The 112,827-nt window shown below is 68.3% G+C and carries 99 protein-coding genes, 1 tRNA gene and 1 pseudogene (1 of these 101 only partly in view); 61 read left to right on the top strand and 40 right to left on the bottom strand.

What is annotated here, in order from left to right; genetic code table 11:
• Positions 1–4,834, bottom strand: partial view of a diguanylate cyclase domain-containing protein gene (locus tag I7X39_RS12885; RefSeq protein ID WP_198111571.1) — the 5' portion only. Its footprint begins 161 nt before the window's first position; 4,834 of the gene's 4,995 nt are visible here — the first part of the coding sequence; it begins with the start codon at positions 4,832–4,834; the stop codon falls past the left edge of the window.
• 807 nt (positions 4,835–5,641) lie between these two features.
• Here I7X39_RS12885 and minC point away from each other — a divergent pair.
• From minC to I7X39_RS12860, 5 genes are all read left to right on the top strand, one after another.
• Complete coding sequence (gene minC / locus I7X39_RS12880) at positions 5,642–6,376, top strand: septum site-determining protein MinC (RefSeq protein WP_198111570.1); 735 nt, start codon at positions 5,642–5,644, stop codon at positions 6,374–6,376.
• Positions 6,377–6,402: 26 nt separating this feature from the next.
• Positions 6,403–7,215, top strand: coding sequence for a septum site-determining protein MinD (gene minD / locus I7X39_RS12875; protein WP_198111569.1), 813 nt, complete (start codon positions 6,403–6,405; stop codon positions 7,213–7,215).
• Between the two features lie 17 nt (positions 7,216–7,232).
• Complete coding sequence (gene minE, locus I7X39_RS12870; protein ID WP_198111568.1) at positions 7,233–7,493, top strand: cell division topological specificity factor MinE; 261 nt, start codon at positions 7,233–7,235, stop codon at positions 7,491–7,493.
• A 150-nt stretch (positions 7,494–7,643) separates the two neighbouring features.
• Positions 7,644–8,630, top strand: a complete 987-nt coding sequence (locus I7X39_RS12865) for a tRNA dihydrouridine synthase (protein ID WP_198111681.1) — start codon at positions 7,644–7,646, stop codon at positions 8,628–8,630.
• A gap of 204 nt (positions 8,631–8,834) precedes the next feature.
• Positions 8,835–9,050 carry a hypothetical protein gene (locus tag I7X39_RS12860; RefSeq protein WP_198111567.1) on the top strand — a complete coding sequence of 72 codons (216 nt, stop codon included), beginning with the start codon at positions 8,835–8,837 and terminating at the stop codon, positions 9,048–9,050.
• Here I7X39_RS12860 and pdxR read toward each other — a convergent pair.
• Positions 9,047–10,456 (bottom strand): MocR-like pyridoxine biosynthesis transcription factor PdxR, encoded by a 1,410-nt coding sequence (pdxR, locus tag I7X39_RS12855; RefSeq protein ID WP_198111566.1) that lies wholly within the window; start codon positions 10,454–10,456, stop codon positions 9,047–9,049. The genes I7X39_RS12860 and pdxR overlap by 4 nt on opposite strands.
• A 103-nt stretch (positions 10,457–10,559) precedes the next feature.
• Here pdxR and I7X39_RS12850 point away from each other — a divergent pair, with 103 nt between their 5' ends.
• Positions 10,560–11,003, top strand: a complete 444-nt coding sequence (locus I7X39_RS12850) for a rhodanese-like domain-containing protein (protein ID WP_198111565.1) — start codon at positions 10,560–10,562, stop codon at positions 11,001–11,003.
• A gap of 3 nt (positions 11,004–11,006) precedes the next feature.
• On the opposite strand, the gene I7X39_RS12845 is transcribed toward I7X39_RS12850, so the two are convergent.
• From I7X39_RS12845 to I7X39_RS12825, 5 genes are all read right to left on the bottom strand, one after another.
• Complete coding sequence (locus tag I7X39_RS12845) at positions 11,007–13,457, bottom strand: sensor domain-containing protein (RefSeq protein WP_198111564.1); 2,451 nt, start codon at positions 13,455–13,457, stop codon at positions 11,007–11,009.
• A 37-nt stretch (positions 13,458–13,494) separates the two neighbouring features.
• Positions 13,495–15,285: a glutamine--tRNA ligase/YqeY domain fusion protein gene (locus I7X39_RS12840; RefSeq protein ID WP_198111563.1), complete on the bottom strand. Its 1,791-nt coding sequence runs from the start codon at positions 15,283–15,285 to the stop codon at positions 13,495–13,497.
• 79 nt (positions 15,286–15,364) lie between these two features.
• Positions 15,365–16,162, bottom strand: coding sequence for a LytR/AlgR family response regulator transcription factor (locus I7X39_RS12835; protein WP_198111562.1), 798 nt, complete (start codon positions 16,160–16,162; stop codon positions 15,365–15,367).
• Positions 16,159–17,238 carry a sensor histidine kinase gene (locus I7X39_RS12830; RefSeq protein WP_198111561.1) on the bottom strand — a complete coding sequence of 360 codons (1,080 nt, stop codon included), beginning with the start codon at positions 17,236–17,238 and terminating at the stop codon, positions 16,159–16,161. The genes I7X39_RS12835 and I7X39_RS12830 overlap by 4 nt, the downstream gene beginning before the upstream one ends.
• An 88-nt stretch (positions 17,239–17,326) precedes the next feature.
• Positions 17,327–18,904: a helicase HerA-like domain-containing protein gene (locus tag I7X39_RS12825; RefSeq protein ID WP_198111560.1), complete on the bottom strand. Its 1,578-nt coding sequence runs from the start codon at positions 18,902–18,904 to the stop codon at positions 17,327–17,329.
• A gap of 101 nt (positions 18,905–19,005) precedes the next feature.
• Here I7X39_RS12825 and I7X39_RS12820 point away from each other — a divergent pair, with 101 nt between their 5' ends.
• From I7X39_RS12820 to ispF, 12 genes are read left to right on the top strand one after another with little or no spacing between them, the layout of a single operon-like run.
• Positions 19,006–19,734: a YebC/PmpR family DNA-binding transcriptional regulator gene (locus I7X39_RS12820; RefSeq protein WP_198111559.1), complete on the top strand. Its 729-nt coding sequence runs from the start codon at positions 19,006–19,008 to the stop codon at positions 19,732–19,734.
• Positions 19,735–19,736: 2 nt separating this feature from the next.
• The gene (purD, locus tag I7X39_RS12815) at positions 19,737–21,023 is read left to right on the top strand and encodes a phosphoribosylamine--glycine ligase (protein WP_198111558.1); all 1,287 of its coding nucleotides are present in this window, start codon (positions 19,737–19,739) and stop codon (positions 21,021–21,023) included.
• An 8-nt stretch (positions 21,024–21,031) separates the two neighbouring features.
• Positions 21,032–21,658 carry a 1-acyl-sn-glycerol-3-phosphate acyltransferase gene (locus I7X39_RS12810; RefSeq protein WP_198111557.1) on the top strand — a complete coding sequence of 209 codons (627 nt, stop codon included), beginning with the start codon at positions 21,032–21,034 and terminating at the stop codon, positions 21,656–21,658.
• Positions 21,655–22,587 (top strand): oxygen-dependent coproporphyrinogen oxidase, encoded by a 933-nt coding sequence (gene hemF, locus I7X39_RS12805; protein ID WP_198111556.1) that lies wholly within the window; start codon positions 21,655–21,657, stop codon positions 22,585–22,587. Before I7X39_RS12810 ends, hemF begins: the two co-directional genes overlap by 4 nt.
• Complete coding sequence (nadD, locus tag I7X39_RS12800; protein ID WP_198111680.1) at positions 22,584–23,165, top strand: nicotinate (nicotinamide) nucleotide adenylyltransferase; 582 nt, start codon at positions 22,584–22,586, stop codon at positions 23,163–23,165. The genes hemF and nadD overlap by 4 nt, the downstream gene beginning before the upstream one ends.
• Positions 23,143–24,042, top strand: coding sequence for a ribosome silencing factor (gene rsfS, locus I7X39_RS12795; RefSeq protein ID WP_375140787.1), 900 nt, complete (start codon positions 23,143–23,145; stop codon positions 24,040–24,042). The genes nadD and rsfS overlap by 23 nt, the downstream gene beginning before the upstream one ends.
• Positions 24,043–24,513 (top strand): 23S rRNA (pseudouridine(1915)-N(3))-methyltransferase RlmH, encoded by a 471-nt coding sequence (gene rlmH / locus I7X39_RS12790; protein WP_198111554.1) that lies wholly within the window; start codon positions 24,043–24,045, stop codon positions 24,511–24,513. It begins immediately after the preceding gene.
• Positions 24,514–24,516: 3 nt separating this feature from the next.
• Positions 24,517–25,278 carry a substrate-binding periplasmic protein gene (locus tag I7X39_RS12785; RefSeq protein WP_198111553.1) on the top strand — a complete coding sequence of 254 codons (762 nt, stop codon included), beginning with the start codon at positions 24,517–24,519 and terminating at the stop codon, positions 25,276–25,278.
• Positions 25,275–25,892 carry a Maf family protein gene (locus tag I7X39_RS12780; RefSeq protein WP_198111552.1) on the top strand — a complete coding sequence of 206 codons (618 nt, stop codon included), beginning with the start codon at positions 25,275–25,277 and terminating at the stop codon, positions 25,890–25,892. The genes I7X39_RS12785 and I7X39_RS12780 overlap by 4 nt, the downstream gene beginning before the upstream one ends.
• Positions 25,893–25,949: 57 nt before the next feature.
• Positions 25,950–27,413, top strand: coding sequence for a ribonuclease G (gene rng, locus I7X39_RS12775; protein WP_198111679.1), 1,464 nt, complete (start codon positions 25,950–25,952; stop codon positions 27,411–27,413).
• 8 nt (positions 27,414–27,421) lie between these two features.
• Complete coding sequence (gene ispD, locus I7X39_RS12770; RefSeq protein WP_198111551.1) at positions 27,422–28,111, top strand: 2-C-methyl-D-erythritol 4-phosphate cytidylyltransferase; 690 nt, start codon at positions 27,422–27,424, stop codon at positions 28,109–28,111.
• Positions 28,108–28,587 (top strand): 2-C-methyl-D-erythritol 2,4-cyclodiphosphate synthase, encoded by a 480-nt coding sequence (gene ispF, locus I7X39_RS12765; RefSeq protein WP_198111550.1) that lies wholly within the window; start codon positions 28,108–28,110, stop codon positions 28,585–28,587. The genes ispD and ispF overlap by 4 nt, the downstream gene beginning before the upstream one ends.
• 13 nt (positions 28,588–28,600) lie before the next feature.
• Here the strand turns inward: ispF and I7X39_RS12760 are convergent, their stop codons facing one another.
• From I7X39_RS12760 to I7X39_RS12750, 3 genes are all read right to left on the bottom strand, one after another.
• Positions 28,601–29,923, bottom strand: coding sequence for an ATP-binding protein (locus I7X39_RS12760; RefSeq protein WP_198111549.1), 1,323 nt, complete (start codon positions 29,921–29,923; stop codon positions 28,601–28,603).
• A 5-nt stretch (positions 29,924–29,928) separates the two neighbouring features.
• Positions 29,929–30,723: an osmolarity response regulator transcription factor OmpR gene (gene ompR, locus I7X39_RS12755; RefSeq protein ID WP_198111548.1), complete on the bottom strand. Its 795-nt coding sequence runs from the start codon at positions 30,721–30,723 to the stop codon at positions 29,929–29,931.
• 164 nt (positions 30,724–30,887) lie between these two features.
• A complete protein-coding gene (locus tag I7X39_RS12750) occupies positions 30,888–31,658 on the bottom strand; it encodes a 3-hydroxybutyrate dehydrogenase (protein ID WP_198111547.1) in 771 nt (256 codons plus the stop codon).
• Positions 31,659–31,699: 41 nt separating this feature from the next.
• On the opposite strand from I7X39_RS12750, the gene I7X39_RS12745 reads away from it, so the two are divergent.
• The 3 genes from I7X39_RS12745 (at position 31,700) to I7X39_RS12735 (ending at position 34,992) form a co-directional block, all read left to right on the top strand.
• Complete coding sequence (locus tag I7X39_RS12745) at positions 31,700–32,566, top strand: alpha/beta fold hydrolase (protein ID WP_198111546.1); 867 nt, start codon at positions 31,700–31,702, stop codon at positions 32,564–32,566.
• Entirely contained in the window at positions 32,563–34,833 is a 2,271-nt protein-coding gene (locus I7X39_RS12740) for a RelA/SpoT family protein (RefSeq protein ID WP_198111545.1), read from the top strand. The genes I7X39_RS12745 and I7X39_RS12740 overlap by 4 nt, the downstream gene beginning before the upstream one ends.
• 82 nt (positions 34,834–34,915) lie before the next feature.
• Positions 34,916–34,992, top strand: a tRNA-Val gene (locus I7X39_RS12735).
• Between the two features lie 117 nt (positions 34,993–35,109).
• On the opposite strand, the gene I7X39_RS12730 is transcribed toward I7X39_RS12735, so the two are convergent.
• The 6 genes from I7X39_RS12730 to I7X39_RS12705 all read right to left on the bottom strand — a co-directional run bounded on the left by I7X39_RS12730 (position 35,110) and on the right by I7X39_RS12705 (position 39,755).
• Positions 35,110–35,628, bottom strand: coding sequence for a hypothetical protein (locus I7X39_RS12730; RefSeq protein WP_198111544.1), 519 nt, complete (start codon positions 35,626–35,628; stop codon positions 35,110–35,112).
• A 207-nt stretch (positions 35,629–35,835) separates the two neighbouring features.
• The gene (locus I7X39_RS12725; RefSeq protein ID WP_198111543.1) at positions 35,836–36,246 is read right to left on the bottom strand and encodes an HNH endonuclease signature motif containing protein; all 411 of its coding nucleotides are present in this window, start codon (positions 36,244–36,246) and stop codon (positions 35,836–35,838) included.
• A gap of 184 nt (positions 36,247–36,430) precedes the next feature.
• Positions 36,431–37,456 (bottom strand): plasmid recombination protein, encoded by a 1,026-nt coding sequence (locus I7X39_RS12720; protein ID WP_198111542.1) that lies wholly within the window; start codon positions 37,454–37,456, stop codon positions 36,431–36,433.
• A gap of 85 nt (positions 37,457–37,541) precedes the next feature.
• Positions 37,542–37,859: a hypothetical protein gene (locus tag I7X39_RS12715; protein ID WP_198111541.1), complete on the bottom strand. Its 318-nt coding sequence runs from the start codon at positions 37,857–37,859 to the stop codon at positions 37,542–37,544.
• Positions 37,860–37,869: 10 nt separating this feature from the next.
• Entirely contained in the window at positions 37,870–38,076 is a 207-nt protein-coding gene (locus tag I7X39_RS12710; RefSeq protein WP_198111540.1) for a helix-turn-helix transcriptional regulator, read from the bottom strand.
• 509 nt (positions 38,077–38,585) lie between these two features.
• On the bottom strand, positions 38,586–39,755 hold the full coding sequence (locus I7X39_RS12705) for a tyrosine-type recombinase/integrase (protein ID WP_198111539.1): 1,170 nt from the start codon (positions 39,753–39,755) through the stop codon (positions 38,586–38,588).
• A 331-nt stretch (positions 39,756–40,086) separates the two neighbouring features.
• Here I7X39_RS12705 and I7X39_RS12700 point away from each other — a divergent pair, with 331 nt between their 5' ends.
• A complete protein-coding gene (locus I7X39_RS12700) occupies positions 40,087–41,286 on the top strand; it encodes an acyltransferase family protein (protein ID WP_198111538.1) in 1,200 nt (399 codons plus the stop codon).
• On the opposite strand, the gene I7X39_RS12695 is transcribed toward I7X39_RS12700, so the two are convergent.
• Both I7X39_RS12695 and I7X39_RS12690 read right to left on the bottom strand, forming a co-directional pair.
• Positions 41,213–42,493, bottom strand: coding sequence for an NAD(P)/FAD-dependent oxidoreductase (locus I7X39_RS12695; RefSeq protein ID WP_198111537.1), 1,281 nt, complete (start codon positions 42,491–42,493; stop codon positions 41,213–41,215). The genes I7X39_RS12700 and I7X39_RS12695 overlap by 74 nt on opposite strands.
• Positions 42,494–42,507: 14 nt before the next feature.
• Entirely contained in the window at positions 42,508–42,828 is a 321-nt protein-coding gene (locus I7X39_RS12690) for a c-type cytochrome (protein ID WP_198111536.1), read from the bottom strand.
• Positions 42,829–42,940: 112 nt separating this feature from the next.
• Here I7X39_RS12690 and I7X39_RS12685 point away from each other — a divergent pair, with 112 nt between their 5' ends.
• Together I7X39_RS12685 and I7X39_RS12680 are read left to right on the top strand one after the other, a co-directional pair.
• Positions 42,941–43,414: a TlpA family protein disulfide reductase gene (locus I7X39_RS12685; protein ID WP_198111535.1), complete on the top strand. Its 474-nt coding sequence runs from the start codon at positions 42,941–42,943 to the stop codon at positions 43,412–43,414.
• 13 nt (positions 43,415–43,427) lie between these two features.
• Positions 43,428–43,763, top strand: a complete 336-nt coding sequence (locus tag I7X39_RS12680) for a hypothetical protein (protein WP_232351928.1) — start codon at positions 43,428–43,430, stop codon at positions 43,761–43,763.
• Positions 43,764–43,805: 42 nt separating this feature from the next.
• On the opposite strand, the gene I7X39_RS12675 is transcribed toward I7X39_RS12680, so the two are convergent.
• Together I7X39_RS12675 and I7X39_RS12670 are read right to left on the bottom strand one after the other, a co-directional pair.
• Entirely contained in the window at positions 43,806–46,019 is a 2,214-nt protein-coding gene (locus I7X39_RS12675; RefSeq protein ID WP_232351939.1) for a xanthine dehydrogenase family protein molybdopterin-binding subunit, read from the bottom strand.
• A gap of 19 nt (positions 46,020–46,038) precedes the next feature.
• Positions 46,039–46,497, bottom strand: a complete 459-nt coding sequence (locus I7X39_RS12670) for a (2Fe-2S)-binding protein (RefSeq protein ID WP_198111533.1) — start codon at positions 46,495–46,497, stop codon at positions 46,039–46,041.
• A 124-nt stretch (positions 46,498–46,621) separates the two neighbouring features.
• Here I7X39_RS12670 and phaR point away from each other — a divergent pair, with 124 nt between their 5' ends.
• From phaR to I7X39_RS12645, 5 genes are all read left to right on the top strand, one after another.
• Positions 46,622–47,194: a polyhydroxyalkanoate synthesis repressor PhaR gene (phaR, locus tag I7X39_RS12665; protein WP_198111532.1), complete on the top strand. Its 573-nt coding sequence runs from the start codon at positions 46,622–46,624 to the stop codon at positions 47,192–47,194.
• On the top strand, positions 47,194–48,567 hold the full coding sequence (gene rimO, locus I7X39_RS12660; protein ID WP_198111531.1) for a 30S ribosomal protein S12 methylthiotransferase RimO: 1,374 nt from the start codon (positions 47,194–47,196) through the stop codon (positions 48,565–48,567). The genes phaR and rimO overlap by 1 nt, the downstream gene beginning before the upstream one ends.
• The gene (locus I7X39_RS12655) at positions 48,567–49,736 is read left to right on the top strand and encodes a PLP-dependent transferase (protein ID WP_198111530.1); all 1,170 of its coding nucleotides are present in this window, start codon (positions 48,567–48,569) and stop codon (positions 49,734–49,736) included. Before rimO ends, I7X39_RS12655 begins: the two co-directional genes overlap by 1 nt.
• A 178-nt stretch (positions 49,737–49,914) precedes the next feature.
• The gene (locus I7X39_RS12650) at positions 49,915–51,525 is read left to right on the top strand and encodes a ShlB/FhaC/HecB family hemolysin secretion/activation protein (RefSeq protein ID WP_198111529.1); all 1,611 of its coding nucleotides are present in this window, start codon (positions 49,915–49,917) and stop codon (positions 51,523–51,525) included.
• A 16-nt stretch (positions 51,526–51,541) separates the two neighbouring features.
• Positions 51,542–57,829, top strand: a complete 6,288-nt coding sequence (locus I7X39_RS12645) for a YDG domain-containing protein (protein WP_198111528.1) — start codon at positions 51,542–51,544, stop codon at positions 57,827–57,829.
• Between the two features lie 81 nt (positions 57,830–57,910).
• Here I7X39_RS12645 and I7X39_RS12640 read toward each other — a convergent pair whose 3' ends face one another.
• Together I7X39_RS12640 and I7X39_RS12635 are read right to left on the bottom strand one after the other, a co-directional pair.
• Positions 57,911–59,020 (bottom strand): hypothetical protein, encoded by a 1,110-nt coding sequence (locus I7X39_RS12640; RefSeq protein ID WP_198111527.1) that lies wholly within the window; start codon positions 59,018–59,020, stop codon positions 57,911–57,913.
• 12 nt (positions 59,021–59,032) lie between these two features.
• Positions 59,033–59,608, bottom strand: coding sequence for an OmpA family protein (locus I7X39_RS12635; RefSeq protein WP_198111526.1), 576 nt, complete (start codon positions 59,606–59,608; stop codon positions 59,033–59,035).
• 115 nt (positions 59,609–59,723) lie between these two features.
• Between I7X39_RS12635 and I7X39_RS12630 the strand changes: the two genes are divergently transcribed.
• Complete coding sequence (locus I7X39_RS12630) at positions 59,724–60,113, top strand: DUF4280 domain-containing protein (RefSeq protein ID WP_198111525.1); 390 nt, start codon at positions 59,724–59,726, stop codon at positions 60,111–60,113.
• 19 nt (positions 60,114–60,132) lie between these two features.
• On the opposite strand, the gene I7X39_RS12625 is transcribed toward I7X39_RS12630, so the two are convergent.
• Positions 60,133–62,175, bottom strand: a complete 2,043-nt coding sequence (locus I7X39_RS12625; RefSeq protein WP_198111524.1) for a serine/threonine-protein kinase — start codon at positions 62,173–62,175, stop codon at positions 60,133–60,135.
• A complete protein-coding gene (gene tagH / locus I7X39_RS12620) occupies positions 62,172–63,779 on the bottom strand; it encodes a type VI secretion system-associated FHA domain protein TagH (protein ID WP_198111523.1) in 1,608 nt (535 codons plus the stop codon). The genes I7X39_RS12625 and tagH overlap by 4 nt, the downstream gene beginning before the upstream one ends.
• Positions 63,780–63,985: 206 nt before the next feature.
• Between tagH and tssH the strand changes: the two genes are divergently transcribed.
• The 15 genes from tssH to I7X39_RS12545 all read left to right on the top strand — a co-directional run bounded on the left by tssH (position 63,986) and on the right by I7X39_RS12545 (position 84,524).
• Positions 63,986–66,628 (top strand): type VI secretion system ATPase TssH, encoded by a 2,643-nt coding sequence (tssH, locus tag I7X39_RS12615; RefSeq protein ID WP_198111522.1) that lies wholly within the window; start codon positions 63,986–63,988, stop codon positions 66,626–66,628.
• Positions 66,629–66,639: 11 nt separating this feature from the next.
• A complete protein-coding gene (gene tssK / locus I7X39_RS12610; RefSeq protein ID WP_198111521.1) occupies positions 66,640–67,974 on the top strand; it encodes a type VI secretion system baseplate subunit TssK in 1,335 nt (444 codons plus the stop codon).
• Positions 67,971–69,233 carry a type VI secretion system protein TssL, long form gene (gene tssL, locus I7X39_RS12605; RefSeq protein ID WP_198111520.1) on the top strand — a complete coding sequence of 421 codons (1,263 nt, stop codon included), beginning with the start codon at positions 67,971–67,973 and terminating at the stop codon, positions 69,231–69,233. The genes tssK and tssL overlap by 4 nt, the downstream gene beginning before the upstream one ends.
• Positions 69,230–72,754 carry a type VI secretion system membrane subunit TssM gene (gene tssM, locus I7X39_RS12600; protein WP_198111519.1) on the top strand — a complete coding sequence of 1,175 codons (3,525 nt, stop codon included), beginning with the start codon at positions 69,230–69,232 and terminating at the stop codon, positions 72,752–72,754. The genes tssL and tssM overlap by 4 nt, the downstream gene beginning before the upstream one ends.
• A gap of 6 nt (positions 72,755–72,760) precedes the next feature.
• Positions 72,761–73,561: a type VI secretion system-associated protein TagF gene (gene tagF, locus I7X39_RS12595; RefSeq protein WP_198111518.1), complete on the top strand. Its 801-nt coding sequence runs from the start codon at positions 72,761–72,763 to the stop codon at positions 73,559–73,561.
• A complete protein-coding gene (locus I7X39_RS12590) occupies positions 73,555–74,775 on the top strand; it encodes a type VI secretion system protein TssA (RefSeq protein WP_198111517.1) in 1,221 nt (406 codons plus the stop codon). Before tagF ends, I7X39_RS12590 begins: the two co-directional genes overlap by 7 nt.
• A 30-nt stretch (positions 74,776–74,805) precedes the next feature.
• Positions 74,806–75,315 carry a type VI secretion system contractile sheath small subunit gene (gene tssB / locus I7X39_RS12585; RefSeq protein WP_198111516.1) on the top strand — a complete coding sequence of 170 codons (510 nt, stop codon included), beginning with the start codon at positions 74,806–74,808 and terminating at the stop codon, positions 75,313–75,315.
• Between the two features lie 33 nt (positions 75,316–75,348).
• The gene (gene tssC / locus I7X39_RS12580) at positions 75,349–76,842 is read left to right on the top strand and encodes a type VI secretion system contractile sheath large subunit (RefSeq protein WP_198111515.1); all 1,494 of its coding nucleotides are present in this window, start codon (positions 75,349–75,351) and stop codon (positions 76,840–76,842) included.
• Positions 76,843–76,870: 28 nt separating this feature from the next.
• Positions 76,871–77,356, top strand: a complete 486-nt coding sequence (locus I7X39_RS12575) for an Hcp family type VI secretion system effector (protein WP_198111514.1) — start codon at positions 76,871–76,873, stop codon at positions 77,354–77,356.
• A gap of 63 nt (positions 77,357–77,419) precedes the next feature.
• Complete coding sequence (locus tag I7X39_RS12570) at positions 77,420–78,184, top strand: type VI secretion system accessory protein TagJ (RefSeq protein WP_198111513.1); 765 nt, start codon at positions 77,420–77,422, stop codon at positions 78,182–78,184.
• Between the two features lie 10 nt (positions 78,185–78,194).
• Positions 78,195–78,659, top strand: a complete 465-nt coding sequence (locus tag I7X39_RS12565) for a type VI secretion system baseplate subunit TssE (RefSeq protein WP_198111512.1) — start codon at positions 78,195–78,197, stop codon at positions 78,657–78,659.
• Between the two features lie 28 nt (positions 78,660–78,687).
• Positions 78,688–80,595, top strand: a complete 1,908-nt coding sequence (gene tssF, locus I7X39_RS12560; RefSeq protein ID WP_198111511.1) for a type VI secretion system baseplate subunit TssF — start codon at positions 78,688–78,690, stop codon at positions 80,593–80,595.
• Entirely contained in the window at positions 80,559–81,911 is a 1,353-nt protein-coding gene (tssG, locus tag I7X39_RS12555; RefSeq protein ID WP_198111510.1) for a type VI secretion system baseplate subunit TssG, read from the top strand. The genes tssF and tssG overlap by 37 nt, the downstream gene beginning before the upstream one ends.
• A gap of 37 nt (positions 81,912–81,948) precedes the next feature.
• Positions 81,949–83,988, top strand: a complete 2,040-nt coding sequence (locus I7X39_RS12550) for a type VI secretion system Vgr family protein (RefSeq protein ID WP_198111509.1) — start codon at positions 81,949–81,951, stop codon at positions 83,986–83,988.
• 2 nt (positions 83,989–83,990) lie between these two features.
• Positions 83,991–84,524 (top strand): DUF4123 domain-containing protein, encoded by a 534-nt coding sequence (locus I7X39_RS12545; protein WP_198111508.1) that lies wholly within the window; start codon positions 83,991–83,993, stop codon positions 84,522–84,524.
• An 18-nt stretch (positions 84,525–84,542) separates the two neighbouring features.
• Here the strand turns inward: I7X39_RS12545 and smpB are convergent, their stop codons facing one another.
• Complete coding sequence (gene smpB, locus I7X39_RS12540) at positions 84,543–85,004, bottom strand: SsrA-binding protein SmpB (protein ID WP_198111507.1); 462 nt, start codon at positions 85,002–85,004, stop codon at positions 84,543–84,545.
• Between the two features lie 62 nt (positions 85,005–85,066).
• Between smpB and I7X39_RS12535 the strand changes: the two genes are divergently transcribed.
• The gene (locus I7X39_RS12535; protein WP_198111506.1) at positions 85,067–85,528 is read left to right on the top strand and encodes a type II toxin-antitoxin system RatA family toxin; all 462 of its coding nucleotides are present in this window, start codon (positions 85,067–85,069) and stop codon (positions 85,526–85,528) included.
• Entirely contained in the window at positions 85,515–85,832 is a 318-nt protein-coding gene (locus tag I7X39_RS12530) for an RnfH family protein (RefSeq protein ID WP_198111505.1), read from the top strand. Before I7X39_RS12535 ends, I7X39_RS12530 begins: the two co-directional genes overlap by 14 nt.
• Here the strand turns inward: I7X39_RS12530 and I7X39_RS12525 are convergent.
• On the bottom strand, positions 85,829–86,656 hold the full coding sequence (locus I7X39_RS12525) for an AraC family transcriptional regulator (RefSeq protein ID WP_198111504.1): 828 nt from the start codon (positions 86,654–86,656) through the stop codon (positions 85,829–85,831). The genes I7X39_RS12530 and I7X39_RS12525 overlap by 4 nt on opposite strands.
• 71 nt (positions 86,657–86,727) lie before the next feature.
• Between I7X39_RS12525 and I7X39_RS12520 the strand changes: the two genes are divergently transcribed.
• Entirely contained in the window at positions 86,728–87,957 is a 1,230-nt protein-coding gene (locus I7X39_RS12520) for an MFS transporter (RefSeq protein ID WP_198111503.1), read from the top strand.
• A 3-nt stretch (positions 87,958–87,960) separates the two neighbouring features.
• Here the strand turns inward: I7X39_RS12520 and I7X39_RS12515 are convergent, their stop codons facing one another.
• Complete coding sequence (locus tag I7X39_RS12515; protein ID WP_198111502.1) at positions 87,961–88,257, bottom strand: late competence development ComFB family protein; 297 nt, start codon at positions 88,255–88,257, stop codon at positions 87,961–87,963.
• Positions 88,258–88,307: 50 nt separating this feature from the next.
• Complete coding sequence (gene nadA, locus I7X39_RS12510) at positions 88,308–89,405, bottom strand: quinolinate synthase NadA (protein ID WP_198111501.1); 1,098 nt, start codon at positions 89,403–89,405, stop codon at positions 88,308–88,310.
• Positions 89,406–89,436: 31 nt separating this feature from the next.
• On the opposite strand from nadA, the gene I7X39_RS12505 reads away from it, so the two are divergent.
• From I7X39_RS12505 to I7X39_RS12490, 4 genes are all read left to right on the top strand, one after another.
• A complete protein-coding gene (locus I7X39_RS12505; RefSeq protein ID WP_198111500.1) occupies positions 89,437–90,174 on the top strand; it encodes a substrate-binding periplasmic protein in 738 nt (245 codons plus the stop codon).
• A gap of 92 nt (positions 90,175–90,266) precedes the next feature.
• On the top strand, positions 90,267–90,485 hold the full coding sequence (locus I7X39_RS12500; RefSeq protein WP_198111499.1) for a hypothetical protein: 219 nt from the start codon (positions 90,267–90,269) through the stop codon (positions 90,483–90,485).
• Positions 90,482–91,042, top strand: a complete 561-nt coding sequence (gene tadA, locus I7X39_RS12495; RefSeq protein ID WP_259376445.1) for a tRNA adenosine(34) deaminase TadA — start codon at positions 90,482–90,484, stop codon at positions 91,040–91,042. The genes I7X39_RS12500 and tadA overlap by 4 nt, the downstream gene beginning before the upstream one ends.
• Positions 91,039–92,010: an LD-carboxypeptidase gene (locus I7X39_RS12490; RefSeq protein ID WP_198111497.1), complete on the top strand. Its 972-nt coding sequence runs from the start codon at positions 91,039–91,041 to the stop codon at positions 92,008–92,010. The genes tadA and I7X39_RS12490 overlap by 4 nt, the downstream gene beginning before the upstream one ends.
• 98 nt (positions 92,011–92,108) lie before the next feature.
• Here the strand turns inward: I7X39_RS12490 and I7X39_RS12485 are convergent, their stop codons facing one another.
• On the bottom strand, positions 92,109–93,053 hold the full coding sequence (locus I7X39_RS12485) for a class I SAM-dependent methyltransferase (protein ID WP_198111496.1): 945 nt from the start codon (positions 93,051–93,053) through the stop codon (positions 92,109–92,111).
• 425 nt (positions 93,054–93,478) lie between these two features.
• Between I7X39_RS12485 and I7X39_RS12480 the strand changes: the two genes are divergently transcribed.
• Positions 93,479–96,025 carry a TonB-dependent receptor gene (locus I7X39_RS12480; protein ID WP_198111495.1) on the top strand — a complete coding sequence of 849 codons (2,547 nt, stop codon included), beginning with the start codon at positions 93,479–93,481 and terminating at the stop codon, positions 96,023–96,025.
• Positions 96,026–96,302: 277 nt separating this feature from the next.
• Here I7X39_RS12480 and I7X39_RS12475 read toward each other — a convergent pair whose 3' ends face one another.
• The 3 genes from I7X39_RS12475 to I7X39_RS12465 form a co-directional block, all read right to left on the bottom strand.
• Positions 96,303–97,616 (bottom strand): aspartyl/asparaginyl beta-hydroxylase domain-containing protein, encoded by a 1,314-nt coding sequence (locus tag I7X39_RS12475; protein WP_198111494.1) that lies wholly within the window; start codon positions 97,614–97,616, stop codon positions 96,303–96,305.
• On the bottom strand, positions 97,616–98,287 hold the full coding sequence (locus tag I7X39_RS12470) for a hypothetical protein (RefSeq protein ID WP_198111493.1): 672 nt from the start codon (positions 98,285–98,287) through the stop codon (positions 97,616–97,618). Before I7X39_RS12470 ends, I7X39_RS12475 begins: the two co-directional genes overlap by 1 nt.
• A 95-nt stretch (positions 98,288–98,382) precedes the next feature.
• On the bottom strand, positions 98,383–100,404 hold the full coding sequence (locus tag I7X39_RS12465; RefSeq protein ID WP_198111492.1) for an alpha/beta hydrolase family protein: 2,022 nt from the start codon (positions 100,402–100,404) through the stop codon (positions 98,383–98,385).
• 583 nt (positions 100,405–100,987) lie between these two features.
• Here I7X39_RS12465 and I7X39_RS12460 point away from each other — a divergent pair.
• From I7X39_RS12460 to I7X39_RS12440, 5 genes are all read left to right on the top strand, one after another.
• Positions 100,988–101,632: an energy transducer TonB gene (locus I7X39_RS12460; protein WP_198111491.1), complete on the top strand. Its 645-nt coding sequence runs from the start codon at positions 100,988–100,990 to the stop codon at positions 101,630–101,632.
• A gap of 293 nt (positions 101,633–101,925) precedes the next feature.
• A complete protein-coding gene (locus I7X39_RS12455) occupies positions 101,926–102,573 on the top strand; it encodes a MotA/TolQ/ExbB proton channel family protein (RefSeq protein WP_310739917.1) in 648 nt (215 codons plus the stop codon).
• Positions 102,574–102,598: 25 nt separating this feature from the next.
• Positions 102,599–103,027: an ExbD/TolR family protein gene (locus I7X39_RS12450; protein WP_198111489.1), complete on the top strand. Its 429-nt coding sequence runs from the start codon at positions 102,599–102,601 to the stop codon at positions 103,025–103,027.
• A 16-nt stretch (positions 103,028–103,043) separates the two neighbouring features.
• Positions 103,044–103,472, top strand: coding sequence for an ExbD/TolR family protein (locus I7X39_RS12445; RefSeq protein WP_198111488.1), 429 nt, complete (start codon positions 103,044–103,046; stop codon positions 103,470–103,472).
• A gap of 79 nt (positions 103,473–103,551) precedes the next feature.
• The gene (locus I7X39_RS12440) at positions 103,552–104,808 is read left to right on the top strand and encodes a hypothetical protein (protein ID WP_198111487.1); all 1,257 of its coding nucleotides are present in this window, start codon (positions 103,552–103,554) and stop codon (positions 104,806–104,808) included.
• 62 nt (positions 104,809–104,870) lie between these two features.
• Here I7X39_RS12440 and I7X39_RS12435 read toward each other — a convergent pair whose 3' ends face one another.
• The 7 genes from I7X39_RS12435 to I7X39_RS12405 all read right to left on the bottom strand — a co-directional run bounded on the left by I7X39_RS12435 (position 104,871) and on the right by I7X39_RS12405 (position 109,528).
• Positions 104,871–105,629 carry a 3-hydroxyacyl-CoA dehydrogenase gene (locus I7X39_RS12435; protein ID WP_198111486.1) on the bottom strand — a complete coding sequence of 253 codons (759 nt, stop codon included), beginning with the start codon at positions 105,627–105,629 and terminating at the stop codon, positions 104,871–104,873.
• 78 nt (positions 105,630–105,707) lie between these two features.
• Positions 105,708–106,364, bottom strand: a complete 657-nt coding sequence (gene adk / locus I7X39_RS12430) for an adenylate kinase (protein WP_198111485.1) — start codon at positions 106,362–106,364, stop codon at positions 105,708–105,710.
• 76 nt (positions 106,365–106,440) lie between these two features.
• Positions 106,441–107,193 (bottom strand): 3-deoxy-manno-octulosonate cytidylyltransferase, encoded by a 753-nt coding sequence (gene kdsB / locus I7X39_RS12425; protein WP_198111484.1) that lies wholly within the window; start codon positions 107,191–107,193, stop codon positions 106,441–106,443.
• Entirely contained in the window at positions 107,190–107,384 is a 195-nt protein-coding gene (locus I7X39_RS12420) for a Trm112 family protein (RefSeq protein WP_198111483.1), read from the bottom strand. Before I7X39_RS12420 ends, kdsB begins: the two co-directional genes overlap by 4 nt.
• The gene (gene lpxK, locus I7X39_RS12415; RefSeq protein WP_310739916.1) at positions 107,317–108,393 is read right to left on the bottom strand and encodes a tetraacyldisaccharide 4'-kinase; all 1,077 of its coding nucleotides are present in this window, start codon (positions 108,391–108,393) and stop codon (positions 107,317–107,319) included. The genes I7X39_RS12420 and lpxK overlap by 68 nt, the downstream gene beginning before the upstream one ends.
• 23 nt (positions 108,394–108,416) lie before the next feature.
• Entirely contained in the window at positions 108,417–108,836 is a 420-nt protein-coding gene (locus I7X39_RS12410; RefSeq protein ID WP_198111482.1) for an ExbD/TolR family protein, read from the bottom strand.
• The gene (locus I7X39_RS12405) at positions 108,833–109,528 is read right to left on the bottom strand and encodes a MotA/TolQ/ExbB proton channel family protein (RefSeq protein WP_198111481.1); all 696 of its coding nucleotides are present in this window, start codon (positions 109,526–109,528) and stop codon (positions 108,833–108,835) included. The genes I7X39_RS12410 and I7X39_RS12405 overlap by 4 nt, the downstream gene beginning before the upstream one ends.
• An 88-nt stretch (positions 109,529–109,616) precedes the next feature.
• Between I7X39_RS12405 and xseA the strand changes: the two genes are divergently transcribed.
• The 3 genes from xseA to I7X39_RS12390 all read left to right on the top strand — a co-directional run bounded on the left by xseA (position 109,617) and on the right by I7X39_RS12390 (position 112,506).
• Positions 109,617–110,915 carry an exodeoxyribonuclease VII large subunit gene (xseA, locus tag I7X39_RS12400; RefSeq protein ID WP_198111480.1) on the top strand — a complete coding sequence of 433 codons (1,299 nt, stop codon included), beginning with the start codon at positions 109,617–109,619 and terminating at the stop codon, positions 110,913–110,915.
• A 37-nt stretch (positions 110,916–110,952) separates the two neighbouring features.
• Positions 110,953–111,534, top strand: a complete 582-nt coding sequence (locus tag I7X39_RS12395) for a superoxide dismutase (RefSeq protein ID WP_198111479.1) — start codon at positions 110,953–110,955, stop codon at positions 111,532–111,534.
• Positions 111,535–111,633: 99 nt separating this feature from the next.
• Positions 111,634–112,506 carry an endonuclease/exonuclease/phosphatase family protein gene (locus I7X39_RS12390; protein ID WP_310739922.1) on the top strand — a complete coding sequence of 291 codons (873 nt, stop codon included), beginning with the start codon at positions 111,634–111,636 and terminating at the stop codon, positions 112,504–112,506.
• A gap of 10 nt (positions 112,507–112,516) precedes the next feature.
• Here I7X39_RS12390 and I7X39_RS23260 read toward each other — a convergent pair.
• Positions 112,517–112,690, bottom strand: a pseudogene (locus I7X39_RS23260) (DUF192 domain-containing protein); the annotation flags it as partial.
• Positions 112,691–112,827 lie beyond the last annotated feature (137 nt).

Genomic DNA, 112,827 nt, shown 5'->3' with positions numbered 1-112,827 from the left:
TGTGCGGGATCTCGCGCTCCGCCACGGCCTGCAGGCAGGCCTGCGCCACCTGGGCCGCGGCCTCGGCGTCGGTCTGCGGCAGCAGGATGGCGAACTCCTCGCCGCCATAGCGGGCCACCAGATCGCCGGCGCGCGCCGCCACATGGCTCAGGGCCTGGGCCACGGCCTGGATGCAGCGGTCGCCCTCGACGTGGCCGTAGTGGTCGTTGAACTGTTTGAAGTGGTCGATGTCGAGCATCAGCAGCGAGAGTGGCTGGTTCTGGCGCAGGCTGCGCCGCCATTCCAGAGCCAGACGCTCGTCGAAGGCGCGCCGGTTGGCGATGCCGGTCAGGCCGTCCTTCATGCTCATCTGGCGCAGCTCTTCGGTGCGCTGCGCCACTTTTTCTTCCAGGCTCTCGTACAGGCGCGCGTTCACCAGTGCAATGGCGGCCTGGCCGGCCAGGGTTTCCAGCGTGCGCTGCTGGCGCGGTGTGAAGGCGTCGCTGAGCAGGCGGTTTTCCAGGTAGACCAGCGCCACCAGGCGGCCCTGCGCCAGCACCGGCAGGCAGAGCACCGAGCGCGGCTGGTGCACCTGCAGATAAGGGCTGCGCGCAAAGCGCTCGTCCTGGTCGGGCTGGTTCAGCACAAGGGTGCAGCGGGTGAGCTGCACGTACTCGATCAGCGGCACTGGCAGGCGCTCTTCGGCCTGGGCCAGCGGCTGCGTCAGGCGCGGAGAGACCTGCACCCGGCCGTCGCTGAGCGTGCCCTGAGTTTCGAGCAGCAGGCTCTCGTCGTCGCAGCTGACGATGGCACCGCTCTCAGCGCCGGCGTTTTCCAGCAGCAGGCCCAGCATGGTTTCAAGCAGGCGATCGAGATGGATCTGCTGGGCCAGCGCCTGGCTGGCCTTGAGCAGAGAGGCCAAATCCAGCGCCCCGCTGCTCTCGCTGACGGTGCTGCGCAGCACGCTGCTGACCAGGGATTCGCGTCGCTGCACGATGCGGAAGGACACCTGTTGCCATTCGGCTTCGAGCTGGCGGCACTTCAGCAGCGCGCCCCAGCGCCGGTAGTGGTAGTAGGCCTCGCGGATGAAGTTTGCCGCCAGCTGCTTTTGATCCTGGCTCAGCCAGAAGCGTGCGTACAGCTCATTGGCCAGACCCTCGTCGACCGTGAACTCGGCTTGCCCTGCCGCGTCGATGGCCTGAGCGTAGAGGTTCATGGCACCGCGCTCGTCGCCCTGCACCCGTGCCAGTTCGGCGGCGATCAGGCGCTCGCGGTGGCGGAAGTTGGCTTCGCAGTCTTGCGCCCAGGTGTCGAAGCGTTGCCAGTGCTCGCGCGCGCGGGCCTGGGCGTCGGGCGTGTCGGCAAAGCCCTCGCGCAGCAGGCCCAGGGCCTCGTAGAAGCAGGCTTCGACAAAGCTCGGGCTGTCGGGCAGCACCATGCCGATCATCGGCACATTGGGGGCGTGCTGGCGCCACTGCGCCCCCGCGCCGAGCAGGTAGGCGTGGCGCAGCCAGGCGGTGCTGTAGAAGGCCAGCGGGATGCCGGGCGTGCGTTCGTCGCCCTTGAAGAAGTCACTCGGGCTGAATTCGGGGCTGTCGAAGCTCAGCGGCTCGGTGCTGCGGCCGCACAGCGCACGCAGCGGTTGCAGAACGCCGTTGCGCAGCATGGCCTCGGTGCTGGGCTGCAGGCTGCGCTGCAGCACCCGCAGGGCGCGCTCGGCCTCGGGCTCCAGCTCGTCCAGCGGCACGCCGTAGATGAAGCGGTTGACGGCGCGCAGCAGCACGCAGTAGCCGGTGGACAGCGGGTTCATGCCGCTCAGGCCCAGCTCGATGGCACGGTCCAGCAGCGGCACGCTGGCCTGCAGGGGCTCACCCCAGTGCTGGTAGAAAGGCGCGAAGTACTGATAGACGGTGATGCGGTAGTGGCGGTCCGGGCGCGCCTCGGCCAGGCGCAGGGCGGCACGGCCCATGCGGTAGACCTCGGCATACGGCTGCTTCATGGCCGACATGGCGGTGGTGTAGGCCACGCAGGCCACCGAGCCCAGATCGCACAGCCCATGGTCCAGACTGGTGCGCACCATGCGGCAGGCGTCCAGCAAGAAGGTGCCAAAGCAGGCGCACTGGTAGCTGGAGTGGGTCAGGCCAAGGTACAGGCGCATCTCCATCAGGCGGGCGGGCTCGCGCATCTCTGGCAGTTGCAGCCAGTCCTGGTTGGCGGGCTCGGCCAGCAGGGCCTGGGTCTGCGCGAACTCGGCCGGCACGGCGGCCATGGCCTGGGCTTCGTCGTCCGGGAAGGGGCGGCCCACCAGGGCCAGGCCGGCGCGCAGCACCGGCATCGCCTCTTGAAAGCGCCCTTGCAGGTTCAGCTGGTCGGCCTGGACCAAGCAGATCTCGGCGCGCAGCACCGGGTCGGTGCAATGCGCGTGCACGATCGGGTAGAGCGCCTCAGCGGCCTCGAAGCGGCCGGCCAGGTACTCGGCTTCGGCCAGCTCCCTGTACAGGCGCTGGGTGCCGGCGGTGTCGGCCTGCCAGGCGTCGGGCGGCAGCAGCTGCACCGCCAGGCGCAGGTACTGGCTGGCCGCCAGGTAGGCAGACGAGGCCTTGGCGCGCAGACCGGCCTGCCAATTGAGCGCGCCGAGCTGGGCCCGCTCCACCGGTTCGGTCAGGGCGTCGAGCCCCTGATTCAGGCACTCCAGCACGACGAAGAGCCGGTCCTGCAGCTCGGTGGCGCTGGCGCCGCGCAGCAGGCGGCGGCCGCATTCCAGCTGCAGGGCACTGCGCTCGTGCTCGGGTGTCAACGCATGGGCAGCCTGCTGCACGCGATCGTGCAGGAAGCGGTAGCGGGCGCGCGCCAGCAGCTCGGGGCTGTCCTCGAACTTGTAGAGCTCGCCCAGCGGCTGCACCAGGCCGGCGGCCAGCGCGGGCCAGAGCCGGCGCGCGCTGCCGCGCGCATCCTGTTCGCACAGCCGCATCAGTTCGCGCAGGCTGAAGCCCTCGCCCAGGTGGGCGGCCTGGGCCAGCAGGCGCTGGGTGTCGGGCGGCAGACCGCGCAGGCGGGTCAGCATCAGCTCCACCACATTGGCGGTTTCGGTGCGGCTGCGGATGCGCTCCAGCTGCCAGCGCCAGGTGCCGGCGGCACGCTCGTACTGCAGGTCGCCGAGCTCATGCAGGCGGCGCAGGAACTGGCTCAGGAAAAAGGGGTTGCCGGCCGTCTTGGCAAAGCAGAGTTCGGCCAGAGGCATCAGCAGCGTGGGCGGGCAATGCAGGGTGTCGCCCAGTAGCTCGGCCACTTCGGGCAGGGACAGCGGCGGCAGCAGCAGCTGCTCGATCGGACGCTGGCGCTGCAGCTGGTTCAGCAGCTCCTGTAGGGGGTGGGTGGGGCCGACCTCGTTGTCGCGGTAGGCCCCGACGATCAGCAGGCAGGCTCCCTCGTCTTCGCTGAGCAGCTGTTCGAGCAGGCGCAGGCTCGGTGGGTCGGCCCACTGCAGATCGTCCAGGAACAGCAGCACCGGATGCGCGCGGCCGGCCAGGCAGCGCACAAAGCGGCCGAAGGCGATGTGAAAGCGCGCCTCATTCTCGGCCGGCGGCAGGGCCGGCAGCGGCGGCGGCTCGCCGATCAGCAGGCGCAATTGCGGCACGATGGCGGCCACCGCACCGGCCTGCTCGCCCAGCGCCTGGGCCAGCTGCTCGCGCCAATAGGCGCGTCGCTCCGGGCCCTCAAGGGCGAGCTGCTCCATCAGCGGCTGGAAGGCCTGCACCAGGGCGGCATAGGGTTGGTCGCGGCTGTACTGGTCGCATTTGCCGCGCAGGAAGTAGCCGCGCAGCGCCAGCACGGGGCGGTGCAGCTCGGCCACCAGGGCGGTCTTGCCCACGCCCGAGGCGCCGCTGACGAGCAGCAGCCCGGCCTGGCCGCCTTGCACGCGCTCAAAGGCGGCCAGGATGCGGGCGGTCTCGGCGGAGCGCCCGATCAGGCGCTGTGCCACGCTGAAGCGCTCGGGCACGTCCTGGCTGGCCAACGTGAAGGGCTCGATGCGGCCCTGCACGCGCAGGCGCTCGGCGCACTGCTCCAGGTCCATGCGCAGGCCGTAGCTGCTCTGGTAGCGCTCGTCGGGGTTCTTGGCGAGCAGCTTGTGCACGATGGCGGCCAGCGCCTCCGGCACCTGCGGGTTCAGCTCGTGCAGCGGCCGCGGGGCCAGAGCGATCTGCGCATGCAGCAGGGCGAGCGGGTCGCTGGCCTGGAAGGGCCGCTGGCCGCCGAACAGCTCGTAGAGGGTGACGCCGAGCGAATAGAAGTCGCTGCGGTAATCGACCGCCAGATTGGTGCGCCCGGTCTGCTCGGGCGACAGGTACTCCAGCGTGCCTCGCGGCCCCCCTTCGCTGCTGCGCCGGGTCTCGCTGTCCAGCCGCGTGGCCAGGCCGAAGTCGCACAGCTTCAAGCGCAGCTGCACCAGATCGACCAGCACGTTCTTGGGGGCGATGTCGCCATGGATCAGCCGCGCCTGGTGCACCGCGCTGACGGCGTGGCACAGCTGGATCGCGAGGCTCAGGCTCTCCGACAGATCAAGCAGGCGGCGCTCGATCAGCTGGGCGAGGTTGTGCGGGCCGAAGTCCTCCAGCACCAGCACCAGGCTGCGCTGTGCCGGCCGCAGCTCGCGGGCGCGCACCACCCACTCCGAGTCGAGCTCGCGCAGCAATGCGTACTCATGGCGCCAGCGCGCCAGTTGTTCGGGTGCGGGCTGGTCGCTGTCCAGCACCTTCAGCACGACCCGCTGGCCTTGCGCATCCAGGGCCGTGGTGACCACCGTGTCGCCATGCGAATGGATCACATCCTGGAGCGTAAAGCCGGCGATTTGCATGGCGCAGGAACAAGCGGCAAAGCTGGGGGACTGGCAACGGGCCAGCATACGCCGCCCATCTGAGCCCGGCACACCGGATATCTGCCAGGGTCCGCCATCCCCCTTCGGCGGCGCACGCAGGCCAGGCGCATGTGGACAACTTTGTGCGCAACCTGCTGATGCCTGCCCTAAGTGCTTGATTCTTGGCACTTGCCGAGATCGCCCCAGGGCTGCCGCTTGGATGACAAACTCAATCCAATCAATGACTTAGTTGAATATGACGATTCCATGGCACCGACGCGGACGGCTGCCTGCCGCAATCGCATTTCTGGGGACAAGTCAATCCCTTTTGAACTCTAGGGCGGCGGGGCAGGCTCCTTTGTGCGCTGGCGATCGTGCCAAAAACTCATCCATCGCTTCACGCATTCCGCCTAAGTACTTGATTCGTCTTGGCCGCTTCGGCTATTCACCGAACTTGTGGATAACTTTGTGGGCAACCCCGTCCGGCCGCCCCCAAAGCCTTGCAGTGACGCGCTTTCTCTTGCCTTGCCTGATTTTTGCGCACCCCACTTCTCTCTATACGAATCAAGCACTTGGCGCATATGTTGCAACTTGTTCCGGCGTCATGGCTGTTGCGGCGCAGCAGTCCATCCCGCAGGACCCGGAGGGTGCCGATTGGGGGTAACTTGGCGGCGGCTGCGGGAAAGTCCGGTGGCCGACGGCGCCGGACCTCGGGCTTGCCAGGCCGGGCGGGGTGGCGCGGCCTCCTAGAATCCGCGGCTTTGCGCCCCGGCCCTCCGCGGGCCGCCTCCGAACCCCGCGCCGCGCATGTCCGCCCCTCGCATCGAGCTCAAGTCCACCCAGCTGGCCGCCCTGCAACTGCCCCTGCGCACCCGTTCGGTGGATGAGCTGGCGGCGCAGCTGCGTGCCCAGTGGGCCGATGTGGCCGGCGCCTTCGATGGCGAGGCCCTGTGCCTGGAGCTGAGCGATTTGCCCGCTGGCCAGGGCCTGGACTGGGCCGCGCTGCTTCAGCTGCTGCGCGGCTGGAACCTGCGCCCGGTGGCGCTCAGCGGCCACGCCGCGCTGGCCGAGGAAGACCGCGCCCAGGCGCTGGCCCTGGGCCTGGCGTTGAGCGAGGCCACGCTGGTGGCCCCCGCCGCCGCAGCGCCTGCCCCGGTGGCAGCCGCGCCGGAGCCGGCCCCCATGCCTGCGGCCCCGGCCGCCGCCGCCCCCACGCTGGTCATCGACCGCCCGCTGCGCAGCGGCCAGCAGGTGTACGCACGCGGCGCCGACCTGATCGTGCTCGGCCTCGTCAGCCATGGCGCCGAGGTGATCGCCGACGGCCACATCCATGTCTACGGCGCGCTGCGCGGCAAGGCGATTGCCGGCGCGCGCGGTTTTGCCGAGGCGCGCATCTTTGCGCACAGCCTGGAAGCCGAGCTGCTGTCCATCGCCGGCACCTTCCGCACCTCTGAAAAAGGCCTGCCCGCCGAGGTGCAGGCCAAGCCCGCCCAGGTGCGCCTGGAAGGCGACAAGCTGGTGATGGAAGCCCTGAAGTTTTGATTGAAGCAACGGAAAGACCGAATCGCATGACCAAGATCGTTGTCGTGACCTCTGGCAAGGGCGGCGTGGGCAAGACCACGACCAGCGCCAGCTTTGCCACCGGCCTGGCCCTGCGCGGCAAGAAGACTGCCGTCATCGACTTCGACGTCGGCCTGCGCAATCTGGACCTGATCCTCGGCGTCGAGCGCCGCGTGGTCTATGACTTCATCAACGTCATCCAGGACGGCGTGAAGCTCTCGCAGGCGCTGATCAAGGACAAGCAGCACGAGAACCTCTACATCCTGGCCGCCAGCCAGACGCGCGACAAGGAAGCGCTGACCCAGGAAGGCGTCAAGAAGGTGCTCGACGAGCTGGCCGAGATGGGCTTCGACTACATCGTCTGCGACTCGCCGGCCGGCATCGAGACCGGCGCCATGATGGCCATGCATTACGCCGATGAGGCGCTGATCGTGACCAATCCCGAGGTCAGCTCGGTGCGCGATTCGGACCGCATCCTGGGCATGCTCTCCAGCAAGACCCAGCGCGCCATCGACGGCCGCGAGCCCATCAAGGAACACCTGCTGATCACCCGCTACAACCCGAGCCGGGTCGAGGGTGGCCAGATGCTGAGCCTGGACGACATCCACGAGATCCTGCGCACGCCGTTGATCGGCGTGATCCCCGAGAGCGAGGCGGTGTTGCAGGCCTCCAACCAGGGCGTGCCGGCGATCCTGATGAAGGGCACGAACGTGGCCGAGGCCTACCTCGACGTGATCGGCCGCTTCCTGGGCGAGGACAAGCCGATGCGCTTCATCGAGGCCGAGAAGCAGGGCTTCTTCAAGCGCCTGTTCAGCCGCTGAAGCGCAGGGAGCAGTCCATGGGCTTCATGTCCTTTTTCCTCGGCGAGAAGAAGCAGACCGCTTCCGTCGCCAAAGAGCGCCTGCAACTGATCCTGGCGCACGAGCGCAGCGGCCGCAACGCGGCCACGCCCGACTACCTGCCCCAGCTCAAGGCCGAGCTGGTGGCGGTGATCTCCAAGTACATGAAGATCGACCCGAACGATGTGCTGGTGGAGCGCGAGCACCAGGACAACATCGAGGTGCTGTCGGTCAAGATCGAGCTGCCGGACGCCAAGTAAAGGCCAAGTCAGGCGCCTGCCCGAATTTGTGGCAGTTTGATGAATTCACCGCGCCGACAGGCACTTAGCACCATGCCCCAGGCGCAATTCACGGACTTGTCCACAGTTGTCGTGGACAGCGTCTCGACACCGCAGATCCTGCTGGCTCCGATGGAGGGTCTGCTCGATCATCTGCTGCGCGAAGAGCTGTCGGCGGTGGGTGGCGTGGACCGCGCCGTCAGCGAGTTCATCCGCATCACCGACCAGCTGCTGCCGCGCCGCGTGTTCACGCGCATCGTGCCGGAGCTCCTGAACGGCGGCCGCACCCAGGCCGGCACGCCCGTGCGTCCGCAGCTCCTGGGCTCTGACCCGGCCTGCCTGGCCGACAACGCCGCCCGCCTGGCCGAGCTGAACCCACCGGGCATCGACCTGAACTTCGGCTGCCCGGCCAAGTGCGTGAACCGCCACCGCGGCGGCGCGGTGCTGCTGGACGAACCCGAGCTGCTGCACCAGATCGTGCGCGCCGTGCGCGCGGCGGTGCCGGCTCAGATTCCCGTCAGCGCCAAGATGCGCCTGGGCAACGAGGACGCCGCGCGCATGCTCGATTGCGCCCGTGCGCTCGAAGCCGGCGGTGCGGCCGAATTGGTGGTGCATGCGCGCACCAAGCGCCAGGGCTACAAGCCACCGGCCTACTGGGCCGAGATCGGCGCCATCCGTGCCGCCGTGGCCTTGCCCATCGTGGCCAATGGCGAGATCTGGACCGTGCAGGACGCCCTGCGCGCGCGCGCCGAGAGCGGCTGCTCCGACCTGATGCTGGGCCGCGGCGCCGTGGCCGACCCGGTGCTGCCGCTGGCCCTGCGCGCGCACGATCTGGGCCTGGCCGCCCCCACCCGCGCCTGGGCCTTGCTGGCGCCCTCGCTGCTCAGCTACTGGGCACGCGTGAAGGCGCGCGTGGGCGCCAAGCACCAGGCCGGCCGCCTCAAGCAATGGCTGCATTACCTGCGTCGCACCCACCCCGAGGCCGAGGCGCTCTACACCGCCATCCGCACCCTGCAGCAGCCGGCCGAGTTCGAGGCCGCGCTGCGGGCCGCGCTTCCGCAGGCCCCCTGCCGCAATTTGCAGCAGACCGAGTCCCTGCTTGTCCAGACAAGCACTTAGCGCGCTCCCCCAGAACTCATGCACGAACTTGTCCACAGCGGACGGGGACAGTGTGAGGAACTTCCCGTCAGGCAGCGCCTGACGGCGGGTTGGCGTCAACGCCGACAGCGGGATGCGACTTAATGCCTCGAAGCCCGCGGTTCGGCCCTCTAAGCTGGACTCAAGGGCGCCGATAAGCAGTCATGGAGCCCGAAGGAGTACGACATGGCACCCGCATCCCTCTCCCAAGCCCGTATGCAGCCGGGGTTTGAGCTGCGTTTCCAGTCACTCTTCAACGCCGGCCGCGGTCTCGCCTTCCCCTGCGATGCCGAGGGCCACGTGGACCTCGACGGCCTGAGCGACAGCGCGCGCGAGAACTACCTGTTTGCGCGGGCCGTGGTGGGCCGGGACTACGCCACGCCCCAGGTCTGCCGGCGCTAAGCAAGCCTTTGTAGCGCGGCCTCGATCTCCTCGGGCCGCAAGGCGCCGAAGCCCAAGAGCCAACCCTCCAGCGGCGTGCCGCTGCACAGGGCCGAGAGCCGCGGCGTCTGCACTCCCCGTGCGGCGGCATGCCGGCTCCAGGCCGCCTCCTGGCCCAGCGGCAGCGCCACGCACAGCTGCAGCCCGCAGGCCTGCGGCGCCACAGCCCGGGCCTGTGGCAGGTAGCGGGTCAGGCCGGCCAGCAGGGCCTGGCGGCGCTCCGCCACCCGCGTGCGCATGGCGCGCAGATGCTGGGCGTAATGCCCACCCTCGATGAAGTCCGCCACCAGCGCCTGCATCAGGCCGTTGCCATGCCCGTCCTGCAGGGTGCGCAAGGCCGTGGCGGGCTCCACCAGGCCGGGCGGCAAGGCCGCATAGGCCAGGCGCAGGCCGGGCATCAGGGTCTTGCTGAAGGTGCCCAGGTAGATGACACGACCGTCCGCGTCGTGTGACTGCAGCGCCGGCAGTGCCTCCGGGGCATCGAAGAACTCGCTGTCGTAGTCGTCCTCGATGACCCAGCTGCCGTGACGGCGCGCCAGCGCCAGGATCTGCTCGCGCCGTGCCGGGCTCAGGCGCACGCCCAGCGGGTACTGGTGGGCGGGCGTCAGCACGATGAGCCGGGGCGCGGGCAGGCTGGGCGTGGGCGCCAGCCCCTCGACATCCACCGGCACCGGCACCAGGCGCGCGCCCGCGGCGGCCAGCGCGGCGCGGGCGCCGGGGTAGCCGGGGTCTTCCACCCACACGGGGTCGCCTGGGTCCAGCAGCAGCTGGGCCAGCAGCATCAGGGCCTGCTGGGAGCTGGTGAGCAGCAGCAGCTGCTCGGCCGTGGCGCGCAGGCCGCGCGCCACGGCCAGGTGGGCGGCCAGCAACTGGCGCAGCTCGGGCCGGCCCTGGGGGGGCTGGTAGCGGCCCAGGCTGATGGCGTCACGCTCGCGCCGCCGCGCCAGGCGCTGCCAGAGAGGCCAGGGGAAGTCGCGCAGGTCCGGGCTGCCGGCGGCGAAGGGCAGGGGGGCGAGCGGGTCCTGGCAGGTTCCGACTTGCAGCAGCTGCTGCCCGCGCGCCGACAGCTGGGCGGGGCGGCTGAGCCCGGCGCGGGCCGGCGCCGGCCGAGCCGCCGGCAGCAGCTGACTGCCGCTGCCCTGGCGGCGCTGCAGCAGGCCTTCGGCGGCGAGCTGCTGGTAGGCCTGCTCCACGGTGTCGCGCGCCAGCCCGAGGTCGGCCGCCAGCGCCCGCGTGGAGGGCAGGCGCTCGGGGGCGCGGGCGCTGCGGGCGGCGCGCCGCAGCATCTGGCACAGCTGCTCGCGCAGGTTCAGGTCGGGGCGTGCGGCGCGGTCGAAGCGTTGGATCCAGAGGCGCGAGGCGGGCATGCGCGCGAGTGTCGCAAAGTGGTCTGCCGCGCGGTCCTCCAAGTGGTCTGCCCGATCGCTTCCGCGCTGCCTACAGTGAACGCATCGCAACCCGGAGCGCCCCATGAGCAGCGTGCTGAGCTTTCCCCCCGCCGACCCCGCCGAGACCGCCGCCTACATGCAGGCCAAGCTGCGCTTCCATGCCGACGCCTGGGACGTGGCCGAGGACCTGAGCGCCGGGCTCGGACAGATCGTCGTCATCGACACCCGCAGCCCCGAGCAGTACGCCGCCGGCCATGTACCCGGCGCCCTGAACCTGCGCCACCGCGACATGGACGCGGCCAGGACCGCGGGCCTGGACCGGCGCAAGGTCTACATCACCTACTGCGATGGCATCGGTTGCAACGGCTCCACCAAGGGCGCGTACAAGCTGGCCAGCCTGGGCTTCCACGTCAAGGAGATGCTGGGTGGGCTGGACTTCTGGAAGCGCGACGGCCACCCGCTGGCCCGCGGGCTGGAGCCCGGTTCGATGCAGGGTCAGGCCATCGGCATCGCCTGCGCCTGCTGAGCCTCAGGTGGGGTTTGGCGCTGCGCCCCACTGCGCGGTCCAGTGCGCAGCCGGCTCGGGGCGGCCGAACAGATAGCCCTGCAGCAGCGTGCAGCCCTGCGCCTCCAGGAAGCGGCGCTGCCCTTCGGTCTCGACGCCCTCGGCCACCGAGCGCAGGCCCAGGGTGCGGGCCAGGGCCAGCGTGGCGGCGCAGATGGCGGCATCGTTGTCGTCGCGCTCCAGGTCGCGCACGAAGCTGCGGTCCAGCTTGAGGCTCTGGATGGGCAGCAGCTTCAGGTAGGCCAGCGAGGAGTAGCCGGTGCCGAAGTCGTCGATCGACAGGTTGACGCCCAGGGCACGCAGGGCCTGCAGGCAGCGGATCGATTGCTCGGGCTGCGCCATGGCGGCCGACTCCGTGATCTCCAGCACCAAGCCATCGGCCGGCAGGCCGTGGCGCTGCAGGCATTGCTGCACATGCCCGTGCAGGGCGGCCGAGCGCAGCTGGTGCACCGAGACATTCACGCCAATGCGCCGGGGCCCGACACCGGCTCGGCGCCAGGCGGCGAGCTGGCGGCAGGCCTCGTCCAGCACCCAGGCACCGATGGCTTCAATGCAACCCAGTTCCTCGGCCAGCGGGATGAAATCCAACGGCGACACCAGGCCGCGCTGTGGGTGCTGCCAGCGCAGCAGGGCCTCCATGCCCTCCAGCGTGCCGTCGGCTGCGGCCACCACCGGCTGGTAATGCAGCGTGAACTGCTGCGCCGCCAGGGCCAGGCGCAGGTCGCGCTCAAGCTCCAGGCGTTCGGTGCTCAGGGCGGTGAACTCCGGGCGGTAGAACTGCGTGTTGTTGCGGCCGCTGGCTTTGGCGTGATACATGGCCGCGTCGGCCTGGCGCATCAGGCCTTCGGCATCCTGAGCGTCCTGCGGGTACAGGCTCACGCCCAGGCTGGGCGTCAGGCTCAGGCGGCGGCCGCCGGCCTCGTAGGGCAGGCTCAGGGCCTCGCGCAACTTTTCGCACACCCGCGCGGCGGCACCCGGCTGCTCCAGCCCGGCCAGCACGGCCACAAACTCGTCGCCGCCCAGGCGCGCGACGATGTCCACTTCGCGCAGCAGGCCGCGCAGGCGGCGTGCCACCTCGACGAGGATCTGGTCGCCGGCGTGGTGCCCCAGGCTGTCATTCACGGTCTTGAAGCGGTCCAGGTCCAGGAACACCACTGCCAGCTCCTGGCCCTGGCGGTGTGCGCTGGCCAGTGCCTGTTCCAGGCGCAGCTCCAGGCTGTGGCGGTTCAGCAGGCCGGTCAGGGCGTCATGACAGGCCAGGTACTGGATGCGGGCCTCGGCTTCCTTGCGCTCGCTGATGTCGGTGTAGCTGGCGACGTAGTTCTGCACCCGGCCCTCGCGGTCGCAGCAGGCGCTGATGGCCGCCCACTTGGCGTAGACGGTGCCGTCCTTGCGCCGGTCCCACAGCTCGCCCTGCCAGTAGCCGCACTGGCTCAGCGCGCGCCAGAGTTCCTGGTAGGTCTCGGGTGGTGTCTGGCCGGCCGAAAGCACCCGTGGGTTCTGGCCGCGCAGCTCTTCCAGCGTGTAGCCGGTGATGCGCGACATGGCCTCGTTGATGGCGACGATGCGATTGTGTTCATCGGTGATGACGATGGCCTCGCCGCTGTGCTGGAACACGGTGGCGTAGAGGCGCACCGTGGCCTCGGCGCGCTTGCGCTCGGAGATGTCGCGCCAGGTGCAGTAGATGGCGTGGCGGCCGCCGATTTCCATGCGCGAGAGCGTGACCTCGGCGTCGAACACCGAGCCGTCGGCACGCTTGTGCACCCACTCGAAGCGGTGCAGGCCCTTTGCGGTGGCCAGGCCCATCATCTGCTCGGCCTTGGTGAAGCTGTCCAGGCCGCAGGGCTGGTGGCTGGGCGAGAGCTCGGAGGGGTGGGTGTGCAGCAGCTCGGCGCGGCTGGCGTAGCCCAGCATGGCCACCGCGGCGTCGTTGCAGTTGACGAAGGTGTTGTTCTCGATGATCCAGACCGGATCGGGCGAGGACTCGAAGATGCGCAGGAAGCGCTGGTTCGCCTGTTCGTGGGCGGTGATGTCGACCAGGGTCTGCAGCAGGGCCCAGGGCTGGCCTCGGGTGTCGCGCAGCTCGCTCAGGTCGATCAGCAGGCAGCACTCGAGCTGCCGTTGCGGCAAGTCGAACCAGCGGCGCAACTGGGTGATCGGGTTGGTCGGCGTGGCGGCACCGGCCAGCAGTTCGCGGCGACGCTGTTCCGCAGGCTCGGCCAGTTCCGGCAGCCTGCCGGGTGGCTGGGCCAGCACGGCGGCGGTGGGCAGGCCGCTCAGCGCGGCCAGCGGGGCGTTCCAGGCCAGCAGCCGGCCGTCCATGCCCAGCAGCAGTGCCGGCAGCGGCAACTGCGCGACCAAGCGCAGGCCGGCGGCCTGCTGCTCGGTGTCCTGGGGAATGGGGCTGGCAATCACCCCGCAACGATGCCAGCTTTTGCCGGCGCCCGTGGCCTTACTTGCCCCAGCTGTCCTTCAGCGTGGCGGTGCGGTTGAACACCGCCTTGCCGGGTGCGTGGTCCTTGCGGTCGGCCACGAAGTAGCCATGGCGCTCGAACTGCCAGTGGCTGGCGGCCGCGGCCTGGGCCAGCGAAGGCTCGACGAAACCCTGCACCACGCGCAGCGACTCGGGGTTCAGGGCCTCGAGGAAGTCCTTGCCGCCGGCATCGGGCTGTGGGTCCTTGAACAAGCGGTCGAACAGGCGGATCTCGGCCGGCACGGCCTCGTGCGCCGCCACCCAGGTGATGACGCCCTTGACCTTGATCGCGTCCGCGCCCGGCGTGCCGCTCTTGGTGTCGGGTACGACCTTGGCCTGCACGGCAACAACCTCGCCCGCCTCGTTCTTCGTGCAGCCGACGCACTCGACCACATGGCCCGCCTTGAGGCGCACCTTGTTGCCGGGGAACAGGCGGTGGTAGCCCTTGGGCGGCACCTCAGCGAAGTCCTCGCGCTCGATCCACAGCGCCGGCCCGAAGGAGAACTGGCGCTCGCCCAGTTCGGGCTGGTGCGGGTGCGCCGGCGCCGAGCAGGGGTCGCGGAAGTCGGTGGAGCCGAAGACCTCGGCGTAGTTCACCAGCTCCAGCTTCAACGGCTCCAGCACGGCCATGGCGCGCGGGGCGCGGCCTTCCAGGTCGCTGCGCAGGCAGCCCTCCAGCACGCTGTAGTCCAGCCAGGAATTGGTCTTGGTAGTGCCGCTGCCCTCGACCATCGCGCGGATGCTCTCCGGCGTGTAGCCGCGCCGGCGCATTCCCACGAGCGTCGGCATGCGCGGCTCGTCCCAACCCCAGACATGCTGCTCATCCACCAGTTGCTTGAGCTTGCGCTTGCTGGTGACGACGTAGCTGAGGTTCAGGCGGCCGAACTCGTATTGGTGCGGCAGCGGCCGCGCCAGCAGGCCGAGCTGGGCCAGGTGCTCCAGCAACCAGTCGTAGAAGGGCCGCTGGTCTTCAAATTCGAGCGTGCAGATCGAATGCGTGATGCGCTCCAGCGCGTCCTCGATCGGGTGCGCGAAGGTGTACATCGGGTAGATGCACCAGGTGTTGCCGGTGGCGTGGTGCTCCGCATGCTTGATGCGGTACAGCGCCGGGTCACGCAAGTTGATGTTGGGGCTGGCCATGTCGATCTTGGCCCGCAGCACCATCGCGCCGTCCGGGTGCTTGCCGTCGCGCATCTCGCGAAAGCGCGCCAGGTTGTCGGCCGGGCTGCGCTCGCGCCAGGGGCTGTTCACACCCGGCGTGGTGAAGTCGCCGCGGTTCTTGCGCATGTCCTCGGGCGATTGCTCGTCCACATAGGCCAGCCCGGCCTCGATCAGCGCCTCGGCGGCGCGGTACATGAAGCCGAAGTAGTCGCTCGCCTGGTACAGATGCGTGTGGCCGGCGTGCTCCCAGCTCCAGCCCAGCCAGGCCACCATCTCCTTGATGGCGTCGACGTACTCCTGCTCTTCCTTTTCGGGGTTGGTGTCGTCGAAGCGCAGGTGGGCGGCGCCGCCGTAGTCACGCGCCAGGCCGAAGTTCAGACAGATGCTCTTGGCGTGGCCGATGTGCAGGTAGCCGTTCGGCTCCGGCGGGAAGCGGGTGCGGATCTTGGCCGGGTCCAGCGCGCCGGCGGCGTGGTGGGCGGCGTCGCCGGGGCTGCCGCCAAAGCGGCGCTCGGGGCCCTGGCCCTGGCTCCATTGCTCCAGGTCGCGCTCGATGATGGCGCGCAGGAAGTTGTGGCCGGGGGTCGGGGTCTCGGGCGTGGAGCTCATGGCGGAAAACAACGAGGGCCGCAGCAGCGGCCCGGTTCGCATAGGGGGCGCCGATTCTAAGGAGAGCCCCGACGGGCTCCTAGAGCGCCTTGAAGCGCTGCGCGTGCACGCGGCTCACGGTCAGCTTTTCCGGGCGCTCGTGCAGCTCCAGCTGGGCCTGTCCGTTCTCTTGCTTGAACACACGCGCCACGGCGTCGATGTTGACGACCGTGCTGCGGTGGATCTGCCAGAAGCGCTCGGGGTCGAGCTGCGGCAGCAGCTCGCGCAGCGAGACGCGCACCCAGTACTCCTGCGCGGCGGTGACGGCGCGCACGTATTTGTCGGCGGCCTCCAGGTAGATCAGACGCTCCACCGGCACCAGCTCGATGCTCTGCCCCACGGCCGCCTGCAGATGGCGCAGGCGCGGCGCGGCTGCAGCGGGTGCTCCCAGCCCGCCCTGCAGCAGCAGCTGGCGCAGGCCGTCCAGCGGGTCGCCGCTGGGCTGGCGGCCTTGCAGCGCGGCCTGCAGGCGCACCACCGTCTGGGCCAGGCGCGTGCTCTGCACGGGCTTGAGCACGTAGTCGAGCGCGGCGGCCTCGAAGGCGCGCAGTGCGTACTCGTCGTAGGCGGTGACGAAGACGATCAGCGGCGGCGGGGTGTCGAAGCTCCAATCCTCGGCCAAGGCTTCGGCCGCCTCCAGGCCGCTCATGCCGGGCATGCGGATGTCCAGGAACACGATGTCCGGCTGCAGGCGCAGGGTCTGTTCCACCGCCGCCGCGCCGTGAGGGGCGATGCCCAGCACCTGCAGCTCGGGCCACAGGGCCTGGAGCTCGGCGCGCAGGTGCTCGCCCAGCAGGGTTTCGTCTTCGGCAATCAGCGCGCGCGGGTTCGTGCTCATAGGGGAATCTCCAGTTCGGCCAAGGTGCCGTGGGGGGGCAGGGCCTGCAGGCGGAACTGCGCGGTCGCGCCGTAGCGGGTCTGCAGGCGCTCACGCACCTGGCCCAGGCCAAAGCCGGTGCCTTCACTGGCCGGCGCGGCGCCCAGGCCCACGCCGCTGTCTTCCACGCGCAGCAGCAGGCTCTGGCCTTGGCGACGCGCGCTGACGCGCAGCAGCCCCCCCTCCAGCGCCGGCTCCAGCCCGTGCTTGATGGCGTTTTCCACCAGCGGCTGCAGGAGCAGCGGCGGCAGCTGCAGCTCGGCCAGCTCCTCGGGCAGGTTCAGCTCCACGCGCAGGCGGCTGCCCATGCGCACTTGCATCAGGGCCAGATAGTCGCGCAGGCGCTCGAACTCGGCGCGCAGGCTGTGGGATTCGGTGCGGCTGGCCTGCAGCGTGGCGCGCAGGTAGGCGATGAGCTGGTCCAGCATCTGCTGCGCGTCGTCGGGTCGCAGCTTGATCAGCACGCGCAAATGCGCCAGCGTGTTGAACAGCATGTGCGGCTCCAGCTGGCTTTGCAGCAGGGTCAGCTGGGCCTCGGCGGCCTGGCGCTGCGCGCGTTCGGCCTCCAGCTGGGCCTGCCGGGCCCTTTCAACCGAGTGGTAGTACAGGGTCACCAGGGCCGAGATCGTGAGGATGAAGCCGGCCGTCATCAGGAAGCCCCGGGCGCCCACTTCCCACAGCTGGCTGCTGCGCCGGCCGGTAAACTGGTCGGCCAGCCAAGTGCCGCCGCTGTAGCCCGCTAGCGCGCCGACGATGACGATGGGCGCCATCCAGCCCTTGCCCGGCCAGCCCGCGCGCAGCTTGGGGTCGTCGGGCCGGCGCCGCCGCAGCCCGGCGCACACCGCCTGCTGCAGCAGCATGATGTAGAGCGAGATCTGCGTGCCGATGGCGAAGGAATAGATCAGGTGTCCGACCAGGTTGCGGCCCGTGATCATCGTCATCAGCAGGCCGACCAGCAGGCACACCATCAGGGTGGCCATCACATCGCGGCCCAGGGTCTGGCGCCAACCGCGCACGGGGGGCAAAGCAGGGTTCATGGGGGGCATGCTGGCGCGCACAACGGCGCGGCGCCAGACGGGCGCGACGGCCGGTGGGGCGGAGTCGCCAGTGGAGGCAGGGGCGGGTTCAACGGCGGCGCTTGCTGCCACCGCCCAGCAGGCTGCCCAGCACGCCGCGCGCGATTTCGCGGCCCACCGACGAGCCGATCGAGCGCAGGGCCGACTTGGCCGCCGCCTCGGCCAGGCCCTCGCGCTTGCCGCCGCGCGGGCCGGTGCTGCCGAACAGCATGTCCTTCAGGCTACCCATCAGCCCGCCGCCTTCGTCCTCGGCCGGTGCCGATTGCGGCTGGGTGGATGGCAAGCGGGCCTCGCTGGCGAGGCCGCCGCCATTGGAAGGCGCCGGTGCAGGTGCGGTGGGCTGGCTGGCCTCTTGCATGCGGCCGGTCAGTTTCTCGTAGGCCGATTCGCGGTCGATTGCCTTGTCGTACACGCCCGCCACCAGGGAGCTCACCATCAGCGCCTGGCGCTCGGCCGGCGTCACCGGGCCGATGCGGCTGCCGGGCGGCAGCACGAACACGCGCTCGGTGATGCTGGGCCGGCCCTTGGCATCGAGCAGGCTGACCAGGGCTTCGCCGACGCCGAGTTCGGTGATGGCGGCTTCGATGTCCAGCCCCGGCTTGGGCCGCATGGTTTCGGCGGCGCTGCGCACGGCCTTCTGGTCGCGCGGGGTGAAGGCGCGCAAGGCATGCTGCACGCGGTTGCCCAACTGGCCGAGCACGGTGTCGGGGATGTCGAGCGGGTTCTGCGTCACGAAGTACACGCCCACGCCCTTGGAGCGCACCAGGCGCACCACCAGCTCGATGCGTTCGACCAGGGCCTCGGGCGCGTCCTTGAAGAGCAGGTGCGCCTCGTCGAAGAAGAACACCAGCTTCGGCTTGTCCAGGTCGCCGACCTCGGGCAGGGTCTCGAACAGCTCGCTCAGCAGCCAGAGCAGGAAGGTCGCGTAAAGCCGCGGCGCGGCCATCAGCTGGTCGGCGGCCAGGATGTTGATGACGCCCTGGCCGCCCTCGGTCTGCATGAAGTCGGCGATGTTGAGCATCGGTTCGCCGAAGAAGTCCTCGCCGCCCTGGGCCTCGATCTGCAGCAGCCCGCGCTGGATGGCGCCGACCGAGGCCGCACTCACGTTCCCGTACTGGGTGGTGAACTGGGTGGCGTTGTCGCCTACATGCTGGAGCATCGCGCGCAGGTCCTTCAGGTCCAGCAGCAGCAGGCCGGCGTCGTCGGCGATCTTGAACACCATCTGCAGCACGCCGGCCTGGGTCTCGTTCAGCGCCAGCATGCGGGCCAGCAGCAGCGGGCCCATGTCGCTCACCGTGGCGCGCACCGGGTGGCCGGCCTTGCCGAACACGTCCCACAGCGTGGTGGGGCAGCGCAGCGGGGCCGGCGGCTCGATGCCACGCTCCTTCAGCACCGCCAGCAGCTTGTCGCTCGGCGCGCCCGCCTGGCTGATGCCCGTCAGGTCGCCCTTCACATCGGCCATGAAGACGGGCACGCCGATCTGGCTGAAGCTTTCGGCCAGCTTCTGCAGCGTGATGGTCTTGCCCGTGCCGGTGGCGCCGGTGATCAGCCCGTGGCGGTTGGCCAACTGGGGCAGCAGTTCACAAACGGTGTCGCCGTGGCGGGCAAGCAGGATGGGGTCGGCCATGGTGGAGGCAGCTGGATGGGGGGACCGGCCGAGTCTAGCGAGAGCCAGCCCCGTAGAATCCCGCCCCTTTCTAGAAACCAGCGCAGCGAGCGAGCACGTCTATGGCCGGACATTCCAAATGGGCGAACATCCAGCACCGCAAGGGTCGTCAGGACGAGAAGCGGGGCAAGGTCTGGACCCGGCTGACGCGCGAAATCATCGTCGCGGCGCGCAGTGGCGGTGGCGACATCGCCATGAACCCGCGCCTGCGCCTGGCGATTGAGAAGGCCAAGGCTGCCAACATGCCGGCCGACAACATCAAGCGCAATGTCGACAAGGCCACCGGCAACCTCGAGGGCGTGACCTACGAGGAAATCCGCTACGAGGGCTATGGCATCGGCGGCGCGGCCATCATCGTGGACACGATGACCGACAACCGCGTGCGCACCGTGGCCGAAGTCCGGCACGCCTTCAGCAAGTACGGCGGCAACCTGGGTACCGAGGGCTCGGTGGCCTTCCAGTTCAAGCACTGCGGCCAGCTGATCTTCGCCCCCGGCACCCCGGAGGACGCGCTGATGGAAGCCGCGCTCGATGCCGGCGCCGAGGACGTCATCACCGACGACGACGGTGCCATCGAGGTGCTGACCAGCCCGACCGATTTCGAAGCCGTGCGCAACGCCCTCGAAGCCAAGGGTTTCAAAGCCGAGGTGGCCGAGGTGACGATGCGCGCCGAGAACACCATCGCCCTGGCCGGCGACGACGCCCAGCGCATGCAGAAGCTGCTGGACATGATCGAAGACCTTGACGACGTGCAGAACGTCTTCCACAACGCCGAATTGGACTTGGGCTGATCATGAAGGTACTCGTCATTGGCAACGGCGGCCGCGAACACGCGCTGGCCTGGAAGCTGGCCCAGGGCCAGCGCGTCAGCCAGGTCTACGTGGCCCCGGGCAATGGCGGCACCCTGCGTGATGCGCGACTGAAGAACGTCGCGCTGACCAACCCGCACGAACTGGCCGACTGGGCCGAGGCCAACAAGATTGCCCTCACGGTGGTCGGCCCCGAGGCGCCCTTGGCGGCGGGCGTGGTGGACATCTTCCGCGGCCGCGGCCTGCGCATCTTTGGCCCCACCAAGGCGGCCGCGCAGCTGGAAAGCTCCAAGGCCTTTGCGAAGGACTTCATGGCGCGCCACGGTATTCCCACCGCGCGCTACCAGACCTTCAGCGACGCCAATGCCGCGCACGCCTATGTGAACGAGGAGGGTGCGCCCATCGTCATCAAGGCCGACGGCCTGGCCGCCGGCAAGGGCGTGGTGGTGGCGATGACGCTGGAAGAGGCGCACGCGGCCATCGACATGATCCTGCGCGACAACACGCTCGGCGTGACGCACAACGTCGAGGGCGCGCGCGTCGTCATCGAGCAGTTCCTGCAGGGCGAAGAGGCCAGCTTCATCGTCATCAGCGACGGCGTGAACGTGCAGGCCCTGGCCACCAGCCAAGACCACAAGCGCCTGCTGGACGGCGACGAAGGCCCCAACACCGGCGGCATGGGCGCCTACTCGCCCGCGCCGGTGGTGACGCCGAACGTGCACGCCAAGGCGATGCACGAAATCATCGGTCCCACCATCGCCGGCATGGCCAAGGACGGCGTGCCCTTCACCGGCTTCCTGTACGCCGGTTTGATGATCGACGCCGAGGGCCGGCCCTACACGATCGAGTTCAACGCGCGCCTGGGCGACCCCGAGACACAGCCCATCCTGATGCGCCTGAAGAGCGATCTGTTCGAGCTGCTCTACGCCGCCACCGATGGTCGACTCATGGACCAGGAACTGCAGTGGGACCGCCGCGCGGCGCTGGGCGTGGTGCTGGCAGCCCATGGCTACCCGATGAACCCGCGCAAGGGCGACGTCATCAGCGGTCTGCCCGAGGACCAGGACGACGCCATGGTGTTCCACGCCGGCACGGGTGCGAACGACAAGGGCCAGCTCGTCACCAACGGCGGCCGGGTGTTGTGCGCCACGGCGCTGGGTGAATCGGTGCGGGTGGCGCAGCAGCGTGCCTACGAGCTGCTGGAGCCCATCCGCTTCGACGGCGTGCAGTACCGCAAAGACATCGGCCACCGCGCGATCTCCCGCAAGTAGTCGCGCCAGTGCCTTCGCACGCCCCGCTCCCCAGCCTGCCGCCGCGCCCGGACCTGAAGCCGCGCGGCAGCGCGTTGGCGCGCGGCCTTCTGGCCCTGTTCGGCTGGCGCGTGCTGTTCGAGGGCTTCCCGGCGCGGCAGGGTGTGGTGCTGGTCTACCCGCACACCTCGAACTGGGACTTCATCGTCGGCGTGCTGGTGAAGTGGGCGCTCGGGGTGCCGGTGCGCTACTGGGGCAAGGACAGCCTGTTCAAGATCCCGCTCATCGGCGCCTGGGCGCGCTGGATCGGCGGCATTCCGGTGGACCGCAAGAACCCCAAGGGCCTGGTGAGCGCCACCGTGGCCCAGGTGCAGGCCGCCAAGGCGCGGGACGAGTACTTCTGGCTCGCAGTGGCCCCTGAGGGCACGCGCTCCTACGTGCCGGGTTGGCGCAGCGGCGCCTATCAGGTGGCTGTGCAGGCGCAGCTGCCGGTGGGCCTGGCCTATTTCGACGTCCCCAGCAAGACCTTCGGCATCACCACCTTCCTGCTCCCGAGCGGTGAGGTGGAGCGCGATTTCGCGGCCTTCCAGACGGTGCTGGGCGATAAGCGCGGTTTCAAGCCCGAACTCGCCAGCCCCATCCGACTGAAACCATGAACCCCAGCACCACCCTGGTCCGCAGCTACCTGCTGGACCTGCAGCAGCGCATCGTCAGCGGGCTCGAAGCCCTGGACGGCACACCCTTCGCCACCGACCCCTGGCAGCGCGAGCCCGGCGGGCGGCTGGAGGGCGACGGCCTGTCACGCATGCTCGAAGGCGGGCCGGTGTTCGAGCGCGCGGCGGTGCTGTTCAGCCATGTGAAGGGCCGCGTGCTGCCGCCCTCGGCCACGGCGGCGCGGCCGCATCTGGCCGGCGCGCCTTTCGAGGCCCTGGGTGTGAGCCTGGTGATCCACCCGCACAACCCTTTCGTGCCCACCGTGCACCTGAATGTGCGCATGCTGTCGGCCCAGCCTGAGCAGGGCCCGGCGGCGAGCTGGTTCGGCGGCGGCATGGACCTGACGCCCTACTACGGTTTCGAGCGCGACGCCCAGCACTTCCACCGCGTCTGCCACGAGGCCGTCGGCCCCGAGCTGTACGCGCGCTTCAAGCCGGCCTGTGACGAGTACTTCTTCCTCAAGCACCGCAACGAAGCGCGCGGCATCGGCGGCATCTTCTATGACGATTTCGAGGAGGGCGGCTTCGACGCCGGCTTCGCGCTGATGCAGCGCGTGGGCGACGCCTTCCTGCAGGCCTACGCCCCAATCGTGGAGCGCCGCCAGGGCTATGCCTACGAGCAGCGCCAGCGTGACTTCCAGGCCTACCGGCGCGGCCGCTACGTCGAGTTCAATCTGGTGTGGGACCGCGGCACCCTGTTCGGCCTGCAGTCCGGCGGCCGCACCGAGTCCATCCTGCTCTCCATGCCGCCGGTGGCGAACTGGCGCTACCAGTGGGAGCCCGAGGCCGGCACGCCGGAAGCGCGCCTGTACAGCGACTTCCTGCCGCCGCGTGACTGGCTGAACGAGAAGCCCACCGCCCTGTGGTTATGAAGATCGGGCTGTTCGGCGGCAGCTTCAACCCCCCGCACCGCGCGCATCGCGCGCTCGCGCAGCTGGCCGTCGAACAGCTGGCACTGGACGAGCTGATCGTGATGCCCGCCGGCCAGCCCTGGCAGAAGGCCGGCAGCGCACTCGCACTGGCCGAGCACCGCCTGGCCATGACGCGCCTGCTGCTGCAGGACCTGCCGCGTGTGCAGGTGTCGGCCTGGGAGGCCGAGCGCGCCGAGCCGAGCACCAGCATCGCCACCTTGGAGCACCTGCAGGCGCAGCATCCCGGTGCCGAGTGGTTCCTGGTCATCGGTCAGGATCAGTACGAAAAGTTCAGCAGCTGGAAGCGCTGGCCCGAGCTGCTGCAGCGCAGCACCCTGGCCGTGGCCGGTCGAGCGGGTCAGCTGCCGCACCCGGATCCGGCGCTCCCCGCGCACCGCAGCGTGCAGCTGGCCCTCCCGGCCGACCGCATCAGCGCCACCGCCTTGCGCGCCGACTGCGCGCGCGGGGCGGACATCTCCCCCATGGTCGGCCCGGATGTGGCCGGCTATATTGCCCATCACCATCTCTACGGCGCCTGAAGCCGCAACACCCATGGACATTCGCAAGCTGCAGCGGGCCATCGTCGACGGTCTCGAAGACGTCAAGGCACAGAACATCCAGGTCTTCAACACCGAGCACCTGTCGCCGCTGTTCGAGCGCGTCGTCGTGGCCAGTGGCAGTAGCAACCGGCAAACCAAGGCCCTGGCCAGCAGCGTCCGTGAAGCCGTCAAGGGCGCCGGTTTCGACGTCATGCGCACCGAGGGCGAGGAAAACGGCGAATGGATCATCGTGGACTGCGGCGCGGCCGTGGTGCATGTGATGCAGCCGCAGATCCGCGACTACTACCACCTCGAAGAGATCTGGGGCGAGAAGCCGGTCAACATGAAGCTGGGCGCGGCCAAGGGCCTGCCCAAGGCCAGCGAGCCGGCCGCTCCGGCGCGCAAGAAGTCCGCGCCCTCGCGCCGTTCCGGCAGCGCGGCCGAAGCGCTGAAGAACGAACCCGTGGCCCTGCCCAAGACCCGCAAGCAAAAGGCCGAGGCGGCCGCTGAGGCCGCTGCCCTGAAGGCCGCTCCGCGCAAGGCGCCCGCCCGCAAGGCTGCGCCCCGCAAGGCTGCGGCACCCGCCACCGGCAAGGTGACCGCACCGGCCCGCAAGCTGGCCACGCCCAAGCCCGCGTCGGCCCGCAAGGCGGCCGCCGTGCAGAAGGTGTCCGCCGCACCAGTGGCCGCCAAGCCGGCTGCCCGCAAGGCCGCAGCCCCCAAGCCGACGGCCGCAGTGAAGGCCGCACCGGCCAAGAAGGCGGCTCCCGCGAAGAAGGCTGCGCCTGCCAAGAAGGCCGCGCCCGCCAAGAAGGCTGCGCCGGCCAAGAAGGCTGCGCCGGCCAAGAAGCCAGCGGTCAAGAAGGCCGCCCGCTAAGTGCAGCTGCTGTTGTTGGCGGTCGGGCAGCGCTTGCCTGCCTGGGCCGACGAGGCCACCGCCGACTTCGTCAAGCGCTTCCCGCCGGACCTGCCGCTGCAGCTCAAGACCGTGAAGGCCGAGGCCCGGAGCACCGGCAAGACGGCCGCGCAGATGATGGCCGCCGAAGCCCAGCGCCTGCAGGAGGCCACGCCGCGCGGCGCCCGCCGCGTGGTGCTGGACGAGCGCGGTGAGCGCCTCAGCAGCCTGCAACTGGCCGAGCGCCTGGAGCGCTGGAAGCTCGATGGCCGCGACGTGGTGCTGTACATGGGCGGGCCCGACGGCCTGGCCCCTGAACTTCGTGCTGCGGCCGACGAACGCCTGCGCCTCTCCGACCTGACCCTGCCGCATGCGCTGGCGCGTGTGCTGCTCGTCGAGGGGCTGTACCGCGCCTGGTCGATCACGGCCGGTCACCCCTACCACCGGGAGTAGGCGGTGCGTCGGCTGCGTTCGTTGCTGCTCGGCCTGCTGCTGGGCCCCGGGCTCGCGCTGGGCGCGCTGGCGCAGGTGCAGCTCAAGGTGCTGGGCGATTTCGCCTTTCCGCCCTATTCCTCGCTGCGCGGCACCGAGCCGGTCGGCATCGATGTGGACATCCTGCACGAGCTGGGTCGGCGCACCGGGGTGCAGTTCCACATCGAGCTGGTGCCCTTCAAGCGGGTGGTCGAATCGGTGCGGGCGGGCAGCGTGGATGGCGGCATGGCGCTACTGCGCAGTGCCGAGCGCGAGGGCTTCGCGCTCTTCACCGGCGTGATGCACAACAGCACCTACTCCCTCTTCGTCACGCGCGACAGCAAGATGGCGTTCGACGGCCTGGCCAGCCTGCACGGCAAGCGCATCGGCAAGGTGCGCGGCTTCTTCATCAGCCCGGAGTTCGATGCCGAGGTCGCGGCCGAGCGCATCCAGCTGCACGAGACGGCCGGGGCCGAGCAGGGTCTGCACATGCTGATGCTGGGACGAGTCGATGCGATCTCGGGCCAGACCGTCGTGACCCGTTACCTGGCGCGCCAGCTCGGCTATGCCGATGCCGTGCGCCCACTGCCCACACCCCTGGTGCCCGACCGGCCGACCTTCCTGGTGCTGTCGCGCGCCAGCAAGCTGCCCGACAAGGAGGCCCTGGGCGAGCGCCTGCGCCTGGCGCTGGAGGCCATGCACAGGGACGGCAGCATCGAGCGCATCGAGGCCCGGCATCTGCAATGAGTGCGAACCTGATCTACCTGGCTTCGCAGAGCCCGCGCCGGCGCCAGCTGCTCGATCAGCTCGGCCAGGCGCACGAACTGCTGCTGGCCGATGCCGACGAGGACGCCGAGGCGCTGGAGCTGCAGCTGCACGGCGAGTTGCCGGACGACTACGTGCGCCGCGTCACGGCCAACAAGCTGGCGGCCGCGCTGGCGCGCCGGGAACGGCGCCGCCTGCCGGTGCGCCCGGTGCTGTGCTCCGACACCACCGTGGCCCTGGGCCGCGACATCCTGGGCAAGCCCGCCGATGCTGCCGAGGCCCTGCACATGCTCACGCGCCTGAGTGGCCACACGCACCGGGTGCTGACGGCGGTGAGCCTGGGCTGGGAGGTGGGCGGGGTGTTGCAGCAGGCGCAGCGCGTCAGCGTTTCGCATGTGCGCTTTGCCGCCGTGCCGCCAGCCGTGCTGCAGCGCTACGTGGCTAGCGGCGAGCCGATGGGCAAGGCTGGTGCCTATGCCATCCAGAGCCAGATTGCCGGCTGGATCGAGCACATCGAGGGCAGCTATTCCGGCATCATGGGCCTGCCCCTGTTCGAAACCGCGCAATTGCTGCGCGAGGCTGGGCTGGAGGTTTGACGCAAGCAGCCCTGCTTGCGTGAACCCTTCAACGAGGGGGTGCCTCCGGCACCCGACGTGATGGAAGACATCTTGATCAATTGGTCTCCGCAGGAGACCCGCGTGGCCGTGGTGGAAAACGGCGCCGTGCAGGAGCTGCACATCGAGCGCACGCTGGAGCGTGGCCTGGTGGGCAACATCTACCAGGGCAAGGTGGCGCGCGTGCTGCCGGGCATGCAGTCGGCCTTCATCGACATCGGCCTGGAGCGCGCCGCCTTCCTGCATGTGGCCGACCTGCACACCGCGGCGCCGCGCGGCGAGCAGCCCACGCCCATCGAGCGCCTGCTGTTCGAGGGCCAGACCTTGATGGTGCAGGTCATCAAGGACCCGATCGGCACCAAGGGTGCACGCCTGTCCAGCCAGGTGTCGATCGCCGGGCGCATGCTGGTGCACCTGCCGCAGGATGAGCACATCGGCATCAGCCAGAAGATCGGCTCGCCCGAGGTGCGCGAGGCCCTGCGTGAGCGCATGCTCGGCCTGGTGGGCACGCGCGACAGCGGCGGGGGCGGCGGCTTCATCCTGCGCACCAATGCCGAGGAAGCCAGTGACGAGGAACTGGCCGCCGACATCGCCTACCTGCGCAAGACCTGGAACACGATCCGCGACCGCGCACTCACGCTGCCGCCCGGCAGCCTGCTGCATGAGGACCTGAACCTGGTGCAGCGCGTGCTGCGCGACCTGTGCAGCGAGCGCACCGCCAAGGTCCGCATCGACAGCCGCCTGCAGTTCGAGGCCCTGCAGGCCTTCGGCCAGCAGTACATGCCCGGCTCGGTGGGCAAGCTGGAGCATTACGCCGGCGAGCGCCCGATCTTCGACCTCAGCAACATCGACGCCGAGGTGCAGCGCGCGCTCTCGCGCCGCGTCGACCTGAAGAGCGGTGGCTACCTGGTGTTCGACCAGACCGAGGCCATGACCACGATCGACGTCAACACCGGCGCCTTCGTCGGGGCGAAGAACTTCGACGAGACCATCTTCAAGACCAATCTGGAAGCCGCCGGGGCGATCGCGCGCCAGCTGCGCCTGCGCAACCTGGGTGGCATCGTCATCGTCGACTTCATCGACATGGGCCGCGAGGAACACCGCCAGGCCGTGCTGGCCGAGCTGCGCAAGCACCTGGCCAAGGACCGGACCAAGGTGGCGGTGGGGGGCTTCACCCAGCTCGGGCTGCTGGAGCTGACGAGGAAGCGCACGCGCGAGTCGCTCGCCCGCATGCTCTGCGAGCCCTGCCCGACCTGCGAGGGCCGTGGCCAGGTCAAGACCGCGCGCACGGTCTGCTACGAGATCCTGCGCGAGATCCTGCGCGAGGCACGCCAGTTCTCGGCCAGGGAGTTCCGCGTGGTGGCCAACGCGGCCGTGGTGGAGATGCTGCTGGACGAGGAGAGCCAGCACCTCGCCGGCCTGTCGGACTTCATCGGCCGGCCGATCTCGCTGACTGCCGAACCCGGCAACCAGACCGAGCATTACGACATCGTGCTGCTCTAGGGGCCAGGATGAGCGAACGCTTCTTCGCCCTGGTGCCGGCGGCCGGCAGCGGCAGCCGCGCGGGCCAGCCCATCCCCAAGCAGTATGTGGAACTGGCCGGCCGCAGCCTGATCGCCCACACGCTGGCGGCGTTGGCCGCCGTGCCCGAGCTGGCGCAGACCCTGGTGGTGCTGGCCCCCGAGGACGCCCGCTTTGCGGCGGCCGTGCCGGGCTTCGCCGGCTGGAGCGCGCGCTGCGGCGGCGCCACGCGCGCGGCGTCCGTGCGCGCCGGTCTGCAGGCCCTGCGCGAGCGTGGGGCCGGCGAGCAGGACTGGGTGCTGGTGCACGACGCCGCCCGCTGCCTGCTGCGGCCGGAGTGGGTGCAGGGCCTGATCGAAGCCTGCCGCGCGGATGCGGTGGGTGGCCTGCTGGCGCAGCCGGTGGCCGACACCCTGAAGCGCGCCGACGCGCAAGGCCGCGTGCAGCACACGCAGGACCGCCGCGAGCTCTGGGCCGCGCAGACGCCGCAGATGTTTCGCCTGGGCCTGCTGGCGCATGCCCTTGATGCCGCCGGCGAGGCCGTCACCGACGAGGCCAGCGCCATCGAGCAGCTGGGCCTGGCGCCGCGCCTGGTGCGCGCGCCGCTGGACAACTTCAAGCTCACCCTGCCCGAGGACTTCGCGCTGGCCGAGCTGATTCTGAGGAGCCGACAGGCATGAACATTCGCATTGGCGAGGGCTGGGATGTGCACCAGCTCGTCACCGGCCGGCCGCTGATCCTGGGCGGCGTGCTGATCCCGCACAGCCATGGCCTGCTCGGCCATTCCGATGCCGACGCCTTGGCCCATGCCATCACCGATGCCCTGCTGGGCGCAGCCGGCCTGGGCGACATCGGCCGCCATTTCCCCGATACCGACATCCGCTTCAAGGGCGCCGACTCGCTGCGCCTGCTGGCCGAGGCGGCCCGCCGCGTGCGCGCCGAGGGCTGGCAACTGGGCAATGTGGACAGCACCGTGGTCGCCCAGGCGCCCAAGCTGGCGCCGCACATCGACGCCATGCGCGGCCGCCTGGCCGCGGCACTGGAGCTGGCGCCGGAGGCCGTCAACGTCAAGGCCAAGACGGCCGAGAAGATGGGGCCGGTGGGCGAGGGCCGGGCGATCGAGGCGCGCGCGGTCTGCCTGCTGTTCAAGGCCTGAGGGCGCTGAAGCCCTAATCGGCGCGCTGGAAGCGGATGCGGGTGATCAGCCCGCCGTCCTCGGCGTTGACGATTTCCAGGTGCGCGCCCATGCGCGACAGCGATTTCTCGACGATGGCCAGCCCCAGGCCCGAGCCGCTGGCCGCGGTGCGCGCGCTGTTGGCGCGGTAGAAGGGCTTGGTGAGCTCGCTCAGCACCGTCTGCGGCACCCCGGGGCCGTGGTCGCGCAGGGTCACCAGCACCTCGTTGCCCTGGATCTGCGCCAGGATGTCAACCAGCGCGGCCTGGTCGGGCTGGTGGCCGTAGCGGCGCGCGTTCTCGAACAGGTTCTGGAACACGCGCGAGACCTCGGTGCGGTCGCCCTTGACGCGCAGATTGGGCGGCACGCGCAGACGGAAGCGGATCTGGTTGGGGTCGCGGAAGCTCTGCGTCTCGCGCTCCAGCACGTCGGCGAGCAGCAGGATCTGCTGGCTCACCTCGCCCGGGCGGGCGTAGTCCATGAACTTGCCGATCACGGCGTCGAGCTGGTCGATGTCCTGCGCCATCGCCAGCTGGGCGGCGGGGTCGTGCACGCTCATCTCCACCTCCAGGCGCAGGCGCGCCAGCGGGGTGCGCAGGTCATGCGAGATGCCGGCCAGCATGACCGAGCGGTCCTGGTCCAGCTTGGCCAGCACCCGGGCCATGCGGTTGAAGCCGCGATTGACCTCGCGGATCTCGCTCGTCAGCGTGTGCTCGTCCAGGCGCGAGTCGTACTCGCCCTCACGGATGCGCCCGGCGGCGACCGAGAGGGCCCGCAGCGGCCGGTTGATGAGCCCGGCAATGATGGCCGAGCCCAGCAGCGTGGCGGCCACAACGATGAGCAGCCACCAGGCGCGCGGCGTGGGCAGGCTGGCGCTGGGCTCGTGTGAGGCGCGCAGCCAAAAGGCGTCGCGCCCGGCCATGAAGCGCACCCACAGCCCGGACTGCCCGTTGACGCTCTCGGCCACAAAGGTGTCGGGCCCCAGGCGCTGGATCAGCGCCTGCGCCACCTGGCGCGCGAAGGGGGTGTGCTCGTAGGCCTTCCACTCGTCGCGCAGCTCGGCCACCTGGACCTTGATGGTGGCGTCGCGTTCGATGGACTTGATGATGACCAGGCGCTGGATCGGCTCGACATCGCTGAGCGCCGCGCGCGACAGCAGCACCAGATCGCCGAGCTGCTGCGCGGCCTGCAGCGCCCGTGGTTCGGCTTCGAGGGCGCGGAAGGCCGCCTGCCAGGTCAGCCCCGCACCGGCCAGCAGCAGGGCCAGCCAGGCGAAGGTGCGCCAGAAGAGGTTGAGGCCGAGGACGCGCCGCGGCACAGGCTTCAGGCGCCCGAGGAGGCCGCCTGCGCGGCCGCGGGCTTGGCGGCCGGCTTGTCGCCCTTGCCTTCGTCGCCGTCCGGCACGAACACATAGCCCAGGCCCCAGACGGTCTGGATGTAGCGCGGGTTGGCCAGATCGGGCTCGATCATCTTGCGCAGGCGCGAGACCTGCACGTCGAGGCTGCGGTCATAGGGTTCGAAGTCGCGGCCACGCGTCAACTGGGCCAGGCGCTCGCGGCTCAGCGGCATGCGCGGGTGGCGCACCAGGGCCTTGAGCATCGCGAATTCGCCGGTAGTGAGCGAGAGCTCCTCGCCATCGCGCGTCAGGCGGCGCTGGGCGATGTCAAAGCGGTAGGGGCCGAAGGCCACGGTCTCGGGGTCGCGTGCCGGGGCGCCGGGCGCCTCGGGGGCCGGGGCGCGGCGCAGCACGGCATTGATGCGGGCCAGCAGTTCGCGCGGGTTGAAGGGCTTGGCCAGGTAATCGTCGGCGCCGACCTCCAGGCCGACGATGCGGTCCACGTCCTCGCCCTTGGCGGTGAGCATGACGATGGGCGTGGTGTTGCCGGCGCCGCGCAGGCGACGGCAGATCGACAGGCCATCCTCGCCCGGCATCATCAGGTCCAACACGATCAGGTCCAGGCTCTCGCGCGCCATCAGGCGGTTCAGCGCCATGCCGTCCTCGGCCGGATGCACTTCGAAACCTTCCTGGCTCAGGTAGCGGCGCAGCAGGTCGCGGATGCGGGCGTCGTCGTCGACAACGGCAATGCGTTGCGTGCGGGCGTTGTGGGCGTTGGTCATGGTGGGCAGCTCCTGTCAGGCGCCGCGGTCTTGAAGCGGGCCGAAGGGCATTCTGGCCGCCGCCCTCCGGCCTTGTTACAAATTCGGGCGGCAGTTCGCACGCCTTGTCGCACTTGTTACAAAATCTCACCCAAACCCCCGCAGACGCGGGGCGGCGACTGTGCTTACTGCGCCGTCCAGCCCCCGTCCATGCCCCAGGCCTGGCCGCGCACATTGGCGGCCGCCTCGCTGCACAGGAACACCGCCAGCGCGCCCAATTGCTCGGGCGTGGTGAAGGTCAGCGAGGGTTGCTTTTCGCCCAGCAGCCGGCGCGTGGCCTCGGCGTTGTCCACGCCGTCGGCCAGCGCGCGGGCATCCACCTGCTTCTGCACCAGCGGCGTCAGCACCCAGCCGGGGCAGATGGCATTGACGGTGATGCCGGTGGTGGCGGTTTCCAGCGCGGCGGTCTTGGTCAGGCCGATCAGGCCATGCTTGGCGGCCACATAGGCGCTCTTGTTGACCGAGGCCACCTGGCCGTGCACCGAGGCGATGTTGATGACGCGGCCCCAGTTGCGCGCCAGCATGCCGGGCAGGGCGGCGCGCAGGCTATGGAAGGCCGAGCTGAGGTTGATGGCGAGGATGGCGTCCCAGCGCTCGGGCGGGAAGTCCTGGATCGGCGCGACATGCTGGATGCCGGCGTTGTTGACCAGGATGTCGCATCCCCCGAAGCGCGCCTCGGTGGCGCGAACCAGATCCACCACCTCTTCGGCATGAGCCATGTCGGCACCGTGGTAGTCCACTTCAATTTCCAGGCCTTCGAACTGCGCACGGGCGCCCTCGATGTCGCCAAAGCCGTTCAGCATCACGTTGGCACCCTGGCGTGCCAGGCTCAAGGCGATGCCCAGTCCGATGCCGCTGGTCGAGCCCGTCACCAGGGCGGTCTTGCCGTTCAACATTGCAGTTCCCTTAGGATCGTTTCCGGATCCAAGGATAGCCAATGAGCCCCCCGCGCCTGTGTCATTACCAAGCCATGAACCCCGGCGGCCTGCACCGCCTGGCGTATTGGGAATGGGGCGACGCGACCAATCCCCGGGTGCTCGTCTGCGCCCACGGCCTGACGCGCCAGGGGCGCGATTTCGACACCCTGGCGCAGCGCCTGTGCGGCGAATACCGCGTGGTCTGCCCGGACGTGGTGGGGCGGGGTGAATCCGACTGGCTGCCCGAGCCCGAGCATTACGGCCTGCCGCAGTACGTGTCCGACATGGTGGCCCTGCTGGCGCGCCTGGACCCCGGCTCGGTCGACTGGGTCGGCACCTCGATGGGCGGCCTGATCGGGCTGGTGCTGGCGGCCGTGCCGGGCAACCCGCTGCGGCGTCTGGTGCTGAACGATGTCGGCCCCACGCTGGAGGCGGAGTCGCTGGAGCGCATCGGCACCTATGTGGGCCAGCGCATGCACTTCGCCAGCTTCGAAGAGGGCGTGGCCCATCTGCGCAGCATCTCGGCCGGCTTCGGGCAGTTCCCGCCCGGCGCCTGGGAGGTGCTGTCGCGCCCGATGTTCAAAGCAACGCCGCAAGGCCTGCGCCTGCACTACGACCCGGGCATCGGCCTGGCCTTTCGCAGCTTGACACCGGAGGCCATTGCCGAGTCGGAGCTCTTCCTTTGGGCCGCCTACGAGAGCCTGCAGCTGCCGGTGCTGCTGCTGCGCGGTGCCGAGAGCGATCTGCTGAGCAGGGAGACGGCGCAGCGCATGGCCGACTGCGGCCCGTGCGCGCAGGTGCTGGAGCTGCCCGAGGTGGGCCACGCGCCGATGCTGGACCGTGACAGCCATCTGAACCCCGTGATCGAGTTCCTGCGCGCCGCATGAAGACCGCGCCCGCCGACCCGCAACGCGCGGCCATCGTCCAGCTGCTGCTGGACGAAGCACCGCCCGCCGAACCGCCCGGCCTGCCCGAGCGCCTGCCCAGCCCCGCCCGCAGCGCCGCCGCGCCCGATGTGCTGACGCGCGCCCGCGCCTTCGCCGAGCCCCTGCTGGCCGCGCGCGTGCTCGACAGCGGCGAGGACCAGCTCGGTCATGCCGACGGTGTTGCCGCCATCCTGGCCGGCATCGGGGCCTCGCCCGGCGTGCAGGCCGCGGCCTATCTGGTCTACGCCGCGGAACATTTGGCGGATCCGGTCGAGGTCACGGCCAAGGCCTTCGGCGAAAGCTTTGCCGATCTGGTGGACCACACGCGCAAGTTGGTGCGCATCCAGCGCGCTGCGCGTGCCGCGCGCCTGGAAGACGCCGAGGCCGTCGCCCAGCAGCTGGAACGCGTGCGCAAGATGTTGCTCGCCTTCAGCAAGGACCTGCGCGTGGTGCTGCTGCGCCTGGCCTCGCGCCTGCAGACCCTGCGCTGGTTCGCGCAGGTGCGCAAGCCCTGTCCGGTGGAAGTGGTCCTGGAAGCCCGCCAGGTCTTTGCGCCGCTCGCCAACCGGCTGGGCATCTGGCAGATCAAGTGGGAGCTGGAGGATCTGGCTTTCCGTTTCCTGGAGCCCGAGCAGTACCACGGCCTGGCCCGCGCCCTGCACGAAAAGCGCCTGGAGCGCGAGCTGCGCGTGCACCAGGCGCGCGCCCAGCTCAGTGCCGAGCTGCAGCGCCTGGGGGTGTCGGGCGAGGTGCAGGGGCGGCCCAAGCACCTCTACAGCATCTGGAAAAAGATGCAGGGCAAGGGCCTCACGCTCGACCGCGTGTTCGACCTGCGCGCCCTGCGCGTCATCGTCGACAGTGTGGATGACTGCTACGCCGTGCTCGCGCGCCTGCACGAGGTGTACGAGCCGGTGGAGGGTGAGTTCGACGACTACATCGCGCGCCCCAAGCCGAATGGCTATCAGAGCCTGCACACGGTGTTGCGTGCCCCCGATGGCCAGACCATGGAGGTGCAGATCCGCACCCATGCCATGCACGAACATGCCGAGCATGGCGTGGCCGCGCACTGGGCCTACAAGGAAGCCGGCACCAAGGGCTATGGCGGCCAGGCCAGCGCGGGCGATCAGGAGGCCACGGTGCGCGAGGCCCGCAAGGCCGTGCTGCGCCAGCTGCTGGCCTGGGAGCGCGACCTGGCCGAGCACGCGCCCAGCAGCGAGGGCGAGGAGGCGCGCATCTTCGTCTTCACGCCGCAGGCTGCGGTGGTGGAGCTGTGTGCCGGCGCCACGCCAATCGACTTCGCCTACCACCTGCACACCGAGCTGGGGCACCGCATCCGCGGCGCCAAGGTCGATGGCCAATTGGTGCCACTGAACACCAAGCTGCAGAGCGGCCAGACCGTCGAGGTCATGGGGGGCAAGGAGCGCGGCCCCTCGCTGGACTGGCTCAACCCGGAGCTGGGCTTTCTTGCCTCGCCGCGCTCCAAGGCCAAGGTGCGCGCCTGGTTCAATGCCCTGCAGACCGAGGAGACCGTGGCGCGCGGCCGCGAGCTGGTGGAAAAGCTGCTGGCGCGCGAGGGCAAGACGGCCATCAAGCACGACGAACTGGCCGCGCGCCTGGGCTTCAAGAGCGCCGAGCAGCTCTTCGAAGTGGTGGGCAAGGACGAGTTCTCGCTCAAGCCCATCGAGCAGCTGCTGCGCCCGGCCGAGCCCACGGCGGCCGAGGACGAGGACGCGCTGGCAGCGCGCCACCACGTGCGCCCGGCCGCCCAGGCCCCACGCGGCGGCGTGCTGGTGGTGGGGGTGGACTCGCTGCTCACCAATTTGGCGCGTTGCTGCCGCCCGGCCCCGCCCGATGCGATCCGCGGCTTCGTTACGCGCGGCAAGGGCGTGGCCATTCACCGGGCCGACTGCGGCAACCTGCTCGACAGCCTGCGCCGCACGCCTGAGCGCGAGATCGACGTCACCTGGGGCCAGACGCAGGGCAAGCTCTACCCGGTGGATCTGGTCGTCGAGGCCCAGGACCGCTCGGGTGTCATGCGCGACGTACTCGAAGTCTTCGCCAAGCTGCGCCTGCGCGTCAGCCATGCGCAGACACAGAGCCAGCGTGGCAGCCGCCCGGACACGCAGTGGATGGCCTTCACCGTGGAGATCGCGGGGGCTGAGTCGCTTTCGCAGGTGCTGCGATCGGTGGCCCAGGTGCCCGGCGTGCGAAGTGCGCGCAGGCGTTGACGACTTCAAAAAATCTCGTGTATAGTCGTGGGCTCTTGTGGTGCAGAGCTGAAGCGATTCAGACGCATCCAAGGCAGACCCCAGGCGCGTAGCTCAGCTGGTTAGAGCACCACCTTGACATGGTGGGGGTCGTTGGTTCGAGTCCAATCGCGCCTACCAATTCGGAGCCCCGTAAGTCATTGATTTACGGGGCTTTTTCCATCTGCCTCACGTTTTTGGCTCTTCGCTCAATCGGCAGAGTACGAAAAAGGTATGGAAAAGTCCCCTTGTAATGCCTCAGTCTGGTTGCGACAGGCTGCGTTCCAGCGCCTTGAAGCATTCATCAAACTGCCTCGTCGTAGCCGGGTCTTTTTTGAGTGACGCGGTTAGGACAAGGTCGGTGGGCGCACCCTCACGCCGAAAGCTGACTGTGATCCGAGCTTCAGGGTTGAAGACTACTTCCCCGAGGAACGCAGCTGCTTGCCTCATGGGAGTGCCGGCGAGTTTGTAGGTCTCCGGGTCGCCTTTAGTGAACTTGCGGTCCACTATTGGCAGAGCTTGATCGTTGCCGGCCTTGAACCAGAACGATTGGAACGGCACAGGCGTTGTGACTTTCTGATTCAGGCTCGGCGTGGTGAATAGCCCCCCCTTCATCAGTCCGAAGCCATCTTTGTAAACCGACACAGACGCGTCCACTATGGTGAATGGAGCGACATCTGTGTTGGCAAGAAGTAGGAACCTTAGGCCGCAGCCAGTTACCTCCCCGGCTTCGGTCGAATTCATGGTCGCCTGGGTGGAGGCGGTCGCTTCGTACATGGGGCCGCAAATTGCGGCGGGCGCCCATGCGCTCAAAGCAAGAAGGACGAATGACCTCATGCCGCCTCCCTCAGCGATCCGTCTATGACGGTTTGATCGTATTCCGACCACCTCGCACACCTGTAATCGGTGGGTGTGCCGTCCACCGTTCGCCCGCAGAGGGATTTCACCCGCTGAGAAGTCAAGGTGCCCGAGCAACAGCCTAGTTCAGAGGCGTTTGACAGCGTTGCTTTCGCGGCGCTGGCGGCAATGACGGATTTCTTCTCGGTCCTTTGTCTTTGCGGCGTCCTGGGTCTGCCATTGCATGTTCTGCGGCGTATCGGCGCCACCGGCGCAAAGTGGTTCGATGTGATCCACCACAAAGCCGGGGCAGGGCCCAGACCGTTTGCCGTTCGCGGGGCAGGGGTTCGCTCGTTTGAACTCGGCCTTGGCGGCGGCGCTACGCGTTACCGCTGATGCCCGGTCGTAGAGCGCCAGTAGTGCGAAGGTGAAGGCAAGAGTTCGCAGAATCAATCCGACCTCCTGATTGCCTGGTGGCTTGTCCCATTCCCGTTTGAATCCGCTTGATTGTTTTCGATGCCAGGAATTTTTTCCGTGAGTGGAAAGACCGGCGGTCACGGGGACGGTCCAGCTGTGAGGATTGAGGCCCCGGGGTGGGGCTGCCATCTCCCGCAGGCCGCAGCTGGCTCGCGCGCGCACGAAGAATCTTGGGTTGGCGGTGGTTCCCGGCGATCTGGCCGGTCCAGTTGGGGGGCTCTCGCGAGGATTGGAGCTCCCCCCATGTCCTGATCCCTATGCGGCGTCAGAGGTGCGGCGCCTTCGTTTTCCTCCGATTGTTTGTCGGTGGCGCCACGAACTCGCCTGTTTCTGGGTCGAACCAGTCTGGACTTTGATCCGACTCGCGAACCCGCTCGAAGTCTTCAGCTCCAACGGTGGCTTCTGTTCTGTCGGCGCTTGGGTCTGGCGGTGCGATTGGGTGTGCCAATGCGGGCCGTGGAGGCGGGGCGAACCCTACAGAGCATAGGGATCGATCCTCTGCCGGTTGCTCAAACCCTATAGGGGATCTCTCAGTGCTTGGGCCCTTCCCCTTGGAAGTGAAGATTTGCGCCATGGTCCGTAGCCGCTTGGGCGGGGCTGGCGGCTCCAGGCCCAGCGACGCAAGGTGCGGGCCTGGATCGCGCTCCAGAACCTCCCGAATGGTCGGCCATAGGCTGCTGCGCAAAACCGCGTCCTCGATTCGCTTGATGTGCGCCAGCAGGTAGGCCGCAGCGGTCTGTCTGGCTGGTCCGCTGAGGCGCGGCGCTTTCGTAAGCCCGAATCGGCGGCAGACCACATTGAAGAAGCTCTCGAAGTGGGCCTGGAGCGCCGCTTTATTGCCCACAAGGTCAGAGCCGATCATGCGGCCCTTCACCAGGGGCAGGATCAACACATGGCAATGTGGCGCTGCTTCGTCGCGGTGAATGTCGGAGCTCAGAATGTTTTGGTGCCCTCCGAATCGGTCGGCGGCCCATTCCGTACAAGCCAAGAAGTAGTCCTTGTCGCTGATGGTGTGGTTCTGCGGGAGGCTGAAAACTGCCTCGATGGCGCGCACTGCGTCTTTGCGCAGCTTCGATATGCCTGCGGTCATCTGGTGGTGTTCAGCCAGTGCGGCAACGTCATTGGCATGCGCTGGCCCAATCAGCGTTTCATTCAGGTGTGAGCGCCTCGGATCAATTGATCCGGAGGCGCCCACTTCTGCCTGAATGGTTCGCCGGTTGTGTCTTGCGGCGCACGCCAACTTGCCGCTCCCCCTCAGCTTTTTGAACCGAAGGAAAGCGGCGCCGCTCATGGCTTGCGGCCTCGTCGGTGGCTTGCTGCCGCCAGCAGCTCGCGAAGTCGCATCGCCGATTGGTGGAGAAGAAGCAGGAGCAGGATCACTTGATGACCCTCCAAGCGCGCAGCAGTGCCAAGGCCTTGCCTACGTTCTCAGGTGAAGGCCTCAGCCAATACCGCCTGCAACGCGTTTGCTTCCTGCCGCCCAGGCACGGGACTGTCTCCGTCACGCGATCAATCAAGATCCCGTGCTGGTTCTGTAGCGTGCTTACGGTGCTGTGGAGGCAGTGGTCGTGGTGGCGCTCCCCTTCAAAGCGGTTGAGGCTTACCCCCTTCACTGCGAACAGGTAGAGGATGCGCGCCACCTTTGCGTAGGGTGAGTTTTCCCCTGCCGCATTACCGGCATCAATAACGAGCATGGCTTCCCCCTTAGGCGGCGGTGGCCGCTTCGCGCTGCTTGAGCAGCCAAGCGTCGAGGTCTGCGCGCAGGAAGCCGCTAGCGCGGCCCCCGAGCTTCAGGCGGGCGATTTGCCCATCCTTGATCAGCTTGTAGAGGAAGGAGCGGGAGATGTTGAGGTACTCGGCAGCCTGGAGTGGCCGAAGAACTGTGCGGCTTTGGGTGTCGGTTGGTTTCATGAAATCAAACCTGATTGACGAAGTCCACCGCATCGAGCGCCTGGGGTTGTCCGCTTGTTGAAGGCGATCTTCCCGGGCGATACTGCTCGCTGTCCGTGTCCATGGACGGTTCGCAGTCGATGCGGACCTTGTGGCCCCCACTCCGAAGTTGCAGCTTCGGATGTCGGGGGTCACGTCTTTACGGCCCTAGTGCTTCCCTCTACATCGCTTGAGTTTGCGGCGAATTAGTGAGCCGAAACCGGGCACATAGAGCGTGCGGAGGACCGTGACTCATTGTCTACGGGGACGCACTGAAGACAACGGCTGTCCCCAGCGTGTTGCCCGCTTGACAGCTCTTGAATCGGCTCTGTTTCCTTGCATATCGGCGTCTTGTCGTCTGGTGCCGCAGGGGACAAGCTGGGGCTGCTCGACCAAGTTGATGATGATCTGGTTGTCGTAGAAGACGATAGGGTGCTGTCGTGCTTGGGCTCGGCGCTGTTGATGTAGCGGCCCGCCACCTGGGGCTGGACTCACAGGGCTAGGCGGGCGAGCGCCTCTCGCGAATGCGATCCGGTCAAGTGCTTGTAATGCTTCTCGATCATGCGTAGCGATGTGCCGCTCAGTTGGGCAACGGTGAGCAGGTCCAGGCCCGATTGCACTAGGTCTGTGATGACGCTGTGCCGCAGCGCATACGCGGTGGTGGACGGTGGCAAGCCTGCCGCCTCGACTGCGGTCTTGATGGGCCACTTCCAGGCGTCCTTGTTCCAGGCTGACCCGTTTGCGCGCGAAATGAGCGGCGCAGTCGGCAGCTTGTTGATGGCGAACTCAGCAAACTTCGCAGCGGTGGCCTCAGGCAATGCGATCTTGCGGGCGTGGCCTGTCTTCTTGTCCTTGCCTATCGTGATGGTTTGCAGGCGCTTGTCGAAGTTGGCGACGGTCAGCGCTGCCATAGCGCCTGGGCGCAGTGGCACATGGCACAAGGCCCACAGGAAGGCCCCTAGATCCTCGCTGGCGGCCCGAATGAGTGCCCGCCGCTGCTCCGGGTCCAGATAAGCCTCGCGCTGCTTCTCAGCGGCCTCAATCGGGCTGAGTGCTTCGCGCCATGCTGTGTCAGTGATTACGTCCTTGCTCTCTTTGGCAAAGTTCAGCGCGGCGCGTAGGCAAGTCATGTCGCGGTTCAGCGTGGCATCTGAACGCGGCTGGCCTCGGTTGGGGCCGCTCTCGCAGGGGCGCTTGCGATGCTCCCGGCGCCAGTCGTCAAAGTGGCGCCGCTGGAGCTTCTCAAGCTTGGTGGCTGCGAACTTGGGATTGTTCAGAACGTATTTTTGGAACCGGGCCTGGATGTCGTGGGCAGCTCTGGCTCCCCTTGTTTCGCGGATATGGGCGACGTATCGGGAGCAAGCTTCAGTGATGGTGAGTTCCTCGTTGGAGCCTCCGGCCCCGATGTGGTCGAACCAAAGTTCTGCCTGTTTCCGCGCGGCGTCGAAGCGCTGGCCCGGTGTTAGGTCTCCGAAGTCCCCAAGCTTCCGATAAGACTGCTTGCCAGTTGCCTCGTCACGATGGCGGGCGATCCAGTTGCCTTGGCTGGTCGCTGTCATCTTGCGGAAGCCCAGGTAGCAGCCTTTGCGGAGGCAGTGCCAGTACGGATCGCGCCGAGCCTTGAGGGCTTCGCGGTTCTCGACCTTGGAGAGGATGGGCATGGCCGGAGGTACGAAGCAAGTATGAAAACATCATACGAACTTGGGTGGACTCCAGGGGACAAAAACCGCTGTTCTCATAGTGAGTTTTCGTCCATGGCCGACCGCGTTTGTATCGTCACCCGGCCTTGACATGGTGGGGGTCGTTGGTTCGAGTCCAATCGCGCCTACCAATTCGAAGCCCCTGATTCCTCGCGGAGTCAGGGGCTTTTCGTTTGCGGTGCTGGCTCCTGCTTGCCCCTCCATCCGCTTGCCGCAGGCACTTCGCCACGGCGGGGTTGCGGTTCGCCCCAGCGGCCTAGCTGCCGCCGCGGCAGGCCCCGAAGCTGTCGGCATGCACTCCGAAACCCGACTGCCTTTCCTGGATGGCCTGCGTCTGGCCGCCTTTGCGCTGCTGATTCCGTACCACGTGGGCATGTACTACGTGAGCTGGGACTGGCATGTGAAGAGCGCGCAGGCCGGCCCCACGATCGAACCCTTGATGCTGTTGAGCAGCCCCTGGCGGCTGGGCCTGCTGTTCCTGGTTGCCGGGACGGCCTGCCATGGGCTGTGGCGGCGGCGCGGGGGCTGGGGCTTCATACGCGAACGCAGCCGTCGCCTGCTGCTGCCGCTGCTGTTCGGCATGGCCGTGATCGTCACGCCGCAGGCCTACTTCGAGGTGCTGACCAAGGCTCCGCAACTGCTGCCCGGTGACGGCGGCTACCTCGACTTCTGGGCTGCCTACCTGCACGGCGGGCGCTACTGCCGGGGCCAGGACTGCATGGATGTGCCGACCTGGAACCATCTGTGGTTCCTGCCCTATCTCTGGGTGTACGCGCTGTTCGCTGCGTTGCTACTGGCCTGGCGTCGACCCGGGCCGGTGGCCCGGGCGGCTTGGCCGGTCTGGGCCTGGCTGCTGGTGCCGGCCTTGCCCCTGGTGTTGGCGCGCCTGCTGCTGATGCCGCTGTTCCCGAGCTCGCACGATCTGTGGACCGACCTCTACAACCATGCCCAGTACGGCTATCTGTTCGCCCTGGGCTGGGGCAGCCGCTCGCACTGGCCCGGCCTGTGGCAGGCCGCGCTGCGGTATCGCACGCTCAGCCTGGCCCTGGCGTTGGCGGGCTGGGCCTTGTTGATGGTCTATTTCAGTGCGTATGAGACGGTCGAGCCGCCCGCTGCACTGCGCGCGCTGATGCGTGTGCTTTGGGCGCTGATGGCCTGGTGGGCCATCCTGGCCGCCTGTGGCTGGGCGCAGCGGGTGTTCCGCGAAAACAAGCCCTGGCTGCGTGCGGCCAGCCAGGGGGTGCTCTGCGCCTATGTGCTGCACCAGAGCCTGATCGTCGTCTTCAGCCAATGGCTGAAGCCCTTGGCCTGGCCCCCGGTGCTGGAGGGCCTGGCCCTGATCGCGCTGACGGCCCTGGCGTGCCTGCTGCTTTACCGGCTGTTGCGCCCTGTGCCCTTGCTGCGCGAGCTGGTAGGCATCACGGCAGGTTCAGCATGTCCGCCCAGATGTTCTGCGCCCAGCCCAGCGCATAGCGTCCCTCGATCTGGTTGATGGCCGCCGATACCCCGCCCGAGCCGGGCACGGTCTTGACGATCTTCTCGGCCGCGTCGTACTGGTGCACGGTGGCCACATGGATGGCCTCCTTGGCGCTGACGAAGCTGTAGCAGGTGTTCATCACCACCGGGCTGGGGTTCACCGGCTCGCCCTTGAGCAGCTGGATGATGGCCGCCGCCGCCAGCTTGGCATGCTGGTTGGCCATGTGGCCGGACTTGGGCATCAGCGGTCCGGGCATCACCGAGTCGCCCAGCACATGCACGCCCGGCACGGCCAGCGACTCCATCGTCAGCCAGTTCACGCCGCACCAGCGCTGGTTGACGGTGATCAGCCCGGCCTGGCGGGCGATGTCGCCAGCGCGCTGCGGCGGAATCACGTTCAGCACATCGGCTTTCACGTCCTCGAACTCCAGCTTGGCCAACGTGCCGCTGACCTCCTTGAGCTCGGCGTTCGGGCGGTACTCCAGGATGCCGCCGTAGTAGTCCTTGAAGGCCTTCTCGAACAGGGCCTTCTTGGACTGCACCTCGGGGTTGGCATCCAGCACCAGCACCTTGGCGCGCGGCTTGTGCTGCTTCAGATAGGCCGCCACCACGCAGGCGCGCTCGTAGGGGCCGGGGGGGCAGCGGTAGGGCGCCTTGGGGATGGAGATGGCGAACACGCCGCCATCGGGCATCAGTTCGAGCTGGCGGCGCAGCGCCAGGGTCTGCGGGCCGGCCTTCCAGGCATGCTGGATCTCGCCCTTGTCCAGCGCGGCGGCCAGGCCACCCACCTGATCGAGCATGAAGTCCACGCCGGGCGAGACCACCAGGCGGTCGTAGGGCAACTCGCGGCCATCGGCCAGGCGGACCTTGCGCGCCGCGACGTCGATGGCCTGGGCCTCGCCCTGCAGCACCTGCACGCCCGCCTGGCGCAGGCCCTCATAGCCTTGGGTGATGTCGGCCATCTGCTTGAAGCCACCCAGCACGAGGTTGGAGATCGGGCAGGAAACGAAAGCCGGGTTGCGCTCGACCAAGGTGACGTCGATGTTGCCGCCCCACAGGCGCAGGTAGCGCGCCGCAGTGGCGCCGCCAAAGCCTCCGCCGATGACGACGACGCGGCCCAGCGAGGGGCCGGATGGCGCACTGGCGCAGCCGGCCAGGTTCAGTAGGGGCAGGGCGGCGGCACCCGCCAGCAGCTGGCGGCGCGAGGGATGCAAATGCTTCATGGCAACGGCTCCCTTCAGCGGCGCGCCGGCTGGGCGGCGAAATAGGCGGCGACGAGCTTGAGCTGCTCCTCGGTGTAGCCCTTGGCGATCTGGTGCATCACGGTGGCGGGCTGGGCGCCGCTCTTGAAATCGGCCAGTGCCGCGAGCATCTTCTCGGCCGGCATGCCGGCCAGGGGCTTCATGTCGCCGCGCGCCTGGCCATGCGTGCCGTGGCAGTTGGCGCAGGTGGCGGCCAGGCTGCGGGCCTGCAACTGCGGGTCGAAACCCTGGGCGTGAGCGAGGCCGTGGCTCAGGGCCAAGGCCAGCGCCAGGCCGAGCGTGGGGAGGAGCTGCATCGTGCGTCCTTGCAGAAGGTGGGGGCGGCCGGGTTCTACACCGCAGGCCGCGGGCTCACAAGCGGAGCTTCGCCATCTGCTTATGCATTCGTTTAGGCTTATATTCAGATCGATGGACAAGACGCGCCGCCTGCTGCTGCTACAGGCCCTCAGCACCCCCGCCCTGGCAGGGCAGGGCGGCAGGCACGATTGGCCGCAGATTGAGCTGCTGGACGGCGGCAGCCTGGCGCCCGCGCATTGGCAGGATCGCGCGGCGGTGCTGGTGTTCTTTGCCACCCACTGCCCGTTTTGCCGGCGCCACAACCAGCATGTGGAAAAGCTCCATCGCGCCAGCCAGGGCCTGCGCCTGCAGGTGCTGGGTGCGGCGCTGGACCGCGAACCGGCGGTGGTGCGCAGCTACCTGGCCAAGGCGGGCTATAGCTTCCCGGTGACGATGCAGGGCCCGAGCCTTCGTCCGCTGTTCAGCCCGCGCGCGGTGATGCCCCTGACGGTGGCGATCGACCGCCGCGGCGCGGTGCGCGCGGTGGTGCCCGGCGAGATGTTCGAGGAAGATGTGCTGGAACTGCTGGCCTTGGCCAAGGCCTGAACCGGAGAGCACGATGAACAAGACCTGGAAGGACTGGATCCCGCTCGGTGCGCTGCTGCTGGGCGGGGCGGCGCTGGCCCAGACGCCGCCCGCGGCCGAGCTGTTTCGCGATGCCGACCTGGGGCTGGGCGAGCGTCTGCTGAAGGAGCACCGCTGCGCCGAATGCCATGCCCGCAGGATGGGCGGCGACGGCTCGGCCATCTACCGCCCCAAGGGCCGCATCAACGGCCCCGGCCTGCTGCGCGGGATGGTGGAAAACTGCAATACCGAACTGAACCTCAGCCTCTTCCCCGAGGAAGTGACGGCGATCGCGGCGGTGCTGAACCGCGATTACTACCGGTTCCCTTGAGGCTCCCCTGCAAGGCCGGGGCCGCAGCCCCGGCAACCTGAGTCAAGCGAAGCGGAAGGGCAGTTCGCGCTGGCGCTGGCCGGTGAGGCGCGCCACCGCGTTGGCCAAAGCGGGAGCCAGCGGCGGCAGGCCGGGCTCGCCCATGCCGGTCGGCGGCTCCTGCGAGGGCACGATGTGCACGGCCAGCACCTTGGGGGTGTCGGTGATGCGCGGCATGGCCACCTCGTGGAAGTTGCCCTGCTCGACCACGCCATCCTTCAGCGTGATGCGGTGCGTGGGCATGGTGGTGCCCAGGGCCATCAGCGCGGCGCCCTGCACCTGGGCTTCCACGGTGCGCGGGTTCACACAGAGGTTGCAGTGCACGCCGGCGTGTACCTCGTGCAGGCGCGGGCGGCGGTTCTTGCCCTTGCCTTCGAGCGAGGCCACGACCACATAGGCCACCACCGAGTTGAAGCTGGCATGCACGGCCACACCCCAGGCCTGGCCGGCAGGCAGCTTGCGCTTGCCATAGCCGCTCTTTTCCACCGCCAGTTCCAGCGCGGCGCGGGTGCGCTTGGCCTCCGGCGCCATCATCTTCAGGCGGTAGGCCACCGGGTCCTGCTTGGTGGTCATGGCGATCTCGTCGATCAGCGTCTCCATCACATAGGCCGTGTGGGTGGAGCCGACCGAGCGCCACCACAGCACCGGCACGTTCTGCTTGGGGTGGTGCACCGAGAGCCGCATCGGCACCTGGTAGGGCTCGCCCATGCCCTCGGGCGTGGTGGCGTCCACGCCGTCCTTGACCATGAAGGGCTCGAAGGGCGAGCCGCTGACGATGCTCTGGCTGACGATGCGATGGTGCCAGGCCTGCACCTGGCCCTGTGCATCGAAGCCGATCTCGGCGCGGTGAACGGTGAAGGGGCGGTAGTAGCCGCTCTTCATGTCGTCCTCGCGGCTCCACACCACCTTGACCGGCGCGCGCTGCCCCGCCGCGGCCAGGCCCTGGGCCACTGCCACGGCCTCGCGCACGAATTCGGCGCTGGGCGTGGCGCGGCGGCCAAAGCCGCCGCCGGCCATTTGCACATGGATCTGCACCTTGCCGTAGGGCAGGCCGGTGAGCTGCGCCACCGCGCCGGCATCCACGCCCGGCATCTGGGAGGCGTAGTAGAGCTGGCAGGCATCGGGCTGCAGATCGACCGTGCAGGCCAGCGGTTCCATTTGCGCGTGGTTCAGGTAGGGGAAGACGAACTCCGCGACGATGCGCTTGGCGGACTTGTCGGCCGCAGGCAGTTCCTTGCGGAAGTGCGGGTCGGGCACCAGCTTGCCTTCCTGCTGCGCCATGGCCAGGTAGTCCTTGCGCATGCGCTCGGTGTCGGGGCGCTCCAGGCCGGCGAGGTTCCAGTCGATCTTCAGCGCCTGGCGGCCTTGGCTGGCAGGCCAGTAGCCATCGGCCACCACGGCCACGCCTTCGCCGCCGCGGTCCAGCGCCACCTTGAAGACGGCGCGCACGCCGGGCACGGCCAGGGCGGGGGCGGGGTCGAATCCGGCCACCTTGCCGTTGAACACCGGCGGGCGCTGGATGACGGCGGTCTTCATGCCCGGCAGGCGGATGTCCATGCCATAGGTTTGCGTGCCACTGCTCTTGGCGCGCGAGACCTTCAGCCCGGTGGGCTTGCCGATCAGCCGGAAGTCCTTCGGATCCTTCAGCCCCACGGCCTCGGGCACGGGCTGCTGCATGGCGGCGGCGAACAGCTCTCCATAGCCGGCGCTGCGGCCGTTGCCGATGACGCGGCCGGCTTCCGTGCGCAGGCTGGCCACCGGCTGCTGCCATTGCTGGGCCGCGGCCGCCAGCAACATCGCGCGGGCGCGCGCGCCCAGCTCGCGGTACTGGGCATAGCTGTTCTTGATGGAGTTGGAGCCCCCGGTCAGGTGCATGCCCATGGCCGGGTCGACGTAATGGGGTTTCTGATCGCCGAAGCCGGTGTGGACCTGGGCCCAGTCGGCGTCCAGTTCCTCGGCGCAGATCATGGCCAGCGCGGTCTCAATGCCCTGGCCCATGTCCATGCGGTTGCACAGGATGGTGGTCTTGCCGTCCGGCGCAATGTGCACGAAGGCGGGAGGCTGCTCGGTGGGGGCCTGGCCGGGCTTGGGCTTGGGTGCGCCGGCCTGCGCGAGGGCCAATCCAGGCGCCAGCGCAAGGCCGGTGAGGCCACCCACCGTGAGCGTGAGGAAGCGCCGGCGCGAGGGCGTGGCGACGGGCAGGGCGATGCGGTCCATCAGCATGGTGGGTTCCCCTTCAGGCCAGCTTGGCCGCGGCCGCATGGATGGCGGCGCGGATGCGCATGTAGGCGCCGCAGCGGCACAGATTGCCGGCCATGGCGGCGTCGATCTGCGCGTCGCTCGGCTTCTTGTTGGACTTGAGCAGGGCCACGGCGCTCATCACCTGGCCGCTCTGGCAGTAGCCGCACTGGGCGACGTCGGTTTCGACCCAGGCGTCCATGACCGCGCGGCCCACCGGGTCCTTGGCCAGGCCTTCGATGGTGTTGAGCTCCGCACCGGCGGCGCTGGCCAGCGGCATCACGCAGCTGCGCACGGCATTGCCGTTCAGGTGCACGGTGCAGGCGCCGCACTGCGCCATGCCGCAGCCGAATTTGGTGCCGGTCAGGCCGAGTTCGTCGCGCAGCACCCAGAGCAGGGGCGTGTTGGGGTCGGCCGTGCAGCGCTGGGCTTGGCCGTTGAGGGTCAAGGAGGTCATGTCGGGCCTGTGGGGTGGCGGAAAAGCGGGCTTTGTACGCCGATTCGCCGGCCCTTGCAGAAGTTCAGGCGATGTCCCCGGCCCCTCCTAAAATTCGCCCCTTTCTGCACCCCGGGAATCCCCCATGGCCACAAGGCGCCGAGCGGCCGCCCCCGACGACACCGCGCCGCAAGGCTCCGGTGCGGGCGGGCCGCGCATCCTCAAGAAGTACCCCAACCGCCGGCTCTACGACACCCAGACCAGCGCCTACGTGACCCTGCAGGACGTCAAGGCCATGGTGCTGGGCGGCGAAGACTTCGAGGTGCGCGACGCCAAGACCAGCGAAGACCTGACCCGCTCCATCCTTCTGCAGATCATCTTGGAGGAGGAGACTGGCGGCGTGCCGATGTTCTCCACGCCGATGCTGCAGCAGATCATCCGCTTCTACGGCCAGGCCATGCAGGGCGTGCTGCAGGACTACCTGGCGCGCAATCTGCAGACCTTCACGGAGCTGCAGCAGCGCTTTGCCGAGCACAGCGGCGGCCTGGGTGCCACGCCCGAGGCCTGGGCCCAGTTCATGCAGGGCCAGGCGCCCATGATGCAGGGCCTGATGGGCAATTACATCGAGCAAAGCAAGAACCTGTTCGTGCAGATGCAGGAGCAGATGGCCAAGGGGGCGCTGTTCCCCGGCATGCCCGGATTTGGAAAGACGAAGTGATGACGACTGAAGTTGCCGCCACCCCCAAGGTGGGTTTTGTGTCGCTCGGCTGCCCGAAGGCCCTGACCGACAGCGAATTGATCCTGACGCAGCTGAGCGCCGAGGGCTACGAGACCAGCAAGACCTTTGCCGGTGCCGACCTGGTGATCGTCAACACCTGCGGCTTCATCGACGACGCGGTGAAGGAGAGCCTGGACACCATCGGCGAGGCCCTGGCCGAAAACGGCAAGGTCATCGTCACCGGCTGCCTGGGCGCCAAGCAGGCCCCCGATGGCGCCAACCTCGTGCAGCAGATCCACCCCAAGGTGCTGGCCGTGACCGGCCCGCACGCCACGCAAGAGGTGATGGACGCGGTGCACCAGCACCTGCCCAAGCCGCACGACCCCTTCATGGACCTGGTGCCGGCCGCCGGCATCAAGCTCACGCCCAAGCATTACGCCTATCTGAAGATCAGCGAGGGCTGCAACCACCGCTGCAGCTTCTGCATCATCCCCAGCATGCGTGGCGACCTCGTCAGCCGCCCAGTTGGCGATGTGCTGAAGGAGGCCAAGGCCCTGTTCGAGGGCGGGCTCAAGGAGCTGCTGGTCGTCAGCCAGGACACCAGCGCCTATGGCGTGGACACCAAGTACCGCACCGGCTTCTTCGACGGCAAGCCCGTCAAGACCCGCATGCTGGACCTGGTGCGCGAACTGGGCGAACTGGCCAAGCCCTATGGCGCCTGGGTGCGCTTGCACTACGTCTACCCCTACCCGCATGTGGACGAGCTGCTGCCGCTGATGAACGAGGGCCTGGTGCTGCCCTATCTGGACGTGCCCTTCCAGCACTCGCACCCCGACATGCTCAAGCGCATGAAGCGCCCGGCCAGCGGCGAGAAGAACCTCGAGCGCCTGCTGCGCTGGCGCGAGGCCTGCCCGGACCTGGTGGTGCGCTCCACCTTCATCGCCGGCTTCCCCGGCGAGACCGAGGAGGAGTTCGAGCACCTGCTGAACTTCGTGCGCGAAGCCGGCATCGACCGTGCCGGCTGCTTCGCCTACTCGCCGGTGGACGGCGCCAGCGCCAACGAACTGCCTGGCCAGTTGCCCGACGCCCTGCGCGAGGAGCGCCGCGCGCGCTTCATGGCGGTGGCCGAGCAGGTGTCGGTGCAGCGTCTGCAGCGCCGCGTCGGCCAGACCCTGCAGGTGCTGATCGACAGCGCGCCGGCCCTGGGCCGCAAGGGTGGGGTGGGGCGCTCCTACGCCGATGCGCCGGAGATCGACGGCACGGTGCGCCTGCTGCCGCCCGAAAAGGCCAGCAAGCAGCTGAAGGTGGGCGAGTTCACCCGCGCCCGTGTGGTGGCCGCCGAGGGCCACGACCTCGTCGCGATGCCCATCTGATGAGCGAACGCCAGCCTGCCGCCGAGCTGATCCACCACGCCTATCAGCCGCCGGCCGGCTTCGCCTCGCCCGCCGTGGCGGTGCACAAGGGCAGTTCGATCTTTTTTGAGAACGTCGCCGCGCTCAAGCGCGTGCGTTGGGCCGACCGTGACGCCTACACCTACGGCCTGCACGGCACGCCCAGCACCTTCGCGCTGGAAGCGCGGCTGGCCACGCTCGAAGGCGCCGAGCATGTGTTGCTGGCCCCCAGCGGCCTGGCGGCGCTGAACCTTGTCAACCACAGCCTGCTGAAGAGCGGCGACCAGCTGCTGATCCCGGACAACGTCTACGGCCCCAGCCGCAACAGCGCGCGCCACGAGCTGGCCGCCTGGGGCATCGCCCACGCGGTGTACGACCCGCTGGACCCGGCTGACCTGGCGGCCAAGCTGACGCCGGCCACACGCCTGGTGTGGCTGGAGGCGCCGGGCTCGATCACGCTGGAGTTCCCTGACCTGCTCGGTCTGATCGCCGCGGTGCGCGCGGGCGCGCCGCAGGCCCTGGTCGCGTTGGACAACACCTGGGGCGCCGGGCTGGCCTTTGACGCCTTTGCGCTCGGGGTGGACCTGACCATCCATGCGCTCACCAAGTACCCGAGCGGCGGTGGGGATGTGCTGATGGGCTCCGTGGCCACGCGCGACCGCGCCTTGTTCGAGCGCCTGGCCGCCACGCATGGCCGCAGCGGCCTGGGCGTGGGGGGCAACGATGTGGAGCTGGTGCTCCGCGGCCTGGCCAGCCTGCCGCTGCGCTACGCCGCCCAGGACGCCGCCGCCCGCCAGGTGGCGGCCTGGGCGCAGCAGCACCCGGCAGTGGCGCAGGTGCTGCACCCGGCGTTGCCGGGCTCGCCGGGCCATGTGCACTGGAAGCAGCTGTGCCGTGCGGCCGCCGGCCTGCTGACCTTGCGTTTCCAGCCCGGCACGCCGGGCGCACGCATCGAGGCGGCGGTGGACGCGCTGCGCGTGTTCCGCCTGGCCTGGAGCTGGGGCGGGCCGGTCAGTCTGGCCGTGCCCTACGACCTCACGCATCTGCGCAGCGTGAACCGCAGCGAAGAGACGGTGCTGCGCCTGGCCATTGGGCTCGAAGAGCCCGAAGTCTTGATCGCCGACCTGGCACAGGCCTTCGAAGGGCTCTGATCGCCCCCCGAGCTGCGGGGCAAGGCCCCGGGCTTGCCCTTGTGTGAAATTGCTCACGGCCATACTCGCCGCCGGCCCCGGAAGCTAAGCTCCCCCGGAGCCTGGCGTGGGAGGCCCGCCAGCGTCGCGTGCAGAGGAAGCGCGCGGCGGATCCGGCCCCGACTCAGAGCGAGACACCATGGGCAAGAAGAGCTTGACTCCCTCCTCCCGCTGGCTGGCCGGTGCCCTGCTGGCGGCCAGCGTCGGGGTGGCTGCGCAGACCGCGGCCCCGGCGCCAGGCAGCGCCATCCAATCCTTCAAGATCAGCGGCAACAGCTTGGTCGACAACACGCGCCTTCAGACCGTGCTGGCGCGCTATCTGGGCCCCCGCAGCAACCAGGAGCTGCGCACCGCCGCGCTGGCCCTGCAGGCGCTGTACCGCGAGGCGGGCTACGGCGCGGTGCTGGTCAGCGTGTTCCAGCCGGGGCCGGATGGTGTCGCCGAGGTGCGCGTGCTCGAGGGCAAGCTGGCCTTGATCAGCGTCATCGGCACGCAGCAGTTCAGCGCCGAGTCCGTGCGCCGCGCCGTGCCTTCCCTGCAGGAGGACAAGACGCCGCGCATCGCCGAGATCAACCGCCAGGTCGAGCTGGCGAACCAGAACCCGGCGCGCAAGCTCGCGGTCACGCTGGAGCCGGGTCAGAAGATCGGTGCCGTGGACGCGCGTGTCATCGTCACCGAAGGCCCGGTGCTGCGCCCGCAGTTCGCGCTCGACAACACCGGCACCAAGCAGACCGGCCGCACCCGCATCAGCGCCGGCCTGCGCCACGCCGACGTGGGCGGGCGGGGTCATCAGGCCAGCGTGAACTGGCAGACCTCGGTGGAGGAACCCAGCCGGGTATCCATCCTCTCGCTCAACTACATGGCACCGCTGCCCGAGTCGGCGCGCCGCATCGATCTGTATGCGGTGCGCTCGAACGTGGACGGCGGCAGCACGCCCACCGCCGCTGGCGCGCTGCAGTTCAACGGCCGCGGCAATGTGCTGGGCGCCCAGCTGACCCAGCTGCTGCTTCGCCAGGGCGAGTGGGACCAACGCCTGCGCGCCGGCATCGATCAGCGCGAGTACCGCAACCGCTGCACCATCGAAGGCCTGCCCGAGGGCGCCTGCGGGGCGCCGGGGGAATCGGTCACTGTGCAGCCGCTCACGCTCGACTACAGCATCCAGGGCGGCCGCAGCGTGATGTTCGGCGCCAATGTCGGGCTCTCGCACAACCTCGGTCTGGGCGGGCGCTACGCCAAGGCCGCGAACTTCGAGGCCGTGCGTGAAGGTGCGCGCTACCGCTACACCGCGCTGCGCCTGGGCGGCCACCTGCAGCAGGGCGGCGGCAAGCAGGCTTCGCTGACGGCCCGAATGAGCCTGCAGTGGACGCGTGACGCCCTGGTGCCGGGCGAGCAGTTTGGCCTGGCGGGCGCGAATGCCGTGCGCGGCTACCGCGAACGCGAGATCACCGGCGACCGCGGCCTGCTGGCCAGCGTGGAATGGAGCCCGGCGCCCTGGGCCCTGGCCAGCCGGCCCGACGCCCAACTGCGCGGCCTGCTGTTCGCCGACTGGGGCAAGGTCTGGAACGAGACCGGCGGTGAATGCCGACAGGGCCAGGCGAGCTGCGACCTGCATGCCGTCGGCCTGGGCCTGCGCTACAGCGAAGGCCCCTGGCGCCTGCATGTGGACCTGGCCCGCGCCGGCCGCGCCGGCACCCTGACTGAAAGCGGCGATGTGCGCCTGCACCTGTCTGCCAGCTACGGGCTCGACTGAGCCCGGGGAGATTACGATGAAGACTTCGAACACTTCCAAGTCGCGCGCCTTCCTGCTGCGCCCGCTCGTCCAGGCCCTGGCCGCCAGCGCCCTGCTCAGCCTGCCCCTGGCCGCTGTCAGCCAGGTGCTGCCCAGCGGGCTGCAGGTGGTGCGCGGCCAAGCCCAGGTCAGCACCCAGGGCCAGCAGATGACGGTGACCAATTCGCCGAATGCGATCCTGAACTGGAACCAGTTCGGCATCGGCACCGGCTACGGCGTGCACTTCCAGCAGGCCAATGCGGCCAGCAAGGTGCTCAACCGCGTCGTCGGGCAGGATCCCTCGCAGATCCTGGGCAGCCTGACCAGCAACGGCCAAGTCTGGCTGCTGAACCCCAATGGCATTCTGTTCGGCGCCCAGGCGCGGGTGGATGTGGCCAGCCTGGTCGCGTCCACTTTGAACCTGTCCGACCAGGACTGGCTGAGCGGCCGCCTGCGCTTCGAGCAGGATGCAAGCCTGCCCGGTGGCCACATCGTCAACCAGGGCGAGCTGCACGGCGCCCAGGGCGGCCAAGTGGTGCTGCTGGCCGCCGATGTCCGCAACGAAGGGCAAATCTCCGCACCGCAGGGCCAGGCCGTGCTGGCGGCGGGCCGGCAGATCGAGCTGGTGGACACCGCCGCGCCCCATGTGCGCGTGCGCCTGCTGGCCGAAGCCGGCGAGGTGTTGAACAGCGGCGTTCTCCAGGCCGAAGACGGCCGCATTGATGTGCATGCGGCCGCCGTGCGCCAGCAGGGCCAGGTGCATGCCGACGGTGCCCGCGGCGGCGAGGTGCTGCTGCAGGCAGTCAGTGGCCGCCTCACCCAGTTGGGCGAGGTGAGCGCACGTGGCACCCAGGGCGCAGGCGGGCAGATCCAGCTGCTGGGGCGCGAGGTGGTGGTCGACGGCCAGGCGCTGGTCGATGCCTCGGGCGCGGCCGGTGGCGGCGAGATCCTGGTCGGCGGCGGCCTGCAGGGCAAGGACGTCCGGGTGCCCAATGCCCGCGCGGTTTTCTTCGGCAGCGAGGCCACGGCGCGCGCCGATGCGCTGCAGCAGGGGCAGGGCGGCACCGTGGTGCTGTGGAGCGACGAGGCGACGCGTGCCTACGGACACTTCTCCGCACGCGGTGGTGTGCAAGGCGGCGCCGGAGGTCTGGTGGAGACCTCGGGTGGTTGGCTCGATGCACGGCCGGCGTCGATGCGGGTGGATGCCGCGCGCGGCGCGGCGGGCACTTGGCTGATCGATCCCTACAACGTCAGCATCGGTGTCGGTTCGGACACCAATGTCAGCGTGACCGGTACGGCACCGGTGCTGGTGGCGCCCACGGCCAGCGGTTCCTTCGTGGCCATTTCCACGCTGGAGTCCGCCTTGGCGGGCGGCCAGAACGTCACCGTGACCACCAGTGGCGCGGGCAGCGAGGCCGGCAACATCAGCTGGTCGGGCAATCTCTCGCTGCTCAGCGTCGTCGGCACGCTCACGCTCACGCTGATCGCCGATGGCGATGTCAGCTTTTCTGGCAGCACCATCAGCGCGCTTGGAACCAATCTCTCGCTCGACGTGCAGGCCGGACGCTCCGGTACCGGTAGCGTGCTGGCCTCTGGTTTGAACATCAGCACGAGTGGCAATGTCACCCTGGGGGGCTATTCCGGCGCCCCTGCGCCCGGTAGCGCGAGCCAGCCGGGCATTCACCTGAACGGCGTGGACTTCAACCTGGGAGGTGACTTGAGCCTGCGTGCCACCAACACCGCGGGCATGTCCGGCGTCGAGATCACGAGCAGCGATCTGACGCAGCGCCGCCTCACCATCGATGGCAAAGCCAGTACGGGCAAGGGCATTCTGGTGGAAGGCGGCACGTCCATCCTGTCGGAAGAGAGCGCGGTGCTGCGCGGCGAGGGTTCGACACATGGGGTGCACATCCGCAATGGTTCGCAGGTGCAGGTGAACCACGATGGCTACCTGGCCAGCGGCACCTTGGATGTGCAGGGCACCGGCCGGGGCAGCGGTGCAATCGGGGTGCTCATCGATGCCTCCAGCGGTGGCACGGTGCTGATCAGCAATCAGGTGGGCAGCCTGCGCGTCTCGGGCAGCACCGACTCCAGCAGCGCGCCCGCCGTGCAGATCACCGGCGCGGCCGCCAGTACGCCCTACCAGGCACTCGATGCCAGCATGACGGGCCTGCTCTCGATCGAGGCCCTGCAGGGTGCGATCCAGATCAGTGGCTCGCAGATCAATCAGGATGACCTCGCGCCCAATCCGCGCGACTTCTCCATCAAGGGCCCCAGCCTCAATCTGAGCAACAGCTGGCTGATCGGCGGCGGCCTGATGCGCCTGCAGGCCGATTCCCAGGTGTTCCAGAGCTCCAGCCTCATCACCGCCTACAGCAGCGCGGTGCCGGCGGTGCTGATCGGTCAGGACGGCACGGTGGGCGCGTCGCGCATCGACAACCAGTCGGGTTCCGGACTGTTCGGCGGCAACATCAGCCAATGGACTCTGGTGGGCCAGCACCCGCTGGACAGCGCCACGTTTACGCCGGGGCAGAACCAGTTCAATCCGGGTGCACTCAATCCCAACTACAAGGCCTACGGCACGACGGGGTATGACACCACCTTCATCGCCGGCAAGGGCAACGGTTTCCATTTCAGCAGCCCGGTCTACGCCGCCATCACCGGCACGGCGCTGGACAAGGTCTACGACGGCACCACGGCCGCCTCGGTCTCCGGCCTGGGGGCCTCGGGGCTTGCGGGCGACACCCTGACGCTCAAGCCGGGCGTCACGGCCGTGTTCCGCGACAAGCACGTCGGCACGGACAAACCGCTGGACTTGACCTCGTCCGATGCCTTCACGGCGGTGGACGGGTCCGGTCGTCCCATCTATGGCTACAGCGTCGGCGCGAGCGGCCTGACGGCCAGCATCACCCCTCTGGCGGTGCTGGTCTCGGGCCTCAGCGCGCAAGACAAGGTGTACGACGGCACCACTGTCGCCGGTCTGGTCGGTAGCGCCTCGTTCACCGTGCTGCCGGGTGACAGCGTCAGCCTGACCAATCCGACGGGCGAATTCAGCGACCGCCATGTGGGCACGGCCAAGCCGGTCTCTCTGTCCGGCCTGAGCTTCGGCGGGCCGGACGGTGGCAACTACGTCCTGAACTTCAGCGGCAGCCTGAGCGCCAATATCACGCCCGCTCCGTTGGCCGTCGGCGGGCTGATCGTCGAGCCCAAGGTCTACGACGGCAACACCACGGCCACGCTGGGCGGCACGGCCGTGCCCACCGCGCTGGGTGGCGATTCCGTGACCCTGAGCGGGACGCCGCTGGCGAGCTACGACACCAAGCAGGTGGGCACCGGCAAGCCCGTGAAGGTCAGCGGCCTGAGCCTGAGCGGACCTGACGCGGGCAACTACAGCTTTGCCGGCAGCCTGATGCTGAGCGGTGACATCACCCCCGCGACCCTGGTGCTGAGCGGACTCACGGCACTGAACAAGGTGTACGACGGCACCACGCTCGCGCAGCTGAGTGGCACGGCCGTCGCGGCGCCCCTGGCGGGCGACAGCGTCGTCGTCAGCGGCAGCCCCAGCGCCAGCTTCGACACCCGTCATGTCGGCACGAACAAGCCGGTGGTGCTGACGGGCCTGAATCTGAGCGGCGCCGATGCGGGCAATTACGTGCTCAAGCCGGAGTCGGCGCTGACGGCATCGATCACGCCAGCCCCGCTGAACATCGCCGGCTTGGTGGCTGGCAGCAAGGTCTATGACGGCACGGTCACTGCTCAATTGACTGGCACGCCGACCTTCCAGGCCCTGGCGGGCGATGACGTGGGCGTTGCGCCCAGCCTCACGGCCAGCTTCGTCGACAAGCACGTCGGCATCGGCAAGACCGTCACCCTGCAGGGCCTGGCGCTGACGGGGGCGGATGCCGGCAACTACATGCCGGTGGCGGCGGGCGTGCTGAAAGCCGACATCACGCCGCGGCCGGCCACGGTGAGCGGCCTGCAGGCGCAAAGCAAGGTGTACGACGGCAGCGATCTCGCCACGCTGGGAGGCACGCCGGTGCTGTCCATCCTGGCGGGTGATCAGGTCAGCCTGGCCAGCGCCCTCGATGCGCGCTTCAACAACAAGCAGGTGGGTACGGCCAAGCCGGTGACGGTCTCAGGGCTCAGCTTCGGTGGCGCCGATGCCGCCAACTACAGCTTCACGCTGAGCGGCAGTCTGAGCGCGGACATCACGCCGCGGGTGCTGAACCTGGCGGGCGTCCAGGTCGGCAGCAAGGTCTATGACGGCAGTGCCAGCGCCCCGCTGAGCGGCACGCCCAGCATCAGCCCGGTGGCGGGGGACCAGGTCGCCCTGGCGGGCACGCTGCAGGCGCAGTTTGGCGGCAGCAATGCGGCGGGTGTGGGGCAGGCCAAGCCGGTGCAACTCTCGGGGTTGACGCTCGGGGGTGCCGATGCAGGCAACTACACCCTGGCGCTGCCGGCGCTGACCGGCGTCGTCACCCCTGCCACGCTGACCTATGTGGCCACGCCCGCGCAGCGCCTGGTCGGGCAGTTGGTGGGGCAACTCAGCGGCAGCGTGACGGGTTTTGTGGCCGGGGAAAGCCTGGCCACGGCCACCACCGGCAGCCTGCAGTTCACTGCGCCGGCGGTGGGGGGCGCCAACACCCCGGCCTTGGTGGAGGGCAGTTTCGCTATCGTCGGCAGCGGTCTGAGTGCCGCCAACTACAGCTTCGCGCAGGCCGCAGGCAACGCCTCGGCCCTGGTGGTGTATGCGCTGACGCCGGAAATCCTGGCCCAGACGCCGGCGGTCACGCCAGTGGGCGGTGGCGGCAGCGGTGGCGCGGGCGGATCCGACCCGGGCACGCCGCCGGGTGTACCGCCGCTCGGCGGCACCGGCCCGGCGGGCGGCCCGCCGCCGCCGCTGGGTGTGCTGGACCTGAGTTCGCCCCTGCCGCCGGCGGGTGGCGGTGGCGGAGCGGGTGCACCGGCCGGCGGCGCCGCGGGCGCTGGCTCGGGCGGTAGCGTGGGTGGCACTTCGGGTGGTACCTCCGGCGGAAGCCCAAGCGGCACTTCGGGCGGCAGCAGCGGGGGCTCCGGCGGCAATTCCGGGAGCGGTGGTGGCGCGGGCATGGGCGGCGGTCTGGCCGCAGGCGCCGGCATCGCCGCCGCGGGCGCGCGATTCGGAGCTGTGGACCTCGGCGGCATGTCGATGGACGCCATCCAGCAACTGCTGGACGAGCGCAACCGCATCAAGCGCAAGTTGTTTGAGGAAGCGCTGACCCGCCTGGAAAGCAATCCGGGCTTGGCCGATCTGCAGACCTGCACCAATCGCAAGGAGGCCGAGGCGGGCAATTGCCTCGTCACCGAGGCCCTGCGCCTGGAGCTGCAGGCCGAGGCTTCCGGGGCGCCGTCAGCGATCAAGCCGCCGGCCAGCCCCGCGCCCGGCGCGGCACCTGCGCCCGCACCTTCCACCGCTGCGCCGGCGGTGGCCCAGGCCGTGGCAGCGCCGCCGCCGCCCGCCTTCAGCCAGCGCCGCGCCGTGAAGACGGCCGCCTTGCCGCAGATCGAACGCAAGATCGCGCTGGTCATCGGTGTCAACGACTATCAGGACCGCAACATCCCGCAGCTGGAGGGCGCGGTGGGTGACGCCGAAGCCATGGCCAGCCTGGTCGAAAGCCGACTGGGCTACGAGACCGTGCTGCTGCGCAATGCCACCAAGACCCAGGTGGTGGCCGCGCTGAACCGTCTGGCGCTGGAACTGCGCCCGCAGGATTCGGTGCTCGTGTACTACGCCGGCCATGGCGACGAAATCAATGCGCCCGAGGGGGGCAAGCAGGGCTATTGGCAGCTGGCTGACAGCGACGCCCGGCGCCCGGAGACCTGGCTGTCGAACAACGACATCGGGCGCCTGATGCGGGCCATGTCAGCGCGCCAGGTGGCCTTGCTGTCCGACAGCTGCTACTCCGGCAGCTTGGTGACTGGCCAGCGCCTGCGTGCCGTGCCCGCCCCCGGGGCACTGAACCCGAACGAGGTGTTGGGCGAACGCACGGTGGTGGTGATGTCCTCCGGTGGCAATGCGCCGGTGGCCGATTCGGGCGAGAACGGTCATTCGCCCTTCGCCTTCCACCTGTTCCAGACCCTGGGCGAGGTGCCGAGCTGGAAGCCGGGGGCCAATGTGTTCGAGACGGTGCGCTTCATGGTGGCGCGCAAGTTCCCGCAGTCGCCGCAGTACGGCTTCAGCGGCCCGGTGAATGTGCCCAAGCCGGTGGACTACCTGTTCGAGCAGCGCAAGCTCGACCAGCGCTGAGGGCCCCGCTGCGGTGCGGCCTGTGCGGCGGTGGCCAGACGGCTACCGCCGCATGGGTGCCATAAAGGGCCCTACCGGGCCCTAGTTGGCGCTCGCGTGGAAGCGCTTGCGTAGTGCAGTCAGTCGGGCTTCGGTCAGCCCGAAGGACGCGGCACCGAAGGCCCGTGTGTCGGCGGTGTGGAAGAGCAGGGCCTGGGCCTCGTTGATCAGCAGGTCTTCGTTCTGGGCGTCGTAGCCCTGCTCGGCCAGGACCTTGCGGATGCGCTGGCGCTCGGCCGCATTGAGCCATTGCCGCCACATCTCGCCGCAGCGGGCGCGGTAGCGCGGGTCGGTGAAGTAGCGCGCATGGCTGAGCTCGTGGCGCAGCACCGATTCGCGCCGCACCGCGTCCACGCCTTCATCTTGCGGTGTGCCGGGGTCATCGGCCTGCAGGTCGGTGAAGGTGATCAGCACCTTGTCGGCGGCCTGCTCCCCCCACCAGCCCTGGGCCTCGAAGAGCTGGCGCAGGCGCTGCTCCTCCGGGCTCAGGCCGATGCCCTGGCGATTGGCGAGCCCATGAAAGCGCAGCAGCTGGCTGAGGCGGTAGTTGTGGCCGCCGAAGAAGGTCTGGGGGTTGTCCCCGCCGGCCTGAATGAGCTGCAGCAGCTCGGCGCTGCCGAGCAGGCGGTCCCGCGGGGCGCCACCCTTTTCCACCAGGGCGGCCAGGCGGTTCAACGCAGCACCTTGCTGGGCGAGGTCGGGAAATTGCAGCACCGCGACCGCGGGGTTTTCCTGCCAGCGCACCACGCGCCAGTCGCCTTGGCTGCGTTCCGCCAGCAGGGCGGCGGTGCTGCGCAGCGGCCAGTTGTCCGGGTTGGCGGCCGGTGCGGAGGAGGGGGCCGGCGGCGCCACCGGGGCGGCGGCCGGGGGCGGGGCTTGAACCGGTACGGCGAGCGGGCTGGAAGCCGGTAGCGCCGGAGCACTCAGCGGCGGCGCGTCTTGCCGCACCGCCGGCTGAGCCGCCTCGGCTACCGCTTGTGTCGGCGCGGGCGATGTCGCCGACGCCGGCTCAGCCGAGGACTGCGGTGAGGCGCTGGCGGCCGGGTCCGCAGCCTGGGAGCTCAGCGGCAGGCTAAGCAGCCAGTAGCCACCCAGCGCCAACGCCCCGACCCCGGCGGCGACGCCCACCGTCACGCCCAAAGTGCGCCGCATGTGCGCAGGCGCTCAGGGCTTGGGCAGGTCGCGCGTGCTGACGAAGGTGACGCGGCGGTTCTCCGGCGCATCCACACGCTGCTTGTTCATCGGCTCGGCGGAGCCCTTGCCCTCGGCCGCCAGGCGAGCATCCAGGATGCCGTGCTTGGTCACCAGGTACTTCACGACGGCCTCGGCGCGGCCTTGCGACAGCTCCTTGTTGCGCGCCTCGTCGCCGCGTGCGTCCGCATGGCCTTGCACCCGGAAGGCCACACCGGCCAGGGTGTCGCTCTGCATGGCTGCGGCCATCTTGTCGAGCAGGGCTTCGGCCTCAGCACTCAGCTGCGTCGAACCGGTCACGAAGGTGACGAGCAGATTGGCCTTGCCGGGGCCATAGGGCTTGGGCTTTTCACCCGGCGCCACGGGGCGGAAACCCCGCGTGGCGCCGCTGGCATTGGCCTCGGGCAAGGCCAGGGCGTCGATCAGCCCTTCGGTCGTCACTTCCTTGGGCTTGAGCACCTTCTCCTTGGCGGCGTCTTGCGCGAAGGCGCTTTGCCCCCCCAGCACAAGCAGCAGGGCACAGGCGGCGGCGGTTTTGCAGATCCTCATGGCATGGCTCCCGAAGGGCGTTTGAATCGGTGGTGGACCATACCGCAGGCGGTGGGCCCGAACCAGAGTCGGACATACTCGCCCCGTGTCCGCGGGGGCGGTTTCGGGAGTGCGTATGGCGATGCAAGTGGTGAACGGCGCGCAGCTGATGTGCAGCCAGGGGATGGCGCCCAGCGCGCTGGTGGTCCTGCCGGTCAATCGGGTGCTATCCAGCAATCAGCCCGCCGCCAACATCATGGACAACAAGCCCATGGTCAACATCATGCCCTTCGGCGCCTGCCGCAGCCTGGCCAACCCGACGGTGGCCTCGGCCACGGCCGCTGCTCAGGGGGTGCTGACGCCCATGCCCTGCGTGCCGGTTACCCCGGCCCCGTGGACGCCGGGCTCCGCCACGGTGCTGCTGGCCAACATGCCGGCGCTGAACAACGACTGCAAGCTGATGTGCACCTGGGGTGGCCAGATCAGCGTCATGGTGCCGGGCCAGGTGACCGAACTGATCCCCTGAACCCGCGCTCGCCGGCCGCTCAGGGCATGACCTGGACGGTCAGCATCTTGGCGCCGTACTGGGTGCACTCGGCGCCATCGCAGGGGCCCAGCGGGCGCCCGGCCAAGATGGGCACCGGCAGTTTCCAGTTGCGCAGTGCCTGGTGGGCGGGCTCCCCGGTCTGCAGGCTCAGGAAGCTGCCGCTGCGCGGCCCGGCCAGATCCTGATAGCCCCGTGGCGTGGCCGAAATCACCAGCAGGATCTCGTCCTGGCCCAGGGGCTCGGCCACCGCGATTGCGTCCTTGCCCGGGGGCGGAATCTGCATCGGCTGGCCGGCGCGCACGCGCAGCGGCGGCAGATTGGAGAAGGCCTGCACCAGTTCGCCATTGGCGTCGCGCAACAGCACGTTCAGGTAGCCGTCGCGGTTGGACTGCATGCGGAAGCTGATGAGCTCCTGGCGCTTGATGCTGTATTCGGTCTTGAGCCCGCTCACCGTGAGCTCGTAGCCTGAGTCCTGCTTGTTCAGCAGCTCCGCCAGCTGGGCCTCCCATTCAAACCGGGTGGGCGCGACGGCGGGGGGCGGTGCCGGCGTCGGCGCGGGCGCTGCAACCGGGGCCTGCGCGGCGGGCGCCTGGGTGACGGTGGCGGGCGCGGGTGCCGGCACGGGCGCCGGCTTCGTCAGCCAGTACCCCAGGCCGCCCAACACCGCCACGGTGGCCAAGCCGCCGCCAACCAGCACGGGCATGCGCGAACGCGGAGCTGTGCCGGCCGAGAGGCTGGGGACGGGTGCACTTGATGGCGGGCGCACCGGCGTGCTGGCGGCGCTGAAGCCTGCTGGCGCGGGGGCATGGCCTGGCAGCAGCTCGCTGCCGAGTTGCACCGTCGCGGCCAAGCCATCGGCCGCCGGGGCGAAGCCGCCATCCACGGTCTGCATGATGGGCTGGGCGCCGGGCCGGCTCATCACCTGGGTGACGTCCGCGGCGGCGTAGGCGCTGGGCGCTGGGGCGGGTGCCCCGACGATCGCCGTCGGTTCGAAGGCCGTGCCGCTGCCGCTGGGAAGGCGCTCGGGGTTGGCGATCGGCATTTCCAGCGTCGGGGCGTAGGCCGGTGCCTCCAGCCCCAGGTCGGCGCGGAACTCCGCCATGCTCTGCGTGCGCTTGCGCGAGTCCACGCGCAGGGCCTTGTCCAGTGCGGCCAGGAAGCGCGGGGAATAGCGGCCCTCAGCGGCCTTGACCAGCGGCACGTAGTTGTCCACCAGCACGCGGCTCACCGACGGGGGCGGCGTGCGCCCCATGATGGCCCAGTGCATCGAGGCCGCGAGCGCATACACATCGGTCCACGGGCCTTGCTCCAGCCCCGGCGTTTCGCCGTACTGCTCGACCGGCGCAAAGCCGGGCTTGAGGATGGCGGTCAACTCCTGCGTCACGTCGCCGATGACCTGGCGTGCCGCGCCGAAATCCAGCAGCAGGGGGCGGCCGCTGTCCTTCAGCAGCATGATGTTGTCGGGCGCGATGTCGCGGTGCAGCCAGCGGTTCTGGTGCACCACCTGCATGGCCTCGGTCAACGGGGCCAGCAGGCCCATCAGCCATTGCTCGGTGGGCTTTTCCGGCATCTGGCGCACCCGCTCGCGCAGGGTCGTGCCCTCATAGAAGGGCATGGCCATGTAGGCGGTGCCGTTGTCCTCCCAGCGCCGCAGCACGCGCACCAGTGCCGGGTGGTCGAACTTGGCCAGGGTCTGCGCCTCTTCCATGAAGCGCTTGAGACCGCTGTCGAAGATTTCGCGCATGCGCTGCGAGCGCGGCGAGACGGTGATGCCCTCGCGCTGGGCCACGGCGCCGGGCATGTACTCCTTGATGGCGCGCTGGGCGCCGAGAGAGTGGTCCCAGGCCTTGTAGACGATGCCGAAGCCGCCTTCACCCAGCTTGGACTGGATCTCGAACTCGTGCAGGCGGAAGCCGACCGGCAGGGCCTGGCTGGTCTCGGGCTCCGGCGGGGGCGGTGCCGCCACGCGTGCCACCGCCGGCGCGGTATCGCCGTCCGGGGTCTGGTGGGGCTGGTACACGGTGCGGTCGTCGTCACTCACGGCAAGGGCACATGTTGTTGGCTGAGGCGCTCGGCCTCATTGCAATAGGCGGTCACGAAATGCTCTTCGAACAGGCGTTCGAGCCAGTCCGCCATCTGGGCGCTCTGCTGGGCGTAATAGGCCTGGTACTGGCGCCACAGCTGGGCATCGGCCATCAGGTCCAGCAGACCCTTCTTGCCGAAGCGCTGCACGAAGAGCTGGGGGTCGAACTCCTGCACCGTGCCCTGCACGCAGGCGCGGCTGGCGGCAATGATGGACAGGTCATGCGTCAGCAGGTCTTCGGCGGCTTCGCGCACGGCGCGCTCCACCGGCATGAACTTGCCGCCGCGGCTGGCATTGAAGAGCAGTTGCTGCAGCACGTCGTTCAGGCCCAGTTCGGACTTGAACGGGTTGACGTCGCGCATCGGCATTTCGGTCTTGTTGTGCGCACGCAGCTCGCGCTTGAGCGCGGCGCGGGCCGACATCAGTTGGGCAAATCCCTGCACCAGCTGGCGCAGCGCGGAACCCAGGCGCTCCCAGTCGGCGGCGGCCATGTCGGCGGGCAGGGCGATGCCCAGTCCCTTCGCGAGCGCTTCGGCGGCCGTGCCGGCCGGGGCCACGGGGGGCGCGTCAATCGCTGGGGCGCTCGACACCGGCGGCGGCGCAGCCGGGCCGCCGAAGTCGAAGTCCAGCCCTGTGGCGGGCGCCGGGGCAGGCCCCAGGCCGCCCAGCAAGGCGCCGATGTCCACGGCAGGGGCGACTCCCAAGGGCTCGGCGGGTGGGGGTACCGCGTAGAAGCCTGGCGAAGTGCCCGGTTCGGCCAGCGGGGCAGGCGCCGGCTCGGGGGTGGTGGCCGGCATCGGCACCAAGGCCTTGCGCAGGCTGTCCCACAAGTCTTCGCCACGCGGTGCGGGGGCGGGCGCGGGGGTCGGCGCCAGCACGGGTGGCAGGCCGGCCCAAGGCTCGGGCGAGGGCGCCGACACCAGCAGGGCACCGAGGTCCGCCGGCGCACGCGCCGCCGGCGCGGGACCGAGGAAATCGCTGATGGCCGAAGCGCCGTCGCCCTGGGCGCCCGCCGGGCGGATGCCGAGATCGGCCACGCCCCCATGGTCCAGCGGCGCGGCCGGGCCAGCAGAGAAACCGGCCGGCGCCGCCGGGGCGCCGCCGCCTACCCAGAAGCCCTGGCTGGCCGGCTGGACGGGGGCGGGCGCTGCGGGTTGCCAAAGGGGATCCAGGCGCGCATTGCCTGCGCCGCCGCCGCCCAGCAGGGCCAGCAGGGGGTCGGACGCGGCCGTCGCAGCAGGCGCGGCGGCGGCCTCTTCGGCCGCCTCCAGCAGCAGGCGCCAGTCGCCCACGCCAAGCTGATCACCCGCGCGCAGCAAGGCCTTCTGGCCCGGGCCCAGCGTGCCCACCGGGGTTTGTACGGTGCCGCTGGCCGACACCACGGTGATCTCGACGCTGTCTTCGCCGCAATGCAGGCTGAGATGCTGGCGCGACAGCAGCCGATCCGGGTCTGCCAGCACGATGTCCACGCCGGCGTCGCGGCCGGCGATCAGGGTCTTGCCCTGGTTCAGGGGCAGCACGCGGCTGCCCGAAGGTCCTTCGATGCGAAGCTGAAGAGTCATCCCGAACCTGATGGAGGTGGTGCTGCTGAAGGCCGGCAAGGCCCGGCTTGGAGCCGGGTCACTGTAGCGGATCGATCCGGCCGCTTCGAGGGCGACACCCGGGCCCCCCTAGGCCGGGTATTCCTGCGGTGCGGCGCTGGTCCGTCATGCCCTCAGGGTGGTAGAAAGTCGCGCCGCCAACAAAGCCGATGGAACTGGAGGACCGAGTGACCGACATCAGCCGCATCCGACTCTTTGCCAAACTGGGCCCCACGACCTACAAGGCACTCGATGCCGCCGCCACCTTCTGCAAGCTGCGCGGGAACCCCCATGTGGAACTGGTGCACTGGCTGCACCAGCTGCGCCAGGTCGAGAAGAGCGACCTCAACCTGATCATCAAGGGCTTCGGCCTCGATGAATCCCTGCTGCAGGCCGACTTCATCAAGGCGCTGGACAAGCTGCCGCGCGGGCACAGCTCGCTGTCCGATCTGTCCACGCACATTGATGGTGCGGTCGAACAGGCCTGGACCTATTGCTCGGTGATGTACGGCACCGACGTGATCCGCAGCGGCCATCTGCTGATCGGCATGCTGCGCGGCGCCACCTCGAAGAACGCCCTGCTGGCGATCTCGCGCCAGTTCGAACGCATCAAGTTTGAAAAGCTGACCGAAGACTTCGATCAGCTGACCGAAGGTTCGGCCGAGCAGATGGAGTCGGCCACCGCCCTGGACGTGGCACCCGGCGAGGAAGCAGGCGCCGTGGCGGGTGAGGGCGCCAAGGGCAGCGCGCTGGCCAAGTACGCACAGGACCTGACCGCCAAGGCGCGCGCCGGCGAGATCGACCCGGTGCTTGGGCGCGACGAGGAGATCCGCCAGATCGTCGACATCCTGATGCGGCGGCGCCAGAACAACCCCATCCTCACCGGCGAGGCCGGCGTGGGCAAAACCTCGGTCGTCGAAGGCTTTGCGCTGCGCGTCGTCAAGGGCGATGTGCCGCCCTCGCTGCGTACGGTGCGCATCTGCTCGCTGGACCTGGGCGCGCTGCAGGCCGGCGCCAGCATGAAGGGCGAGTTCGAGAACCGCCTGCGCACCGTCATCGAAGAGGTGCAGAGCTCGGCCCAGCCGACCCTGCTCTTCATCGACGAGGCCCACACCCTGATCGGCGCAGGCGGCGCGGCCGGCACGGGTGACGCGGCCAACCTGCTGAAACCCGCGCTGGCGCGCGGCAAGCTGCGCACCATCGCAGCCACCACCTGGGCGGAGTACAAGAAGTATTTCGAGAAGGATCCGGCGCTGACGCGGCGCTTCCAGGTCGTGCAGGTCGACGAACCCGACGAGGCGCGCGGCATCCAGATGCTGCGCGGTGTGGTGCCGGTGCTGGAAAAGCACCACAAGGTCGACATCCAGGCTGCCGCCGTCGATGCCGCCGTCCGGCTCAGCCACCGCTACATCCCGGCGCGCCAGCTGCCCGACAAGGCCGTGAGCCTGCTCGACACCGCCTGCGCCCGCGTGGCCGTGAGCCAGCACGCCACGCCGGCGCCGGTGGAAGACTGCCAGCGCCGCATCGAAGTGCTCAACACCGAGCTGGAGATCCTGCAGCGCGAGACCCAGTACGGTGAAGACCACAGCAAGCGCTTGGCCGAAGTGCGTGCCCAGCTGCAAGCGAATGAGGACGAGCTCAAGGGCCTGCAGGCCCGTTGGGAGCAGGAGAAGGCCTTGGTGCAGCGCATCGTCGAGCTGCGCGCCCAGGCCGCCAAGGGCTCCGATGCTGCCGAAGCCGAAGCCGACGCGCTGCGCGCCGAACTGATGCAGGTGCAGGGTGAGCTGCGCGGCCTGCAGACCGACTCGGCCCTGGTGCTGCCTGTGGTGGACGATCTGGCCGTGGCCTCGGTGGTGCAGGACTGGACCGGCATCCCGCTGGGCAAGATGGTCGGCGACGAGGTCAAGAACGTGCTGCGCCTGGCCGACACGCTGAACGAGCGCGTCATCGGCCAGAAGCATGGCTTGGAGATGATCGCCAAGCGCATCCAGACCTCGCGCGCCAAGCTGGACAACCCGAACAAGCCGATCGGCGTCTTCATGCTCTGCGGCCCCAGCGGCGTCGGCAAGACCGAGACCGCGCTGGCCCTGGCCGACACCCTGTATGGCGGTGAGCACAACGTCATCACCATCAACATGAGCGAGTACCAGGAGGCCCACACGGTCTCGTCGCTGAAGGGCGCGCCTCCGGGCTACGTCGGCTACGGTGAAGGCGGCGTGCTGACCGAGGCGGTGCGGCGCAAGCCTTACTCGGTGGTGCTGCTCGATGAAGTCGAGAAGGCCCACCCGGACGTGCACGAGACCTTCTTCCAGGTCTTCGACAAGGGCTGGATGGAGGACGGCGAGGGCCGCTACATCGACTTCAAGAACACCCTGATCCTGCTGACCTCCAATGTGGGCAGCGAGCAGATCGCGCAGATGTGCGCCGACCCCGAGCTGATGCCCGACCCCGAGGCCATGGCCAAGAGCCTGCGTGAGCCCCTGCTCAAGGTCTTCCCGGCGGCGCTGCTGGGGCGCATCGTCACCATTCCCTACTTCCCGCTGTCGGACGAGATGCTGGGCGCCATCATCAAGCTGCAGCTCGGCCGCATCGTCAAGCGCGTGCGGGCCAACCACGATGCCGAATTCGTCTACTCGGACGATGTGGTCAAGCTCGTGGCCTCGCGCTGTACCGAGGTGGAGAGCGGCGGCCGCATGATCGACGCCATCCTCACCAACACCATCCTGCCGCGCGTCAGCGAGGCCATCCTCAACCGCATGCTGGAAGGCCAGGGCATCCAGCGCATTGAGGTGGGCGTGGATGGCACCGACTTCACTTACGCGATCTCCTGATCTCCCCGCTCATGAGCTTTGATGGCGCACGGATCGTCTGGTCCGAAGGGTTGTTCCTCCGCCCGCAGCATTTCCAGCACCAGGAGCGCTACCTGGAGTGGGTGCTCGGCACCCGCGTGGGGCAGTTGCAGCCCTATGGCTGGGGCTTCAGCCAGCTGAGCCTGGACACCGCGCTCTTGCGCAGCGGCAAGTTCGGGCTCAAGAGCGCGCTGGGCCTGTTGCCCGACGGCACGCCTTTCGAGCTGCCCTCCACGGCGGCGCCCCTGGCGCCGCTGGACGTGCCGGTGAACGCGCGCGACAGCGTCATCCACCTCTACGCCATGCTGCAGCGCCCCGACGCCAAGGCCGTGGCGCTGGATGCCGACACCGCGCGGGCACGCCGCACCCGCTACCAGGCCATCGACGCCATGCTGACCGACAACGTCGTCGGCTCCGAGGGCGAGGCCGAGGCCCAGCTGGGCCAGCTGGTGCTGGGCCTGTGCTTCGAAGCCGACCTGGACGGCGCGATGAGCTCGCTGCCGGTGGCGCGCCTGGTGGAGCGCAAGGCCAATGGCGAGTTGGAGCTGGATCCGACCTTCATCCCGCCGCTGCTCGATGCGCTCAGCTTCGAGCGCATCCGCGACTGGATGGTGGAACTGCAGGGCGTCGTCAAACAGCGTGGCGACATGCTCGAAGGTCGCCTGGGCCAGGCCGGCAGCAAGGGCGTGGCCGATCTGCTGCTGCTGCAGCTGTGCAACCGCTACCAGCCCCTGCTGGCGCAATGGTGTTCGGGCAGCCCGCTGCATCCCTACTGGCTGCACCAGGAACTGCTGAAGTTCGCTGGCGAATGCCGCACCTTCGATGCCAAGTCGCGCCGGCCGCCCAGTTTCCCGGCCTACCGGCACGACAACCTCAACAAGGTGCTGTGGCCGGTGATCGAGGAAATCCGGCTGGCGATGATCACCGTGCCCGAGCAGACGGCGATCCAGATCCCGCTGACCGACCGCGGCCAGGGCCTGTTCAGCGCCGAGATCCCGGACGCCCGGATGGTGCGCGGCGGCCACTTTGTGCTGGCCGTGGCGGCCAATCTGGACGAGCGCCGCATCCGCGAGTTGATGCCCGGCCAGATCCGCATCTGCGCCCCCGAGCGCCTGGTGGCCTTGACGCAGGCGCAGAGCCTGGGCATTCGCATCGCCAACCTGCCCGGCGCCCCGCAAGAAATCCGCTACCACGCCAACTTCAGCTACTTCCGCCTCGACAGCGCCAGTGAGCTCTGGAAGGACGTGGAGGTGGCCCGCCAACTGGCCCTGTTCGTGGCCGGGGACCCGCCCGGCCTTGAACTCGAACTCTGGTTCATCAAAGCATGAGCGCAGACAACGAACGCACCCTGATCCACCGCCCGGCGATGGCCTCCGCGGCGAGCCGCGCCAGCTCCACGCTGGACGCCCGCCAGATCGGTGCCCTGGCGGCCATCAACCCCTTGGTGGCGGCGGCCAACCCGCTGCTGCTGGTGATCGCCTCGCTGCGCGGCGGCGGCGCACCCGCCAACGTGGATGCCCTGCGCGCCCGGCTGCTGGACATGGTGCGCGAGTTCGACGCCAACGCCGAGCGCGCCCAGGTGCCGGAAGACCAACGTCACCTGGCCCGCTACGCGCTGTGCACGATGGTGGACGAATCGGTGCAGCGCACCTCCTGGAGCGGCAATGCCAACTGGGCGCGTCAATCGCTGCTGATCCACAACTTCCGCGAGAACTGGGGCGGCGAGAAGTTCTTCCAGATCCTCGACAAGCTGGTCGAGAACCCCACCAAGTTCGCCTGGCTGCTGCAGCTCTTCTATGTGTGCCTGTCGCTCGGCTTCATGGGCCGCTACCTGCTGCAGGAAGGCAATGGCCGGCAGGCGGTGGCGGACATCCGCGAGCGCCTCTACAACCTGATTCGCCAGGGCCAGCCCGAGGTCGAGCGCGCGCTCTCGCCGCGCTGGCAGGGCGTGGCCGTGGCGGCGCGCCAGTTCAAGGGCTTCACCCTGATGTGGCTGACGGTGGCGGTGATGGCCCTGCTGTGCCTGCTGTTCTACACCGCCTATGCCTTCAAGCTGGCCGGCTACCGCGAGGAACTGGCCTTGAGCCAGCTCAGCCTCAAGCCCAGCCCGCCCAGCCAGCTGGCGCTGGCGCCGCCGCCGCGGCCGCGCCTGGTGCAGCTGCTGGCCGCCGAGATCCAGGCACGCCAGCTCAAGGTCGAGGAGAACGCGCTGGAGTCGCGCGTCATCCTGGTCAGCGAACTGGCCTTTGACTCCGGCAGTGCCGTGCCCACCGGCACCGCCATGGCCCTGATGGACCGCGTGGCCTGGGCCATGGATCAGGTCGAGGGCCGCATCGTCGTCACTGGACATACCGACAACGTGCCCACCCGAACCCTGCAGTTCCCCTCGAACTTCGAGCTCTCCAAGGCGCGTGCCCGAGCCGTGGCGGAGGCCATGAAGACCCGTCTGAAGGACGGCGGCCGGCTCAGCTACGAGGGCCGCGGCGAAAGCGAGCCCGTGGCGCCGAACAACACGGCCGAGGGCAGGGCGCAGAACCGCCGGGTCGAGATCACCTTGCGTGTGGCCAACGCCGGGGGGGCGGTATGAACTTCATCCGTGCCCACAAGCGCTGGTTCATCGGCGGCTTTGTCGTCTTTGTTCTCTCCCTGTTGATCTGGTTCCTGGCGCCCTTGCTGGGTTCGGACGAATCGCGGCCGCTCGCGCCCTGGTCGGTGCGCCTGCTGCTGATCATCCTCGTCGTGGCGCTCTGGCTCGGTCTGGAGTTCCTGCTGCGTTGGCTGGCCGCGCGCCGCAACCGCAAGCTGATGGACGAGATGGCCGCTGGCGCTGGCGACAACTCCGCCTCGCGCGAGGAGCAGGCTGCGCTGCAGCAGCGCTTTGCCGAGGCGCTCAAGACGCTGAAGGGCACTAAGCTCGGTGGCAAGAGCGGCGGCAAGCTGCTCTACCAGCTGCCCTGGTACATGTTCATCGGCGCGCCGGGCTCGGGCAAGACCACCGCGCTGGTGAATTCCGGCCTGCGCTTCCCGCTCGCTGCGCCCGGCGCGGCGGCGGCGGCGTTGGGTGGCATTGGCGGCACACGCAATTGCGACTGGTGGTTCACCGATGAAGCGGTGCTGATCGACACCGCGGGCCGCTACACCACGCAGGACAGCCAGGCCCAGGTGGATGAATCGGCCTGGAAGTCCTTCCTGACCCTGCTGAAGAAGTACCGGCCGCGCCAGCCCATCAACGGCGTCATCGTCACGCTCTCGATGGCCGACCTGCTGCAGGGCACGGCGGCCGAGCGCAACACCTATGCGCAGACGGTGCGGGTGCGCATCGAAGAACTGCAACGCGAGCTGGGTCTGCAGTTCCCGGTCTACCTGATGGTGACCAAGTCCGACTTGATTTCGGGCTTCAGCGAGTTCTTCGCCAACCTCGACGCCGAGGGCCGCAGCCAGGTCTGGGGCCATACCTTCGAGCTGGACTTGAAGACGCGCGCCACCACGCCGGCCAAGGCGGGTTTCGACGCCGCCTTCCCCGGCCTGGTGGAGCGCATCAACCAGCAGCTGCTGCCGCGCCTGCAGGAAGAGCGTGACGCCGACCGCCGCGCCGCGCTCTACGCCTTTCCGCAGCAGTTCGCGGCCGTGGGCCCGCTGGTCAGCAGCTTCCTCGAAACCGCCTTTGGCGAATCCAAGCTGGCGCAGCCGGCGCTGCTGCGCGGCGTCTACTTCAGCAGCGGCACTCAGTTCGGCACGCCGGTCGATCGGGTCATCCAGGGCCTGGCGCAGGCGCTCGATCTGCAAGGCGGCACCCTGCTGCGCGCCGCCGGCACCGGCGGTGCGGCCAAGAGCTACTTTCTGCAGCGCCTGCTCACCGAAGTGGTGTTCGGCGAGGCCGGCCTGGCTGGGCACAGCGAGCGCCGTGAGCAGCAGCTCAAGCGCCTGAGCTGGGCGGTCATCGGCCTGAGCCTGCTGCTGGGCCTGGGCCTGATCACCGCGTGGACGGTGAGCTTCTTCAACAACCGCGCCGGCCTGCAGCAGGCAGCGGCCGCCGCGAACACCGCGCGCCAGAGCCTCACGGCCGTGGGCGCGCCCGCGGCAGGCGACCTGGCCAGCCTGGTGCAGGCGCTCGACGATCTGCGCACCGTGCCGCCCGCCGTGCACGATCCCGTCGACCAGCCGCGCGGCGGCATGCGCTGGGGCCTCTACCAAGGTCGCGCCGTGGACGAGCAGGTGCAGGAACGCTATCGCGCGGCCCTGCAACGCGGCCTGATCCCGCGCATCGCGCTGCAGCTGGAAACCGTGATGGCAGCGCCACAGGCCACGCCCGACGCCGTCTATGCCGCGCTCAAGACCTACCTGATGCTGTTCGACGCCAAGCGCATGAACAAGGAATGGTTCGTCGGGGCGGTGGGCGATCTCTGGCGCGGTGCCTTCGACCCTGCGCTGGTGGCGCGCGCGCTGCCGCACCTGCAGGCGCTGGCCGCCGCGGGCGAGCTGCAGGCCGATGCGGTGCACACGCGCAATGCCCAACTGGTCACCAATGCCCGCACGCGAGTGGCGGGCTCCTCGCTGGTGGACCGTGCCTACGCCATGCTGCGCCTGTCCGGTGCGGGTGAAGGGCTGCGCCTGTCCGAGGTGCTGGGCGCCAGCGGCGTGGGCGTGCTGGAACGCGCTTCGGGCGCGGCGCTGACGGAGCCGATCCCGGCTGTCTTCACCGCCGAGGGCTATCGCCGCAGCGTCAAGCCGCGCATCGCCGAGGTGGCCAAGCTGATGGGCGAGGAGGAAGCCTGGGTGATGGGTTCGCAGGCCTCCGGCGTGGGCTCGCGCGACCCCGCGCAGGTGGCCGCCGAGGTGCAGCGCCGCTACTTTGCCGACTACGAGCAGACCTGGCGCGGCGTGCTCGCCGACATCCGCCTGCGCCGGCTCGACGGGCTGCGTGGCGCACTCAATGCCTCGCAGGTGCTCTCGACGTCCGACTCCGCGCTCAAGCGCCTGATCCAGGCCGCGGTGGAGCAGACCCGCCTGGCCAACCCGACCGGCACCGGCGATGTGGCCGGCAAGGCGGCCGAAGACGAAGCCAAGCGCAAGCTGGCCGAGAAGGCCACCTCCGCCACCTCGGGTCTGTTCGGCGCGCAGGCCGGGCAGGTGGTGGGCACGGTGCTGCCCAAGGATGTGGCGCGTCAGCTCGAACAGCAGCTCGAAGACCGCTTTGCCGACCTGCGTCGCTTGCTGGGCGACGGCAAGACCGGCGAGATCGACGCGGCGATCGCGCTGATCAACGACGTGGCGGCCGAGCTGGTGGCGCTGCAGCAAAAGCTCAGCAGCGGCCAGGGCGTGAAGGAAATGCCCGCTCGCTTGCTGAATGCCAAGGCGCAGGCCGATCGCTTCGCGATGCCGGTCTCGGGTGTCATCAAGGGCCTGGTGGCGGTGGCCGAGGGTGAAGCCGGCGGCGGCATCAAGCAGGAGATCAAGGCGGGTGTGGGCGGTGCGGCGGCCATGTGCAAGCGCGCCATCCCCGGCAAGTACCCCTTCAACCGCAACAGCCCGAACGATGTGGGCGTGCAGGACTTCGTCAACGTCTTCAAGGACGGTGGCGAGTTGGACGCCTTCTTCACCAGCACGCTGGCGAGTTTTGTCGACAAGTCCGGGGCGGTCTGGCGCCTCAAGGCCACCGGCGAGGGTTCACCGCCCGTCTCCGCCGCCACCCTGCGCCAGTTCCAGAACGCCGATGCCATTCGCACCGCCTTCCTGGGTGGCGGCGCCAATGCGCAGGTGGTGGTGGACCTCAGCGTGGCCAGTAGCGATGGTGAGCTGCAGCTGGACTACGACGGTGCCAGCCACAAGCTCAAGGCCGGTGGCAGTGCACGCCTGAATTGGCCCGCGCGCCCGGGCGCCAAGCTGACGATCGGCGGCGCACCGGTGGTGCAGGTGGAAGGCGCCTGGGCGCTGTTCCGCCTGGTCGACAAGGGCCAGCTCGATGCCGCCAGCGCCGGCGACCGCCTGCGCCTGGGTTACACCGCCGGCAATGGGCAGAAGGCCACCATCGAGCTGCGCGTGGGCAGTGCGGCCTTCAACCCCTTCCGTCTGCGCGAGCTGGACAGCTTCGGCTGCCCGCAGGAGTAAGCCTCCATGGCCCAGCTCGGCTTCCACGGCAAGGTCCCTGCGGTGGGGGATTTCGTCAGCCGCGGTTTTTCGCGGCCGCTCTGCCAGGCGCTGGACGATTGGCTGCAGGCGGCCTTGCAGGCCGCGCAGCAGGCCGGTGCCACGCGCGAAAGCCTGGAGCGCCACGCCGTGCCGGTGCTGCTGCACCTCAAACCCGGCGCCCTGTGCCCGAGCGGCTTTCTGGGCGCCCTGGTGCCGAGCAGCGACCGCGTCGGGCGCTTCTTCCCCCTGTGCATCGGCCTGGAGCAGGAGGCGGGCGACCCCTTCACCGGCCTGCTCTGGCCCAGCCTGGCGATGGCGGTGGCGCTGTGCCGCATCGGCATCGAGGCGCAGCAGGAGCTGCTGGGCCCGGATGCCCTGCAGGCGCGCCTGACCGAGCTGCCGCCCGCCGCCGAATGGAACGACTGGCTGCAGGCTGCGCAACCCTTCCGCACGGCCGAGGACATCACCTTGCCCGGTCTGCCGGAGTCCATGCAGCGCTTGGCCTTCCAAGGGCCGGAGGTACGCATGCAGGGGGCGCAGCGCGCCACCTGTTCGCACCTGCCACCAAGCTTTCAGGCCGCGGGTGCGTTGATCACCCAGGCCGACGGTTTCGACGTGTTCTTTGCGAGCCGCGCCAGCCCGCTGCGGGGGGCGGATTTCGCAGCCCTGTTCGATGGCCGCTGGACGGCCGGTGGCTGGGTCTGGTTCGGCCCGCCCGATGACGATGAGACCCGGCCTCCTGCCGCCCCGGCACAGGCCCCTGCCGAGGATTCCCCAACGTGCTGAATATCGATGAACTGCTGACCCCGATCTCCGACGCGGAGCCGGCCGGCGAGGAGTGCGCCTATACGCTCAAGTTCCAGGAGGTCACCAGCCTCTGCGAATACCTGGGCCAGCGGGCCGAGCTGGAAGAGCTCAAGCGACGCGAGCGCATGCCCTACACGGGCGAGAACGCCGAAAGCGACCAACGCTTCGCGCGCGACACGCTCGCCGCGGGCGAGGAACGCAACAAGCAGCTGGTGGCGCGCGTGCGCGAGGTCACCGGCAAGAACGCCACCGCCGCGGGTGTGGCGGAGGAGGTCGAGGAACGCTGCCTGGATCTGCTGAAGAACACCGGCAAAGATCTGGCCGTCGTGCAGCAGCTCGCGCTGGCAGCGCTGCAGCTGCGCGGCGTGCCCGGGCTGGTGCAGAGCCTGCAGCTGTGCGAGCGCCTGCTCGATCAATGGCCCACCGAACTCTTTCCCCGTGCCGACGACTACGACCCGGAGGACTACAGCGCCCGCGCCATGCTGATCGGCGAGCTTTGCAATGGTGACAGCTTGTTGCACCTGCTGCGCGAGAGCCCGGTCGTGAGCTCCGGTGCCGGCACGATGAGCTTTCGTGATGCTGAAGTGCTCGACGATGCCATCGAACCCGACCCCTCAGGTGGGGGGCTCAGTGGTCCCGCGCACCTGCAGGCCATCGTGCGCATCCACGGCGCGCAGACGCAGCAGATCGACCCCAGCCAGATCGACGACGCGGCCCTGGCCGCGCTGTTTCGCAGCGTGCGCGAGCCCATCGAGACGGCGGTGCAAGCCCTGGTGCAGCTGAGCGAACGCTTCGGCAGCCAGATGCCCGCCGGTGAGCGCGTGCTGGCCCTGCTGCGTCGCGCCCTGCGCCGTCTCTCTATGGAAGAGCAGCAGCTGGGCGCGGGCGCCGCGATGTCGGCGGTGAACGCCGCTGCCGGCTTGCCCGCCGGCATGGCGGCCAGCAGCAGTGCCCCGGCGCATACCGTTGGCGGCCGCCTGGCCACGCGCGAAGATGCGCGCCGGCTGATCTTGGAAATTGCCGACTACCTCGAACGCAGCGAACCGGGACACCCAGCCCCCCTATTCCTGCGGAGAGCAGAACGACTACTTGGCGCCGCCAGCTTTTTCGATATCGTCAAGGACATGGCGCCGGACTCGATCAGCGAGATCGAACGCATCACCGGTCACAAGCTGCCGGAAGCTTACGAATAAGCCCCACCCCTTTACCCCAAGGAGCCCAGCATGAGCGAAGGTCAGAAATTCATCGGACGCAACCGCGCACCGCGGGTGCAGATCCAGTACGAGCTTGAGCAGTACGGCGCCAAGAAGATGGTGGAGCTGCCCTTCATCGTCGGCGTCATGTCGGACCTGGCCGGCAAGAGCGACAGCGAGGAGGCCAAGAAGGCCGTCGCCGATCGCAAGTTCATGGAAATCGACATCGACAACTTCGACAAGCGCATGGCGGCCATCAAGCCCAAGGTGAGCTTCCAGGTCGACAACGCGCTGACCGGCGAAGGCCAGATCCCCGTCTCGATCGAATTCGAGAGCATGGACGACTTCTCGCCCATCAAGGTCGCCTCGAAGGTCGACTCGCTCAAGAAGCTGGTGGAAGCGCGCAACCAGCTCGCCGCGCTCAAGACCTATATGGACGGCAAGAGCCAGGCCGAGGAACTGCTGAACAAGATCATCGAGGACCCGAACTTGCTCAAGGCGATTGCCGACGCGCCCAAGCCCGAAGACAAGGCCGAGTGATCTCGCTCCACCGCATTCACGAAGAGGAACCCCATGGCAACTGAACACGCAGCAAGCAGTGGTTTGGCCCAGGTGCAAGTGCAGGAAGGCAACGACCTGCAATCCCTGCTGAAGAAGGAATTCCGGCCGCCCACCAACGAAGCCCAGTCGCAGATCGAAGCGGCGGTGCAGACCCTGGCCCAGCAGGCCCTCTCGGACACCAAGCTGCTGCAAGGCGACGTGATCCAGTCGATCGACGCCATCATCGCGGCCATCGATTCGAAGGTCGGCAAGCAGCTCGACAAGATCATGCATCACCCCGAGTTCCAGCAGATGGAAGGGGCTTGGCGCGGTCTGAGCTACATGGTCAACAACACCGAGACCGACGAGAAGCTCAAGATCCGCGTGATGAACATCTCCAAGAAGGATCTTGGCGGGATGTTCCGCAAATTCAAGGGCGTGGCCTGGGATCAGTCGCCGCTCTTCAAGCAGATCTACGAGAGCGAGTACGGCACCCTGGGTGGCACGCCTTATGGCTGCCTGGTGGGCGACTACCAGTTCGACCAGAGCCCGCCCGACGTCGAGATCCTGCAGGGCATGGCCAAGATCGCCGCGGCTGCGCACGCGCCCTTCATCAGCTCGCCCAGCCCGGCCCTGTTCCAGATGCAAAGCTGGCAGGAACTGAGCAACCCGCGCGATCTGACCAAGATCTTCGAGATGCCCGAGTACGCCGCCTGGCGCTCGTTCCGTCAGAGCGACGACAGCCGCTATGTCGGCCTGTGCATGCCGCGCTTCCTGGCGCGCCTGCCCTACGGCGAGCGCACCAACCCGGCCGAGGGCATGGCCTACGAGGAACATGCCGAGGGCGGGGCGCACGAGAACTACACCTGGGCCAACAGCTGCTACGCGATGGCCACCAACATCACGCGCGCCCACAAGCTGTATGGCTGGACCACGGCGATCCGTGGCGTCGAGAGTGGTGGCGAAGTGGCCAATCTGCCCACCCACACCTTCGCGACCGATGACGGCGGCGTCGACACCAAGTGCCCGACCGAGATCGCCATCACCGACCGCCGCGAGGGCGAGCTGGCCAAGAATGGCCTGATGGCCCTGGTGCACCGCAAGAACTCGGACAAGGCCGTGTTCATGGCCGGCGATTCGCTGCACAAGCCGCCAGTGTTCGACGACCCGGCCGTCACCGCCAACGCCCGCCTGGGTGCGCGCCTGCCCTACATCTTCGCCACCTGCCGCTTTGCGCATTACCTGAAGTGCATGGTGCGCGACAAGGTCGGCGGCTTCACCAGCGCGTCGGCAATGCAGCGCTACCTTCAGGATTGGATCCTGAATTACGTCTACGAGGACCCGGACGCCTCGCAGGAACTGCTGGCTTCGCGCCCTCTCTCGGGCGCCGAGGTCACGGTGACGGAAAACAAGTCCAACCCCGGCTACTACAACGCGCAGTTCTTCCTGCGTCCGCACTACCAGCTCGAAGGCCTCAATGTGGGTCTGCGTCTGGTGTCGGAACTCCCGTCCCAGCGCCAAGCCTGAGCGCTAACCATCCCACAAGGAGCAAACCATGGCAGTCAATATCCACATCAAGATCGACGGCATCGAAGGCATGTCCGAGGTCACCGGTTTCGAAAAGCAGATCCAGGTCGAGTCCTGGAGCTGGGGCATGTCCATGCCCACGAACTTCGGTTCCAGCACCGGCGGTTCGGCCGGCAAGGTCAACCTCAATGACATGACCTTCATGCACATGATGGACAAGGCCTCGCCCAAGCTGATGGAAGCCTGCTGCACCGGCAAGCACATCAAGGATGCGGTCATGACCTTCTGCAAGGCCGGTGGAGATGCCGTCGTGCCGTTCCTGAAGATCACCATGAACGATCTGCTGATCTCCAGCGTGCAGGTCGGCGGTGCTGCCAACGACACCCCGATCGAGACCGTGTGCATCGCCTTCCGCGAGTACAAGGTCGAGTACCAGGAGCAGGACAACAAGGGCGCCAAGAAGGGCGGCCCGGTCATCGCCGGCTTCGACGTGCAGAAGAACAAGAAGGCCTAAGCCTCAACTTGTTCGGTTCACCGGGGTCTGCCATGCAGACCCCGGTTTGTTCTGGGGGTCTCCATGGCACTTGATGCATTGTTCGAAGACGCCAAACGCCGGGTGCAAGCCAGCCCGGGTGACATCAAGGCGCGCAGCGCCTTGTGGCAGATCTTTGCCGCCCGCGGCGAGTTCGACCGCGCGCGCACCCAGCTCGATGCCTTGCTGGCGATCGACAGCAGCTGGACGATGGAAGTAGCGGCCTGCCACCTGCTGCTGCAGGCCGAAGCGCAGCGCCAGGAGGTGTTTGCCGGGCGCCAGACGCCGACCTGCCTGGGTGAGCCGCCCGCCTGGTTCGCCAGCCTGGCCGCCGGCCTGCAGACGCTGGGCGATGGCTCGCAGGCCGCGCAATGGCCGGCCGCGGCGGCCTTGCTCGCCCGGGCGCAGCAGGACAGCCCGGCACGCCAGGGCACGCTCAATGGCCAGCCCTTCGAATGGCTGTGCGATGGCGACGCCCGGCTCGGCCCGTGCCTGGAGGTGATGGTGCAGGGCAAGTACCTGTGGCTGCCCTGGAGCTTGGTGCGGCGCATCGAATCGCGCCCACCCACCGAGATCCGCGACCGCCTCTGGCTGCATGCCCTGCTGGAGCTGGGCGACGAAGGCAGCGTCGAAGTCTTCCTGCCGGCGCGCTACCCCTTCCCGCAGAATGACGCCCAGATGCTGGGCGAGCGCACCGACTGGCAGGCCCTGGATGGCGACAGCTACCTCGGCCGCGGCCAGAAGACCCTGATGACCGACGGCGGCGAATGCGGCCTGTTGGACGTCCGCGAACTGCTGTTCACCTCGTGAGCCCACGCCCATGAGTTTCTTCCTCCCCTGCCTGCTGGAACGTTGGGGCAATGCCCTGGACGGCCGGGGGCAGCGCGCGGTCAAGAGCAGCTGGGAGGACGTGCGACGCGACGTCATCCGCAACCTGGAGTGGCTGCTCAATACCGAGGCACCGCAGCAGCTCGATGGCATCGAGCTACCCGAGGCCGTGCAGCAGTCCGTGATCGGCTTCGGCGTGCCCGTGTACTCGGGCCGCACCCAGTCCACGATGGCACCGCGCCGCGTGGCCGAGGAAATCCGTCGCCGCATCATGTTCTTCGAGCCGCGCATCCACCCCGACCATCTCGAGGTGCTGCCGCTGGTCGAGCCGGGGGTGCCGCATTTCAACACCCTGAAGTTCTCGGTGCAGGGCTATCTGCGCGCCAATCCCTTGCAGGAATTCGAAGTGCGCACCGAACTCGATCTGGAAACCGGTCAGGCCAAGGTGATCGCATGACGCGCCGACTCCGCATCGCTCCGCTTCCATGAACCCACGCCTGATCGAGCTCTACAACGAGGAACTCGAGCACCTGCGCGGCGAGGCCCGCGAGTTCGCGGCCGAGTACCCGAGCGCCGCCGCCATGCTGGCGCTCGACAAGGGGCGGGTCGAGGACCCCTACGTCGAACGCCTGCTCGAAGGCGTGGCCTTCCTGGCCGCGCGCACGCGGCTCAAGCTCGACAGCCAATACCCGGTCTTCACCCAGCAGTTGCTGGACGTGCTTTTCCCCGGCTGGCTGGCCCCCACGCCGCCGGCCTGTGTGCTGCAGCTGCAGCCGCAGCTGGCCGACGACAAGCTCATGGGCGGCCCGGCCGTGCCGCGCGGCGCCGTCGTCGTGGGCGGCGTGCGCGGCCTGCCCGATCTGCGCTGCGAGTTCGAGACCTGCCGCGCGGTGCAGCTGTTCCCGCTGCAGCTGGTCGACGTGCAATACCTGGGCGCCCGGCCCGAGCGCCAAGGCGATCCGGGCTGGGGCCGTGCCGAGGCCAGTCTGCGGCTGGAGCTGGAGCTGGCCGGGGAGGGCGATCTGGCCCAACTCGATCTGGACCGACTGCCCGTGTTCGTCGCCATCGGCGAACCTCATGCCAGCCAGCTGATGGAGCTGATTGCCGGTCGCTGCATCGCGGTGGGGCTGTCCAGCGATGCCGCGGGCCGGCGCGATGCCCATTGGCTGCCCGGCAGCACGGTGCGCCACATCGGCTTTGACGAGGACGAGGCTCTGCTGCGCATGCCGGTGCGTGGTCATGCGGGCTTCCGGGTGCTGCGCGAGTTCGCGGCCCTGCCCGAGAAATTCCGTTTCTTCGAGCTGCAGGGCCTGCGCCCGCTGCTGGCCAAGATGAGCGGCCGCAAGCTCTTCATCCATCTGCATGTGGGCGCCAACTACGCCAAGCTCGAGGGTGCGGTGCGTGCCAACTCCCTGGCGCTGTTCTGCACCCCGGCGGTGAACCTGCGCGAGCGCGGCCTGGACCGCTGCGACATCAGCCCGGGCAAGACGGAGTACCGCGTCGTCGCCGACGCCCATCAGGCCCGGCGCCTCGAGGTGGTGCAGCTGCTCGACGTGGTGGGCGGGGGCGAGGGCTTCGAGCGCCGCTTCGCGCCCATCTTCGAGGTGGCCAGCAGCGGTCGTCTGGCCACCTCCAGCTTCTACACGCAGCGGCGCGAGCGCCGCAAGCTCACGCAGCGCGAGATCGAGGCGCAGCGCGCCTGGCTGCAGGGCGACAGCCTGCAGGGCGAGATGGAAGGCGCGCGCGCGCCGGCCGTCGGCACCGAGCTCTACATCGCGCTGGCCGAGCGCGGCGCCGGCCCGCAGGGGCGCGGCCTGCAGTACCTCTCGTTCCGCGCCCTGGTGATGGACCGCGAAACGCCGCGCTACCTGCGCAACCAGCCGGCGGCGGCGCACTACGAGGCGGTGGACAGCCTGCCGGTGCAGCGCATCGTGGCGGTGGTGCCGCCCTCCGAAGCGCTTGATTACGCCGTCGACGGCTTCGAGCCCTGGACCGCGCTCAGCCATCTGTTCGTCAACTACCTGTCGCTGATCGACGGCGGCAGCGTGCGCGGAGCGGATGCCCTGCGCGCCGTGCTGACGCTCTACGCGCCCCAGCGTGCCCATTTCCTGCACCGCCAGGCCGAGGGGCTGTTGGCGGTGCGCACGCAGGCCGTCACGCGGCGCGTGCCTGGGGGCGGGCCGCTTGGCTTTGCGCGCGGCTTGCAGCTCACGCTGGAGATGAGCGAGCGCGGCTTTGACGGCGGCTCGCCCTTCCTGCTCGCGGCCGTCATCGAGCACTTCCTGGCCAGCCATGTGGCCATCAACTCCTTCGTCGAGACGCGTCTCGAAATGAAGGAATGGAGCGAGGCCCTGCGATGGCGCGCGCGACTCGGACGCCGGCCCGACGCCTGAGCGGGGCCGAGTCGCAGCGGCTGCGAGGCCTGCTGCGTTCGGTCCTGGCGGGCCAGGGGCGCACGCTCGAAGGGCTGCCCTCCGACTGGCGTTCGCGCTGGCGCGTGCTGCGCACCGTGCTGGCGCGCGCCGATGCGGCCGCGGTGCTGGCGGCGCTGCAGCTTGACCAGCGCCTGCGCCGCGGCCTGCAGGATTTGCCCGCGCAGGCCTGGACGACAGACCAGGCCCTGGCCGCGCTCGGGGCCGAGGACGTGCAGCCCAGCCTGTTCGCCGCCCTGCGCCTGCTGCAGGCCGCCCAACCCGGCCACGAGCGCCTGGGCTACTCCAGCAACCCGGATCGCGAGGCCGTGCGCATCGACCAGGCCCTGCTGCTGGGTTTCGCGCCCAAGGAAGTGGTGAGCCTGCAGGGGCCGGATGCCAAGCGCGCACGTGCCCGCGTCGCCCAGCATGCGCTGGGCCTGCTGGGCCCGAACGGCGCCATGCCCTACGCCTGGACGCAGCACGCGCGCGACCTGCAGTCGGGCAGCCAGCGCCAGGAAGACCGCCAGAGCTTTGTCGCCTTCCTCAATGTGCTGCAGCGGCGCCAGCTCGGCCTGCTCTACCGCGCCTGGGCCGATGCCCAGGCCGTGCTGGGGGTGGATGCCGAACTGGCCGCACCCGAGCCGGGGGCGTCGCAGCGTCCGCATGCCGGCCACCCGCTGGCCGATCGGCTGGCGGCGCTGGCCGGGCTTGCCCATGGCCCGCTGGCGGCGCGCGACCTGATTCCCCCGGCCTTCAAGCAGGCCTTTGCCGCCACGCTCTCGCGCCGGGTGCGCAGCCCGGCCAGCCTGGCCGGCATGCTCGGGCACTACTTCGGCCTGCGCGTGCGGGTGCAGGAGTTCCGTGCGCGCTGGCTGCCCATCCCGAAGGAGGAGCGCAGCCGCCTGGGCCAGCGCTTTGCCAGGCTGGGGCAAGACGCGGTGGCGGGGGCGCAGGTCTGGGATTGCAGCTCGCGCTTCCGCCTGGTGCTGGGCCCGCTTAGCCTGGCCGACTACGAACGCTTCCTGCCCAGCGCCCCCGCCCACCAGGAGCTGCGCGACCTGGTGGCCCTGTACGTCGGTCCCGAGTGGGACTGGGAGCTGCAGCTGGTACTGCGCGCCAGCGATGCACCGGCCGCACGCCTGGCGCCCCCCGGCGCGCAGGGCGGCCAGGGCCTGGGTTGGACGCAATGGCTGGGCCGGCGCGCGCCCGGGCGCGACGCAGACGACTACTGCCAACCCATGCGCCCCAGCTTTGATGCCCGGCCGCAGGGGCTCCACGCCCCCCACGGTCCTTGATGGGCCCTGAGAATCGAACCGCCTTCCGGAGAACGCCATGCCGCTGCCACTCGCCATCGACACCACGCTGGGCCCGCATGCCCTGCTGCTGCTTGAACTGGATGGAACCGAAGGCCTGTCGCGCCTGAGTGAGTTCCGCCTGCGCCTCAAGAGCAAGCGCCCCGACATCGCGCCCACCGACATGCTGGGCCAGAACGCCACCATGCGCCTGATCGGCAAGGGTGAGCAGTCGCGCTACTTCAATGGCTACTTCACTCGCTGGACGGGCGCGAGCGAATATCGCGACACCGTGGACGGTGCCACCAGCACCAAGAGCTACATCTACGAGGCCACGCTCAGCCCCTGGCTGTGGTTCCTGCAGCGCCAGTCCAACAGCCGCATCTTCCAGAACAAGAGCGCGCTGGACATCATCGAAACCGTCTTCCGTGCCCATGGAGCACTGTGCAGCTTCCGCAAGGACTGCAATGGCAGCTATCGCCAGCGCGAGTACTGCGTGCAGTACCGCGAGACCGACTTCAACTTCGTCAGCCGGCTGATGGAGGAAGAGGGCATCTACTACTTCTTCGAGCACAGCAACGGCAAGCATGAGCTGGTGCTGGCCGACAACCCCAGTGCCCATACCCCGGCGACCGGCTACGAGGAAGTCCACTTCGATTCCGACAGCCGCGACGACAAGGAATTGATGCTGCGCTGGGAAGGCGTGCACGAGGTGCAGAGCGGCCGCTTCGTGGTGCGCGATTACGACTACATCAAGCCTCGCACCCTGGTGGAAGGGCAAGCCGACAAGGCGCTCTCGCACCCCTTGAGCAGCTTTGCCATGTTCGACGACCCGGCCGGCGCCACCACGGCGACCGAAGCCAAGGCCGTGGCCAAGCTGCGCCTGGAGGCCTTGCACGCCCGCTACCAGGTCTTCCGCGGCTTCGGCCCGGTGCGCGGCTTCAGCCCGGGGCGCAGCTTCAAGCTCGCCAAGCATCCGGTCGCCGCCTACAACGACAAGCACCTGATCGTGGCCACCCGCTATTTGGCGCACAGCAGTGCCGACAGCTCCGCCGGTGACCAGGGTTTCGAGTTCCGCTGCGAGCTCGAAGGCATTGCCCTCAAGACGCCCTTCCGCCCCGCCCAGCTCACGCCCAAGCCGCTGATCTCCGGCCCGCAGACGGCGACCGTGGTGGGCCCCAGCGGCGAGGAAATCCATGTCGACAAGCATGGCCGCATCAAGGTGCAGTTCCGCTGGGACCGCTATGGCAAGGCCGACCAGGACGCCAGCTGCTGGATCCGGGTGATGCAGCCCTGGGCCGGCAACGGCTACGGCGCCATCGCCATTCCGCGCCTGGGGCAGGAAGTGGTGGTGCAGTTCCTGGAAGGCGACCCCGACCGCCCGCTGGTGATCGGCAGCGTCTACAACGGCGAGAACGTGCCGCCCTACAAGCTGCCCGATGAAAAGACGCGCTGGGGCCTGAAGAGCCGCTCCAGCAGCGGCGGCGGCGCCTCGAACTTCAACGAGCTGCGCTTCGAGGACAAGAAGGGCAGCGAAGAGATCTATCTGCGCGCCGAGAAGGACCTGAACTTCTTCACGAACAAGAAGCGCACCGAATGGATCGGCGATGAAAGCCATCTGAAGGTCGAAAAGGACGTCTTCGAGAAGCTCGTCAAGGACGTGCACACCGACATCGGCGGCGACCAGATCACCAAGGTGGCCGCGGGTGTGCACCTCAAGGTGGGCACCGATTGGCAGGCCGATTGCGGCACCAAGATGGCCGCCAAGGCCGGCACCGAGATCCACCTCAAGGCCGGCACCACCATCGTGCTGGAAGCGAGTGCGCAGATCTCGCTCAAGTGCGGCGGCAGCTTCGTCAACGTCAGCCCGGCCGGCGTGCACATCAGTGGGCCGATGGTGTTTGTCAACTCGGGCGGCTCGGCCGGCTCTGGCAGCGGGGCGAGCCCGGACACGCCCAAGAACGCCGAGGAGGCCAAGGACTCCAAAGGCGGCACCGACAAACCGATCAGCCAGTCCGCCGCCGCGTTGGCCGCCGCGCGCGCGTCGTCCACGCCCTTCTGCGAAATCTGCAACGCCTGATCATGAGCATCCCCTTCAGCCAGTGGTGGTCTGCCCTGCAGACTACGCAAGCGCCCCCGCCCTTCGTGCTGATCGATTGCGCCGGCCTGGCCGGCGGCGCCAGCGAACTGCCGCCCGCGCTCTTCAGCCAACTGGAGAGCCTGTTCACCGGCGAGCTGGCGGAGGAGCTGGCCGACGTCTCCGGCTACCTCGGGCAGCTCAAGTCGGTGGATGCGGCGAGCGAAAAGCTGCTGCAGCAGTGGTTTGCCAGCGGCCTGGCGATGGTGCTGGAGCTGGCGCCCACCCCGCCGGGCCAGGCCCCGCTCGGCTTTGCCGAACTGCGCCGCCATCTGCGCAAGTTCAATGTGATCTACGGCCCCGGTGGCAGGCCGCTTTACTGGCGCTACTACGACCCGCGCACCCTGCCCGACACGCTGCGCGTGCTGCAACCCGACCAACTGCAGGCCTTTTTCGGCCCGGTGCGCAGCATCAGCCTGCAGGGCGCGGATGGCCTTGTGACCCAGCTGCGCTGCGGCAGCGCGGGCCTGGAGGGCTGACGGGTTGGGGCTGGGGGCTTACTCCTTGGCCGATGAGATCTTGTGTCGCATCAGCCGGCCCTTTTCCTTTTCCCACTCGCGCTTCTTCTCGGTCTCGCGCTTGTCGTGCAGGGCCTTGCCCTTGCCCAGCGCGAACTGGCATTTCACCCGCCCGCCCTTGTAGTGCAGGTCCAGGGGCACGAGGGTGTAGCCCTTCTGCTCGGTCTTGCCGATCAGGCGTCGGATCTCCTGCTTGGCCAGCAGCAGCTTCTTGGTGCGCTGCGCCTCGGGGCGCACATGGGTGCTTGCGGTGCGCAGGGGGTTGATCTGGCAGCCGACCAGGAACAGCTCGCCGTCCTTCACCACCACATAGGCGCCCGTCAGCTGCACCTGGCCGGAACGGATGGCCTTGACCTCCCAGCCCTCCAGCACCATGCCCGCCTCGTACTCTTCCTCAAGGTGGTATTCAAATCGGGCGCGGCGGTTGTCGACGATGCTCATGGCGTTCTCAAAAACGAACGCCCTGCAGTCCGACAGGGCGTTCCTAGAATGGCCGGCATTCTATGAAGCCCGTCAAGAAGTCCGTTCTGCTTTGGTACAGCCCGCGCGAGATGGTGGATCTCGTCACCGGCGTGGAGCGCTACCCCGAATTCCTGCCCTGGTGCGACAAGGCCCAGGTGCTGGCCCGCCATGAAGACGGCCTGACCGCGCGACTGGACCTTGCCTTTGCCGGCGTGCGCAGCAGCTTCACCACCCGCAACACCCATGAAGGCGACCGGCGCGTGCGCGTCGAACTGGTCGATGGCCCCTTCACGCACCTGGACGGCGACTGGCTGTTCAAGCCCTTGGCGCGCCCGGGTGCCGCGCCGGGCGAGGTGAATGCCTGCAAGATCGACTTCGAGCTGCGCTACGCCTTTTCGAGCGGTGCGCTCGAGGCCGTGCTCAGCCCGGTGTTCGACAAAGTGGCCGCGACCTTCGTGGATCGCTTCGTCGAGCGCGCCGAGGCCGTCTATGGCCGACGCTGAGCCGATGCTGCAGGTCGATCTGGCCTGGAGCCCGGCGCCGGGCCAGGTGGAGGTCCTGCGCCTGAGCCTGCCGGCCGGCGCCACCGTGGCCGACGCGCTGGCACGGCTGCCCGCCGGCGTGCCCCAGCAGGCCATCGGCATCTGGGGCCACAAGGCCGAGTGCGGCGAGCGCCTCAGCGATGGCGACCGGGTGGAGGTCTACCGCCCGCTGACGGTGGACCCGATGGAGGCGCGGCGGCGCCGCCACCAGGTGCAGGGGGGCGGGCGGCGCATCGTTTCGCGCCACCGGCCCGCGCCCCGCTAGGCCAGGGCAAAGAACTCGCGCGGGCTCATGCCCACGGTGCGCTTGACCATGGCGCTGAAGGCGCTCGGGTTGGCATAGCCCAGCTCGGCGGCGATCGAGGCCAGCGGCCGCTTGCGCGCCGCCAGGCTCAGCGCCTGGGCCAGCAGCAGCTGCTGGCGCCAATGCCGGTAACTGGTGCCCAGCTCCTGGCGAAAGAGGCGCGCCAGTGTGCGTTCACTGGCGCCCACCTCGCCGGCCCAGTGGCGCAGCTCCTGGTCCTGCTGGGGGTGCTCCAGCAGCGCCTCGCAGACGCGGCGCAGGCGCTTGTCCTGCGGCAGGGCCAGGCCCAGGGCCACGGGGGCGGCACGCTGCAGCTCCGCCACCAGCAGCGCCACCAGCAGGGGCTCGCGCGGGTCGCCGGGCGCATCGGGTTCGCTCAAGGGGGTGAGCTCACGCTGCAGCTCGCGCAGCAGCGGGCTGACCTCCAGCACGCGGCAGCGCTCGAAGCCGCGCGTGGCCGCCAGGCCGCAGCCGGCATGCAGGTAGGCCGTGCGCAGCTCGGCCTGCTCGATGGCGCGCACCGCATGCACCACGCCGGCGGGGATCCAGACCGCGCGCGCCGGCGGCACGATGAAGGCATGGGTCTGGCCCGCTTGCTCGGCCTCGACCCGCACCGCCCCCGCCATCGAGAGCACCAGCTGGCCCCAGTCATGCTGGTGGGGCTGGATGTCCATGTCGTGCGCCATCAACCGGGCCTTGGCGCGCACCGGGTGGGCGGGGGAAGGGGCGTAGCGCTGCGGGTCGTGGGGTGGCAGCACCCGCCGGCGGGGCTTCTTCTGGCTCATTGGCTGATTCTCGAAAGTTTTCGGCGATCTGCCATCCAAAAGACGCTGCCCGGGCTGTCAGCATCACCCCCATGCAAACCCTAGCCCTGCCGGCCGACGCGCCGAACCGCAGCCGAGCCGACTGGACGACTATCGGTGTCGTCGGTCTGGCCCATGGCACCAGCCACTTCTTCCACCTGCTGCTGCCGCCGCTGTTTCCGGTGTTCGCGCGCGAATTCGGCCTGAGCTGGGCCGAGCTGGGCCTGCTGGTGTCGGTGTTCTATGCGGTCTCGGGGGTGGGGCAGGCGTTGTCGGGCTTTGTGGTGGACCGCCATGGCGCGCGCCCGGCACTGATGGTGGCGATGAGCCTGTTCGCGCTGGCGTCTCTGGCGGCGGGCTTGGCGCAGGGCTATGTCGGCCTGATGCTGGCCGCGGCGCTGGCCGGCCTGGGCAATGCGCCGATGCACCCGGCCGACTTCAGCATCCTGAACCAGCGGGTCAGCCATGAGCGCATCGGCCACGCCTACTCGGTGCATGGCATCAGCGGCAATCTGGGCTGGGCGCTGATGCCGGTGCTGGCCCTGGCCGTGCTGGGGACGGGGGCGAGCTGGCGCTACGTCTACCTGGCCAGCGCCCTGGTGGCCCTGCTGGTGCTGAGCCTGCTGGTGCTGCAGCGCGAGCATCTGCAGACCCAGGGTCACGCACGCAAGGCAGCCGGTGCGGCAGGTGCGCCCGAGGCCCACCCGCTCGCCTTCCTGCGCCTGCCTTCGATCTGGCTGTGCTTCTCCTTCTTCCTCTTCACCACGGCGGCGCTGGCCTCGCTGCAGAGCTTTGCGCCGGCCGCCCTGGCCCTGCTGCATGGCCGCAGTGCCGAATCCCTGAACCTGGTGGTGACGGCCTACATGCTGTGCGGGGCCCTGGGCATGCTGCTGGGCGGCTTCTGGGTGGTGCGGGCACGCCGGCTGGAGCGCAACATCGCGCTGGCGCTGCTGGTGGCCATGGCGCTTCTGCTGCTGGCCACGCTGCCGGGCTTGTCGGCCTGGGCTGCGGTGGCCCTGGTGGCGCTGGCCGGCATCGGCACCGGCCTGGCTGGCCCTTCACGCGATCTGCTGGTCAAGCAGGCGGCACCGGCCGGCGCCACGGGCCGCGTCTACGGCACGGTGTATTCGGGCCTGGACATCGGCTTTGCCGTGGCGGCGCCAGTGGCCGGCGCCCTGCTAGATGCCGGCAGCCCGCGGGCGGTGTTCTGGGTGGCGGCGCTGGCGCTGGGCCTGGCCCTGCTGGCGGCCCAGGCGGTCACCTGGGCCAGCCGCCGCGTCTGAACTTCAGCCCTGCTTGGCCCGCATGGCCATGCGGGCGCCGACGAAATTGAAGGCATAGGCCACGGCATCGACGATGCCCTGGTCCATCTCCAGGCGCTCGTGTTCGGTCAGGTAGAAGCTGAAGTCCACCGCGTGGCGGATGTAGCGCGGCGGCAGGCGATTCAGGGCCACACAGGCCACGTCGCACAGCAGGTCGTTGGAGATGGCGATGTCCGGATAGTCCGGCGCGGCGTCCATCACGGCAGCGAAGACCTCGCGCTCGTGGTGGTTGTAGAGCTGGGTGAAGTCCGGGTTGGCCATGGATCCTCCGAGTTTGTTGGGGTTATAGCCGCTCGCCTGCCGGCTGGGGATCAGGCCGCGCCCATCCCCGATTGCAGCGCCGCGCGGGTCTTGAGCTGGGCGGTGAAGTCCAGCATGCGGGTGATGCAGGCCTGGGCGCGCTGGCGCACAGGCTCGTCCACCGTGATGCTGGGGCTGCCGGACTCCAGGCAGCTGATGAGATTGCGCAGGCCGTTCATGGCCATCCAGGGGCAGTGCGCGCAGCTCTTGCAGGTGGCACCGTTGCCGGCGGTGGGGGCCTCGATGAGGTTCTTGCCCGGCGCGAGCTGGCGCATGCGGTGCAGGATGCCGTTGTCGGTGGCGACGATGTAGTCCTGCGCCTGGCCCTCCACCACGGCCTTGATGAGCGCCGAGGTCGAACCCACCACATCGGCCAGCTCCACCACCGCGCGCGGGCTTTCCGGGTGCACCAGCACCAGGGCCTGCGGGTACTGCTCCTTCAGGAGCTGCAGCTCGATGCCCTTGAACTCGTTGTGGACGATGCAGTCGCCCTGCCACATCAGCATGTCGGCACCGGTCTGCTCCTGGATGTAGCGGCCCAGATGCCGATCGGGCGCCCAGAGGATCTTGTGCCCCTGCGCCTTCAGATGGCCGACGATTTCCAGCGCACAGCTGCTGGTCACCATCCAGTCGGCGCGCGCCTTCACGGCGGCGCTGGTGTTGGCGTAGACGACCACCTTGCGGTCCGGGTGGGCGTCGCAGAAGGCGGCGAAATCGTCCGCCGGGCAGCCCAGGTCAAGCGAGCAGGTGGCTTCCAGCGTGGGCATCAGCACGGTCTTCTCGGGCGACAGGATCTTGGCGGTCTCGCCCATGAAGCGCACGCCGGCCACCGCCAGGGTCTGGGCGGCGTGGTCGCGGCCGAAGCGCGCCATCTCCAGCGAATCGGCCACGCAGCCACCGGTTTCCAGAGCCAGATCCTGCAGATGACCATCGACGTAGTAGTGCGCCACCAGCACGGCGCCGCGCGCGCGCAGCAGCTCGGCGGCCTGCGCTTTCAGGGCCTGCGCTTGGGCGGGGCTGACGGGGTCGGGGACCTGGGCCCAGGCCTGCGCCGTGCAACTCGTGCCGGCGGCGTCCTGGCGGGTGTAGTCGAAGGCAAGGGATTCCATGGGCAGGATGCTATCCCCCTAGACTCCGCCCATGCGGCGCAGGGAGGCGCTGGCCCTGTTGGGCGCGGCCACACCCGCGTGGGCAGACGCGCCAGCCTTGAGATTCGCGATTGGTCAGACCTGGGGGCCGCCCTTCGTCACCGAGGGGGCCGACGGCCGCCTGCGTGGGCTGCTGATCGATCTGGTCGAAGCCATTGCGCGCGAGGCCGGCCGCCCGGCCGAACTCCACAGCCTGCCGGCGCTGCGCGTGGCGCAGGCCTTGGAAAGCGGGGCTGTCGATCTGCAGTGCCCGATGAACCCGGCCTGGTGGGGCCAGCCGGTGCCAGACTTGCGCCGCTGGAGTGCCCCCTTGCTCACGATGCGCGATGTGCTGGTGGCTGCACCCGGCACGAGCCTGGACTGGCCCGGGTTCCTGCGTGCCCGGCGCCTGGTGGTCGGCACCGTGCACGGCTATCTCTATCCGCCCCTGCAAGCCGACTTCGACGCCGGTCGCCTGCGCCGGGACGACGCGCCCAACCAGGCTGCCCAGTTGCGCAAGCTCGAGCGCGGGCGCTCGCCCGTGGCGGTGGTCAATGAGCTGGTGCTGCGCGCTCACAACCGCGCACTACCAGCGGCGCAGCGCCTGCGGGTGGTGGCGGTCATCGATGAGGTCAAGACCTACTGCCTGCTGGCCCCCAACCCGCGCGGCGGCATCGAAGCCCTGCGGGCCGCCATTCGGCGCGCCACCCAGGCCGATCGCCTGGCGCCCTTGATCGGGGCCGAGCCTTAACCGGGGCCAGGGGAGGGCGGCACAATCGGCGCAGGCCCGGTCGTCGGGCGACCAGCGGCCCCGGTGGGCCGCTGCTGCTTGAGGGAGCTGCGATGCGCGCTGTGTTCGGGGTTGGGATGATGCTGGTGGTGCTGGCCGTGGGGCTGGTGCTGGTCAAGCAGCAGACAAAGGTGCTGGTTCCGGCGCCTGCGCCGGGCGCCACGGCGGCTTCGGCCGCGCCTCCGGCCCAGGCCCTGCCGCAGGCGGTGGGCAAGCAGGTCGAGGGCCTGCTGCAACAAGGCGCCGAGCGCGCCAGCGAGGCCACGCCCTGAACACCACCCCACCCCAGCCGCAGGACGAATACGCCATGCGCCTCGCCCTGGACCAGGCGCACAACGCCTGGCTGGCCGGCGAAGTGCCGGTCGGGGCGGTGATCCTGCGCCAAGGCCAGTTGATCGCCACCGGCTACAACCGTCCCATCACCACCCACGACCCGACGGCGCATGCCGAGATCGTGGCCCTGCGCCATGCCGCCACTCTGCTGGGCAACTACCGGCTGCCGGAGTGCGAACTCTTCGTCACGCTGGAGCCCTGTGCCATGTGCGCGATGGCACTGATGCACGCCCGCTTCAGCCGCATCGTCTACGCCACCGCCGACCCCAAGACCGGCGCAGCCGGCTCGGTGGTCGACCTGTTCGCCCAGCCGCTGCTGAACCACCACACGCGCATTCAAGGCGGCGTGCTGGCCGAACCCGCCGCGCAGCTGCTGCGCGACTTCTTTGCCGAGCGCCGCGCCCAGGCGCGTGAACGCCGTGCCGCGCGCCGCGGCACGCCGGAACCCATTCCCGTCGGCGAAGCCACCGAACTCCCGTCCTCCTTCGAGCCATGAGCCACCCAGCCCACCCGCACGGCAGCGCGCCAGCGCCCCTGTCCCTGAGCATCTACAGCCCGGCCGGCGTCTACCGCAAGGCAGCGCAGTTGCGCCGGGCGGCCAAGCACCTCGGGAGCCTGGGCTTCAGCGCCACGCTCGATGAATCGGCGCTGCTGCGCCAGCAGCGTTTCGCCGGCACGGATGAGCAGCGTCTCGACGCCATCCATCGCGTGGCCGCCAGTGGCGTGTCGGTGGCCCTGGCCTCACGGGGCGGCTATGGCCTCACGCGCTTGCTCGATCGCCTGGACTGGGACCTGCTGGCCCGCTCGGTCGAGCGCGGTACGCGCTGGGTCGGCATGAGCGACCTGAGTGCCCTTCAGCTCGGTCTGCTGGCCCACGCGCGGGGCTGTGGTGTGAGCTGGCAGGGCCCCCTGGCGGGCGATGACTTCGGGCGCACGGCCGCGCAGGGTGGGGTGGACGACATCACCGAGGCCTGCTTCGTCGAGGCGATGCAGGGCGAGCTGGAGGCCATCGGTTTTCGTGAGACGGGCGCCGCGCGCGGCACCCAGCCGCACGACGGCTTCGAGGCCGAGGGCCTGCTCTGGGGCGGCAATCTGACGATGCTGTGCTCGCTGCTGGGCACGCCCCACTGGCCGCGCATCAAGGGCGGCATCCTCTTTCTGGAAGAGGTCGCCGAGCACCCCTACCGCGTCGAACGCATGCTGCTGCAGCTGCAGCAGGCCGGGGTGCTGGCGGCGCAGAAGGCGGTGCTGATCGGCGACTGCGGCGGCTGGAAGCCCAGCCCGCTCGACGGCGGCTACAAGCTCAAGGATGCGCTGGCTGCGGTGCAGGCACGCACTTCGGTGCCCATCCTGCAGGGCCTGCCTTTCGGTCATGTCCGCACCAAGGTCTGCCTTCCGGTCGGCGCCAAGGCCCAGCTGGTGGTGCAGGGGCGCGATGTGCTGGTGGCCTGGGGGCATGTGTGAACCACGCGACTGGCTTGGGCGGGTGAACAGTTCAAGGTCGAGCTGCCCTTACGGCTGCCAGCACAGGGCCATCTGACAGGCGGGTGGCGGATGAAGTGTCAGCCTGCCAGCAGCGACCATGCCATCAATTGGCCGCGCTCGTGAAGGAGGGCGCGCTGGGTGTTGCGCCCACTTGCGTGCAGCTGGGCCTCAAGTTCCGACAGTTTGGCTTCGTCGACCGCATGCGTCACAAGTTCGGAAAGACGAAGCTGAGCGTCCTGCAGTTGCTGGCGATAGGCCTGGAGCCGTGCGCTTCCGGCCGGACCCTCTTGAAATGCCTGCATGATGGCCTGCCTCGCCTCATGCAGCACATCAGGGCAGTGGCTGGTGGCGATCTCACGTTCGATCTGCTCCTGGGCAGCATTGAACCGATTACGTAGCGCCAATGCGGCAGGATCGCGGTCGAGTTCCATGCGGCCTTGTGGTGTGCGCGCACGCATCAGCAAGGTTTGCATGCCGGCAGCCAAATCCAGCAGTCCATCCGCGGCGAGTAGGTCTTGGATGTGACTGCCCTCGGCTCGCGCCAATCGCACTGGCAGAGACTCGGCGTGGTGTAGCACCAAGGCCAGGCGACCGTGCCGACGCAATACGCGCAGCGACTCGGAGAGGGCGAGAGCGAGGTCGCAATACTCCAGTCCGTACTGGCTGACGACAAGATCGAAGCAGGCCGAGTCGAAAGGCAGGGCCTCGACGGACGTACTTGAATGCAAATGGATTCGACTGTCGGCGAGTCCGAGGCGATCCGGAGGGGGAAGTTCGGCCAAGTCGACTCCATCGCAGCGCCATGCGCCATCTTCGCGGCGCAACGAAGCGAACAGGCGTGGCAGGGCTCCGCTGCCAGTGCACAGGTCCAGAACTCGCGCTCCGAGCGGCAGTTCGGCTGCGACGTGACCCCAGAAGGACACAAACGCCCCGCCGTACTGCTGGTCAAAGCTGCCGTGACAAGAGTGCAGCGCACCGGTCGCCCAATAACGGGACCAAACTTGGGGGCGTTCACCACTCATTCAAACTTCTCGAACATGGACGCATCGCGCAATTCTCCGCCGCGCAGGCTGCCTTCGTATCCCCTGTAGGTCCAAGGGCATTCACTAGGCGGGCTGGCTTGCATTTCTGATGCTGTTGTGAGTTGGCAACAAATGCGGGCGTGCGGGGAGACGGGGCCGCTTTCGGCGGGGCGGTATTGGCTGCAGGTAAAAGTTTGATTGATGGGGGTCATGTGTTTGTAAGTTCATGTTTTTGTCGGCTTTTGCTGCCATTGTGAGAGTCGCCGTGTATGCGAGTGGCCCGGCGAAGCGGTGCGGCTTGGGGAAGCCCCGGGCGAACACTGTGACCCCTGGCCTGAGAATCGCTCGATGCCCTCAATAGAGGCGGCACGATTTTTTTTGAATCGGGCCTTGAGGGTTTTGCTTCCTTTCCCCTAGGAGATTCCATGTTCAAGAAGACCAAGGTGTGCGCCAGCGTGCTGCTGGCCGTTGGCGGTGGCGTTTTGGCCACCTCGATGCCCGCCTTTGCCCAAGAAGCACAAAAGCTCGAGCGCATTGAAGTGACCGGCTCGCGCATCAAGCGCGCTGACGCCGAAGGCGCGCTGCCTGTCACCGTGATCACCCGTGCCGAATTGGAAGCCTCCGGTTCGACCACCGTCGCTGAATTCATCCGCAACTCGACCTTCGCTTCGACGGGTCAGTTCCGCCCTCAGTCGGGTAGCTCCGCCCAGTCGTTCTCTGGCGTGAACCTGCGCGGCCTGGGCAGCAACCGCACCCTGGTTCTGGTTGATGGCCGTCGCGTCGCGAAGGCTCCGAACGTCGGCGACTCTGCCGACATGAACTCGATTCCGATGGCTGCAGTTGAGCGCATCGAAATCCTGACCGACGGCGCTTCCGCCATCTACGGCTCGGACGCCATCGGTGGCGTGGTGAACGTTGTTCTGCGCAAGGACTTCGAAGGCGTTCATTTGATGGCCGGCAAGACCAACCCTTCGATCAAGGGTGGTAACCGCGAAGAAGCTTCGGCCATTTTGGGCATCACTGGCGAGAAGGGCCGGGTCGTCATGGGTGCCTCGCGCACCAGCCGCGACATCATCTGGGTGCGTGACTACCCCTGGGGTGCTCCGAAGGGTGCTTCGTCCTACTCGAACCACTTCTACCAGGCGATCGACATCGGTGGTGGCGAATACCTGCCCAACATCTCGGGCGGTGGTTCGCGCGGCAAGGCCGGCAGCTGCGATTTCCCGGACAAGGGCTTCTACGTCGATGCGACGGGCCGTTGCCGTTACGACTTCAACCTGGTGGCTGCTGACGAAGCCGCCACCGGTGCCAAGTCGATTTTTGCGCGCGGTGAGTTCCGCATCAATTCCGACTGGAATGCGTACCTGAACGTTTCCAGCACCAACAACACCAGCTTCGGCCGCTATGCGCCGGTGCCGGACACGATCCTGGTGACCCCGGGCAGCGTGCTGGCCAACCGCTACAAGTTCACGCAGCCGGTGTTCCTGGCCCACCGCTTTGCTGCTGCAGGTAACCGTGATACCAGCACCGATGCGACCCTGACGGATTACACCGCCGGCTTCCAAGGCACTGTCGGCAGCGTTGATGTCGACATGGGTGTTCGCCGCACCGTTTCCAAGTACCAGGAAATTGGTCGTGGCTTCATCGTGAAGGGTCTGGCAACGGCCGCCATCAACAATGGCGTCTACCAGGTCGACAATCCCTTCCTGAACTCGGACCAAGTGCTGAAGTCGATCACGACCACCACGGGCCGTGATGGCCTGTGGGCACAGACCGACTACTTTGCCAACGCCTCGTTTGACCTGTTCCAGATGGGCAACGGCTCGGCTCGTATGTACGTCGGCCTGGACCGCAGCGTGCAGCAGTACGCCGACATCTACGACTCGCTGAGCGAAGCCGGTGAGGTCCTGGGCAGCTCGGGTAGCTCGGCTGAAGGTCATCGCACCGTCAGCGCCGGCACCGTCGAAGTTCTGTTCCCGATCATGAAGGGTCTGGAGGCTTCGGTGGCTGGCCGCTACGAAAAGTACTCCGACTACGGCAATGACTTCTCGCCGAAGATTTCGGTTCGCTACCAGCCGATGCGCTCCCTGACCCTGCGCGCCTCGGCTGGCGAGGGCTTCCGCGCCCCCACGCTGCCTGAGCTGAACCAGAAGCCTGCCTTCAGCGCTGACACCGTTGTCGACCCGCGTCACTGCTTGGCCGATGGTGGTTTCTCGGCGGCCGAGTGCCAGACCGAAGAGTTCCAGATCAATGGCCTGCGCATCTCGAACCCGGCCCTGAAGTCGGAAAAGTCGAAGCAGTGGTCGATTGGTGCCGTGTGGGATGTCATGCCCAACCTGAGCACCAAGCTGGACGTGTGGCACACGAAGATCCATGACGTGATCAATTTCGTGTCTGCCCAGCAGATCGTCGATCGTGATAACGGCGACAGCAAGCTGCCCATCCCGGCCGGCCTGTCGATCCGTCGCGATCCGAGCACGGGTGCGATTCTGCAGATCGTCAGCGGCTCTGCCAACGAGGGTGTTCTGAACTACGGCGGCTTTGACGCCAGCGTTCTGTTCTCGCACAAGTGGGCTGGTATTGGCAATTTCTCGCACGAGCTGACCTACTCGCGCGTGACCAAGGCTGAGCAGGATGGCGTTGACTACAACGGCACCTTCGGTTCGCCAAAGCACCGCGCCGTCTTGGCCAACTCGTGGAAGCTGGGCGGTTTTGCCGTTCAGTACAACCTCAACGTGATCGGCAAGAACGGTGAGCGTGATGGCGACTACGCTCCCACCTACACCACCCACGACGTGCAGTTCGCCTGGGATACCCCGCTCAAGGGTGCCAAGCTGATCCTGGGTGTCAACAACCTGACCGAGAAGTTCCCGGCGCTGGTGGGTTCGCCTTATGACCAGAAGCCGTTCAATTACTACCTGTACGACGCCTATGGCCGTCAGTACTACGGTCGTATTGAAATGAAGTTCTGATCGGGGAACCGAGGCGAATCCAGGCAGGGACTTCAGTCCCTGCCTGTCTGAAAGAGGGGGCTTCGGCCCCCTTTTTTTGTCGCCAGCGTTACCGGCATGCGAACGATCAGGGTAGGTCGCGCGCCCTGGATCGCAAATGCTGCGACTCTGATCGATCCGCGCTGTTGCTCACGATCAAGCTAGGGCGCCGAGTTCGTCCTCAGCCAACGAGCCGCGCGCGAACTTGTTGCTGCGCCCTTGTTCCGTCTGCCTTCCGCTTCGAACTTCTTCGTTCGTCCTAGAGCGGCGGCTCCTCAAGTGCCGAGATGCGCCCGACCAAAGCGAGGACTGCGCTGCGCTCGGGCACTGTCAGGTGGGGGTTCCAGCAGTCCATTAGCAGCACGATGCGCGTCTGGCCCGAGCGGTTCCAGGCTTCGTGCCTGAATGTGTCGTCGAACATCATGGGCTGCCCCTCCTGCCAAGCATGCTCACCATGCCCAATGATGTTTAGCGCGCAATCTGCGGGAACGATCAATGGCAGGTGGTAGACCAAGCGCGTGTTCGTGGTTCCGTAGTGCGGCAGGATGTGCGAGCCTGGCGTGAGGACTGAGAAGCAAATTTCTGGTGCCTGTCCGGGTACACGGCAAAGCTCGATGGAATCAAGGAGTGCACTGGTCCTTGGGGCGCGCTGGTGATTGGCGTCAAAGCGCTGACCGTGGCGATAGAAAAAGAAGGCGTCCCAGGCCGGTTGCTCTCCCGTGCCGCCAATATAGGCGGACTTGTCCGAGTCTGCGGACAGCCCGAGGAAGTCCTCAAAGGATGCCTCATCTTCCTCGCGTAGGCGTAGCGCTTCATCGCGCAGGTCCTTCCATGCCTCGACCAACTGCCCGCTCCACGGCTGCAATGCAGGATCGTGATAGGGACCTGCCGGCAGGTGTGGGAAGTACAAGAACTTTGGACGTTGGTGCGGATCACTGGGCCCCAGGTGCGGAGCTTCGCCCAGGTAGTGGTGGATGCAGTCGGAGAAGCGCTGCATCTCGGCGCGGCCATAGGTCTGTACCTGCGAGTCCAAGACATCCATCAGCCATTGCCGACGTACGCCATCGACCCGCGCCAACCAACTGCGCACAAGGTTGTGCCAACTCGGTGGCGTGGTTTCGGCGCTGACCCACTGGCCCTTGGCTTGGGCGGTGCGGATGGCCTGCCAGCCAGCGCGCGTTGCTGCATCCTCCTGCCCGGCTGCGTCCAAAATTTGCGCGAGCGTGAGCCATGCCACCGCATGATCAGGTGCTCGCTTCAAGAACGCTTGCAGCACCAGCGCCGCTTCGTCGAACTTCGAGCGCTGGGCAAGTGATTCGGCCAGACGCAAGTTGAGTTCCGCATGCGCGGGCTCAAGGGCGATTGCTTCTCGCAGCCAGATCAAGGCGCGCTCAACCTGGCCTGCCTGCTGCAATGCAACAGCCAGCAGGTAGCGGGGTTCGAAGGCCAGCGGATCTAGTGCCGCGATGCTTTCAAGCAGAGGCAGGGCCCGGCTGAACTCTCCGCGTCGTAGTGCGACTTGGGCGGCCATCAGCTTGTCGCCCCAGTCGCGCGTGGCAGTGGGAGCCGTCATCACTTGCCTCGCTTGATTGCGATCTCGTCTTCTTCGTTGTACTTGCGCTTGGCACAGTCCGCTGCATAGTCCTGGCGCATCTCGAACAGCCGATCGGCGTCATTGGCGGCCGCGTCGTTTCGCTTGTTCCACTCGACTGCCATTGCCTGCTGCTTTTGGGCGCGCTCGTTGTAAGCGGCCACGGCATCTTCGTAAGCCTTCACCAATGCATCGCGCTCTGACACCAGTGCAGCTTGTTTCTTATTCAGGGCCTTTTGCTCGTCGCTCATCTCGAGGCGACGCCGATCGAGATTGCGCGGCTTCTGTTCTTCTAGTTCAGCGCGGCGGGTGTTCCAACTCTCAATTTGAGTCTGCATCTCTTTCATCCTGGCCTGCCAATCCTTCAGGCGGGTCACATGCTCGTCCAGGGCCGCTTTGCTGGGCTTGAGGGCCTCTGCTTCCTGGGCAATTTGGTCCTTCTCCGTCTTGAGCGTCGCCTTGCGTGCTTCAAGGTCCGCGTGCAGCGCGTTCGCATCGGCTTGCAGCGTCATGCAGGCGCGCAGTTCCTCGCGCGTCATCTTCTTTTCGGCCTTGGGTGCGGGTGCAGGTGCGGCCTTCTTGTTCTCGGCGTGGCTGGGCAGGGTGACCAGGAGCGAAGCGAGAAGAAGGCTGGATGCGATAGGGTTCTTCATGGGGCGGCGTGGGGCTGTGAGGGGGAATGAAAAAAGCGCCAACGCGCGGGTGCGGGTTGGCGCCGAATCTGCGACCAGTGGTCGTCAACAGCGTTTTAGTTTAGATGTTTGGCGAGGAAGGTTTCCATGCGCCGATAGAAGTCGAAGCGGTTCTTGGCGAGACCGAAGCCGTGGCCTTCGCCCTCGTAGACGATAAGTTCAACGTCCTGGTTGCCGGCCTTCTTCAGCGCATCCAGCATCTTTTTGCCGTGAGGCAGCGGTACGCGGGAGTCCATCTCCCCGTATGCCATCAAGACCGGCTGCTTGATCTCGGCGGCGCGCTTCAATGGCGAGGTACTGGCCAACTGCGCTGCATCCGCCGTCGGATCGCCCACCATCTTCGGCATGCCGTAGCGCATCCACTTGCCGCCCATGAAGTCGCTCCAGCCAACTTCGTACATCAGCTCAATGTCGGTCACGCCAACCCAGTTGATGCCAGCCTTGAAGAGTTCGGGCTCCTTCACCAATCCCATCATGGTGGCGTAGCCGCCGTAGCTGGCGCCCGCGATCGCAATGCGCTTGGCATCTGCCAAGCCTTGGCCAATCGCCCAGCGTACGGCGTCAGTCACGTCGTCCTGCATTGCCAGGCCCCATTGCTTCCAGCCGGCACGTTGGTGCCGGTCGCCGTAGCCCTCGCTGCCGCGGAAGTCGACTTCCAGGACCAGGTATCCGCGTGAGGCCAGGAATTGCGCTTCCGGAGAGAAGCCCCATTGGTGCCCGCGTACGAACGGACCGCCATGGACAAGCGCCACGGTGGGGAAGGGGCCCTTGCCTTGGGGCTTCGTGTAGTAGAGCGGCAATTCCATGCCGTCACGAGCCTTGATGCGCAGGTATTCCTGTGTGGCCAACAAGCGCGAGTCCAGCCAAGGGTAGGTGGCGCCCAGGAAAGTCAACTTGTTGCTGGCACGCTCATACAGAAAATAGGTCGGGGGCTGGCGATCCGAGGCGGCGGTCACGATGTGATGTTCCGCACTGGTGCAGGCTACCGTGCACTGGATCAAGTTGTTGGTGTTCGGTAGCAACTTGTCGACGGCGGCTTGCAGAGCCTTCATATCAGCGTCAAGCCAGACTTGGCCGGCGGTCTCGGCCAGGAACTGGAAGCCAAGCAGCTTCTTGCTTGCGCGATCGAAGATGGGCGCGCCATCAAAGTCGAAGCCCGCGATGGTGACCAGCGGCTGTGCAGCGCGCTGGCGCGTGGTGGGGTTGTAGCGATACAGCGCCTTGGTCTGTTCAGCATTGCCCGAGTAGGCCAGTACCAGCAGCGTGCCGTCATAGTCGACAGCCACCGGGTCAATGCGGTTCTCGCTGCGATCAAAGATGTCGAAGCGCGCCAGTTCTTCCCATCCGCCCTTCCAGCTGCGCCAATTCACTGCCATTTCGGACTTTCGGCTGGTGCTGATGGCAATGGCCGGCATCCCCTTGGTGTCTGCCAGCCACTCGATGGTCGAGGGCGGCACGTCGCCCGCCGGCAAGACCTTGTAGGTCATGTCCTTGGTATTCAGTCTTACCAGGCGAGAGGTCGGATCCACATTCTGGTCGCCTGAGAACTCGTAGAACTGCTGGACGAGAACGTCATCGCTGCCGTCACGGGTTAGTGAATGCAGCCGGAACCGGTTGGGCAGTGGCTTGGTACCTGAAGTGGCGCCTACCGTATGGGTCGCGTAGCCTCGCTCAATCAGCCACTTGTACTCCGTGCCATCCGCATTGATCGCATAGAGGCCGCCGTCCAGGCGGTCCGCGACTGCGGCGTCCATCTGCGCGGCAGAGAAGACCAGGCGCTCGTTGTTGACCCACTGGACAGACCCAACATCTGCATCACTGAACTGGGCGATCCCGACGAACTTCTTCGGCGTCTCGACGCGAGCGATGGCCAAGCCTTTGCGACCCTCGGTGGTCGGTACCAGCATGGCGATGCGCTTCCCGTCCGGGGAAAGTGCGGGCCGCAAGATGGCAGGCACCCTGAAGAAGTCCTCTACGGGAATTTCGGCCGGCTTGCTTGCCGCCATCGCATGGTGCCCACCTAGCAGCGCCACGAGGCCAAATGCGACTCCGCAGAGTGCGCGCGACACAACAGACATTTGCGTCTCCATATCATGTACTGGCAAAGCCGACCAGTATATGGAGCCGTGTCTCCAGCATTGCTCCGTGGTTCAACCGGTTGTGGAGATCGGCTGGTTGGTCATGACGTGTCACGGGTACCGGTCACAGCCGAGTCAGCGCAGCAGGGTGGGCATTGCTGTAGGGGGTTAGGCTGCAGACGGCTGGCCGTCTGATTCGTCGGGCACTTGTCACCGCAAACCGATGCGGGTTGGTCTTACGCTGGTATTCGAACCCAGGGGCTCCTGCGGCGTTGCAACTTCGCTCCTGGCGACATTGCGCCGCTCTGTTTGCTCTGTCCTCCGTAGGTTGCGAAGCTTCTGGTGCGGCGCTGGGTGGCGCACGTGCATTTGGTATGGGTTCTGGCTAACCCTTAAAGACTGTATTGGGTTGTCACCTATGATGCCCGGCTTTGCGACGTTGTTCAGCGGCTTTGCTGCGTTCGTCGCAGTCTTTGCGCTTGAAAAGGCGCTGAGTCGGTAGGTGAGGGTGCTGGCGGCAGCCGGACCCGAGCCTGGCTTTTGGCGTCTGCGGGCGTCTGTTTGCAGGTTTGAAGGAGCGCGCATGAATTTTGCGCAGGAGAACCAGGCCGGTTCGCGCATGACCAGCTTCGGCATCGTGATCTTGCTGCACGTGCTGATGATCTGGGCGCTGGCATCGGGCTTGGCGCGCAAGGTGGTCGAGGCTGTCAAGGGCCCGATCGAGACCAAGGTCATTGAGGAGGTCAAGCCGCCCCCTCCTGAGCCCGAGAAAATTGTTCCGCCGCCCCCGGATTTGAAGGCGCCTCCGCCGCCCTTCGTGCCGTTGCCGGAAATTCAAGTTCAAGCCCCGCCGCCGCCCAATGCGCCGGTGGTGCAGAACACGACGCCGGCCCCTGCCGTTGATGTGCGCCCGGCGCCCCCGCCCGCGCCGGTTCAGGCGCCCCCTGCGGCACCAGTTCCGACTGGGAAGGTGTCGGCCGGCATGCTGTGCCCCACGCTCGTCAAGCCGGAAATGCCGGGCATCAACTACGAGGGTGTGGCGGAGTACAAGGTGCTCGGCACCGTCAAGGGCGGTCGGGTGGTCGCCGTTGAGGTCGCTGTCAAGCGCGGCGTGCCTGACCGACGCGCCCAACGCCAGTTGATCACCGCCATCGAAAACGCCGTGCGCGAATACAAGTGCACGACGGACGGTGTGTTTGAACAGGAATTCGTGTTCAAGATCGAATAAGCGGCCAGACCGCTGCAGTCTCGGGCGCCCAAGCTGGGCGCCCGCCCTCTAGGCACAACGCCGCAATCTAGATTTCGTACGTAGGAGTTCACTCCATGCTTTCTCGTTTCTCTGCCCTGTTCGCGGCTCTCGCTGTTGCTGCGAGCCTGGTTGCCGCCCCCGCTTTCGCCCAAGACGCCGCCTCGGCGCCGGCCGCCACGACCGAAGCCGCGACTGCTGCTCCGGCTGAAGCGCCTGCTCCCGCCGCTGCGCCTGCTGCTGCCAAGGAAGCTGGGGAGAACCCCTACGGCCTGATGGCTCTGGTGACCCACGGTGACATCGTGGACAAGGCCGTGCTGGCCCTGCTGGTGATCATGTCGGCTGGTTCCTGGTTCATCATGTTCACCAAGCTGTGGGACACCCACAAGATTGGTGCCGAGGCCAAGGAAGTTCGTGCCAACTTCTTCAAGAAGTCGTCGCTCGCCGATGGCGTCAAGACCCTGAACGAAGGCAGCGCCTTCCGATTCATCGCTCAGACCGCTGTGGAAGCCAGTGAGCACCACGAAGGTGCGCTGACCGAGAACATCGATCGCAACACCTGGGTCACGATGAACGTGGACCGCGCCGTGAGCGAAGTGAACGCCAAGCTGCAAGGCGGCCTGGGCTTCCTGGCCACCGTCGGTTCGACCAGCCCCTTCATCGGCCTGTTCGGTACCGTGTGGGGCATCCTGCAAGCCCTGACCGCCATCGGTGTCGCCGGCCAGGCTTCGATCGACAAGGTGGCCGGCCCCGTGGGCGCCGCGCTGATCATGACCGCCATCGGTCTGGGCGTGGCCGTGCCGGCCGTGCTGGGCTACAACTGGCTGGTCAACCGCAACAAGGCCGTGATGGGTCAAGTGCGCGCCTTCGCCGCCGATCTGCACGGCGTGCTGATGGGCAGCCGTCAGATCTCGAAGCGCTGATCCGCTTCCGAACCGGAGACCCATCATGGGGATGAACGTCGGAAGCTCCGGCGGCGAAGACGAAGTGGTCTCGGCGATCAACACCACGCCCCTCGTGGACGTGATGTTGGTCCTGCTGATCATCTTCCTGATCACCGTGCCGGTGGTCACCCAATCGGTGACCTTGTCCCTGCCAAAGGAAACCAACGTCATTCGTCAGACCAAGCCCGAGAACATCGAGCTGGCCGTGACGAAGGACGGCGACGTGTACTGGAACACGGCTCTGATCAAGAGCAATGACGATCTGAAGGACCGTCTGCGCGGCATCGCGAGGATGGAACCTCAGCCCGAAGTGCACATCCGCGGCGACGAAAAGACGCGCTACGAGGCGGTCGGCAAGGTCATCTTTGCCTGCCAGCAAATCGGTATCCTGAAGCTGAGCTTCGTCACCGAGCCGCCGGCCCGCGGCGGTTGAGGCCAGGAGTGAAGTTATGGGAATGAATGTTGGAAGCAGCTCGGGTGGCGACGAACCAGAAGTGATGATGGACGTCAACACCACGCCGCTGATCGACGTGATGTTGGTGCTGCTGGTGATGTTGATCATCACCATCCCCATCCAGCTGCATGCCGTGAACCTCGACATGCCGGTGCCGAGCAAGAACCCGACGCCGCCGATTGAGCCGAAGGTCGTCGAGATCTTCATCGACTTCGACGGCACGCTGTTCTGGAACGGCGAGCAGATCGAAAGGGCCGTGCTGGATGCGCGCATGACCACCGCCTCGCAAGATGCGGATCAGCCGGAAATCCACATCAAGCCGCACAAGCTGGTGGACTACGGCCATGTGGCGCATGTGATGGCCACGGCCCAGCGCATCGGCCTGAAGAAACTGGGCATGGTGGGCAACGAGCAGTTCCTGTAAGGAATGCCCGTTGGCGCCTGACCACGCGCTGTCCGGTGCTTCGCGCCGGACGGCGTTTTTCATTTCTGGAGTGAGAACAATGAAGCTGAAGACCTTGGCCGCCTGCATGGTGGCGGTGTTGGGCCTGAGCCTGGGCGCGGGCGGGGAAGGCGGTCTGAGCCTGATCGGTGCCGCGCAGGCGCAGGCGAAGGTCAGCGCCGAACTGGGCAAGCACCTGACGGCGGTGCAGGGCCTGCTCAAGGGCGGCAAGTACAAGGAAGCCCTGGCCAAGCTGCGCGACGCTGAAGGCGTGGCCAACCGCTCGGCCGACGAGAACGCGCTGATCGAGCGCATGCGTTTTGCCGGCGCCCAGGGCGCTTCCGAGCCCGACACCATGGTGCGTGCCTACGAGGCCCTGAAGGCCGCCGGCAAGCTCGGTGGCTCGGAGAACCTGCAGTACCTGGAGGCGATCGCCGGCACCTACGGCCGCATCAACGCCAATGCGCAGGCCCTGAACTGGGCCAACCGCTACTTCAAGGAAGGCGGCAACAGCGCCGCCATGAAGGCGATCCAGACGCGCGCGCAGTTCCTCTCGGGCGACATGGGCGCCGTCATCAAGGACACGCTGGCGGAAATCTCGGCGGCCGAGAAGGCCGGCCAGGCGCCCAGCAAGGAAAAGCTCGGCCTGCTGATGAGCGCAGCCGAGAAGGCCAAGGACCAGAACGCCTATGGTCTGGGCGTCGAGAAGCTGCTGACCTACTACCCGAGCAAGGAAGTGTGGGCGGCCGCCATCTCCGGCATCCAGCAGAAGAAGGGCTTCAGCGACCGCCTGGTGCTGGATGTCTTCCGCCTGCGTCTGGCCACTGGCAATATGCGTGGCGAGCCTGACTACATGGACATGTCGCAGACCGCCGCCCAGGCCGGCTTTGCCGACGAGGGCATGAAGGTCGTGGAGGCTGGCTACGCCGCCGGCGTGCTGGGCCAGGGCAAGGACGCCGACCGCCACAAGCGTCTGAAGGACTTCATGACCAAGCGCGTGGCCGCCGTCAAGGAGGCGCATGCCGCGGCCGTGGCGGCTGCCAAGGAAGTGAAGAGCGACGGCAATGCGCTGATCCCGCTGGGCCTGGCCCAGGCGCAGCGCGGCGACGTCAAGGGCGGCATCGCTCTGATCGAGGAAGGCATTGCCAAGGGCAACCTGAAGCGCGAGGACGATGCCAAGCTCTATCTGGGTCTGGCTCACTTCATGGGTGGCGACACCGCCAAGGCCCAGGCCGCCTGGCGCGGCATCAAGGGTTCGGACGGCGTGGGCGAGATCGCCCGCCTGTGGCTCATCCACAGCCGCTCGGCCAAGAAGTAAACGGCTCGCTGCCGCAACAAAAAGGGCGCCCCGCGGGGCGCCCTTTTTTTCGTTCGCGTGGCTTACTTCGGAGCCAGGCGGATCGCGCCGTCCAGGCGGATCACTTCGCCATTCAGCATCTCGTTCGTCGCGATGGCGTGCACCAGCTTGGCGTAGTCCTCGGGCGTGCCCAGGCGCGAAGGGAAGGGCACGTTGGCGGCCAGCGCGTCCTGCACTTCCTTGGGCATGCCGAACAGCATCGGGGTGCCGAAGATGCCCGGGGCGATGGTCATGTTGCGGATGCCGTTGCGTGCCAGGTCGCGCGCGATCGGCAGGGTCATGCCGACGATGCCGCCCTTGGAGGCGGCGTAGGCAGCCTGACCGATCTGGCCGTCGTAGGCGGCCACCGAAGCGGTGCTGATCAGCACGCCGCGCTCGCCCGTGCTCTCGGGCTCGTTCTTGCTCATGGCCGCGGCGGCCATACGGATCATGTTGAAGCTGCCCACCAGGTTCACATTGATGACCTTGGAGAACAGATCCAGCGAGTGGCCGCCTTCCTTGCCCACGGTGCGCGCAGCGGGTGCGATGCCGGCGCAGTTCACCAGGCCCATCAGCTTGCCTTGGGCGGTGGCGGCATTGACCACGGCTTCGGCATCTGCCGCCGAGCTCACATCGCACTTGACGAACACGCCGCCGATTTCCCTGGCGACAGCCTCACCGCGTTCAACCTGCAGATCGGCCAGCACGACCTTGGCGCCCTCACGCGCCAGCATGCGCGCGGTGCCCTCACCCAGGCCCGAGGCGGCGCCGGTAACGATGAAGACTTTTCCTTTGATGTCCATGAGCGGAACTCCTTTGTGGGGATAAATGAAAACTGGGTCGCTTGTGGCGACCCAGCTTAGGAAAACGGGAGGGGCTTGTCAGCCCTGCAAGGCGGCCAGTGCCTTGGCGGTGATCTCGTCCACCGTGCCCACGCCTTCGATGCGGCGGTACTTGGGGGCGTTGGCGTCGCCCTGGGCGGCCCAGCCGGAGTAGTAGTCGACCAGCGGGCGCGTCTGGGCCTGGTACACGTCCAGGCGCTTGCGCACGGTTTCTTCCTTGTCGTCGTCGCGCTGGATCAGGGCTTCGCCGGTCTCGTCGTCTTGGCCGGCCACCTTGGGCGGGTTGAACTTGACGTGGTAGGTGCGGCCCGAAGGCGCATGCACGCGGCGGCCGCTCATGCGCTCGATGATGGCCTCGAAGGGTACGTCGATCTCCAGCACGTAGTCGAGCTTGACGCCGGCGGCCTTCATGGCGTCGGCCTGGGGGATGGTGCGGGGGAAACCGTCGAACAGGAAGCCGTTGGCGCAGTCGCTCTGCTGGATGCGTTCCTTCACGAGGCCAATGATGATTTCATCGCTGACCAGGCCACCGCTGTCCATCACCTGCTTGGCAGCCAGACCCAGGGGCGTGCCGGCCTTGACGGCGGCGCGCAGCATGTCGCCGGTGGAGATCTGCGGGATACCGAATTGCTTGCAGATGAAGGCGGCTTGCGTGCCCTTGCCGGCGCCGGGGGCGCCCAGAAGAATCAGTCGCATGGGGTTCCTGTCTTGACGGGGAAGGGCCCTCGCTCAGAGGGCGCGGCAGTATCTCATGGGGGTTCTTGCGCACCCCTTACGGACTGACCATGAGGCTTCGTACGCGGGCGAGGTCTTCCGGGGTGTCCACGCCCGGTCCGGGGCGCTCGGGGCTGAGGTGCACGGCGATGCGTTCGCCATGCCAGAGCACGCGCAATTGCTCCAGGGATTCGATGCGCTCCAGCGGGCTGGGCTCCAGCATCGGGAAGCGCCGCAGGAAGTCGGCCCGATAGGCGTACAGGCCGACATGGCGTAGCACCGCGCCGGCGTGCGGGGTGGCCGGCGCCGGGCCGTCGCGCCACCAGGGGATCGGGGCGCGCGAGAAGTACAGCGCCCGGCCGGCGGCATCGCAGACCAGCTTCACGACATTGGGGTTGCGGAACTCGTCGGCGTCTTCGATCGCATGCGCGACCGTTGCCATCGCGCACTCGGGGCGCTGCTTCAGGGTGTCGGCGCAGGCGCGGATCATGGCCGGCTCGATCAGCGGCTCGTCGCCCTGCACATTGACCACGCAGGCATCCCCGGTGAGCCCAAGCAGCTCACAAGCTTCGGCCAGACGGTCGGAGCCGCTCGGGTGGTCGGCGCGCGTCAGCAGGGCGCGTACGCCGTGCGCCGCGCAGGCCTGCAGCACCTCGGGGGCATCGGTGGCAACGACGACCTGCGCCGCACCGCTCTGCGCGGCACGCCGCGCAACGTGCACGATCATGGGCAGGCCGGCGATGTCGGCCAGCGGCTTGTTGGGCAGGCGTGTGCTGGCCAGGCGCGCCGGCACGATGACATGGAAGCTCACTGGCGCTCGCTCGGCGGCGCTTCGGTCAGCGAGCGCGCCTCGCCTTCCAGCATGACGGGAATGCCGTCGCGCACGGGGTAGGCCAGTTGGTCGGCCAGGCAGACGAGTTCCGTCTGCCCACCTTCATGGCTGAGTTGCAGCGGGCCCTTGCACAGGGGGCAGACCAGCAGTTCGATCAGGCGTGGGTCCATTTGGGGCGGGGCCGAGCAGTGGCTGCAGGTGCTGCAGCAGCGCGGCATCAAAAGCGGGTTCGGGCTGCAAGTCTAGGGGCAGCACCCAGGCGCGCTGGCCTCTCGCCAGGCGTTCGGGCGGCAGCTTGGCGGCGTCCTTTTCCGTCAGCAGCAGCTCGGCGTCCCCTTGCCAGGGCAGTTGCTCGAAGCCGAAGTGATCGGGCAGGGGCAGGGGTTCGATGTCCAGCCCGGCCGCGCGCAGCATCTCGAAGAAGGCCTGGGGGCGTGCCAGGCCCGCTGCGGCCAGCAGGCGCCGGCCGCGCAGCTCGGTCAGGGGCACAAGGGGCTGCGGCGGGCCTCCCCACCAGTCGGCCAGGGGCAGGGCGCCAGCGAGACGGCGCTGGGCCACGAAACCGGGCAGGGCAGTGCTGGCCTGGCCCTCGCTGTACAGCACCAACTGGGCCGCGCGGCTGCCCGGCAGCGGAGGAGGCGTGTGATCCTGGCGCAGCGGGCCGGCCGGCAGCAGCCAGCCATTGCCCAGGCCGCGGCCGTCGAACACCAGGATGCTGAGGTCGCGCGCCAGGCGGTGGTGCTGCAGGCCGTCGTCGCTGAGCAGGATCTGGATGTCGGGGTGGGCGGCCAACAGGGCGCGGGCTGCTTCGCCGCGGTCCTGGCCGACCGCCAGGGGAACGCCGCTGCGGCGGTGGATGAGTAGCGGCTCGTCGCCCAGCTCGTCCGCCGTGCTGCCAGGGCCGGCCACACGCACGCCCTGGCTGCGCCGGCCGTAGCCGCGCGAGACCACGCCGGCCCGCCAGCCCCAGGCCTGCAGGCGCTGCAGCAGGGCCAGCAGCGTGGGGGTCTTACCGGCGCCGCCGACGATCCAGTTGCCGACCACGACGACGGGCACCGCGGGGCGTTCGATGGGCCTGCGGCCGGCCGCATAGGCCTGCCGCTGCCGCGCGGCCAGCGCGCGGTAGAGCGCGCTCAAGGGGCGCAGCGCCCAGGCCAGCGGCCCGCGCCGGGCCCACACTCGCTGCAGCCAGGCCTGCGTGTTCAGCGGCCCTGCTCCTGCTGCGCCGCAAAGGCCAGCTTGGGCACGCCGGCGCGCTTGGCGGCGTCCAGCACATTCATCACCAACTGGTGCGGCGCCAGGGCGTCAGCCGCCACCACCACCTGCACATCCTTGTGGCCCTGGGCCTCGCTGCGAATGTGGCTGACGAGGGGTTCCACGCCCACCGCGCCCAGGGTGACGCCGTTGACGGCGTAACGCCCGTCCGGGCTGACGGCGACCACGATCTCGAAGGGCGCCGCCTTGGCCGGCCCCTGGCCCGCCTGGGGCAGGCGGATCTGCAGCGCGGTATGGGGCGAGAAAGTGGTGGTCAGCATCAGGAAGATCAGCACCACCAGCAGCACATCGATGAAGGGGATCAGGTTGATCTCCGGCTCCTCGCGGTGGCGGATGCGGAACTTCATGCCGCCACTTCCGTGTTCTTGAACTCGGGATGCTCACCCGCGCTGCCCTGCTGCTGCCGCGCGGCGCGAATGGCCGCATGGGTGTGGCGCGTCAGCTGGTGATAGAAGCGCTCGCTGGCGTTCTCCAGCTCCAGTTCGAAGTCCTCGACCTTGGCGCGGAAATGGCGGTGGCAGAGCAAGGCCGGGATGGCGACGATCAGGCCGAAGGCCGTGTTGTAGAGCGCGATCGAGATGCCATGCGCCAACTGGGCCGGATTGCCTGTGCCGGGGGCCTGGCTGGCGAAGATCTCGATCATGCCGATCACCGTGCCCAGCAGGCCCAGCAGCGGCGCGGCGGTGGCGATCGAGCCCAGGGTGGTGAGGTAGCGCTCGAGCTGGCGCACCGCATTGCGGCCTTCACGCTCGAACAGCTCGCGCAGGTGCTGGTCGCTGATGCGCGGCTCGTCCATCACCGCGCGCAGGCCACTGGCCAGCACCTGGCCGAGCAGCGAGCTGCCGGCCAGCTTGCCCACCACATCGGCGCTGGGCATGTGCTGCGGGTCGAATTGCCGCAGATCAGCCAGCAGCCCGGAGGGCACGATGCGCGAGGCGCGCAGGCTGTAGAAGCGCTCGAAGATCAGGGCCACCGCCACGAAGGAGCAGGCCACCAGGGGCCAGATCGGCCAACCCGCCGCTTGTAAGATCGCCAGCAAAATCATCCTCCGAGAGCCCGAGGCCCTCGCCCCGCAATGGGCGCCGATTGTGCCAAGGGCTTGCCACCGGCTCCGCGCCGCCGCACCCATGCTTTCCCCGCCCGACAGCCGCGCCTGGAGCGTGGCCGCGCTGCTGGCCTTTCTGGCCGAGACCCTGAACCAGCGCGTCGGTGCCTGCACGGTGGAAGGCGAGATCGCCAGCTTCACCCGTGCGGCCTCCGGCCACTGCTACTTCAGCCTGAAGGACGCTGAGGGCCAGGCCGCCTTGCTGCGCGTGGCCCTGTTCCGGCGTGCGGCCAGCCAGCTGCGCTTCGCCCCGCAGGACGGCCAGCGCGTGCGCGTGCGCGGTCGCTTGGCGCTGTACGAGCCGCGTGGCGAGCTGCAATTCATTGCCGATAGCCTCGAACTCGCCGGCGCCGGCGCGCTCTTCGAGCAGTTCCTGCGCCTCAAGGCCCAACTGGAGCGTGAGGGTCTGTTCGACCCCTCCCGCAAGCGCGAGCTGCCGGCCTTTCCGCGGGCCATCGGCGTCATCACCTCGGCCAGCGGGGCGGCGCTGCATGACGTCTGCACCACGCTGGCGCGGCGCTCGCCGCAGGTGGAGGTGATCGTGTACCCCAGCCTGGTGCAGGGCGCCGAGGCGCCGGCGGCGCTGCTGCGCGCGCTGGCGCTGGCGCAGCAGCGCCAGGAAGTGGACCTGCTGCTGCTGGTGCGCGGCGGTGGTTCGATGGAAGACCTCTGGGCCTTCAACGACCCCGAGCTGGTGCGTGCGGTGGCGGCCAGCCACCTGCCCATCGTCTGCGGCGTGGGCCACGAGACCGATGTGACCCTGTGCGACCTGGCGGCCGACCTGCGCGCCCCAACCCCCACCGCTGCAGCTGAGCTGGCCGCGCCCGCGCGCGAGAAGCTGTTGCGCGAACTGGCGCGCTGGCAGCAGCGCCTGGGCGATTGTGTGCAGCGCCACCTGGACAGTTTGGGCCAGCGCCTGGACCGCGCGGCCCTGCGCCTGGCGCGGCCGCGCCTGGAGGCGCCGCGCCGCCGCCTGGATCAGGCCGAAGGCCGCCTGCGTGCGGCGCTGGAGCGCCGGCTGGATGGCGCGCACCAAGTCTTGCCCGCCCGCGCCCTGCGCCTGCGCTCGGCCGGCCACCAGCGCCTGGACGCTCTGCATCACCGGCTGGAGCGCGCCGCCGCCCGCCTGGAAGCCCTGAACCCGCAGCGCGTGCTGGAGCGCGGCTTTGCCTGGCTGGACGACGGCCAGGGCCAGCCCATCACCCAGACCACCCAGCTGCACAGCGGCCAGGCCGTGCGCGCCCGCCTCGCGGATGGCGAAGCCGCCCTGCGCGTGGAGCAGGTGACCCCACAGGCCCCGCAGGCCGAGCTGGGTTTCTAGAATCGCCGCCCTCTTTCCCCTACAAGCCGGAGTGAACATGGAACACCAACTGCCCCCGCTGCCCTACGCCAAGGACGCCCTGGCCCCCCACTACAGCGCCGAGACGCTGGAGTTCCACCACGGCAAGCACCACAACGCCTACGTGGTGAACCTGAACAACCTGCAAAAGGGCACCGAGTTCGAGAACATGACGCTCGAAGAGATCGTCAAGAAGAGCTCGGGCGGCATCTACAACAACGCCGCGCAGATCTGGAACCACACCTTCTTCTGGAACTGCATGAAGCCGGCCGGCGGTGGTGAGCCCAGCGGCGCCCTGGCCGCGGCCATCAATGCCAAGTGGGGCAGCTACGCCGCCTTCAAGGAAGCCTTCGTGAAGAGTGCGGTTGGCAACTTCGGTTCGGGCTGGACCTGGCTGGTGAAGAAGGCCGATGGCTCGGTCGACATCGTCAACACCGGCGCCGCCGGCACCCCGCTGACCACCGCCGACAAGGCCCTGCTGACCGTCGACGTGTGGGAACACGCCTACTACATCGACTACCGCAACCTGCGCCAGAAGTTCGTCGAGACCTTCCTGGACAAGCTGGTGAACTGGGAATTCGCGCAGGGCAACTTCGCCTGATTCCGCGTTTTGTTTCATCGCTTGGAAGGGGCCCGCGCCGCGGGCCCTTTTTTCATGCGCTGGCGCAGCCGGTGCCGTGTCCTGCTGGGCTTGAGTCTTGTGGGTCTTGCCAGCCCCTGGCTGAGCCGATGGCTGGGCGTCGGCACCCTGGCGTGGCTGGCCGACCTGGCGGCTCACTGGGCTTGGTGCTGGGTCTTGCTCGGCTTGCTGTGTCTGCCTTGGGCGCTGGTGCACGCCGATGGGCGCACCCTGCTGGGCTTGGTGGTGCTGGGGCTGCCCTGGTTGCCACTGCCGCCGCGCACGCCGGCTCTTGAAGCGGCGCCCGCCTGGTCGGTGGTGACGGCAAACGTCAACCTCGACAACCACGACCCGCGTGCCCTCAAGGCCTGGCTCGCAGTGGATTCGGCCGCCCCGGTGGCGGTGGTGGCCCTGGTGGAAGTGACGCCCCGCTTTGCCGCCGCCTGGGGGCAGGACTCCCGCTGGCCCCATGCCCATTGGGCCCCGCGCGAGGATCCCTTCGGCTTGGCCTTGCTGTCGCGCTGGCCGATCGAATCGGTCCGGATGGAGGCGGACGCGGCCGGCATCCCGCGCCTGCGGGCGCGGCTGCGCAGCCCGGACGGCCTGATTGAGCTGTGGGTGCTGCACCCCATGCCGCCGCTGGCGCCACGCTGGGCGGCGTTGCGTGACGACATGCTGGCTTCACTTCAGCCCGGCGGGCCTGCATTGGCGCTGGGCGACTTCAATGCGAGCCCTTGGTCGCGCGGCGCAAACCAACTCGCTGCGCAGGGCTGGCAGCAGGCCAGTGGCCTGGGGCCGACGTGGCCGGGCATGCTCGGCGGCTGGTGGGGCATCCCCATCGACATGGTGTGGACCCACGGCCCTTGGCGGCGCGGTCGCGCTGAGGTCGGGCCCGACATTGGCTCCGATCACCGCCCCGTACGGGTGCCGCTGCGCCTGCAGCCCGGCGGCTAGCGCCCGCCCTTCAAGTGCCGAAGGGCTTGCCCTGCAGCTTCATGCCGGGCTTGAGCCCGCGCTTGGCAAACCAGCCCTGGTTCATCTCCAGCGCAAAGCGCACCGGCTCTTTCGAGCAATGGCTGGTTTCGTCCAGCGGCTGCACATCGGCCAGGGAGGCGATGCGGCCGTCATCCGCCAGGAAAGGGGATATCGGGGTCAGATACCGTCTTGAATTGCAAGCCCCGGCATCGCGATTTGAGGGTTGAACGGCTGGCCTGAGCGCAGCACGCCGTAAATCAGCATCGCCAGCTTGTGCATGCAAGCGCCGACGACGGCCTT

It is taken from the genome of Inhella proteolytica, from assembly GCF_016093275.1.
Classification (GTDB): domain Bacteria; phylum Pseudomonadota; class Gammaproteobacteria; order Burkholderiales; family Burkholderiaceae_C; genus Inhella; species Inhella proteolytica.
This window is presented reverse-complemented; position numbering and strand designations above follow the sequence as displayed.

Excerpts from the sequence above, each read along its gene's own strand:
- ompR (WP_198111548.1), bottom strand. The coding sequence starts at position 30,723 with ATGACCAACGCCCACAACGCCCGCACGCAACGCATTGCCGTTGTCGAC.
- I7X39_RS12655 (WP_198111530.1), top strand. The coding sequence starts at position 48,567 with ATGAGCGAACGCCAGCCTGCCGCCGAGCTGATCCACCACGCCTATCAG.
- I7X39_RS12545 (WP_198111508.1), top strand. The coding sequence starts at position 83,991 with ATGAGCATCCCCTTCAGCCAGTGGTGGTCTGCCCTGCAGACTACGCAA.
- smpB (WP_198111507.1), bottom strand. The coding sequence starts at position 85,004 with ATGAGCATCGTCGACAACCGCCGCGCCCGATTTGAATACCACCTTGAG.
- tssK (WP_198111521.1), top strand. The coding sequence starts at position 66,640 with ATGAGCTTTGATGGCGCACGGATCGTCTGGTCCGAAGGGTTGTTCCTC.
- I7X39_RS12565 (WP_198111512.1), top strand. The coding sequence starts at position 78,195 with ATGAGTTTCTTCCTCCCCTGCCTGCTGGAACGTTGGGGCAATGCCCTG.
- nadA (WP_198111501.1), bottom strand. The coding sequence starts at position 89,405 with ATGGAATCCCTTGCCTTCGACTACACCCGCCAGGACGCCGCCGGCACG.
- I7X39_RS12455 (WP_310739917.1), top strand. The coding sequence starts at position 101,926 with ATGGCTCTGGTGACCCACGGTGACATCGTGGACAAGGCCGTGCTGGCC.
- I7X39_RS12750 (WP_198111547.1), bottom strand. The coding sequence starts at position 31,658 with ATGTTGAACGGCAAGACCGCCCTGGTGACGGGCTCGACCAGCGGCATC.
- minD (WP_198111569.1), top strand. The coding sequence starts at position 6,403 with ATGACCAAGATCGTTGTCGTGACCTCTGGCAAGGGCGGCGTGGGCAAG.
- I7X39_RS12520 (WP_198111503.1), top strand. The coding sequence starts at position 86,728 with ATGCAAACCCTAGCCCTGCCGGCCGACGCGCCGAACCGCAGCCGAGCC.
- I7X39_RS12715 (WP_198111541.1), bottom strand. The coding sequence starts at position 37,859 with ATGCTCGTTATTGATGCCGGTAATGCGGCAGGGGAAAACTCACCCTAC.
- phaR (WP_198111532.1), top strand. The coding sequence starts at position 46,622 with ATGGCCACAAGGCGCCGAGCGGCCGCCCCCGACGACACCGCGCCGCAA.
- I7X39_RS12525 (WP_198111504.1), bottom strand. The coding sequence starts at position 86,656 with ATGAGCCAGAAGAAGCCCCGCCGGCGGGTGCTGCCACCCCACGACCCG.
- ispF (WP_198111550.1), top strand. The coding sequence starts at position 28,108 with ATGAACATTCGCATTGGCGAGGGCTGGGATGTGCACCAGCTCGTCACC.
- I7X39_RS12515 (WP_198111502.1), bottom strand. The coding sequence starts at position 88,257 with ATGGCCAACCCGGACTTCACCCAGCTCTACAACCACCACGAGCGCGAG.
- I7X39_RS12780 (WP_198111552.1), top strand. The coding sequence starts at position 25,275 with ATGAGTGCGAACCTGATCTACCTGGCTTCGCAGAGCCCGCGCCGGCGC.
- tssM (WP_198111519.1), top strand. The coding sequence starts at position 69,230 with ATGAACTTCATCCGTGCCCACAAGCGCTGGTTCATCGGCGGCTTTGTC.
- I7X39_RS12465 (WP_198111492.1), bottom strand. The coding sequence starts at position 100,404 with ATGTCTGTTGTGTCGCGCGCACTCTGCGGAGTCGCATTTGGCCTCGTG.
- tssL (WP_198111520.1), top strand. The coding sequence starts at position 67,971 with ATGAGCGCAGACAACGAACGCACCCTGATCCACCGCCCGGCGATGGCC.
- I7X39_RS12820 (WP_198111559.1), top strand. The coding sequence starts at position 19,006 with ATGGCCGGACATTCCAAATGGGCGAACATCCAGCACCGCAAGGGTCGT.
- I7X39_RS12530 (WP_198111505.1), top strand. The coding sequence starts at position 85,515 with ATGGCCGACGCTGAGCCGATGCTGCAGGTCGATCTGGCCTGGAGCCCG.
- I7X39_RS12690 (WP_198111536.1), bottom strand. The coding sequence starts at position 42,828 with ATGCAGCTCCTCCCCACGCTCGGCCTGGCGCTGGCCTTGGCCCTGAGC.
- I7X39_RS12860 (WP_198111567.1), top strand. The coding sequence starts at position 8,835 with ATGGCACCCGCATCCCTCTCCCAAGCCCGTATGCAGCCGGGGTTTGAG.
- I7X39_RS12670 (WP_198111533.1), bottom strand. The coding sequence starts at position 46,497 with ATGACCTCCTTGACCCTCAACGGCCAAGCCCAGCGCTGCACGGCCGAC.
- tssF (WP_198111511.1), top strand. The coding sequence starts at position 78,688 with ATGAACCCACGCCTGATCGAGCTCTACAACGAGGAACTCGAGCACCTG.
- I7X39_RS12445 (WP_198111488.1), top strand. The coding sequence starts at position 103,044 with ATGGGAATGAATGTTGGAAGCAGCTCGGGTGGCGACGAACCAGAAGTG.
- I7X39_RS12840 (WP_198111563.1), bottom strand. The coding sequence starts at position 15,285 with ATGAGCTCCACGCCCGAGACCCCGACCCCCGGCCACAACTTCCTGCGC.
- I7X39_RS12645 (WP_198111528.1), top strand. The coding sequence starts at position 51,542 with ATGAAGACTTCGAACACTTCCAAGTCGCGCGCCTTCCTGCTGCGCCCG.
- tssC (WP_198111515.1), top strand. The coding sequence starts at position 75,349 with ATGGCAACTGAACACGCAGCAAGCAGTGGTTTGGCCCAGGTGCAAGTG.
- I7X39_RS12695 (WP_198111537.1), bottom strand. The coding sequence starts at position 42,493 with ATGAAGCATTTGCATCCCTCGCGCCGCCAGCTGCTGGCGGGTGCCGCC.
- I7X39_RS12410 (WP_198111482.1), bottom strand. The coding sequence starts at position 108,836 with ATGAAGTTCCGCATCCGCCACCGCGAGGAGCCGGAGATCAACCTGATC.
- I7X39_RS12395 (WP_198111479.1), top strand. The coding sequence starts at position 110,953 with ATGGAACACCAACTGCCCCCGCTGCCCTACGCCAAGGACGCCCTGGCC.
- I7X39_RS12850 (WP_198111565.1), top strand. The coding sequence starts at position 10,560 with ATGAGCAGCGTGCTGAGCTTTCCCCCCGCCGACCCCGCCGAGACCGCC.
- I7X39_RS12485 (WP_198111496.1), bottom strand. The coding sequence starts at position 93,053 with ATGAGTGGTGAACGCCCCCAAGTTTGGTCCCGTTATTGGGCGACCGGT.
- I7X39_RS12730 (WP_198111544.1), bottom strand. The coding sequence starts at position 35,628 with ATGTACGAAGCGACCGCCTCCACCCAGGCGACCATGAATTCGACCGAA.
- I7X39_RS12490 (WP_198111497.1), top strand. The coding sequence starts at position 91,039 with ATGAGCCACCCAGCCCACCCGCACGGCAGCGCGCCAGCGCCCCTGTCC.
- I7X39_RS12435 (WP_198111486.1), bottom strand. The coding sequence starts at position 105,629 with ATGGACATCAAAGGAAAAGTCTTCATCGTTACCGGCGCCGCCTCGGGC.
- I7X39_RS12475 (WP_198111494.1), bottom strand. The coding sequence starts at position 97,616 with ATGACGGCTCCCACTGCCACGCGCGACTGGGGCGACAAGCTGATGGCC.
- I7X39_RS12865 (WP_198111681.1), top strand. The coding sequence starts at position 7,644 with ATGGAGGGTCTGCTCGATCATCTGCTGCGCGAAGAGCTGTCGGCGGTG.
- tagH (WP_198111523.1), bottom strand. The coding sequence starts at position 63,779 with ATGACTCTTCAGCTTCGCATCGAAGGACCTTCGGGCAGCCGCGTGCTG.
- minE (WP_198111568.1), top strand. The coding sequence starts at position 7,233 with ATGGGCTTCATGTCCTTTTTCCTCGGCGAGAAGAAGCAGACCGCTTCC.
- I7X39_RS12745 (WP_198111546.1), top strand. The coding sequence starts at position 31,700 with ATGAGCCCCCCGCGCCTGTGTCATTACCAAGCCATGAACCCCGGCGGC.
- ispD (WP_198111551.1), top strand. The coding sequence starts at position 27,422 with ATGAGCGAACGCTTCTTCGCCCTGGTGCCGGCGGCCGGCAGCGGCAGC.
- I7X39_RS12470 (WP_198111493.1), bottom strand. The coding sequence starts at position 98,287 with ATGAAGAACCCTATCGCATCCAGCCTTCTTCTCGCTTCGCTCCTGGTC.
- I7X39_RS12705 (WP_198111539.1), bottom strand. The coding sequence starts at position 39,755 with ATGCCCATCCTCTCCAAGGTCGAGAACCGCGAAGCCCTCAAGGCTCGG.
- rimO (WP_198111531.1), top strand. The coding sequence starts at position 47,194 with ATGACGACTGAAGTTGCCGCCACCCCCAAGGTGGGTTTTGTGTCGCTC.
- I7X39_RS12575 (WP_198111514.1), top strand. The coding sequence starts at position 76,871 with ATGGCAGTCAATATCCACATCAAGATCGACGGCATCGAAGGCATGTCC.
- I7X39_RS12535 (WP_198111506.1), top strand. The coding sequence starts at position 85,067 with ATGAAGCCCGTCAAGAAGTCCGTTCTGCTTTGGTACAGCCCGCGCGAG.
- I7X39_RS12500 (WP_198111499.1), top strand. The coding sequence starts at position 90,267 with ATGCGCGCTGTGTTCGGGGTTGGGATGATGCTGGTGGTGCTGGCCGTG.
- tssB (WP_198111516.1), top strand. The coding sequence starts at position 74,806 with ATGAGCGAAGGTCAGAAATTCATCGGACGCAACCGCGCACCGCGGGTG.
- purD (WP_198111558.1), top strand. The coding sequence starts at position 19,737 with ATGAAGGTACTCGTCATTGGCAACGGCGGCCGCGAACACGCGCTGGCC.
- pdxR (WP_198111566.1), bottom strand. The coding sequence starts at position 10,456 with ATGCCCGCCTCGCGCCTCTGGATCCAACGCTTCGACCGCGCCGCACGC.
- I7X39_RS12460 (WP_198111491.1), top strand. The coding sequence starts at position 100,988 with ATGAATTTTGCGCAGGAGAACCAGGCCGGTTCGCGCATGACCAGCTTC.
- I7X39_RS12685 (WP_198111535.1), top strand. The coding sequence starts at position 42,941 with ATGGACAAGACGCGCCGCCTGCTGCTGCTACAGGCCCTCAGCACCCCC.
- I7X39_RS12740 (WP_198111545.1), top strand. The coding sequence starts at position 32,563 with ATGAAGACCGCGCCCGCCGACCCGCAACGCGCGGCCATCGTCCAGCTG.
- I7X39_RS12680 (WP_232351928.1), top strand. The coding sequence starts at position 43,428 with ATGAACAAGACCTGGAAGGACTGGATCCCGCTCGGTGCGCTGCTGCTG.
- I7X39_RS12450 (WP_198111489.1), top strand. The coding sequence starts at position 102,599 with ATGGGGATGAACGTCGGAAGCTCCGGCGGCGAAGACGAAGTGGTCTCG.
- I7X39_RS12635 (WP_198111526.1), bottom strand. The coding sequence starts at position 59,608 with ATGAGGATCTGCAAAACCGCCGCCGCCTGTGCCCTGCTGCTTGTGCTG.
- I7X39_RS12550 (WP_198111509.1), top strand. The coding sequence starts at position 81,949 with ATGCCGCTGCCACTCGCCATCGACACCACGCTGGGCCCGCATGCCCTG.
- I7X39_RS12505 (WP_198111500.1), top strand. The coding sequence starts at position 89,437 with ATGCGGCGCAGGGAGGCGCTGGCCCTGTTGGGCGCGGCCACACCCGCG.
- minC (WP_198111570.1), top strand. The coding sequence starts at position 5,642 with ATGTCCGCCCCTCGCATCGAGCTCAAGTCCACCCAGCTGGCCGCCCTG.
- I7X39_RS12675 (WP_232351939.1), bottom strand. The coding sequence starts at position 46,019 with ATGGACCGCATCGCCCTGCCCGTCGCCACGCCCTCGCGCCGGCGCTTC.
- I7X39_RS12570 (WP_198111513.1), top strand. The coding sequence starts at position 77,420 with ATGGCACTTGATGCATTGTTCGAAGACGCCAAACGCCGGGTGCAAGCC.
- xseA (WP_198111480.1), top strand. The coding sequence starts at position 109,617 with ATGCTTTCCCCGCCCGACAGCCGCGCCTGGAGCGTGGCCGCGCTGCTG.
- I7X39_RS12480 (WP_198111495.1), top strand. The coding sequence starts at position 93,479 with ATGTTCAAGAAGACCAAGGTGTGCGCCAGCGTGCTGCTGGCCGTTGGC.
- I7X39_RS12630 (WP_198111525.1), top strand. The coding sequence starts at position 59,724 with ATGGCGATGCAAGTGGTGAACGGCGCGCAGCTGATGTGCAGCCAGGGG.
- tagF (WP_198111518.1), top strand. The coding sequence starts at position 72,761 with ATGGCCCAGCTCGGCTTCCACGGCAAGGTCCCTGCGGTGGGGGATTTC.
- I7X39_RS12830 (WP_198111561.1), bottom strand. The coding sequence starts at position 17,238 with ATGAACCCTGCTTTGCCCCCCGTGCGCGGTTGGCGCCAGACCCTGGGC.
- I7X39_RS12420 (WP_198111483.1), bottom strand. The coding sequence starts at position 107,384 with ATGGACCCACGCCTGATCGAACTGCTGGTCTGCCCCCTGTGCAAGGGC.
- I7X39_RS12650 (WP_198111529.1), top strand. The coding sequence starts at position 49,915 with ATGGGCAAGAAGAGCTTGACTCCCTCCTCCCGCTGGCTGGCCGGTGCC.
- adk (WP_198111485.1), bottom strand. The coding sequence starts at position 106,364 with ATGCGACTGATTCTTCTGGGCGCCCCCGGCGCCGGCAAGGGCACGCAA.
- I7X39_RS12640 (WP_198111527.1), bottom strand. The coding sequence starts at position 59,020 with ATGCGGCGCACTTTGGGCGTGACGGTGGGCGTCGCCGCCGGGGTCGGG.
- I7X39_RS12700 (WP_198111538.1), top strand. The coding sequence starts at position 40,087 with ATGCACTCCGAAACCCGACTGCCTTTCCTGGATGGCCTGCGTCTGGCC.
- hemF (WP_198111556.1), top strand. The coding sequence starts at position 21,655 with ATGAACCCCAGCACCACCCTGGTCCGCAGCTACCTGCTGGACCTGCAG.
- I7X39_RS12825 (WP_198111560.1), bottom strand. The coding sequence starts at position 18,904 with ATGGCCGACCCCATCCTGCTTGCCCGCCACGGCGACACCGTTTGTGAA.
- I7X39_RS12440 (WP_198111487.1), top strand. The coding sequence starts at position 103,552 with ATGAAGCTGAAGACCTTGGCCGCCTGCATGGTGGCGGTGTTGGGCCTG.
- I7X39_RS12720 (WP_198111542.1), bottom strand. The coding sequence starts at position 37,456 with ATGAGCGGCGCCGCTTTCCTTCGGTTCAAAAAGCTGAGGGGGAGCGGC.
- I7X39_RS12710 (WP_198111540.1), bottom strand. The coding sequence starts at position 38,076 with ATGAAACCAACCGACACCCAAAGCCGCACAGTTCTTCGGCCACTCCAG.
- I7X39_RS12835 (WP_198111562.1), bottom strand. The coding sequence starts at position 16,162 with ATGAGCACGAACCCGCGCGCGCTGATTGCCGAAGACGAAACCCTGCTG.
- tssG (WP_198111510.1), top strand. The coding sequence starts at position 80,559 with ATGGCGCGCGCGACTCGGACGCCGGCCCGACGCCTGAGCGGGGCCGAG.
- nadD (WP_198111680.1), top strand. The coding sequence starts at position 22,584 with ATGAAGATCGGGCTGTTCGGCGGCAGCTTCAACCCCCCGCACCGCGCG.